The organism is Adhaeribacter radiodurans (assembly GCF_014075995.1).
Classification (GTDB): domain Bacteria; phylum Bacteroidota; class Bacteroidia; order Cytophagales; family Hymenobacteraceae; genus Adhaeribacter; species Adhaeribacter radiodurans.
This window is the reverse complement of sequence record NZ_CP055153.1, coordinates 749,728-865,070: the sequence shown is the minus strand read 5'-3', so window position 1 is coordinate 865,070 and position 115,343 is coordinate 749,728. Positions and strand designations below refer to the sequence as shown.

Here is a 115,343-nt window from a genome sequence, read left to right as displayed (position 1 = left end):
TAATTTCGGTTTGCGTGGTAGTAACTTCGCCTTTATCGTCTTTCACGGTCAATTCGGGTTTATATACTCCTGGCTTATCAAAATTTAAAGTAGTCTCGGCATCGCGTGATACTACCTCACCACCTTCGGTTAGGCGCCACTCGTAGGTTAATTTATCTTTTTTATCGTAGTCGTAAGATTCTTTAGCAGATACTTTTACCTGCAAAGGGGCTGCTCCTACTTGTTTATCGGCAGTAATAGTAGCTACCGGAGCGCGGTTACCTTCGGTGTATTCTATGCGCACTAAGCGGGCATCGGGGTTACGGGCAAAGTAATTTTCGCCGTATTGCAATAAATACATAGCACCATCCGGGCCAAATTGCATGTCAATGGGTTTAAACACTTCCATGCTAGGCAGAAAAGGCTCTACTTTGTTTAAAGTACCATCGGAGTTAAAGCTGGCTACTTTTACCCAACTGCGGGCCCACTCATAAATAAATAATTTGCCATCGTAATAAGCCGGGAATTTCTTTTTGCTATCGCCGTACATTTCGGAGTAATACACCGGACCAGCCATAGCACTACGGGAACCTTTACCCAGGAACGGGAACTCTTTCGATACATCGTAAGGGTACCACATCATTGGCTTTTGGGCAGGTGGCAGTACTTCTAAACCGGTATTGTTCGGCGATTTATTTACCGGACGGTTCGGATCGAATAACGGACCGGGTTTGTTGGTGGCAAAATCCCAGTCGGAATAAGCTTTGTTATCTGCCACAAAATAAGGCCAGCCGTAATTACCCGCTTGGCGGGCCTGGTTAAATTCGTCGTAGCTGCGCGGACCTTGCGGACCATCGCTACCGCCATCCGGACCTACATCGCCCCAGTACAGGTATTTAGTTTTGTCATCTATTGTAAACCGGAACGCGTTGCGGGTACCCATTACGTAAATTTCAGGCCGGGTTTTAGGGGTTCCTTTCGGGAAGAGGTTGCCTTCCGGAATATCATAGCCACCTTCAGGCTTAGGAATAATCCGCAAAATTTTGCCGCGTAAATCGTTGGTATTACCAGATGATTTCTGCGAATCGAAAGGACCGCGGCCCGGACGCTCATCCAACGGCGAAAAACCATCCGATTCTTTAGAGCTGGTATTATCGCCGGTAGAAATGTACAAGTAACCTTCTGGCCCAAACACTAAACCGCCCGCCGAGTGGCAGCAGGTTTCGCGTTGTACCGGCACTTCCATAATCAGGGTTTCCGACTTCATATCCAGGCTGTCGCCGATCATGGTAAAGCGCGAAAGATTTTGTTTTGATTCTTTTACCTCCGGAGAGTAATAAAAGTATACCCAATGGTTCTCCGAAAATTTAGGGTCCTTGGTTACGCCCAACAAACCATCTTCGTAGTTACCTTCGGTATGAACGTTAAATTTAGAAATAACGCGGGTTGCTTTTTTAGCCGGATCATAAAGCTTCACATTACCCCGGCGCTCAATAAATAATACTTTACCTTGCTCCAGGATGGTCATTTGCATGGGCTCATCCAGATTTTGATCCAATACCATTTGCACAAAACGACTTTCTTCCGGCGCACGAGCAGTAGTTACTTTACTATAATCGAGTTTATCAGCTTTGGCAATTTCAGTTTCAATATTGTTGCCTAATTGTTTCTGGTAAGCCGGATCTTTAAATTTTTCAGGGCTGGTTACCGGCTCAGGTTTAATAACTTTACCACCCGCTTGTTCAAACCGTTCTAAATCTATTTGCTGGTTGTGGCCTAGATCATCAGGGTTGGTATTTAATAATACCACTGCCGCATAGTTCTTCAGAGAATCCTCGGTAAGGCGAGAAGCAGTAAAAGCTGTATCTACCTTAAATTTATATTCGGTTCCTAATTCTTGTAAAGCAGCAACACCGGCCGTAGCCGTTTCGGGGTTAATTTTAGATGGGGTAAAAACTAATACTTTCTTCTCGTGCCCAACATTGGTACACGCATAAATAGCCAGGAAAAAAAAGCTCCCGCAAATTTTAGTTAAAAAATGTTTACGTAAAGGGATTTTAATGGACATGGAAAAAATTAATTAACAAATAATAAGGCTGATATTAAAGAAAATGTAGTTTGATTAAGGCATTATAAAATTGCTTGTAATTTAGGCAGATTATTTAATAATGTAAGGCGCCAATGGTATTATATTGTTAAAATACTGGTAGCTATCTAATTTTATTTCGGCTACTAATTAGATTATGTTTTAACAAATACATTTACTAAAAACAACAAAGGCCGCTTTGTCAGCAGCCTTTACTTCCTATCCTTTTAAGAATAAGAATGTATTTTCCCTTAGTTACTAGGTAAAGAGACATAAGTATCTAGATATTAGATGTTAGATTTTTTGTTAATAAACAATTGAATATCAATGGCATATTTCATCAGTTCAAACACTCAGTATAGTAAACTAATTTTGCCCAGATACTTAGTTTAATTTAACCTAAGTCTTTTACTTTTTGCAATCCACCTGCCTAAACTTTTAAGCACTACTCTAGTCATAAGATAGTTAGCTGAACCCGAAGAAGGTGTTTAATAAATTCCTGATCAGAAGAAAATTCAAAATCACTAAAGTAACCATCACCAGGAATTAAACTTCTTTTAATATCTCGGCTACTTTATCCTGAGCAACTGGTTTGGTTAAGAAATTAACTACGTTCTGATACTTTTCAGAACGCTGGCGGTCCAGTTCGCTCGTGGACGAGGTAAGAATATATACCTTGTGCGGTAAATTTCGGGCCTTCATATCTTCCAGGAAATCCCAACCATTAACTTCAGGCATATTTAAATCCAGAAAAATTACGTTTGGCTCTAGATCTTCTAACTGTTCCAAGGCTTGCTGGCTGTTCGTAAAATCGTGTACCTGATGACCAGGGTTAACGTTAGATATTACCTTTTTCATGATAAAATTAAAAATATCCATATCATCTACCAGCACAATCTTTTTCATATTCTATTTTTAAGCTTTTAGTTCTATTAAATCAGTATTGGCTTTTTTATAACCTGTATATCCTGTAAAGCAAAGTCTGCATAAGCCGATGAAACTTTTAACTTTGGCAACACCTCGTTTTGGAGGTGAGTAAAGAGTTTTGATAATTAAACACAGTAATGAGACCTAATATTTGGCTGAGCGGCTTAGGAACGCGATGCGATTTTAATACCGAAATTTCAGGTAACCACGCGTTTTTAGCCGCAATTTCCTGAGTCACTTGCTCTATAATTTCTTTCTGATACTCTACAATTGAAGTAATTACCTCATTTTTTTCTTTAATGGTACAATTGAACCACATTAGTACAAAAGGTAATTTCAAAACCTGGATGGTTTCGTCGTAAATAGCTTGTATTTTGGGAGTAGCTTCGCGATAAGAAGCAGTTTTAAAACCAGTAGTACTTAAAATAGTAGATGCAGGCATGTAAATGAGGCTTGGAATTATTAATATTATGATATAATCAATTGTTCTATCACAAAATAAAGATTAAGTTAATCCAAATAACTCCTTTAACTAAAACTTACCATCTAACTAGCATTAATTTAACTCTATACAAATTAAAGAAGCTTTTTGTTCATTACCATTCAAAATACAAACTGATATTTTATAAGAATATTTATAAAATTAATAAATATAAATAATTTTAGTATAGTATAAGATTAATAGAAGTACTATTTAGTAATTATAAAAAATTACGGGTATTTTTTTGTTTGTTAACCTTGCCTAGAAAAGTAATTGCTTGTGCCAAAGTTGAGTAATACCAGAAAACTTTTTACATGAATCAGTTAAAAGACATCTACTAAAAACTTCCTTTGTTTTAAGGCATTTCGTAACAATTATTAAACCAGTGCAACATGCCAATTATTTTTAAAACATAGTTTTAATAAATTGTAACAGATAACACAGAATATTCCACAACAATTATTGGAAAAGTAGTAATAGGATTTAAATTTTAACGTTACAAACCTTAAAGAAATAAAGGGTTGAACCGCCATGAATGCTAAATCAATTCGGTTGAGTGTGCTCGATCAATCGCCGATTCGGAAGAGTGGTACCGCGCGCCAAGCTTTGCAGGAAACTGTTCAATTAGCGAAAGTCGCCGATAAACTAGGTTATACGCGGTTCTGGGTATCGGAACACCATAATACCCGGGGCCTGGCCGGTTCTACTCCAGAGGTATTAGTGGCGCATTTAGCTAATAAAACCCAATTCATTCGGGTAGGTGCGGGGGGCGTTATGCTGCCGCACTACAGTGCTTTAAAAGTAGCCGAAAACTTCCGGATGCTGGAAACTCTTTTTCCGGGCCGGATTGATTTAGGTATTGGCCGCGCTCCCGGTTCTGATCGATTGACAGCTCAAGCCTTGAATCCGTACAACACGTTTAGTGAACAAGACTTTTTTCAGCAACTCACCGATTTAGGGCATTATCTGAACGACACCTTTGAACCAGGCACCGACTTAGTTCGCATTCAGGCTATTCCCAGCGCCGAAACAGTACCATTTGTTTGGCTGCTGAGTTCCAGTGGCCAAAGCGGAGTTTTTGCCGCGCATTTTGGATTTGGCTTTTCTTTCGCTCATTTTATTAATCCCAACGGAGGTCCCGAAATAGTAAAATCTTACCGTACTCAGTTTCAAGCTTCAGATAACCTATCTGTGCCCGTAGCAAACGCCAGTGTTTTTGTTTTATGCGCCGATACCGACCAAAAAGCACAAGAACTACAAGCGGTAATGGATTTACTCATGCTCCGGATTGAAAAAGGTATCCGGGCCGGAGTACCTCCTTACGAAGATGCCGCCGCCCAGCAATATACCCAAGCGGAACTTGCCCGCATCCAGTACAACCGACAACGAATGGTAGCCGGCACCCCCGAGCAGGTAAAAGAAAAACTAACTCAAATGGCCGTGTTATACGACGTAGACGAACTGGTAATTGTAACCATTACTTACGACTTTGCCGATCGGCTTCGCAGCTACGAGTTATTAGCGCAAGTTTTTGAACTACCCAGCCCTAGTTCTACTTTAAACTGGAAACCAGAACCAGGCTTTTACGCTTAATAACAAGAATTAAAATTTTTACTTTCTATTACTGTAAATTAGTAACAGAACCTATTCTTCGGCAATCTGGATGTCTTTAAAAAGAACATTCATATCCATACCCCCGTGTAGTTGTAAGGCTAAATGCCCTTCTGAGCGGCCGGTATCGTTGCTTAATGCGGCCGTTTTGTAGCCGTTGATAAAAACAACAATGTTGCCGCCCCGGGCAATAACTGTCATGTCGTTCCAAAGGCCGGGTTTTAACCATCTTTTTACGTCTTCCGGCTTTGGTTGTATTACCCATTCGCGGCCGCCCGTTTCGTACAAGCCACCGGAATCTTTTTCCGGGTCAATTTCGGCCTGAAATCCATTTACGCCTACTTCTGAATTTGTCTCTTCGCACCGGAAATAAAAACCACTGTTACCCGTAATTGGTCGAAATTTTAGCTTCACGGTAAAATCTTTGTACACTTTATCGCTCACGAGTAAACCATGGCGTTTTTCGTCTTTGCTGCTGGTTCCGGCTATAGCACCGTTTATCACCTGCCAATTACCGCCCGGAATAATATGCCAGCCATCCAAGGTTCGGCCGTTAAACAGGCTCGTAAAAGTTTGCTTATCTATATTGGCGTGCAGATTTTGAGCCGAAACCTTCGGATTAATTACTAAACTAAAGGCAAATAGCAGAAAACTATATGTAAGTTTCAGATTTTTAATGGATAAAAAAGAAAAAAGTAGCTTAACCCGAATGCATCTTTCGGACTGAAATTTAAAATAAGTAAAACGACAAATCAAATCAGCTTTTTACTTCTAAGCTTTATATTTAGTAAATAATTTAATCTTTTATAGAAAGTAGCATTTCACCTTCTTTCCAAAGCTAGCACTTGTAAACAAACCTAAGTAACTATCGTACGAACCAGCATTCTTCAATATTAAACCTAAAAATGAATATATCCGATCGCTTCCGCTCATCACTGGCTCTACTCACCGATTTATATCAATTAACCATGGCGCAAGGGTATTGGAAAAAAGGAATGGCCGAGCAGGAAGCAGTATTTCATTTATTCTTCCGGAAAAACCCATTTAAAGGCGGATATACTGTAATGGCGGGGTTAGCCGATGCTATAGATATATTACAAAATCTAAAATTTACACCCGAAGACACCGCTTACCTGGGCAGTTTACGCAGCAGTAAAAACCAACCTTTATTCGAACAAGGCTTTCTGGATTACTTACAGCAAATGCAGTTTACCTGCGACGTAGCGGCTGTACCCGAAGGAACCGTAGTATTTCCCAATGAACCTTTACTGCGCATTTCCGGACCTATTTTGCAATGCCAGCTCGTTGAAACTCCCCTGCTCACGGTAATTAATTTTCAAACTTTAGTGGCCACCAAAGCTGCCCGGATTGTGGAAGCTGCCCAGGGAGATCGCGTGATTGAATTTGGTATGCGCCGGGCGCAAGGGCCTGATGGCGCTTTATCGGCTACCCGAGCGGCCTTTATTGGGGGCGTAGGGGCTACCTCTAATTTGCTGGCCGGAAAAATGTTTACTATTCCGGTAAAAGGCACGCACGCGCACAGTTGGGTAATGAGTTTTTCGGAAGAACAAGATGCCTTTGCCGCCTACGCCGACGTATTCCCGGATGATTCAGTATTTTTAGTAGACACGTATAACTCGGTAGCCGGCATTAAAAAAGCAATAGCAGTAGCCAAAGATTTACGCGCGCGCGGTCATGAATTACAAGGCGTCCGGCTGGATTCCGGGGATTTGGCTTACCTGAGCAAAGAAGGACGACGACTATTTGACGAGGCAGGTTTCCCGGGAGTATCCATTGTGGCCAGCAACGATTTAGACGAATATTTAATTGAAAGTTTAAAACGACAAGGCGCCCGTATTGATACCTGGGGAATCGGCACTAAACTGGTAACCGCCTACGATCAACCCGCATTAGGCGGAGTGTATAAATTGGGCGCTCTGCGCAACGTTGTTACCGGAGAATGGGAATATAAATTAAAACTATCGGAGCAATTAGTTAAAATATCGAACCCTGGCATTCAGCAAGTACGGCGCTTTTATAACGAAAAAGGCTTTTTGGCAGATATGATCTATTCAGAAGAAACCGCCGCTACTTCTACCCTAATCGACCCGAATGATATAACCCGCCGCAAAACCCTAGCAAAAGAAACTTCTTACCAGGACTTACTTGTGCCGGTATTTCAACAAGGGCAACTTATTTATCAATCGCCGGATTTACGCACTATTCAACAATACGCCCAGCAACAAGTGCAACAATTACACGAAACTATCCGGCGCTTTTTAAATCCGCACGTTTACCCGGTTGGCCTGGAAGAAAATCTGTATAACCAAAAAATGGAGATTATCTTACAACTGCGGCAAGGCGAAAAATTATAAGTAGAGTTATTTTCTTCTTTTAATAAAAGGACAAAATAAATCTACCTGACGCCTATTTTGCTTTGAACTTGTTTATGTAAGCTTCCCGTTTTTAGAACTGGTTACAATTATAAATTCTAATTAAGGTGATACTACTTTACTAAGCTGCTTTTTTCTAGCATATTCAACGGGAGCCATTCCATTCAAAGCATCATGTGGTCTTTTATGGTTGTAATCCTCGAGCCAAGTCGCCGTAATTTCTCTTACTTCCTCCAGGTTTTCAAATAAGTAAGCATTAAGTACATTTCGGCGGAAGGTACCGTTAAACCGTTCTACAAAGGCGTTTTGCGTTGGCTTGCCGGGTTGAATATATTTAAATTCTATCCCTTGGACCTGACTCCATTCCTTCATTAAGCTAGCCACAAACTCTGGTCCGTTATCCATTCGGATCTGTTTTGGTTTTTCTCTTCGCTTTAATAGGTGATTCAGTACCCAAACTACCCGGTTGCTTTTCAAAGAAAAGTCCACTTCAATATGCAAGATTTCCCGGTTATAATCATCTAGCACATGGAAAGAGCGGAACTTTCGCCCGTTCAGCAAAGCATCACTCATAAAATCAATCGACCAAGTATAGTTCAATGTCTGCGGTACTTGCAGGGGCTGTTGGATGCGGGCGGGTAGACGCTTTTTCGCTTTACGACGCAGGTTTAAACCCAAAGCGGTGTAGATGCGATAAACCCGTTTATGATTCCAAAGATGGCCTTCTTTACGTAACCGTACATAGACCTTCCAAAAACCTTCTCGGGGATGCTGCTCGGCTTTCTGCCGTAAAGCTTCTTCCACCGGTTGGTCCTCTTTAACAGCTTGATAATAGTAAACCGACTTGCTTAAGCTCAATACCCGGCACGCCCTGCTGATGCCGGCTTGTGGTTGCTGGTAAACCTCTTCCACCAGCTGTCGCTTTTGGCAGGGCTTCAAAGCTTTTTTTCGATGATCTCCTTCGCTAATTTTAAGTCTAAGGCTAGTTCCGCATACATGGCTTTCAACCGCCGGTTCTCTTCTTCTAAATCCTTGAGCCGCTTCAGCTCGGTCGCATCCATACCGTTGTAACGTTGCCGCCATTTGTAAAAAGCCGCTTGACTCACTCCATGCTCTCGGCTAATCTCGGCCGCACTTTTACCATCCTCAAATTCCTTGAGAATTTTAGCAATTTGTTGGGGACTAAAGATCTTTCTTTTCATAAGTACTGTTCTAAGTTAAGTTTTTTCCTCTTCCTGAACAGTTCTATTTTTGGGGAAGCTTACATTTAGAGTTTTGGTTTATTAGGGATTTTACGAATAAATAAGACGGAGAAAGCAATTAAAATAAGCACGAACCAGTGTAGTGCTTTGGTTTCGAATCGAATGAGCAAAGCTTTGAAGCTGTCCATCCAGGCGTTAGCTCTTTCAATGGCATTTCTCTGCTTAAAGAGTTGTTCATCAAAATAAATATATTCATCCGTGATTTGGCCATTCCTGGGATTAGTGGCAATATTAGCTTCTATTTTCATTTCTGAACATATACTTCTAAAAGCTTGGGAATCAAATCCGGCATCGGCATTTAAGAATAAACCTTTAGTTTCAATACCTGCTTCTTTCAATAAATTACATAATTCTTTAAATACTACTTCAATCTCATACAAGTCATGGTGGGCTCCTGATACTGGTAAACTACAAGCCAGCATCTGCCCTTTGTTATCAGCTAAAAACAGGCTATTGCAACTATTGGCCGCTTTCCTGTTTTGATAACCAATGCATTCCCCTCCCTGCTTACAGATAGTCTGACTACCATCTAACTGAACACCTGATAAATCTAGTAAGCAACGCTGGCTTTTTAGTAGGCCAAGCCATACATTCTTAAAACTCCCATCATTTACCCACTTTCGAAAATGATGATACACGCCTTGCCAGCTAATGGTTGGGCCAGTAAATATTTCTTTTAGGGGTAACTCTCGCCATTGACAGCCTGTTTTCAACCGATATAAAATACCTGAAATAATGGCTGCTGGTGCTACTTGTAATTTACTGCCTCTCTTTCCTTGGCTCAAATATGGAACTATCCACCGATTTATTTTATCTTCGCTTAATACTGCCATTGAAATAGGAACTTGTGTAAAGTGTCTTTGCAAACTCTTTTACACTCCTATTTCTTTGGTAGTTTTAAAACTCTAAACAACTTCTTATTTAGCAATCATTTTATTACACAAAGGTCTAATATCTTGATGCTTGTATCCATTACTTACAACAATACAAGTAAAATCAATCCGCAATTAGACATTGGTTAACGGTCTTTGTACCTGATTTCGTTTCGTGGCAAGAATACTTTAAAATGAAGGCAAACTAAGAAATATAAAATTTTTACTGGCTTCCATCCAACATTTCTTAATTTTGCCCTCGCTTAATAAAAATAAATAATTGTTCTTTATGAAAATAAGAACCGGTTTCGGCTATGATGTTCACCAATTACGCGAAAGTCTTGATTTTTGGTTAGGCGGTATCAAAATTCCGCATACGCATGGCGCTTTAGGTCATTCGGATGCCGATGTACTTATTCATGTTATTTGCGATGCTTTATTGGGAGCTGCTAATATGCGTGATATTGGCTACCATTTTTCGGACACCGACCCCCAATACAAAGGAATAGATAGTAAAATCTTACTTCGGGAAGTTTTAAAATTGATCCGGAATGCCGGTTACGAGATAAGTAATATTGATTCTACGGTTTGCCTGCAAGAGCCCAAAGTAAACCCGCATATACCAGCCATGAAAACCTGCCTGGCCGAAGTAATGCAAATCCCGGAAGAAGATATTTCCATAAAAGCCACTACCACCGAGAAATTAGGTTTTGTGGGAAAAAAAGAAGGCGTGGCTGCTTATGCTACAGTATTAATTTATAAAGCCTGATTATAATTACTCGTATGGTTTTAACGTTAATACCAGTAAACTACTTGAATAACAGCAGGTAAGAACCCATTATTAATAAGTGAGCCGTACCATTACAATTAGAGTTGATTAGTCTTAATCCCCTTTAGTAAATAATTAAACTATAGTAGGCACTACTACTATTTTTGACCGATACTCTTTACTCTAATTGTTGCCTAAAATACTTGTATTAGAAAGATAATTGCTTTTCTTTTCTAAAACTTGAAACGTATAATCTATAACCTGATTTAAACCGTAATACCTAGTATATTTTCCACCAGCACCTAACCTCATGAATAAAAACCTGTATGCCATTGCATTGGCAACAACATTACTCGCCGGAAGCTGTACCCGGCAAAAAGCCACCACTACTATTCCGGAAAAGGAAACATTAACGGATGTTACCAAATTACGGGCGGCTGCTCCCACCTACGCCTCTACTATTACCGTAGCCGACTTAACTAAACATTTAACTACTATTGCTTCAGATGAATACGAAGGCCGGGAAACCGGTGAAAAAGGCCAGAAAATGGCCGCTGAGTATATTTCTAACCAGTTTAAAGCCGATGGGTTAATTGGGCCGGTAAAGGATGGAAATAACCCGTATTATCAAACGTTTAACCTCGAAAAAACTTCCTGGGACGATGGCTACGTAACCATTGACGGCAAACGTTTTACTTTTCTCACTGATTTTTACGTACAAGGCGACCCTACTTTTAGTACAGAACAAAATCTGGAAACTGTATTTGTAGGCTACGGCATTGAAGACTCTGCTTATACCGATTACAATAATGTAGATGTTACCGGTAAAGTGGCCGTTATGTTTGTTGGCGAGCCTACCAACCGCCAAGGAAAATCTATTATTACGCAAACCAGTAAACCTTCGGCATGGTCTACCGACTGGAAAAGAAAAAGCAATACAGCTGCTCAAAAAGGAGCAATAGCAATTATTTTAATTGGCAGCCGTACCAGCCAGGACGAATTTGATCAGTACGTAGCCCGGATTAAAGCCGCCGCCGAACGCGCTTCGATAAAGTTCCCCAAAGAAAAACCTGATGCACCCGAAGTAGCCGGCATTTTCGTTGGCCCGGAAATGGGTGGTCGCCTACTAAATGCTACTACCCGTAATTTAATTAATTACCACGGCCAGGTTAGCAAAGCCGGTCAAGCAATTACCTCTCCGTTTAAACCCATAAAAAACATTCAGGTAAAGCTGGCCCGCAAGCGGGAGTTATTGCCCACCGAAAATGTATTGGGTTTGGTAGAAGGCTCCGATAAAAAAGACGAAATTGTAGTAGTAACTGCGCATTACGATCACGTGGGGGTGCAAAACGGAAAAGTATACAACGGCGCCGACGACGATGGTTCCGGCACCGTTGCCGTACTGGAATTGGCCCAAGCTTTTGCTCAGGCAAAAAAAGACGGTTTTGGTCCGCGGCGCAGTGTATTGTTCATGACGGTAACCGGCGAAGAAAAAGGTTTATTAGGTTCGGAATATTACACCGATCATCCGGTACTGCCCCTGGAAAACACGGTAGTAGATTTAAATATTGATATGATCGGGCGACTGGATAAAGAACACGCCGACGATAAAAATTACGTATACGTTATTGGTTCCGATAAATTATCGTCGGAGTTGCATGCCATAAACGAAGCCGCTAATAAGCAATACACGCAATTAAAGTTAGACTATCGTTTTAACGACCCCGAAGACCCTAACCGGTTTTATTACCGCTCCGACCATTATAATTTTGCTAAAAACAACATTCCGGTAGCTTTTTACTTTAACGGCGTTCACGACGATTACCACCAGGAAACCGACGAAGTAGATAAAATTTTATTCGATAAAATAGAAAAAATTGGCCGTCTGGTATTTTACACTGCCTGGGAACTAGCCAACCGCGACGAACGGATAAAAGTAGATAGTAATAAAAAGTAAAATTTCTTTCTGCTATTCTATTAAGTTAAAGCCATTACTTTTAAACAAGTAATGGCTTTTTCATTTATATTAAGGAGAGCTTTAATGCTTAGTAAGCCAATCCAACCAAACCTATTTTCAAAATTAGAAAAGTGAATTTAAAAGAGACTCTTGCGAAAATGAATCTGGAGTTGCCGGAAGTATCTACCCCGGGCGGAAGTTATACTTCCGTTAACATTCGGGGGAATATTGCTTACATCGCTATTCAATTTCCGATTAAAAACGGCGAATATCTGTATCAGGGTCGATTAGGAGAAGAAATATCTACCGAGTTAGGCTATAAAGCCATGGAACTTTGCGCACTAAATGTATTAGCCCAGGTAGATCAAAAAATCGGGTTAAATCAAATTGTTGGACTCAACCATTTCGATGCTTATTTCCAGGCCAGCGACAATTGGGACGATTCCCCCATAGTGGTAAATGGGTCTTCCGACTTATTCGTTAAAATTTTAGGAGATAAAGGAATTCATTCCAGAGCAATATTTGGCGTTCACAAACTACCCCGAAATTTCTGTGTAGGGCTTACGGCAACGTTCACCCTTAAAATAGAACCAGGTTAAAACCACAGCTAAAAAGCATTTTACTATTTTCGTTACTCAACGCCTCCAACTAACTTTCCTCTATAAAGCGCTAAACCGTATGCTGAAATACCTGCCATTTCTAATTTCTACTTTATTACTATTCGGCTGCCATTCCACCAAAATAAGCGAAACAAACAAAATTACTAAAACCGAGAATTTAACTCTTCAGCAAATTACCGAGCACGTTTACCAGCACACTTCCTTTCTGCAAACCGAAAGCTTTGGTAAAGTTTCGTGTAATGGTATGATTGTTTTTAATAAAAACGAAGCTATTATCTTTGATACTCCACCAGATAATAAAACCTCTTTAGAATTAATCAATTGGGTAGAACAGGATCTGCATTGTCAAGTAAAAGCCATTATTCCCACTCACTTTCATTCGGATTGTTTAGGTGGGTTAGAAGAGTTTCATAAGCATAATATTCCATCGTACGCAAATAATTTAACGGTAAAAACGGCTCAGGAGAAAAACTTAATGGTTCCGCAAAATGGATTTAGTAATTTTTTAGAATTAAAGGTTGGGGGTAAAAAAGTAATAGCAGAGTATTTCGGCGAAGGACATACCAAAGACAATATAATAGGCTACTTTCCGGATGAAAAAATTATGTTTGGCGGCTGTTTGATTAAGGAGTTAAGTGCAACAAAAGGAAATTTAGAAGATGCCAATACTACTAATTGGCCGGTAACGGTTACTAAATTAAAAGAAAAGTACTCAAATTTAACTTTAATAATTCCTGGCCACGGAAAACCCGGCGGCACCGAATTACTCGATTACACCATTAATCTGTTCGCTCAAAAGTAAAGAATAGGTTTTATTCGTTCGGGGTACCTCGTGCCAAAATTTTCTTAAATAAAACGGAAGAAAAACGCCGCAAAAGTATTTATTCTGGCTTTATTACGTAAAACTAATATTTAGATTACGGCATTAAAAAATATTGCATTTCCTTTATTACGTGCTTACCTTAGCTATTCTATCGTTTAAGGAAAGTTAAGGCTAGGTTACTTACCAGCTTCATTATCTAACAATAAAAGAATACTCATTTTGACAAAGATAAAACAGTTTTTGCTGGATTCAGAAAACAAGGCGTTTGACCTGAACCACCGGCAAATTATAAAATACAATATCGGCAAGTATAACCTGGCGGTAAAAAAGGGCTTGCAGCAGTACCGCAACCACGAACTAGCGCGCGACCGGGCATCGTATATAAAAACCAACGTTATCAACAACCTGGATAAATACCTGGTTGAGTTCGAAAACAACTTCACGCAACGGGGCGGCAAAGTTATCTGGGCGCAAAACAAGGAAGAAGCTCTGCGCGAAATTGGGCAGATAATGAAGCGGAAACGCACCAAATCCGTGGTAAAATCGAAATCCATGACCACCGAAGAAATTCATTTAAATGAGTTTCTGGAAAAAAACGGCATTGAAACGGTAGAAACCGATTTGGGCGAATACATTGTGCAACTGGCCGAGCAGCGGCCTTACCATATTGTTACCCCGGCTATGCACATGTCGAAGAAAGATATTGCCGACTTGTTCGTAAAAAAATTAAAAATTCAACCTACCGACGATGCGCAGCAATTGGTGCTAACTGCCCGCCGTTTACTGCGCGATAAATACACGACCGCCGAAGTGGGTATTACCGGCGGCAATTACCTGATTGCCGATATTGGCGGGGTAGCAGTAACCGAGAACGAAGGTAACGGCCGTTTATCCACCACTTTTCCTAAAACGCATATTGCTATTGTAGGAATTGAGAAAATGATCCCCAGCATTATGGACCTGGATTTATTTTGGCCTTTGCTGGCTACCAGCGGCACCGGGCAAAACGTTACGGTTTACAATACTATTTTCACGGGTCCGCGGCAGCCCCAAGAAAAAGACGGTCCAGAAGAAATGTACGTCATTTTGCTCGACAATGGCCGCACCGATCTGCTGGCTTTACCCGACAAAAGAGAAGCACTTAATTGTATTCGCTGCGGCGCGTGCTTAAACGTATGCCCGGTGTACCGCAACATTGGCGGCCACACTTACGAAACCACTTACAGTGGCCCAATTGGTTCGGTTATTTCGCCGCATTATAACGGCATGGCCGAGCATAAGCACCTAAGTTACGCCAGTTCGTTGTGCGGTGCCTGTACGTCGGTGTGCCCGGTAAAAATTAACATTCATGAGTTATTGTTGCTCAATCGTCAGCAGAGCGTAGCCGAAGGTTTAGCCGACAACCAGGAAAAATTAACCTTTAAAATCTGGACGAAGGCGATGAAAAACCGGCGCATGATGGATTTAGTCCCGGTAAGTTTAAAGAATATGGCCTTACGTATGATTTTGAAAGATACCTGGAGCCGCAAACGCGAACCTCTACAAGTAGCGCCCAAGTCGTTCGGAAAATTGTACAAAGAATATCAAAAGAAGAAATAGCCGCAATAGAATTAATTTAAAAAGCTGTAAAAGAGCCTCCCCCGATGAAGGCTCTTTTTATTTCACCCGAAAAGAAAAAGCTGCGAAATAAATAAAACAGAGTACTTGCGTAGCAACAGAAAGCAGCTAATTTAAGTCCTTAAATGGATGAACTCCTACCGCTGCCATGAAGCTCTCTTGTTTCCTGAACTTATGTAAAACAAGGATTTTGCCTGACCAGGCAAGCGCCCGACTAAATGGTGTATTTTTAAATGTTAACCGGTCAAATACGTTGAAGTCGCTTTTCCTGAAGCAGTTGATTAAAAATTCTTTTACTTTTCTTTGGAGCGGATTACTTTTAGTAAATTTTTTATTTACGGGCTGTTCTTCCGGTACTCCGGAAAAGATTAAGTTAATTAGCCAAAACCGCAAAGTAATGCTAGCCGCCCACCGGGGAGCTTCGGAAGTGGCACCGGAAAATACCTTGGCAGCCATTCAAAAAGCGTTAGATTCCCCTGCCGATTATATTGAAATTGATATTCACCAGACGCTCGATTCGCAGTTAATAGTAATGCATGATGCTACCCTGGACCGCACTACCAACGGCGAAGGCGAAATAGCAGCCAGGGCACTGGCACAAATAAAAACTTTAGATGCCGGTAGTTGGTTTAAACCAGAATTTAAGTACGAAAAAGTGCCCACCCTGGAAGAAGTTTTAAAACTGGTAAAAGGCCGCAAAAAACTATTAATTGAATTAAAAAAAGGCCATGATTTTTACCCGGGCATGGCTGACGAAACCATTGCCTTACTTCAAAAATATAATGCCCGTAATTGGTGCGTGCTACAATCCTTTCACGATGAGATACTTCAACAAATCTGGCAAAACGAATACAATGTGCCTACGCATAAATTAATAGTGGGTAAATTACCCATGCTACCCGTTTATTTTGATGTAAGTTTCCAATTCGGCACTTTTGACAAATATTATCGGGCATCGGCCATAAACGTACACCATTATTTTGCCACCCGCGGCTTTGTAAAACTGGTGCATAATGCAGGTTTCAAAACCTTCGCCTGGACAGCCGATGATCCCGCGGAAATTAATAGGCTTGTTGACCGGGGAGTAGACGGCATTATGAGCAATGCTGTAGCGACCTTGGTAGTACAGTAAATTTTTAATCTTTATTACTTAATTTTATTTCGGGCGTAAAGATTATGGAGCAGAGGTAGTTTACCCATAAGTTATTTTCAAACCAAACTTATTTATGCTGCACATCCTGAACGGCGACGGAACGGCCAACTCATTTAAAAAAGCAAACATCCCCGCTGATGATTACCTTATCTGGCGTGAGATTTTATTTGAAGGCCCTATTGTAGACCAAGGATCAGTTGTAGATTTCTGGCAAGCCCGGCAGCATTATATTTCCCAGACCTATCAGGAAGCGCCTACAGTTTATGTATTAAAAGTAACTACGGAGGTAAAACGCCTCGCCACCTACAACCAGCACGACGAAGTAGTACTGTGGTTTGAGCACGACTTACTTTGCCAGGTAAATTTATTGTACCTCCTGCACTGGTTTGCACAACAAAATGTAACAAATACAACTTTAAGCCTGGTTTGCATCGGTACCCATCCCGAAAAGCCGGACTTTAAAGGTTTGGGCGAACTATCTCCGGAACAATTAGCAGCTTTGTTTCCGCAACGGAAAATACTTACTCCCGCAGATTTAACTTTGGGAGATCGTGGTTGGAAAGCTTACGCGGCACCCACCCCCGAAGCTTTAATTCATTTTTTAGAGGAAGAAGATTTTACCAATTTACCTTTACTGCCAATTGCCCTACGCGCCCATCTCACACGTTTTCCGTCGGTACAAAATGGTTTAAACGCCATAGAGCAGTTATTACTGGAAATTATCGCCGAACTCCAACCCACAACTATCGAATTGTTCCAGAAATTTTGGCAACGTACCAGTTTATTTGGCCTCGGCGATGCTCAAATTATAAATTACCTGCAAGAATTGGAACAAGCAAATTTAATTAGAATGCAGGATACTATTTCCGTTACCGGCCTAGGACGCAAAACTTTACGGTTAGAATGCGACTACGTACAACTTCACCCAGTGAATCGCTGGTTAGGTGGCGTCCATTTACAACCCGGCGCGCCATATTGGCGTTGGGATCGAGCGAAAGAGCAAATTATAAAAATATAGTAAGTAGCCTTTAGCTTTTGTCACTTCCCCTATTTACCTAAGCGAATTTACCTTAATTTTCAATCAAAAGTTTTCTGGTGTGGTTTAGTAAACTTTCTAGATATTATACGCAATAGTAAGAAGTAGTTGCTATAGCGAACTTTGATGTTGTTCTTTGGAGCCGGTTCCCGTCTCCAGACGGCGGTGCTAACTTGTTTGATATTTCAAGTTTTGCCTCGTGGCCGGCGGGCCTCGTTTGGCTCTTCCGCCCTCGCTAGCCTTCCTTTCCTCGACTCCGTCTGCGGAATGCTTCGCACCAGAAGCCTAGCAGGTGCTCCACAGCCAAACTGGTGTCTTTATTCTTAGCTACTGTTTTTACTTTTTTAGTAGTATTAAAAGGTATGAAGCAGAATTCATTAGAATCTACTGAGAGGGGAAGCAGAACAGGAAGCTGGATTCCGGTAATTCTTGTCATAAGTAGCCGCCCATTAAAATCATTTTCCTTCTTAATTATTCAAGATGGGGAAGAAAAGCAGTAGCTACCAGCAAAGACACCAGTTTGGCTCTCTCGGGCCTTTTAGCGTTCCGGTGCTGCAAAGCAGCATGGCGCAACGCAGTGAGCCAAGGTTCGCTAAACCGCCCGAGAGAGCCAAACGAGGCCCGCCGGCCACGAGGCAAGCTGGTTACTTGTCAAATAAGTTAGCACAGTAAAATGGAGACGGGAACCGGCTCCAAAGAAAACGCTTACTAGCAAGCAAAATCTATAGTAGCTTTTTAATACGCTTCAATATTACTTCCTTCCAATTAGTAAGCTAAACTCCGCATTCATCTTACTAAAATTAAGAAAACAAAATAATTCATCGCCTAAATTATACCTATTCACATAAATTTTATTATTTTGTATAGTTTATTCATATTAATCATCCTTAAATACCCTTTCGCTATTATGAAAATCCTTTACTTAACCTGCATTGTTTCTGGTCTTTGCTTTATGCAACACCATGCAAATGCCCAGTTGCTGAATAAAGTACGTCAAAAATTGGAAAATGCGGCGGAGCAATCCGTTAACAAAGCACTAGGCACCGACAAAAATACCTCTCCTGCCCCTACTCCTTCTACTTCTTCGGGCAGCCGGGCTCGTAATAAGGGTGGAGCGGGTTTGGTTACTACTCCCCCCGATGTAAAAGAAAACCTTACCAATGCCGAAAGTAAATATAAGGCTGGTCAATACGGCCAAAGCCGCGCGGCCCTGCAACAAGCCATGTTAGGCGTTGAAATGGAAATCGGACAAAAAATATTAAAATCCTTACCAGAAGCTATTTCAGGCCTGAAGAAAAATGCGGAATCAGATCAGGTTACCAGCACGGGTTGGGGCTGGGCAGGGCTTACTATTCAACGCCAGTATACCGATAGCAACGAGAAAGAATTAACGGTTACGGTAGTTAATAATGCTGCCTTACTTTCTGCGGTAAACTTGTATTTAAGCAACGGCGGTTATAGCCAAACCACAGGTGGTAAACAAGACTGGAAACAAACAAAAGTAAAAGGAAACCGGGCCGTAATTGAGTACGACGAAAATTCGGGATATAAACTTACGGTGCCAGTGGGTCAATCGTCGGTATTAGTTTACGAAGGCGTTAACTTTAAAGACGAACCCGAATTAATGACGGCTGCTAACGCGGTAGACATTGCCGGTATTAAAAAAATGTTAGGTGAAAAATAGCCATCCTACATTCTTTTGTTTTAACCTTTCTAATTGATTTTACTATCATGAAAAAAATATTTAGCTTATTATTTTTAAGTGGCTTTACCTTCGTGGCTTTTGGCCAGGATTTTAATAAAAATTTAGCCGATGCCCGCACGGCCTATGCGGCCGGTAACTTAAGCAATTCACGTTTTGCTATGGAGCAAATGCTGCATACCCTGGATGCGGCCATTGGTAAAGATATTTTAAAGCTATTGCCTCCTAAAATGGATGCCCTAGCTGCCAATGTAAAAGCGGATAATACTACCGGCACAGGCACCAACAGCGGCTTGGGCCTTTATGTACAGCTTACCTACGGTACCGGAGCTAAAACCGCTACTATCGATATTATTAATAATTCCCCGTTAATTACTTCGTTAAATGCGTTACTTGCTTTGCCATTTGTAGGCCGGGGTGGCGATGGCAACCAAAAAGTAGTAAAAGTGCAAGGCTACAAAGCCGTTCTCTCTAGAACAGAGAATTCTGAAACTAAAAAGCTGGACTACGACCTGCAGGTTCCCATGCAAAACACCTTGGTTACTTTTAAAATGACTGAGGCGCAAGAAGCGGATGTACTCCGCTTAGCCAACACAATTCCACTGGAGAAAATTGCTAGCATGGCTCAATAATTAATAGCTTTTATTATTACTGCTCATTTTATTTGGGGAAGCTAAAACATCTTGGCTTCCCCATTTTTTTAGTCCACTTAAAAAGAATGCCGAAGAAAGTTTAAGTTTTTTGCACAAAAGCTGTTGGCTCCTTCTTTTTATTACTTCAGTATTATATTTAATTTTTCTATTGTTAAATTTTTGACCTTTACTATTTATTGCCTTAAAGCTATTTTTTAGCTTCTTGATATTTTCATTTAGGGAACACTTTGTCTTTAAGTAATACTTAGTTAACCTCTGTCTGAAGGAATCTCTTTTGAATTCCCTTTTTCGTTTTTATCTTTAAGAAACCAGAGTAGCCGGAAAGCCGGTAGCTGCACGTATATTTATGAAGATACTGGGCGTACGATTCCTCAACCTTAACTCCCTCAAAGGATTACACGAAATTAGATTTGATCAAAGCCCTTTGGCCGATGCGGGCTTGTTTGCTATTACCGGACCAACCGGCGCCGGCAAAACTACTTTATTAGATGCTATTACTGTTGGGCTTTTCGGGCGAGTCCACCGGCACGATCGCGATGCATTTGAAATAATGACCCGCCACACAGGTGAATCTTTTTCGGAAGTAGAATTTGAGGTAAAAGATAAAAAGTACCGGTCTAAATGGTCGATCTATCGGAGCCGCAAAAAAACCGACGGGAAACTGCAGCCTATCCACATGGAATTGCTTACCCTTCCGGACCAAAAATTAATGGATTTAAAACCTAGCGAAGTTCCGGTTAAAGTAGCCGAAATAAGTGGTTTGGATTACAGCCAGTTCTTACGGTCGGTAATACTTTCGCAAGGCGATTTTACGCGTTTTTTAAAAGCCAGCGAAAGCGAGCGCAGCGATTTACTCGAAAAAATTACGGATACGGGCATTTACTCCCGCATCTCGGTATGGGCTTACCGCCAGGCAGATAAAGAAAAGAAAACGCTGGAGTTTTTACGGGCAAAACTCGATAATTCTGAATTACTAACAGAAGAACAAGTAGCCACTTTTCAGGCGCAAGTTGCCGATTTGCAAAGCCAAATTCAGGGGCAGCAAAAAATTAAACAAGACCGGGAACAACAGGCAAACTGGTTAATGCGCCTGGAGCAATTGCAACAGAAAAAAACCGGCTTAGCCGCCGAATTGCAAGTATTAACCGCCCGTTTCGAAGCACAGCAATCAGAATTTATAAAGTTACAGCAGCACCAACGCGCCTTACAATTTAAACCAGCTTTAGTCGAAATAAGGTCGTCGCAAAATCAGGCACAACAGTTAGACCAGAATTTATTGCACATTGCGCGTTTACTGCCCAATTACGAGCAACAAACCCAGGAAGCAGAGCAACGTTTAGCCTTGTCCAGACAGCAGGTTTTACAAGCGCAGCAAGAACTCGAAGCGGCGGAGCCCATTTTTCACGAAGTTACCCGCCAGGATTCTATTATTGCCCGGGACAAAGAACACTTTTTAAAAAACCGGCAAAATTATATTCAAGCCGGGGAAGAACTGGAAAAGCTAAAACAACTTTTAATAGCTAAGCAAACCACCCTGCAGCAAATTCAGCTTCAATTAGAGCAAACTCAAAATTGGCTTCAGCAAAATCAACCAGCCCAATTCCTGGACAGGGAAATTATTACGTACCAGCAAGGAGTAAAAGACTTGCGCGATATTCACCGGAAGTTAAAAGAAGCTTTACAGGAGTATACCGAACAAGAAGCTGCGCAAAAATCGGCCAGCCAAATAATTCAGCACCAAAAACAGCAACTAGAACAAGACCAAAATAACGCATTAACTATTTCAGCGCAAATAACGCTTTTGCAACAAACCAGCCAGAATCTGCTAGCCGGTAAGTCTTTTGCTGAATTAGAAAATACTTGCAACGAGTTACCCGCCCGAATTCGTTTACTGGAACAACAAAGCCAATTGGCGCAGCAATACCAGCAAATTACCAACAAACTGGAAATCTTAAAGCAAAGTATTCAGGTAAATAAAACGGAACAGCAGCAAGCAAATCAGGCGACTAATGAGTTAATTACTAAAAAACAGCACGCCACCGAAACGTTGCAACATTTGCAGCAAATTGTAGATTTACAACGCCAGATTCAGAAGTACGAAGCCGACCGGGAATTACTACAACCGCATCAGCCTTGCCCGCTTTGCGGCTCTGAGCATCATCCCTTCGTACTAAACCAATACCACAGCAACGTTACCGAAGCCGAGCAAAAATGCCATACGCAACAACAAGTAGTAGCAGAATTAATTGATCAGCAAACAATACTGGCTTTACACTTAAGCTCTTTACAAGCTTTGCTAGTAAACGAGCAAAAACAAGTAATAGACCTGCAAACCGAGCAGACTCAGATAGTTAGTAAATTCAAAGTAAATCAGGAACAGATACCCGATGAATTGGTGATTTACTCTGAAGTTGCCATTCTGGATTTATTGCTTCGTTACCAAAGCCTTTACCAGGAGAAAAAAGAACTGCTTACCAAACTCCGGCAAAACGAAGAAGAATACCGCCGTCTGGAGAAAATACAGCAGGAACAAAAAGAAATAACATTACGGCGGGAACACGAAATTATCCGGGCCCAGGAAAAAGAAGAACAGGCCGTTCGGCAAATGCAATACCTTCAAACGGACCTTACGGATTTAAAAGAACAACAACTCGTTGTTTCCGAACAAATTCAGTCGTTTTTGCTGCGTTTTAATATCACGTTTACGCTGGATAAAAGTCAGGAGATAGAAGCGAAATTACAACAACTCGCCAAAGCGTTCGCGGGGCAAACCGAACAAGTACAAAAACTAAATTTAACTCTAAAACAAACGGAAACCGAGCAAGCTAACCTGCAAGAAAATATTACCGAAAAGGGCAATCTGCTTCAACAAAATAAAATACAGCTTCAAAAAGATCAGGCACATTTACAACAACTCCTTCATACCCGACAGCAATTATTTGGCACTAAAATGCCTCAAACCGAACGCGAACGTTTAAAAACTACTTTACACCAGCAAACTCAGTTATTAGAAAACTTACACAATTCTTTCCTGCAAAAGCAAGAGCAAATGCGGCTGGCACAAAGTCGGCAACAACAATGGCAAACCGAGTTAACGCGGGTGCAAGCACAAGTAACTACCTTAACTACCGAGCTGCACCACTCGGTACAAGCGCATAATATTGATTCGGTAGAAACACTGGTGCAATTATTTTTAACCGACGACGAAGCGCACCGGATTGAGCTGTTGCAAAAACAAGCCGAACGCGCTTTAGCTGAAAACCAAAAATTGTACGCCGATACCGAACAGGAATTGAATCAGGAACAGACCCGGCAACTTACTAATAGCTCTCTGATAGATTTACAAACGGAAATAGAAAACCTGAATACCAGCATAGCCCGTTTACACCAGCAAATAGGATCGCTGCAAAGGCAATTGGAACAAGATGCTGAGGTAAAAGCCAAGTACCACGAAACGGCAGCACAAGTAGATATTCAGCAAAAAGAATTTTTACGCTGGGATAAAATGGCATCTCTTATTGGCTCCGCCGATGGTAAAAAGTTTAGTAAATTTGCCCAGGGACTTACCTTAGCCCATTTAACCGAACTTGCTAACCGACATTTAGTAAAATTAAACGAACGGTACCGTATTTTTAAAACTCCTACTCAGGATTTAGAATTACAAATTATTGATACGTACCAGGCCGATGCCGTGCGCTCTATGAATACTTTATCGGGCGGCGAAAGTTTTCTGGTAAGTTTAGCATTAGCCTTGGGGTTATCGGATTTGGCGGGCCGTAAAGCGCAAATTAATTCATTGTTTATCGACGAAGGTTTTGGCACCCTGGATACTGACACTTTGGATATTGCCATAAGTGCCCTCGAAAACTTACAGGCCGGAGGCAAATTAATCGGGGTTATATCGCACGTAGAAGCTTTAAAAGAACGAATCAGTACCCAAATACAAGTAAACAAGCAAGCAAGTGGCCAAAGCTTTATAAAAATAGTAGGTTACGAAACCGAAGCTTACGCGTAAATTATAGCATAGTACTGAATTTTATAGTATTTTTTACTTTCTAAACTCTTTTAAACGTATGCGCCCACGTTCCTTTCATCCAACTATAATTTATTTGCTGTTTTGGTGTTTACTTTGGTCTTGCCGGCAACACCAAACCGAAACAGTTGCTGAAAAAAGTACCAGTTCTGCTACTGGCTACAAGGTAATTGCCATAAAAGACGGCGATACTATTGAGCTTTTAAAAGATGGAAAGCCTGTACGCGTGCGGTTACTCGGGGTAGATGCTCCCGAAAAGAATCAGGATTATGGTACCATAGCCCGGCAGTTTACTTCTGATTTGTGCTTCGGTAAAATGGTAAACTTAGTAGTGGATGGCAACGACCGTTATGGCCGAACAGTGGGTACTATTATTTTACCGGATGGCCGCACCTTAAACAATGAGCTGGTGCGAAATGGGTACGCCTGGCATTATAAAGCTTATTCCCGCGACAAAACCTTGGCCCAATTAGAAATAGAAGCACGGCAGAACCACCGGGGCTTATGGGAGAAACGCAACCCTGTTGCGCCCTGGGAATTCCGTAAAAGTCGTCGGACTTCAAACAACTCCGATAAAACAGTTGCGCAAAACATCCCTCGTCCTTCAGATGCTGCCCGCAAGGTATATATCTGTGCCAGCGAAGGCGCTACTACTTACCACCTAAGCAAAACGTGCAGTGTACTAAAGCGCTGCAAAGCCGGCATTGAAACCGTTACCCGTGGTACAGCTGTTATGAACCGGCAACGTACAGCTTGTAAGATTTGTGCCAAGCCTGCTTAAATTAAACAGATACATTTTTGCTCCTGGCGTGTTTTATGGTAAGCTTCAGTAGGAATTGATGCGTTTAAATTTCTACTGATTTCTTTAGTTACTACTTTACTAAAACCAAGAAATAACAAGCTTATTAAAATATCGAAATATAATTATTCACACACTAGCAAAAAAGTAAATTCTCCGCGCTATATTATTAATTATAGCTTTGCCTGCTGGTTCATCTTTCCTAAATTCTTCTCTCCTGCTTTTAATTATTTTTACTATTCTTAAGGATTTGCCTTTTTGGTTTACTTAAAACTTACAAGGTCGGCTTTTAAGAAGGTGCGAAAGAAATTCTTTGCTAATTACTTTTTTAATAAAAGTTCCCTCCTTTTAATAAACTTAACTTTCCTTATACTGGATACGGAACCTTTTTTGTAATTTTATCGCTAAATAAATATTAATTTCTGGTAATAATTAAATTATCCTATAATTAATTTATTCCCCGACCGCCACAACTTGCAGGTACGCGTATAAGCTAGGTTAGAAATAAGCTTCGTTTTTAAAACCTGTACTTTCCTTTTATCGAGCTTATAGCTAGATATTTATCTTGATTTAAATAAATGCTATAAAATTACGTGCCTCATTTATGAATTTAACTTTTCCGCGCTCCAATCCTTGGTATTTGTTGTTATGGTTTATTATTTTTTCAGGAAGTAGCTTTTACCCTCCCCAAATATTAGCTCAAACGAAACAGTGGGATAAAACCTTCGGAGGATTTAAAAATTATTACGAAGATTATTGGGGAACATCTTCCTTTGAAACAATGGTGCGCACCCAAGATGGCGGTTATTTGCTCGCAGGCAATTCTGACTCGGATATTTATCAAGATAAAACTGCTGAAAGAAAAGGAGGTAATGATTTCTGGTTGATTAAAATTAGCGAGAACGGCACTAAAATCTGGGATAAGTCGTACGGCGGCTACAGCAACGACGGCTTGGAAACAATAGTGGCCGCTCCGGGTGGTGGTTATTTGTTAGGAGGATTCTCCTACTCTTATGCGGGTGCCGATAAAAGCCAGGATAGCCAAGGTGGCTCGGATTACTGGATTGTAAAAATTGACGAAAAAGGTAATAAGGTTTGGGATAAGACATTTGGCGGCCTTGACGAAGATGTATTAAAGGCCATTGTTCCTACCTCCGACGGTGGTTATATATTAGGCGGCTATTCTCGTTCGGGCAAGAGCGGTGATAAAAGCGAACCAAGTCGCGACAACTCCGAAAACTACTTAGATATTTCTGATTTCTGGCTGGTTAAAATAAATAGCCTGGGCGCTAAGGTGTGGGATAAAACGATTGGCGGCAATGGCAGAGATAATTTTACGTCTATACTGGCTACTACCGATGGCGGCTATTTGCTGGGGGGGGCTTCTTCTTCGATAGTAAGCGGCGAAAAAAGCCAGACTTTCCGGGGCTCTTTTTCAAACGACGATTACTGGGTAGTAAAGACCGATGGCAAAGGCACAAAATTATGGGATAAAACCTTTGGCGGGTATAACACAGATGTTCTGCAAAGTTTAGTAAATACTAGTGATGGCAGCTATCTGTTAGGAGGCACTTCCGATTCGGACATAACCGCTGATAAAACCGCCGGCAATAAAGGCTTTACTGATTATTGGATAGTAAAAATTAACGCGAGTGGTGGAAAAGTTTGGGATAAAACGTTCGGCGGTCGTAGCACGGATAACTTAACTACTCTTATTTCAGCTAATGGTGCGTATGTATTAGGTGGCTCTTCTGCTTCAGGAATTGGATTAGATAAAACCGAAGCTAATCGGGGTGATGATGATTATTGGTTGGTTAAGATTGGGGAAAACGGGGGTAAAATATGGGATAAAACCTTTGGTGGAACTACGGGCGATGGTGGCGTTTTTGGTACCAGTTACGGTGATTTTCTGAGCGCCATTACTACTACTACAGATGGCGGCTACTTAATAGGAGGCACTTCCGACTCTAATGCTGGTTCTGATAAAAGTGAAGACAGCAAAGGATTTACCGATTTCTGGATAATAAAAGTAAAAGAAGAAGTACAACAGGCAACGCTCACCTGGGGCAATGCCTTCGGGGGTTCTGAGGCGGATGGCCTTACGAGTGGCGTTAACACCACGGATGGTGGTTACTTACTCGGCGGGCATTCCCTTTCCCCGAATAGTGGCGACAAAACCCAAAATGGTTGGGGCGGAAATGATTTCTGGGTTGTAAAGTCTGATGCAAGCGGCCGTAAAATTTGGGATAAACGCTATGGCGGCACTAATCATGATTATCTCAACCAGGTTATTACTACCCTGGATGGTGGTTATTTATTAGGCGGTTCTTCCTTATCTAACAGCGGCGGCGATAAAGGGCAGAATAGTAGAGGCGGCCAGGATTACTGGATTGTTAAAATTAGTAATACCGGCACTAAACAATGGGAGCGCCGTTTTGGTGGTACCGGCACCGACGATTTACGAAAAGTAATACAACTTTCTACGGGCGAATACTTGTTAGCTGGTTTTAGCGATTCGCCGGTAGGGGGCGATAAAAGCCAGGCCAGCCAGGGAGGCCGGGATTATTGGATAGTAAAAATTAGCGCTGGTGGTACTAAAATTTGGGATAAACGTTACGGCGGCAACTTAAACGATAATTTAGAAAGTTTCGTCCAAACGGCAGATGGCGGCTTTTTACTGGCTGGTACTTCTAACTCTGTAGTGAGCGGCGATAAAACCCAGGCCAGCCGGGGAAATAATGATTATTGGGTCGTTCGGATTGATAACAAAGGGCAAAAGCTGTGGGATAAACGCTTTGGGGGTAGCGGCGACGACCAATTATTTGGGGCTGGCCGAACAGTAGCGGGCGATTTTTACCTGGCAGGCTTTAGTAGTTCTGGCATAAGCGGCGATAAAAGTGAAAGCAACCGGGGAGGCAAAGACTTCTGGATGCTTAAAATTACGGCTAATGGTGTTAAGTTGTGGGATAAGCGCTTTGGCGGCAGCAGCGACGATGAACTACGAGCTATTATCTCTACTTCGGATGGCGGTTTTTTATTAGGAGGCCGATCTTTGTCGGGAATTAGTGGCGACAAAAGCCAGAATAGCCAGGGAAGCAGTGATTATTGGATAGTAAAAACTTCCAACAGTGGTACTAAATTGTGGGATAAACGCTATGGCGGCAGCGCGGCCGAAGATTTACGAACTATTTTAACTACTCCGGCAGGCGGCTATTTGATAGCCGGCCGTTCCGATTCGGGGATTAGCGGCGATAAAAGCCAGCCTAGTCAAGGCGGAACCGATTATTGGTTGGTAAGCCTTTCATACAGCGGCGAATTGCCCGCTCGTAGACGTACTTTAGAAGCACAAGCCACAATTGCGTCCCGAATAGCTACTTCTGTTACAGAAACAGCATCTGACCAATTAAAGTTAAAGGCGTATCCTAACCCGTTTGCGGAAAAGATTGTTATTTCCTTTACTTTACCTGAATCACAGGAAGTTAGCTTAAAAGTATACGATAATAAGGGGCAAGCTATCGGTACTTTGTTCCAGGGGCAGATAAAAGCCAATCAACTGTATACCCGCGAATGGCAGCCTCATTCAACCGTAGCACCCGGCGTTTATTTCATTCAATTAAATGCCCGCCAGCCGCAGCAGCAAAAAGTTATTTTAACCCGCTAATAAAGAGTAATAATGTAAGCGAGGCTATTGTAAATTCTTTTTTATTTTTTCTATTGTAGCTTAATCAAAAGTTAATCATGAAAGCATTCTGGAATAATCAGGTAATAGCCGAAAGCAACGATACTATTATCGTTGAAAATAATCATTATTTCCCGCGTGAATCGGTGAAAGCGGAATATTTAGTTTCTTCGGACACGCATACTTTCTGCCCCTGGAAAGGCCAAGCCTCTTACTATACCTTAGAAGTAGACGGACAACGCAATGCAGATGCAGCCTGGTACTATCCTTCGCCGAAACCAGCCGCTCAAAATATTAAAAACTACATTGCTTTCTGGAAAGGCGTACAAGTAAGGTAAAATCCGGTAAAGCTTAAGCTTAGTAAACCAAGAGTAACTATGCGTAAGTGAGTTTTTTGTTTGTAGTAGTATTTAAGATTAGAATCAACTTCAAAGTTTTATCTGGGCAGTGTTATTTTCTAAATCTCAGCAACCCTCCTGCCTGAAAGAGGTAAGCTATTGGCTGCCACACTGGGAATTTTTAGGTTTAATAAAGCAAACTACAATTCAGGGGAAAATTCGGTTTTGCAAACTTCCTCCTTAATACTCTTATCTCTTTATTTTATTTATCGCCACAAGTGAAAAAGTAAATTATTCCCTCATTCCTATCTTAAAAGCTATTTAGCCTTTTTAAATTTATTTCATTATAGCACCTTTATAGTTTTTACCAGAAGTATTTGGGGAGGTATCTGGTAAGGGTGGTGAAGACACCACCAAGGGCGACGTAGACGTATCTTGACCTTATTTCAAATACTACACAGCTTCTTATACCAGGTAGAATTTACTAATTACTTAATGCAATTGGGTATTAGTAAAAGTCAGAATTAGGATATAGTGGAGAAATCTTATTGATCGAGTCGTTCATCCGGAAACTAGTTAGCTACGTAGCTAACTAGTTTCCGGATGAACGACTCGCCTATTGTAACTTATACCCAATCGCTAAACCGCATTTCAGATAAAGCTTCGTGCAAGTAAGCGTCCTAATTTCTTTTGATTACCTATCAAACCAAGCAAGTACTACTGGGCAATATTTAATAAAGTGAATTTTATTGTTTTCAGAATAATAATTTATTTTTTCAGGATAGTTTAAACTGATACAAACAAAAAAGAGGGCAGAACAAGTGTTCCGCCCTCTTTTTATTATTAAATCCTAGTATTCAGATAATTTTACTATTGACCTGGAGTTGTACCCGGTGTAGTAGTACCTCCAGGGGTAGTAGTTCCACCTGGTGTGGTAGTACCGCCTGGTGTTGTACTACCTGGCGTAGTTCCGCCCGGAGTAGTTCCATCTGGTGTGGTGCCACTTGGCATAGAAGCTGGATCATCAACCATCAAGTCGTCGGTTACTACCAATTGAATTTCAGCGCGGCGGTTTTGAGCCATACCATCTGGAGTATCGTTGGTAGCCATTGGCCGAGATTCACCTAATGCTTCAGTAGTTACACGAGCTTTCGCTATACGACCTTTAGCAGTTAAGTAACGAGATACGGCATCTGCACGACGTTGAGATAAAGCCATGTTATACTCATCGGTACCACGGGCATCGGCGTGTCCTTCAATTTTGATAGTAAATTCTGGGTTAATCTTCATGAACCGAACGATATCGTCCAGAGTTCTGAAAGATATTCTTTTCAGAACAGCTTTGTTAGTTTCGAAGCGGATGTAAGTGGTATCTTTTACAGAACCTCTGTTTTTACCTCTTGGTAAAACTTTACGTGGGCAACCACCATTTTCAGCTGTACCAGCTACAGTTGGGCATTTATCATCGGCATCATTTACACCGTCACCATCTGAATCAAGTGGGCAACCTTTAGCATCTACCTGAGTTCCGGCTGGAGTATTTGGACACTGGTCTGCGTTATCTGCTACACCATCACTATCAGCATCTGGGCAACCATTAAGCGCAGGAGTACCAGGTTGATCTGGGCACTGGTCTTGCGCATCGGCTACACCATCATTATCTCTATCTGGGCAACCATTCAGAGCGGCAACACCGGCTACATCTGGGCAGTTATCCTGGTAATCAGCTACACCGTCTTTATCAGTATCAACTGGGCAACCATTTTCGTCAACTTTTACCCCAGTTGGTGTATCTGGGCATTTATCTTTTCTGTCAGGCACACCGTCCATATCGGTGTCTTTGGCTTTACCTAAATTAAAGGTTAAACCAGCAGTGTGTTGTAAAAATCTGTCATGTAAATCAGCATCTGGTCCTCTCCAACCATCTAATTGATCCGTGAATAAATATTGCTGACCAGTTTGTAAAGTTAAGGCTACTGTTTCGCCAAAACGAATATTAACACCTACAGCACCCATTACTAAGTCGTTCGCGTAAGAACCATCGTTAATGTAAGTGCCGCTGCTGCTTGGCCACATACCATAACCACCCCGACCTTCGGTTTTAGCAAATGCACCACCGTAACCGGCTAATAAATAAGGGTCAAAACGAGCACCTTCTTTAATCAGAGATCCTAATTTTAATTTAAAGGCACCCACAACAGTTGTCATATGACCATCGAAGTAATAATTCAAAGGTCCGCCTGCTACGTAAGGTCCACCACCGTTCACGTTGTTATTGTAATCAATACGAGAGCGGTTCGCTTGAACAGTAAAGTCTAAAGCGCGGTTTAGGTAACGAGAAAACGTTAAACCGTAACCTACTCTACCTTCCTGGCTGTCATAAAATTCAGAGCCATTATCGCCGCGGTACTGAACCACGTTGGCATGAGCCCCAATAGCCCACTTTTTGTCTGCAGTTTGTGCATTTGTAGTAGTAGCTATCAGCCCGCAAAGACCTAATGCTACTACTGCTGCTCGTTTAAAAATTCGTTTCATAGTATTATTTTAGTGTAGTGTAATATTAGATTTTGAATATATACCTGTTTAGTGAAAAAATGTTGCCTGTTTTGTGCTTTTTTCCGTATTTTTTAATTTTCAGCTTCCCATTCAACGTTTGTATTGTATTGAAAATCAGTAATTAAGCGTATTTATTTACTAAATATATGCTTTCTATTAATTTAGGCAATTGCTATCATTACCTTATTTGAGTCTAAAAAGTTTTCCTATTAGGCCAACTATTTTCAAGTATCATTTTTTAGAAAAACTATTCAGCTTGCGGCTGCAAAACTAAAAGTAATTTTTATACGCAAAAGTTAATTTTACTTCTAAACCATTTCAGCGTTCTTATTTAAGCCTAAAAATGCTTCGTTAAAATGGCTTAATTATCTTGTCAGGATGAGATAAACTTACTTCCTAATACATTGAAAAACAGAAAACAAGCCTAAAAAATTGGTGATATTCTATTGCTAGCAAATGCAATTAATTTAACAGCCAAAAAAATTTTAACTATTTAAGTTGTTTTTACGATGGTTTCTGGAATAAGGCTGTTTTTTACTGAAAAATTACTAACATTAAGTTGTTGCGTTATAAGCAAATTGTATTAGGTAAGTGTTAATAAGACTTTATCCGGAATCTACTTTAAACAAAAAAGCGACTTTCTTAAGTAAGAAAAGTCGCTTCATAAAGTAAAAATATCGCTTGATTAACTTTTAGTTTTTCATATAATCTTCAATATCCTGGGATTGCAGGGGAATATCGGCCATTAAATCTACAGGACCGTTACGGGTAATTAAAATATCATTTTCGAGACGAATGCCTAGGTTTTCTTCGCGAATGTAAATACCAGGCTCACAAGTAAAAACCATACCCGGCTCAAAGGGGCGGTATTTATTCCCGACATCGTGTACATCTAACCCCAGAAAATGCGAAGTACCGTGCATAAAATACTTTTTATACAACGGTTGTTGCGGGTTTTGATGGCGAACCTCCTCTTCGGCGAGTAAACCCAATTTAACCAGTTCGTTTTCCATTACCGTACCCACAAACGAGTGATATTGATCCAGGGTATTACCGGGCACGAGCATTCTCTTGGCCGCTTCCATTACGTTTAAAACACCTTGGTACACCTCGCCCTGCCGCTTGGTAAAGGTACCATTCACCGGCACCGAACGGGTTAAATCAGCAGTATAATTAGCAAATTCAGCCCCGAAATCCATTAAAATTACGTCCCCGTCTTTACATTCCTGGTTATTATCTACGTAGTGCAGAATACAGGCATTACCCCCCGAGGCAATGATAGAACTGTAAGCCGGTCCGCGGGAACGGTTACGCAAAAACTCATGCGCAATTTCGGCTTCAATTTCGTATTCCATAACGCCGGGCTTGATAAATTTGAGTAAGCGCAAAAACGCATGCTCTGTAATCTTGCAAGCGTTTTTAATTAACTCAATTTCTATTTCTGATTTAATGGCCCGCAGGCTGTGCATAATGGGGGCACTCCGGTGGTATTGATGCAAAGGGTAGGTATCTTTACACCATTTTATGAAACGGGCATCGCGGGTCTCTACTTCTACTGTTGCCCGGGTATGCTCGTTGGTGTTCAGGTAAACATTTTCGGCTTCGGCCATCAAAGCATTTAATACTTGCTTAAATTCCGATAACCAGTAAATAGTTTTAATCCCCGAAACCGCTTGGGCTTGTTCTTTAGTAAGTTTATAACCTTCCCAGGTTAAAATTAAATCATTCGTTTCACGTATAAAAAGTACCTCACGGTGGCGTACATCGCGCGTATCCGGAAATAGCAGTAAAATACTTTCTTCCTGGTCTACGCCGCTTAAATAAAATAAGTCATTATTCTGCCGAAAGGCCATGGTGCCATCGGCGTTTGTGGGCATTACATCGTTCGAGTGAAAAACTGCCAGCGAACACTTTTTCAGATGTTTGGCAAAATTTGCTCGGTTAAGAATAAAAAGGTCAGGATTGATAGGTTCGTATTTCATAAATTGAGTTTAAACCAGGCAGAAAATTACTTTTTTCGCTTTACTTAGGAGTAAATATATCTTTTTTAGTAAAAAGGAAATATAGGTTTTAAAGAATAAAGAATCGAGTAAAAATTTATTTTTGATTTTCTACTTAAAACATTCATCTTATTTACCAGCAACTCCCAGGTTACTCGTTACTTAATTTTTGTAATTTAATTTACCAATGCGTTTACTACCTTTGCCATTTAAAACAAAAGTAAATGCGAATAGGATTTGATGCCAAAAGAGCCTATACAAATACTACCGGTTTAGGAAACTACAGCCGTTTTGTTATTTCGGCGTTACAAACGCAATTTCCTCAAAATCAATATTACCTGTTTACCACGCGTCAGAATAATGTATTCAGAAATTTTGTACCGGCCTCTCCGCACCTGCATTTAGTAAAACCTCCGGGGCTTTACCGGGTACTACCCGATGCGTGGCGGTTAGCCGGAATTAATAATTCGATTAAAAATTTAAAGCTGGATATTTTCCACGGGTTAAGTAACGAGCTACCTTTTTTTTTGAATAAAAGCAAAGTTCGTAAAGTAGTAACTATTCACGATTTAATTTTCCTGCGTTTCCCGGAGTTGTATAAACCGCATGACCGGCTTATTTACCGCGCTAAGTTTAAAGCAGCCTGCCAAACCGCCGATAAAATTATTGCGGTTAGTCAACAAACTCAACAAGATTTAATACAATTCTACAATATACCCGCCGAAAAAACCGAAGTAATTTACCAGGACTGCAACCCAATTTTTCACCAGGCTATTCCTGCCGAAACTTTACGGGCAGTTAAGCAAAAGTACTACTTACCCGATAAATACCTGTTGTGCGTAGGTACGCTGGAACGCCGTAAAAACCATTTACACTTGTTTAAGGCCTGGCAAAAATCAGGTTTAACCGATACGCACGACTTAGTTTTAATCGGCAAAAGATTACCTTACGCCGCGCACCTGGATACTTACATTCGCGAAAATAAACTTACCGCTAAAGTACATTTTTTACCTTATATTCCTTTTCAGGAACTGCCCGCTATTTACCAATTGGCGCAAGTATTTGTGTATCCGTCTTTGTTCGAAGGTTTTGGCATACCTATTCTGGAGGCCTTAAACAGCGGAGTACCAGTGGTTACTTCTACTGGTTCTTGTTTTACCGAAGCGGGTGGCGAAGCCGCCCTGTACGCCGCTCCCGATGATGTAACTCAATTAGCCGAGCATTTAACTCTTATTTGTTCAGACCAAACACTCCGCCAGCAACTTATAAAAACAGGGCACGAACACGCGCAACAATTCCGGGCGGAGCACACCATTCCGCAAATGCACAGGCTGTACGAAAACCTAATTGGCAAGTAAAACCCTGCTTTATTCTAGTGCATTTTTCGTACCTTTGCGGTCCGAAACAAACATACTGAATGCCTGATTATCATCTTTATACCTTACCTAATGGAATCCGGATACTACATAAGCAAGTAACGCATACCAAAATTGCGCATTGCGGCTTTATTCTGGATATTGGTAGCCGCGACGAAAACCCGGATCAGCAGGGCTTGGCCCACTTCTGGGAACATATGGCCTTTAAAGGTACCGTTAAACGCAAGTCGTTTCATATTTTAAACCGGCTCGAAACCGTAGGCGGCGAGTTAAATGCCTATACTACCAAAGAAAAGCTATGCTTTTATGCCTCCTTACTGGAAAGCCACTTCGAAAAAGCCTTTGATTTATTAACAGATATTACTTTCCATTCAATTTTTCCGAAAAAGGAAATTGAAAAAGAACGTGGGGTAATTCTGGAAGAAATGGCCATGTACCTGGATACGCCCGAAGATGCGATAATGGATGAGTTCGACAATGTCATATTCGCCAATCATTCTTTGGGCAACAATATTTTAGGCACCAAAGAAAGTGTTTCCAGCTTTACCAAAGCCGATTTTCAAGCTTTTATCGATCAAAATTTAAGTACTGATTCCCTGGTTTTTTGTTCAGTGAGCAATTGGCCTTTCGAGAAAGTGCTAAAGTTGGCCGAAAAGTTTTTATCTGAAATTCCGCGCATCGAAAAGCAACGCGTTCGTCAACCATTTACCACGTACCAACCTGCTATTATTAACCTCGAAAAACCTATTAGCCAGGCGCATTGTGTAATTGGCTGTCCGGCTTATTCGCTCCACGATGACCGTCGGATTTCGTTCTTTATGCTCTCCAACCTGCTGGGCGGCCCGGGTATGAACTCCCGGTTAAATCTGGCGGTGCGCGAAAAACACGGCTTGGTGTATACCATTGATGCGAACTATGCCACCTATATTGATACGGGGCTATTTGGTATTTACTTTGGTACCGAGAAAAAGCAACTGAAGCGCACCACGGCCCTGGTGTTGAAGGAACTCAAAAAACTTCGCGAAAAACCTTTAGGTACCGTACAACTGCATACCACCAAAGAACAATTAATGGGGCAGTTAGCCATGGCCGAAGAAAGCAATTTGGGCTTAATGATGATGATGGGAAAAAGCATCCTGGATCAGAATAGAGTGGATAGCCTGAATGAAATTTTCGACCAAATTCGGCGGATTAAAGCTACCGACTTAACCGATATTGCGAACGAAATTTTACGTGAGGAAAACCTGAGTATCCTGAATTATGTGCCGGTAAAGTAGTACTAGGTAGTAAGTATCAAGTATCGGGAATTATTAAAGTTACTATTTTAATAATTATCTTAATACCAGATATCTGATACTTACTACTTCTCTTAGATTAAAAAACTTGCTGAATACCTGCTACTTGATACCTGATACTAAACACTCATTACAATGGACTTTTTACCATTAGAACTGCAGCAATACGTGGAGAATCATACTTCTCCGGAGTCAGAAGTGTTGAAGAAATTAAACCGCGACACGCACGTAAATGTAATGAAGCCGCGCATGTTGTCGGGGCATTTACAGGGGCGTTTGTTGGCTATGATTTCGCAAATGCTACGCCCGCAACATATCTTGGAAATTGGTACCTATACTGGTTATTCCGCTATTTGCCTGGCCGAAGGTTTAGCCGAAGCAGGCACCCTGCATACCATTGATGTAAATGCTGAACTAGAAGAAATGGTGCGCCGGTATTTTGCCGAAGCTGGTTTAACCGATAAAATAAAATATTACCTTGGTCAGGCGCTTACTATTATTCCAACTCTGCCCTATACTTTTGATCTGGTATTTATTGATGCCGATAAAGTAAATAATGTTAATTATTTTGATCTGGTGATAGATAAAGTTCGTGCGGGTGGATTTATAATAACAGATAATGTGCTTTGGAGCGGAAAAGTGGCAAACAGTACTTTAAACACCGATAAAGATACCCAAGCCGTACTGGCATTTAACCGCAAAGTACACGAAGACCCGCGCGTAGAAAATATTTTACTCCCTATCCGGGACGGTTTGCTGATAGCCCGAAAAATTTAAAAAGAATTTAATAAAAGTGGATCCATAGGAAAATTCAGATTGTAACGCATTTACAATATAGATTTCCATACTCATTTACTTTTTAGGCAATAAAAAAGGAGACTCGCTGAAATGAGTCTCCTTTTTTATTTTTCTATTTACTAAAACTCTACATCGAAACTTGTTTTTTTAAAAGAGTAATTTCCTGGTTCAGTTCGGCTACCCGATTGGATTCCGTTTGAAGGTCGCGCTTAATTTTTAGCTCTCTTTCGCGGGCGCTTTGCTTATGTACCGTAAACTCTTGACTCACTTCTTCAAAAGCTTTAATCTTTTCGTCGGTTGTAACTTTGCTCTTTTTGTATAAATAAGAAAATACCAATGTTGCCATTAACAATCCTAGAATAACAATCCAACTAAGTATTACATACACTTGTTTATTCATGTCTAAACCAAATACCGAAAGGCTGGCTACATCGTGCGCATTCTGCTGAATTTGCTGTTCTTTACGAATGTTGGCCTGCTTTAAACTTTGCAGTTCGGCTTTTTGCTGCGCTAAGTCTTGTTGTGCTTTCTTTAGCGCTAGTTCAGTAGCTTTACCTGCTTTCCGAACAGTGGACTCCCGGGCTCTCAGGCTATCCTGCACATTTTTCCAAAAAGTATCAAGGCGTTTTACCTGTACTACCTTAAAATCTTGATTATACTCTTTATAAGAAGTAGATCGGCTTTTTAAAGCATTAAACTGGTTTTGTAAAGCATTATAGGTTGGTTTAACGGGTGCCGGTTGTTGGGCTTGTGCCCCCGCAACCAACATAAAAACAGTTGCGATAAAAAGAGCGATTACCTTCATAAAACAAAAATAAAGTTCAACAATTTTACCTGAATTAATAAAAGTAATAATTTTTAACTATCCTGAAAAGGGAAATTTACTTAAACCCTCTTAAATTCTACTTCCGGATAGCCTTACTACCAGAGTACCTGACTGTTATTTTTTATCTGACCCACAGCATGTAATTTATCAACTGCTAAACTGGTTACTAATTTAGATTCTGCCCTTTCTACTTTCCATTTACCTTCCCAAATTACGGATATATGGCGCTTCACCTAATTAGTAACGCATTTCAATTTCTACCTTCTTAAACATTTCGGAAAAATTTTAAAAATAAAAGCCGTTCCCCCATCGTAAATTCGATTGGGGAACGGCTCATTTAAATAATAATGGATAAGCAATAGCTTATCGCAGAGAAAGAATGTATTGAGCCATAGATTTGGCATCGCTCTGCGACAATGTTGGATGCGGACTCATAGGTACATCGCCCCAAACTCCGGCACCGCCTTTAATAATTTTATTAGCCAGGTAAGTTATATTTTTATCGTTGGCTTCGTATTTTTTCGCAACCTCCTGGTAGGCTGGCCCTACTATTTTTTGATCAATTTTGTGGCAAGCCAAACAGTCGGATTTAGCTAACAAGGCTTTGCCTTTTTCAAAATTACCAGCAGTTGCAGCAGGTTTGGTTTGAGCTGGGGCAGCAGTTTCAGTTGGGGTGGTTCCCGCAACTTTACCCGGAGAACTGGCCTGCGATTTATCAGCTTGCGCAGAGGGTGCTTCGGAGGCAGCAGAATGCGTACTGGCATTTGCCCCAACCTTTTCAGAGTTAGTGTCGGTGTTAACAGCCGGCTGGGCCTGGGCTACTGGTTGGTTTCTTTGATTTTCTTCGTAAGCACTATCCGCTTTAGCCCGATAATCTGAGTCGTAGAACTCTTCTCCTGGTTGCTTGGTCTGGCTACCACATCCCGTTAAGAAGGCAAAACTAAATGCTGCTAAAAGAATAAATTGTTTGTTCATCATTGCAAAAATAAGGGCGTTTAAATAAACTTGATTTTTTAACTATACTATTTAATTCGAGTGGCAAGATTTAACTTTTTCCGGGTTTTACCAATCAAATTTTCCGGCAAAGCTTTATTTATTTACAGGTACGTACCAGAATAGGTTCCTGTTACTATAACCAACAGCTCTCATTTAATAAACGGTTGAATTTACAAGTTTACTTATTCAATTTCCGTGGTATTTGTTGAGCAGCGTTCCGTTTCTACCCGGTATAAAAATTAATCCCTTCATTCTCTGTCTTATATCCTCAACAAACAACTAGCCCTATTGCCAGCCGTAAAACCGCCATTACCTCAAACTACTTAAACAATAATGACCATATCTTTTTACGGCGCTGCGCAAACCGTTACGGGCAGCAAACATTTAGTAACTTTAGAAAACGGTACGCGCATTTTGCTCGACTGCGGTTTACTGCAAGGCAAAGGCGACAAAACCGACGATTATAACCGCGAGTTTGATTTTGAACCCGAAAACATTAATTATTTAATTCTATCGCACGCGCACATTGACCACTCGGGTTTAATACCGCGCTTAGTTAAAATGGGCTTTACCGGACCAATTTTCTGTACGCCTCCTACTTTAGAACTATGCGAACTGCTGCTACGCGACAGCGCTCGCATTCAGGGAAGTAATAGTAACAATGGAACCACTCATACTCCATTGTACACCGAAGAAGATGTAGAAAATGCCTTACAGCTTTTTGAAACGGTACCGTACGATAAGCCTTACCCAATTGACGAAAATATAGAATTACTTTTTACCGATACCGGGCACGTATTAGGCAGTGCCGCCATTAACTTAAAACTGCAAGACGAAGGCCGGGAGCGTACGCTTTGTTTTAGCGGCGATATTGGTCGTTTTGCCAATCGTATTTTAAAAGAACCGCAGCCCTTTCCGGCTGCCGAAATTATTTTATGTGAATCAACGTACGGCGATAAAATACACGATAGCTTGGCGAACACCGAAGAACGATTGGAGAAAATTGTACAAACGGTTTGCGCAGAACGTCAGGGTAAACTCCTTATTCCGGCGTTTAGCATTGGCCGCACCCAGGAACTTATTTACTCCCTTAATTACCTCGCCGAAGAAGGCCGCCTGCCCGAAAACGTGAAAGTATTTGTGGATAGTCCGCTGTCTGTTTACGCTACCGATATTTTACGCAGCCATCCGGAGTACTTTAATCATACCATGCAGGAATATCTTAAAATAGATTCCGACCCATTTGGTTTTCCGCAACTACATTACATTACCGAGGCCGGAGATTCTAAAGAACTGAATAACTTTATGGAGCCCTGCGTTATTATTTCCTCGTCGGGTATGATGGAAGCCGGTCGGATTCAGCACCATTTAAAAAATAATTTAGCGGACCCTAACAGTGCGGTACTCATTACGGGCTACTGCGAACCCAGTACTTTAGGCGGCCAATTATTAAAAGGAGCAGAAACCGTAAACATCATGGGCGAAGAAATAGAAGTAAAAGCCGAGATGATTGTGATGAAAGAATACAGCGCCCACGCTGATTACGGTGATATTGCTAAGTTTTTACTCTGTCAGGACAAAGAAAAAATTCAGAAAATTTTTCTGGTACACGGCGAAAAACCGGTAATGGAACGATTAAAAGCAGATTTAACTGACTTTGGTTATTCCAACATCGAAATTCCTGATTTCCGGTTGTCGTACGTTATATAGTTTGCTTTAAGGCGATACCATCCAATTTTGAGTAGATAACTTATTCCCGTACGGCAAGGTAGCGTTGGTTTTAAAATTTAAGAGCTATTCTTTAACTTTCACCGCTTACAACCGGAATATTAAGTTTTCATGCGATTATTTTACTTACCTTATTTAATAGCTTTTACTATTAATTTGGGGCTACACTCCTCAATGGTTACTGCCCAGATTGTAAATATAGAAGAGGACCGTACCGGTGCTGATACTACGAATGATTTTTCGGGTAAAGCCGGTATCAACTTTTCTATTTACAACCAAAATGCCGGCAAAAACCGCCCGAACAATTATCTGCAGCTTACTTTAAACGGCGACGTAACGTACCAATCGCGGCTGCATACTTATTTTTGGGTAAATTACCTGAACTACCTGCTAGTAAATTATAACGATGAAGAGCAACGCAATACCGTAGCGCAGCAAGGTTATTCTCATGTTCGGGTAAATTGGTTTCGGGCTCGTCGGCTATCTTACGAATTATTCGCTCAAATTCAGAACGATAAAGCGCGCGGGTTACAATGGCGTACCTTAGGAGGCGGTTATTTGCGTTACCGGTTAATACCAGACGAGGACAAAAACATAAATGTTTTTTTAGGAACCGGTTTGATGCATGAGCACGAAGCATGGGAAAATCCGGAAGAGTTTAATCACTTACAAGTTTCTAATTTACTAAAATCTACCAGCTACGTAAGTGCAAAATTGAAAGCGCGCGAAAACCTGGAGATTAACGCCATAACCTATTACCAGGTAGGCTACAGCCGCCTTATTGATCGGTTCCGGAACCGGATAAGCGGCGATATTAGCATAGGAGTAAAAGTTACCAAAGTATTAAGTTTAAAGACCCGATTTAACTGCACCTACGAAGATCAGCCCATTGTACCCGTAACAAAATTTGTTTACACCATTGCTAATGGTATAGAAATGCGCTTCTAAATTCTATATAAGTAAAAAGACATAAGTATCAATATTTTAGATTTTAGATTTTAGGTTCTTTATTAATAAATGTTTTAATATCAATGTTATATTACATCAATTTAAACATTTAGTATAGTAAACTAATTTTACCCAGTTTCTTACTAATAAGTAGATAAAATACAACCAGGTTTAAACCAACATAATTCGCCATCCAAAAAAGTTACTCACCACCAGTACTGCATCCAGCATTTTAATCCGTACTTTTATTTTATAATTATGCTATTTCTTAAATTCCCAAAGAAGTTGCAGTAGCCTCGCATAATGCCCTTGTTCCATGAAAATAAATACAACCACAACTATTTCCCGGCGAGCCATCGTTTTTATTATAACTACTCTGTTATTTAGTCAGGCGTGGGCCCAGGAAAAATTAACTTTTACTCACCAGGACACCTTGCGCGGCTCCGTTACTCCGGAAAGAGCCTGGTGGGATTTAACGCACTATCATTTGGATGTACGGGTAAACCCCACCGAAAAATCGATAAAAGGAGTAAACACCATTTCGTACCGGGTTTTGCAGACCGAAAAAATTATGCAAATCGATTTGCAGCAGCCATTAAATATTGAAAAAGTAACGCAAAATGGTAAATCTTTAAATTTCCGGCGCGATGGGAATGCCTTTTTTATCACCTTAAACGAACCCCAGCAACCCGGTACCTTCCAAAAAGTAGAAGTTTACTACGGGGGTATTCCGCAAGTGAGCGCTAATCCACCGTGGAGCGGCGGCGTAACCTGGCAAAAAGATAAAAAAGGTAATCCATTTGTAGCGACTTCGTGCCAGGGCGATGGTGCCAGTTTGTGGTGGCCCTGCAAAGACCACATGTACGACGAACCGGACAGCATGCAAATAAGCGTTACCGTACCACAAAATTTAATTGATGTATCCAACGGGCGCTTGCGCAAAGTAGTCCAGAATAACGACGGCACTAAAACCTTTCATTGGTTTGTGACTAATCCTATTAACAACTACGGGGTAAACGTTAACATCGGCGATTATGTAAATTTCTTCGAAAAATTCAAAGGCGAAAAAGGTACGCTTGATTGTAATTATTATGTGCTTCGCGAGGATTTAGAAAAAGCAAAAAAACAATTTAAAGAAGTGCCGCGCATGCTCCAGGCTTTTGAACATTGGTTTGGCCCCTACCCTTTTTACGAAGATAGTTACAAGCTGGTACAAGTGCCTTACCTGGGTATGGAGCACCAAAGTTCGGTTACCTACGGCAATAAATTTGAGAATGGTTATTTAGGTAAAGATTTAAGTGGCTCTGGCTGGGGTTTAAAGTTTGATTTTATTATTGTGCACGAATCGGGGCACGAGTGGTTTGCCAATAACATTACCTATAAAGATATTGCCGATATGTGGATTCACGAGAGTTTCACAGCTTACTCCGAAAACCTATTCCTGGATTATCACTTTGGTAAAAAAGCCAGCAGCGAATACGTAATTGGTACCCGCAAAAATATTAAAAACGATCGGCCTATTGTCGGCTACTACGATGTAAACTACAGCGGCTCCGGCGATATGTATTACAAAGGCGCTAACATGCTGCATACCTTACGCCAAATAGTAAACAACGACGAAAAATGGCGCTCCATCCTACGAGGTCTTAACAAAGAATTTTATCACCAAACCGTAACTGCGGCGCAAATAGAAAATTACCTGAGTAAACAAATTGGTCGCGATTTATCGGGTTTCTTTCAGCAATATTTGCGCGATGTACGCATTCCGCAGTTCGAATATCAACTCCGGAATAACGAGCTAACTTATCGTTGGGCCAACAGCGTAGCTAATTTTAATATACCGGTAAAAGTATACCTTAACAACCAGGAAAAATGGCTGGAGCCTACCACCACCTGGCAGGAGCTACCCAATGTACCCGCTAACGCAACGGTGCAGGTAGATTCTAATTTTTACGTAACTGCACCCCAAAACAACGTTAAATAACTTTAAACAAATAAATCACACTTAAATCCACATGATCCAAGTAAACGAATATTTCGACGGAACAGTAAAATCATTAGCTTATCAAACGGCAGAAGGAAAATCGTCTGTTGGAGTAATTAACCCCGGCACGTACAAATTTGGCACTGGTCAGCCCGAAATCATGACTATTATAGAAGGGAAATTAACAGTTTTATTGCAGGACGCAACTGAATGGCAATCGTATACAAAAGGCCAGGCTTTTGACGTACCGGGCAATTCATCTTTCCAGGTAAAGACAGAAGAACAAACATCTTATTTGTGCCAGTACCGCTAATTAGTAGCCTTAGTTTTATTTTGTTAATGAATGCATTGAGAAAAGCTTTTACTTAGAAGCAGTTAAAAATGCAGTTATTCTAACTGCATTTTTTATTAAAATTCCATAACTCTTGTTAGCTATAACTCTTTTTCCGCGTAAAAGGTAAAACTTAAATTTCTTACGTAACACATGGAATTATCAGGGAATACCGTATTAATTACGGGCGGAGCTTCGGGTATTGGGTTAGCTTTGGCTGAACGTTTTTTACAAGCAGGCAGTAAGGTTATTGTTTGCGGTCGTCGGGAGGACAAGTTGCAGGAAGCCCAGCAGAAATATCCGCAACTCCATACACGGGTTTGTGACGTAGTTAAGGAATCAGATCGGCAAGATTTATACAATTGGGTTGTTCAATCTTTTCCGGAAGTGAATGTTCTGTTAAATAACGCTGGTATCCAGAACCGGCAATCGATGGTAGGTAGTTCCCAATCCTGGTCTTTTCATCAGGCCGAAATTTCCATTAACCTGGAAGCTCCTATTCATTTAGCTTTTTTATTTATTCCGCATTTGCAGCAAAAACTGCAAAGTTATATTATAAATGTAACCTCTGGTCTAGCGTTTGCACCACTGGCCCAAGCTGCCATATATAGCGCTACTAAAGCTGCCCTGCATTCCTTTACATTATCCTTACGACGGCAACTACGCGATACTTCTATTAAAGTACTGGAAATTGTACCGCCTGCCGTGCAAACCGACTTAGGCGGAGCCGGAATCCATACCTTTGGCGCCCCTTTAAACGACTTTGCCGATGGCATTATGGCTGGTCTAGCTCGCGGAGAAGAGGAAGTTGGATATGGCACTTCAGAAATAAATCGGAAAGCTTCCCGTGAACAGCTAAACGAGATATTTAACCGCATGAATGGTTAAGTTTGTTCCTGCAGAAATGCTCTTTGAAGAATATACTTTAGAGTAAACCTGTTAATAAACGATCAGATTTTAGGTTGGTGCTCTGATTTTATCCTGCTTAAATTTAATCGTAAATTTGCCTAAATCGTTGGTGGTTTTGTAGAGGGCGACATTAGTAGTAAGTAGTATCAATGAAAAAAGTAATTAGTTTAATCCTTTTATTTCCTTTTCTTATTAGTCAGACTTTTGCTTATGGTCAGACGGGCCACCGGGTAGTAGGTTTGGTAGCAGAGAAGCATCTAAGCAAAAAAGCCCGTAAGAAAGTTTTACAAATCCTCGGAAACAACTCCCTATCCGAAGTAGCTAATTTCATGGACGATGTAAAATCCGATCCGGCTTACAATCATACCCACGATTGGCATTGGGTTACCATTCCGGATGGAATGAAGTACGAGCAAACGCAGAAAAACCTAAACGGTGACTTAATTTTGAAATTAGAAGAGTTAATACAAACCTTAAAAGCACATAATTTAACGGCCGTTCAGGAACAGGAAAATTTAAAGTTTTTAATTCACATGGTCGGCGATTTGCACCAGCCCTTGCATGTGGGTGGCCAAGACGATATGGGGGGCAATAATGTGAAAGTACAGTGGTTTGGGAAAGCTTCTAATTTACACCGGGTTTGGGATAGTGAGATTATTGATGGGAAAGATTTAAGTTATACCGAGTTAGCTTCGTTTTTAGATGAACCCAATAAAGCAGAGATAAAAAACTGGCAAAGCACCAGTATTAGAGATTGGGCCTACGGCATGATGCAATTCCGGCCGCAAATATACGCTGTTGCCGCCGATGGCAAGTTAGGTTACCGCTATTCTTACGACAATTTTGGTACTATCCAAAAGTTACTCATGCAAGGTGGTATCCGGTTGGCTGGCTTGTTAAACCAGATATATGGTTAGTTACTCTGGCAAAAATTTAATTAATATTTATAAAAAACGTCCATTAAATTACTTTAAGGGGCGTTTTGCTGTTGTAACAAATTTTAAATTAAACTCTTTCTTTTAATCTGTCTTCTAGTTGCGCTAACAAAAGTAAAAATTGCTCTGATTTTTTTTCAATAAGTTTTAAGCCGTCGTAAGCCTGGTCAATTTTACCAAATTTATACAGCTGAAATAAATTACTGGCCGTTGAACTCAGGTCTTGGTGTACGCGGGCTAGTTCGGTCATTTCTACTTCCTGCCGGTACTTTATCATTCCTACGCTAGTAAACCACGTGTTTACGGGTCCGGAAGGCGAAAAGAAAGCCTCATCGAACGAGCCACCAAATAGTACGGAACGGACCTTTGATTTATACAGAATATGTTTGATCCGGAGTTGCTGAAAGTCTACTTGTGCGGCATTCATGCGTACCTGCTTCTCTTTTTGTTTTGAGTTGTCATTCTACTTACCTGGCTGCTTCGTTAACAGAATGACCTGACTCTTGCAGTTGCTTTCTTAACTTTATTATTTCATTTATTTCGAAACCAAAAACCAGAATCCCTGTAACTTTTTCGGTTTCATCCAATATAGGCTGGTACAAGAAATTCACGTAAACATCGTCTAGTTTACCTGTATTGTGCTGATCTAATTTTACTAATATTTCTTTTGCTTCGTAAGATTTTCCCGTTTGATACACATTATCAAGCAATTGCAAAAAGCCTTGTTCTATTACTTCGGGTAAAGCTTCAGCTACAGGTTTGTGTAACAACTGCCGATTAGGAAAAAGTTTCTGATAATGACTATTTACCAATTCGTACCGATGTTCCGGCCCTTCTAAGATGCAAAAGAAAGCGGGTGCTTCCATAATGAACCGCTCCAAAGTTTTCCGTTCCAATTCAACCTTTTGGTAAGCTAGCTGCACCTGATCGGCCAGAAGCGCCATTTGCTCGTTAGTAGTTAGTAATTCCTGCACCAATAAACGGGTATCATGAATATCGGTAGAAGAACCTAGCCACATGGTTATATTCCCATCTTCGCCTCGCATCGGTAACATACGACATAAATGCCAGCGGTAGCTACCTTCTTTATCGCGTTTGCGAAGTTCTATCTGCATTTCGGTTTTATTCTCAAAAGCCTCTTTGCCGCGCTTTTGCAACTCTGGTAAATCTTCCGGATGAATAATTTGCTGCCAGCCTGTAGTACTCAACTCCTTTAAAGAGATATTACTATAAACTGCCCAACGTTGATTGAGATAGGTTAATTTACCGGCCGGATCGGTAGTAAAAACCAGTTGCGGCATGGCATCGGCCATAAATCGGAATTTATTTTCACTTTCGCGTTGCGCTTGTTTGGCCAGTTCCCGGGAGGTAACATCTGTTGTTTTCTGAATAACGTATTTTACCGCCCCTGTTTCATCGAGTACAGGCGTATGAGAAGCTTCCCAGTACCGAACTTCAAATCCACCTCCTTCGGTTTCTGGTTTCGGTAAATCGTAGCGCAGTACGTCTAAGTAATCTACTTGTTTGGTAGCTACTGCTTTTGCCAATGATTTGCGTACCGGATTTTGCTCGTAAGAAACTTCCCGGTCCGGAAAAGCCTCTAGTAAAAAAGGTAATCCTATAATTTCTTCCCTTTTTCGCATGGTTACCTGCTGGTACGTATTGTTGCAGGTAATTATTTTAAAATCAGGTTCCGGCGATAATACCACCATGGCATCCGGAAGATGAATAAATAATTCTAAAAAGTCCATAAAGCTGATAAATACTGCCTATAACAGTTGTAAATACAATGTGTTTAAAAATAAACTAATTATAGGTTTAACAAAAAACCAGTATTGTATATTAAAGAAGAAGCAAGCTTTTTAGGATAATACATCTAAAAAGCTTGCTTCTTCTTTAATATACAAAGGTAAATAAAAAAAGCGCAGGCTCTTTTTTTATTTAGAGCTTGCGCCTACCAGATTAATTTTTCGGATGAGTTATTTACCGAACAATTTAATTCCTACACTAACAATTATTTGTTTATTTTTTAAGTCGAATGATGTGTTTTGGTTCGTATAATCGCGTTTCACATTTTCGTAACGTACATCAAACGCCAGGTTACTAATATCGAAGCCAGCTCCCACCTGAAAGCCCCAGTCGGTTTTATTCAGGTAATCTTTAACTTTTTGGCCGTCAATCTTACTGCCAACCAACACCGAAGCTACTGGCCCGGCCTGCACCCTGGCAATTTTAAAGAAGTTATATCCTACCAATAAGGGCACATCTAAGCGGGTAAACTTAGCTTTTACTTCATCTATCGTGTTATTCTGAATATCGGTTTGCTGGAGCTTACCTCCGGAAGTAGCAAAATAAACTTCGGGCTGCAGAAAAACATTAGATACCTTAATCCGGGTAAAAGCTCCCAAATGATAACCAGTAATATTATCTGAATCTTTTAATTGAGTAATCGTATTTTTTGCATTTTTCACATCTACCCCCGAGGAGCTTAACCCACCTTTAATACCTAGGGTAAATTGAGCTTGAGCGGCAAACTGAGCACTAACCAGCAATACTAAAAACAATACTAGCTTTTTCATAGAAATTTAAATTATGGAGTAATACATATAAAAAGTTTAATAAATAAATAGAAAAGTGAAATTATGCTGTAAGTACTAAGGCAAAATGTGCGCCATATTATTTACTAAATACCTGTTTGCTGTACTTGGAACCAGGGTTAAGTAGCTATTTATTTCTGAATGAAACACTTACTTTAGTAGTTATTGGTATCTCGATTTTAATAAAAATTTAGTTATCAATTATTTTAAGCACCTGCAAAAAATCTAATAAAATTAGTACTCTGGTAAGTTCTTATCTTCCATTTTCACCTGCCCTACCTTGATGCAAAACAGATGGTGATTACACACTTACTTATATTTATTTTTAAATGGAGCTTACACGGTGTTACTGTTCAATCTGAAAACGATAAATAAGCACTTATTTTATCAGGAAAATTTTCTGGATACACTTCTTGACAAGGCAAGAAGTGCAGCGATTGGCTTTATACCGTTAAAGGCTGTTCTAATCTTTGCTAAGCAATTATTCGTAAAACAGAGAAAACAGAATTATGAAAGAAACTACTGAAGTATACCAACCTATTGATGCAAATCTTCGGGAAGAATTATTGGCCTACGCTGCTAATCGGAAATACGTGAGCATACAATACTTTACTGATATTCGCGAATACACTTCTACCAGGGCAGTTATAAAAGAAATTCGCGCTACTAACGAGGCAGAATTATTGATTTTGAATACCGGCGAAGAAATCCGTCTCGATCGAATTATACGCGTAGAAGGCAAACCTGCTCCCGGCTTTGAAGATTACTTTGCCTGTGCCTGTTGATTTAATAACTCATGTTAAGCTTTAAGTAAGTAGCATTGTATACCTAGCTATTGCTCTTACTATTGCGACCAGCGCTAAATACAAAATAATTTCAACTTCGTAGGTATTAGAAAATTTCACCCATAAAATGGATAAAGCTGAGTAGTTGGTTAGTGCTGGTAATTTTATGTTTGGCTTGTAACAACAAAGAATCTATAATGTACCCGGAACCAGCTTCTCCGTCTATTTTCGCAAAATACACTTACTTAGCGCTCGGCGATTCTTATACCATTGGCGAAAGTGTAACTACTGAAAACCGCTGGACCTACTTTCTAGCTGATTATTTGCGCCAAGCCGGAGTAGAAATAAGTAACCCGGTTACAGTAGCTCGTACCGGATGGACAACAGCAGAGTTACAGGAGGCTATTCGGGAAAGTAATCTTACTAATACCTATAATTTAGTAACTCTATTAATTGGAGTAAACAATCAATACCGTGGCCAAAGCTTGGAAACCTACCGAACCGAGTTTCGGGATTTAGTAAATACTGCTGTAAAATTTGCGGCTAACCAGCCCAGCCATGTAGTAGTGCTTTCTATTCCGGATTGGGGTGTTACTCCTTTTGCTGAAGACCGGGATCGAAATAAAATTACACAGGAAATTAATGCTTTTAATGCAGTAGCAAAAGAAGAATGCCACCTGGCTGGGGTTGTTTTTGTAGATATTACGCCTGCTTCCCGCAAGGCAGCACAAGATGAATCTTACGTAGCTTCGGATAAGCTGCATTTTTCCGGCAAAATGTACCACGAATGGGCTATAATTACTTTACCTGCTGCTAAAGCTGTTTTTGGCAAGTAGCTTTATTATACTAGGTATAACTAAAACTGCATTTTTTGATCAGAACCTATTGCTAAATCAAACTTGAAGCATTAAGCTACAATATCAAAATAAAACCGATACCTGCATGCGGCCGGAGTGAAAAGCGCGTAAACTGCTGGGCTTACGGCCATCGTAGTTAAAAGATAAATTTAAACCATTATTGAGCTGCTGTTGCAGGTTCAGGTTCCAGGTAAAATTGTTGCCGGGCCGGAGAGCATTTAGCATTTCGTAACCTACCGGCGTATTTACTTCACCTTTGAAAAACACGTGCGTATAATGCAACTGCCCCGAAAATGTACGTTTATTTACCTGGCTCAGGCGGCTTTCAAATCCTAAATCGTTGAAAACTGCTTTTTCCGGATCTTCTTTCCGGTAGTTATTTTTTTTTGCGGCGTATTGGTACGTACTGGTAAACCTAAGTTTATTATTGGGCTGAAAGGCAAACTCCGGTATAGCTTCGTACGCCTGAATCTGGTAAGTACGGGTACTTAAATAATTAGAATTATTGCCGCGCCGGGTACGGTTTACTTGTAATTTAGAAGTAAAATACTCATTTAAGTTGTAACGTCCATTTATACTTTGAATCCGCAAGCTTCGGGTATCGGTACCATTCGTTAGTAAAATTTTCTGCTGATTTTGCTGCATAGTAAATTCTAAACCAAACTTGGAATTACTACGGTTATAAAAAATAGTATTCCGGAAGGAATTATTCATAGAAAGCAGCAAACTATCTTCTGTATTCTGGCTAAACGGATTAAATCGGGTAATCAGGTTCGGATCGGTTGTTTTCCGGTCCATTGTTATAGAAGTAAGGGCTGTAAACCGGGAAACCAATTTCTTAATAGAAGAAGGCGCTACTTGCCAAGCCCGTGGTAAACTTGAGTTTAACCGGTAATTTAATCGGTTGGTATAAGCTATAATGTATTGATCGGTGGGCAAAAATACTTTTATGTACGTGCGATATTGAGCATCCGGCGTTTGGGCCTCGTAGTAATCGTTTAAATCACGGGGGTTTCCGGCGGGCATTAGATAGTGGGTTCCCTGACCGGGTACGGTTTGAATAAACTCATATTCGCGTTTCACCTCGCGGCCGGTAGCTACCGTGTAACTTAATTCTGAACGTAAATGCCGCTGCAGTAAATCGCCATTCCAGTTAATGCTCGATAAAACGGTAGCTTTATTTAAACTATCTACACTGTTTACTTCCCGGTAAGTAAGCTGCGCTTGAATATCCTGAGTACCTCCTACCCGCGTCTGTAAATAGCCATTATACGTTTGAGCCGTTTCGGGTTGACTTAATTCTCCCTGGCGGGGCCGGCGGTCCTGGCGATAACCATAACTGACTCCGTAACGGGTAGCCGCACTATCTTTACTGCGTGCAAAAAAAATGTGTTCGTCAAAATAAATAGCTGAGCTAGCCAACGAGTCCGGATTAAGCACCGAATCTTCCCGGTTTTTATCGAAACGATAGGTATACCCCGGTACAATTTTCTTGGTCGGATAGCTTATTTCTGCCAACCCGCGTACCCAAGCCGATTTAATTTTATTTAACCGGGTACTATTTAAGGTAAAAAGGTTACCCTTTAATGATAAGCCTTTAAACGTTTGCACTACATCTACATAATGCTGTACTCCATCCACTTCGTGGGGCCGGTAACGTCGGCTAATCCGGTAATTAATGGCGTGGGTATTATCTTTAACTACTCCCACCGAAAAATTTACAATATTATCGCTCTGGCGAGTTTCGGCAGTAATTCCATTGCTCCAGTCCCGGTCAAATTCAATGTCCCGGTAACGATCAATGGACACGAAGTTGCGGTCAGTAAATTCGTAATTAAATGTACTCTGTAATTTATATTTCCCTAATATAGGCAAGCTTTTTTCCTTTACGGTGTAACCTACCTTAATGGCTTTACCATTATCATCGTCGGAGTTTTTTTCTGAAAAGCGGTTTACATCATATTTAGAAGCGGCGGCTTCCAGGTAAACACTGGTTTCTTTATTTACCTGGTAAGCGGCTCCTACTGTAGCCATTTGCTTGCGAATGGGAGTAGGTAATATCCGCACCGGTAAGTACCGACCCTGAAGTTTACCCTCTACCGGAGCTACCCATTTAAAAGACCGCCCGTTTACCGAAGTTGTTACCTGCACATAATCGCCCTTACCTTGCCCAACATCGGTAAAGCGCAACGAATAATAATTGGCTAAAGTAGAATCCTCCGTATACACGTAAATCTGCCTGGCTACGCCATTAACCAACACCGTAGAGTCTTTGTACAGTACTTGTTGCGGATCGTAAGGTACTGTTTCAACTCCTGGCGTATAGGCTAATTGCAAGCTATCTCCTATCTCTTGCAGCAATTGTTTGTCGCTTGGTTTTAAATCAAGGTTTAATAAATTGTTCGGGTTGTCCGATTCGTTGTAAATATTGGCGTGGACATTTACTTTATTAAATTCCTGATAATGGCTGGCCTGGTAAATACTCCGGTTATAGTTCCGGTCGGAATATTCAAAATCTACGCGGATGCGGGAAGAACGAATAATTACGTTACGGGTAGTAAAAGTAATTTCGGCCTGGTTATAATCAATCACGTAATCGTAGTTGAATCCGCGGGAAAGTAATTTTCCATCCAGATATACTTTTTCGGAATTTGCCAGCACAATAATATATTTCTCCGAAGCTGGACCTGTTAACCGGTAAGGCCCCTGCACATTCTCAATTGGCTTTATCTGAATAGAAGAAAATTTACCTTTTGCCACCGAAGCAACCGCCGAAGTGCTGGCTTTTTGATTGGGTTTAGGAGAATAATTCACTTCAAAAGCGGCGCCTTGCACGTTTTTATAATAGCGCAAAAAGTAATCGGGTTTGTTGCGCAATACAATATCGCCGGCTGTTACATTCCAGAGCCGGTGTTGAAGAGTGATAAAAATACGGTCAAATTCCTGCAGTTGCTGCGTATTACCTTGGGGTTGAAAAGGCACATTTTGGTCCGAAATAGAAGCTGTAATGCCAATATCTTCGGATAACTTTCCTTCTAATTGTAAATTTAAAGCTGAGTTTACGAATACATTTTGCGTATTACCGAAAGATATACCACGGGTAATCGCCCCGTTTTTACTTAATCCGGGGGTGCGGAACAACTCTTCTTTTTTAGGCGCAATTTGTTCGGTGTAGATTTTGGCACCTGGCAAGTAAACCGAATCGTTCGCAGTTATTTTACGGCGATAGCGGGCCATAGCCAGATTTAAGGGCAATACCCGGTAACAAACTAAAACAGAATCGCGGGAAACGTTATAACTTGGAGCAACTTTTCCTAAACTATCTAACTTGATAGTTGCTACCGGAGGACGAACTAGCTGAAACTGATTAAGCGACGGATTATATAAATACCGGAGTGTGTCGGCGGCAGCACCTTGCAGAACGATAGAACCCGGCAAAATAGTAAGTGAATCTAGTTGAACGGGCACATCGGAGAGTTTCACCCATTTACACCGTTGATTGGAATATTGGGCCTGGGCCGACCAGGAAATAAGGCCCCATAAAACTCCCACCAACCCCCATTTAATCATGCTTCGTCCACAGCCGGTAATTGAATAAAAAAGGTGGTACCCTGGTCTTCGGTCGTATGGAACCATATACGGCCGCCCGCACTTTCAATGCCTCGCTTCGCCACGGCTAAGCCAATTCCCGAACCGGAGAATTTAGTACTAAAATTCGGAATAAATACTTTGTGGCAAATTTCGGCGGGAATACCGCTGCCATTATCCTGCACCGAAATAAGCACTTTATCAGGCGACGTTTTCTGCAACGAAACCCAAATACAAGGTGTACGGCCCGCCGGAATAGCCTGCAAGGCATTAATTAGTAAATTATTAAAGGTTCGCACCATCAAACTTTCGTCGGCAAATACGTGGTAATCCCCTTCCGGAATATGAATCTGAATACGATTATTAGCATCCTGGTGCAGTTCCGCGCATTGCTGTAAAATACCGGCAATGTTAATTTTCTCCGGTTTTAAATCCGGGAGAGTAGTAAAGTTAGAAAAGGAAGTAGCAATATCACTTAAGGTATTAATTTGCGTAATAAGGGTACCCGAAATTTTACTAATTAACGCTTCTGTATTTTCCCGCTTTTCGGAAATAGCTTTCTGCAAATATTGCAACGACAATTTCATCGGTGTTAGCGGATTTTTAATTTCGTGCGCTACTTGCCGCGCCATTTCGCGCCAGGCGGCTTCTTTCTCGCGGGTTGCCAGTTCTTTTTTACTTTCTTCCAGCTTTAACAACATGTTATTGTATTCGCTTACCAATAAGCCAATTTCATCTGCTGAGTGGTAATCCAATTTTTCATTTTGTCCAGTAAGAGTAGTTTGCTTTAACTTCTGGGTAACCAACTTTAAAGGTACCGTTAAAGCGCGCGAAGCCACGTAGGTAAGCACCATAAATACAATAAACATCGACGTAAAAATGTTCATTATGGTGGTAAAAAGTTCAATGAGCTTCGAATCAAGTTCTTTTTCCGAATCAAAAAAAGGTAATCCAATAAAGGCTTTTACGCTTTCTTTGTGGCCATCAGCATACAGGGGCAGGTATAAGGCATTAAACCGGATATTACCCGCCTGTTCCTGCAACAATACTTTACGGGCCCGCCCTTCTTCAATACTTACAAAAGCTTCCGGATTGATATAACGGGATAAAAGCCCTGCATCAAAAATTAACGGCTGACTCGAATAAAGTAATTTTCCCTGATTATCATACAAATTAATATCCGTCTCCGATAAATCAGCGAGTTGCCGTACTTGGTCGCCTAATCGCTCTTGATTACCGCGATCGCCCTTTCTGGCAATTGTGTTCAGAAAGTTTTCCTGGATTAATTTTCCCCGTTTGTTGTAGGTATCTTCTAAATCGCGGCGGTAAGAACCCGTTACTAAACTTGCTGTTGCAATACTGATTAATACTAATGGAATTAAAATACCAAAATTGAGGTACAATTGAATCTTAGTGCTAAAATTGGTGCTGAAGCTCCGAAAGTAACGGGCCCGCATTAATAAAAATAGCAACATGTACAGCAACAAGCAGAAGGTGTGTACCAGAAACAAAGCTGAAAAGTTAGAGGCTACATCGCGCAAAGAATAATGCGCCGTAGTTACTACCAGTATTTTACCGTCCTTTGTTGGGAAACCTAAATGGTGATACCCATTTACCTGCAAACCATTCACTTTTAATTCCGGATTATCCAGTATAGCCGGAGAAAAGAAACGGATATAATTATAATCACCTTCGTTATAGGTAAGTCTTTTATTCTGATAAAAAGCGTAACTAAAATCCCGGTTGTATAAGGGCTGAAAAAATTTCTGATCTACTAATAACTCAGGAATTACGCTGTATGGCGTTAACTTTTTTAAATTAAGTTCCAGCACAATAGTAGCCAGCGTTTTATTTACATTCCGTAAACGGATAAACTGAATGTATTTACGCGAGTTTTGCTCTTCTTCTTCTTTTATCAAAAATAAGCCTTCATGCTCCGTAGGAACTGCCTTCTCCAGAAAATATTTAAGATAAAGGGGAAGAGTAATGTCATCGTCTTCCCCTAATTCCAAGCCCTCTCTATCTAAGGTCATACCATTGGCATCAAATACCCTTACCTTAACTTCGTACTTATCAAAATAATCGCGTAGGTAGTACCGTTCAATTTTCTGCTTTACAAAATCTATATTTACGAAAGGTTCTAATTTAAATTTATTCCGGATGGAAGGATCGGCCTGCACTTTAAGCGAAATATCATTTAATAAATACTCGCCCTGAATATCATTATCCAGCAAAATACCGGAAGCAAACTTTTGTTTATTTACTAAAAGTAAATTTTGATAATGCACGTACATAGCCAAGCTACCCGCTACGGAGCTCATGCCAATAATCCAGAAAATAAATAAATACGTTTGGTAGGGATTGGCCGTAATATTCCGGCGAAAGCGAACGTAAATAACCGCCACAAAGAACAGGAGGGTTAAACCGAATAAAATAACATCGGCTTTGTTGCTAAGAGCTCCTATAATAACACAAATTGCACCCGAACCAGTTAATACATAATACCAGTAAGACGCCGTACTATCGGGTTGTACCGCATGAAAAATTTGAGTTAATAAATGAACAAAAATAAAAAAGATTGCTGTATGCAGAATGAAAGCAGTATAAAGCAGAAATTTATAAAAAGAAAAATCTAAGCTCTGCGATACATCTAATACTAGTAACGAGTTCGTAAACGAATCTAAATAAAAAACATACAGGCTGTGCAACATTACGTAGAAAGCAACAGCACAACCTAGTTTTACTAAAATCCGGCTAGTCTTATTTACATTTTTAAGGTAACTCGTTATTTGCAGATGCCGGAAAATGTAAGCTAAATTAAAAGTAAGAACCGCCAACAAAATTGCATTTAAAAGCAAATCGCCAATGGAAGGTGACCAAAAAGATGCCGCGTATAATTTAGGGTTAAAAACTTCTAGTTCTAAAACCGAGAACGGAAAGTTAAAATAAAGCAGTACCAGGCGAAGAACGAATAAAGGCACTATTAATATAATTAATCCTTTAACATAACTACCCCGGCGTAAATAAGATTGGCTTACAAAAATTAAACAATACACCAAAAAACCTATTCCTAAAGTTATAACCGCAATTGCTGCCTGGCTACTTTTGCGTACGTCGGTTTCTACTAATTGCTGTAAGGAGAACAAATACGTACCATCAGAAGTACGTAATTTTGGAAAAGGAGAGTTGGAGTCAGTAATAATACGGGCCTGCATACTACCAAAAATGGCCTCGTTTAAACCCGATTGCAGATAATTGTTATTAATTCCAAAACTAACCTCCAGCGGAATATATAGGAGAATAGAAAAATTTTGATAATTCTCTTTATTCACCAGGTATTTGCCGTGTTTAGATTCTACAATGCTAAATCTTTCTTTTATAGAGGCATTATCAAAATCCGTAACCGTAGTATGATCGGACCAAAAAATGAGTTGGTCACCTTTCATAATAAAACACGGATACTGCGTTTTACCCAGAAGCTTAGAGAATAAAACAGTATCTTCCCGCAAATAGGTTTTAGCTACAATTACATCTTGTTCAGCCGCACTAATAGCTTTAGTAATATTATCCGCTACAAAAGAAACATTTTTATCTGTGGAAGATTGAGAGAAATAAGTATACAGATTAAGCAATGCGGCCGCCGCAAAGCACATTACTGCAGCAATTAAATGAATATATGGGAAAGATCGGGACTTCAACGCTTATAGGAATGGTTACCCAAATTTATTCAAAAATTGTGCTAAGTCCCATAGAATTCACAAGTAATCAATAAGCTAATGCGTTATAGCGCAGACTACACGAAATAATAGTAAATAAATATAAATGTAGCTCTCAGGATATTTAGAAACTGCTAAGAATATACTAATTTTTATATACTCTTAACTACTAAATAAACTTATTAAGAAGTGTTACGGGCTAAATAGTACAGTAATACTTTAACCGCGGAAACTAATCCAAAAGAATGCCCCTAGCCAATGTACAACTCATCAATTAAAGCCAAGTCCAATTTCCTGGTGAAGTTGATATAGCGGGCAGCAATCCGATTTTATTTAACTTATATAAATGCAAGCCGAAATAAGAGCCATATTACTTAGGTGATAGCTCGAAAATTCTTTATGAATAAAGTACTTATAAGGGAAGGCAGAGGAGCCCAGAATTACTTTTTACGATTCCGGTACCACAGAAAGCCCACTGTTCCTACTAATAAATAAGGTACTGTCATTAAAAATAAAATACCTTTATTTAAGCCATTGCCAAATTTGCTTAGTTTATCATCTGCCCGGTTTGACTCGACGGATGAACGACATAAAACGCATTGAGCCGATGCAGAAACATCAGCAAATGTCATCAGAACTACTAATGAAAAAATGAATATAAATACTTTTGAAAACCGTTTCATAATTTTTGTACACTTAAGTATTTAACCTTAATAATAAGGCGCAATCATAAAATAAACTACTACTCCCGTAATGGCTACATATAACCAAATAGGAAATGTCCAACGGGCAATTTTACGATGTCGATTAATTTGGTCGCTCACCGCAAAATAAACAGATAAAAGTACTAAAGGAACAATAACTGCTGCTAAAACAATATGCGTTAATAATATTACGTAGTAAATTGCTTTAAGGGTTCCTTCGCCACCATAACGGGTAGGTTCCGCTTGGTAATGATACGTTACATACGAAATTAAAAAAAAGGCAGATAAAGTAAATGCCGTAACCATAGCGAACCGATGACCACGAATATTCTTACGCTTTACAAATGAATAACCGGTTACTAAAGCTATTGCCGTTAAAGAATTAAGCAGTGCATGCAGTTTAGGAAGAAAGGTAACATTAACATTGCCTAACTTACCCGTTTGCGGCATAAATAATAAAAAAGCTACCAAAGCAGGAACTGCCACCGAAAGTATGGCAATTACTATAAGGTATGTACGATCGTTATTTTTCATCTTGCTGATAACTGTGCAGTAGCACGGTTATTTCGGTAATTAAGCGGTCCACATCCTGCGGGTTAGTACCATCATAAATACCGCGCACGTGTTTTTCTTTATCTACTAAAATTAACTTTTCGGAATGAATGAAATCTGGAATAGTGCCTGGAGCTTGCATAGCCGACACTTTATAACCATTATGGGCTAAGGCGTACAATTCAGTCTTTGGCCCCGTTACAAAAAGCCATTTGGCTGGATTAGCCTGATACATTTCGGCATATCGTTTTAAAACAGCTACCGAATCTCTTTCCGGGTCAACGGTATAGGAAATAAGTTTTACCTGTGGGTTATTCTTAAAAGCTTCGTTAACCCGTACCATTTGCGCCGACATTTTTTTACAAACATCCTGGCAAGAGGCAAAAAAGAAATTAGCAACGTACACTGTATTATTCAGGTCGGCTTGCGATACTGATTTACCTTCCTGCGAAACAAATCTAAAATCCGGCACTTTCTGGAATACCGTATCACCATCTTTTACTACCGGCAGCTCTGTATCTTCATTAATAGTAGGATAGTAGGTAGGTAAGGAATAATGGTTGGTTCCAAAACCTTTTAAAAACAAAAACAAAAAAATAGGTACTAATAGTAGTATCCCTAGCATTAGTACCTTCTTCGGAGACATATAAAATACTTTACTTTAAATAGTTATACACAGAATCACCAAAATAGGTACCTTCCGTAATTAAGGCAATCAATAACCACACTAGTAAGGAAGTCGGAATTAAAATCGTCCAAATAAGCGATTTAGTTTCGTGTTTGAGGTGCATAAATTCACCTACAATAAAGAAAGCCTTAAATAGTGTAAGAATAATAAATATGCTGTTACGCAGCGTACTAGGATCCATTAAGAAGGCAAAGGCAAATTCAATAGCGGTTAATCCGCAAAGAACTATGAAAACTCTCCAGATTCCTTTGGTTTGAGCTGGTGCAATTTCACCTGTATATTCTTCTTCGTTTGTGTGATGTGAATGCGAAGCCATATTTTTATGCTGTTTAATTGTTAAACGAATAAACAGTTCAACTTTGTTTGCTGCCGAACAATTTATTTAAATTAAATATTTCTGTTATATCAAACTTAAACCAGGTAGAAGAAGGTAAATACAAATACCCATACTAAATCTACAAAGTGCCAATATAAGCCTATTTTTTCTACCATTTCGTAGTGGCCACGTTTTTGAAAGGTACCATTTACAGTCATTACAAACATAATAACGAGTAAAACAATACCACTAAATACGTGGGTACCATGGAAACCGGTAATAAAGAAAAATAAATCAGCAAATAAAGGTGGGCCGTATTGATTAACAGTAAGATTAGCACCAAAAATTTTAGAACCATCTGCCAGCGTTAAGCCACTTTCAGAACCAGTAATAAAGTGGCTCCACTCCCAAGCCTGGCAACCAACAAAAGTAGAACCAAACAAGATAGTCCAAAGCAACCATTTTTCTACGTCTTTTTTATCCATCCGGTGACCAGCCTCTACTGCTAATACCATTGTTACAGAAGAAAGAATTAAAATCATGGTCATTAAAGCCACAAAAGCCAGCGGCAGATCTACCCCATGGAAAAAAGGAAATGCATTAAAAACTTTATCAGGTATAGGCCAATAAGTTTGCGAGAAAACAAATTTATCGTGACTGCCTATATAAGCAAGATGCCGGTGCCGAATTAAACCATACGTAGTTAAAAACGCCGCAAAGGTAAACGTATCCGACAGTAAGAAAAACCACATCATGAGTTTTCCATAACTGGCTTTCATCGGCTCGTTCCCGCCATCCCAGGTACCTGTTTTAGGCCGTTCCAGAGTTGTTGTACTAGATGTTGTGCTAGACATAGTTTGGTAGTTAATTTTTGTTTTTTGCGTAATGTATCAGGCAAAAGTAACCCGAAAACTTTCTTTAATGGTATACTGCTAAAAATACGTAAAGATACACCCAGAGGACACCTAAAAAGTGCCAATAAGTAGTACATAATTCAATTTGCAACAAATTTTTGGCATGTACCCGATAACGGAAAGCCGAAGATAATACAACTAGTATAAATATTAGCCCGGTAATTAAGTGAAATCCATGCACACCTGTTAGAACATACATGAAAGAACCGGAAGGATTAGCTGTTGGACCACCAAAGAATATTTTATTTTTTACTAAATCACCCCACACATTCCATTGGCCAATCAAAAAAGCGGTACCTAAAATAAAGGTAAGGAATAAAGCTACTTTTAAGATATTCAGATTATCCTTTCTCGCCGCAAGGTATGCCCATTGCATAGCCACACTGCTTAAAACAATAATTATAGAATTAATTAACAGGGCTCCCGGTAAATTAAATTCTAACCAGTTTCCTTCTTCTCTTCTAACAATGTAAGCACTAGTAAAAGCAGCAAACATCATTACTATACTCATAATCAGTAACCACAAGGTAAACTTCAGAGGATGAATCCCCGTTGAGGTTCTAATTGGATTTATTGTTTTAGCATTCATATTATTCAATCTATAATTTATCTAGTACTAACGCAATTTGCACTATTGGTAAGTACAGAAATGAACCAAACATAATACTCATTGCTGCTTTTTTAGAGCAAGTTTGCATTAAATAAAGTGTTTGGGCTAAAAATAACACACCACACATAACGGCTATAATGGCCGATGTTTTTCCCGTCATTCCAAATTGCAAGGGTAACATGCTTAAAGGAATTAGTAATAAAGTATAAGTCATTATCTGAAATGCCGTTTTCAGATTTTTTCCGCCTTCCATTGGCAGCATTTTAAATCCTGCTAATTTGTAATCATCATCTAATACCCAAGCTATTGCCCAAAAATGCGGGAACTGCCATACGAACTGAATTCCAAATAATATCCAAGCTTCTATACTTACTACTCCTGTGGCAGCCACCCACCCTAATAATGGAGGCAAACCGCCTGGTATAGCTCCTACTAATACACAAATAGGAGAAATCCTTTTTAAAGGGGTGTACACAAATCCGTACAAAATCAAGGACATTAAAGCTAGAACCGCTGTGAGTAAATTAAAATATAAAGCTAAAATGCTTAAACCAGCTATTCCTATTATAGTACCAAAAACGACTGCTTCCGTTATTGTTAAAGCACCGGTTGGCAACGGCCTTTTAGCCGTACGCTTCATTAATTTATCTAAATCTTTTTCTAGAATCTGATTAATAATATTAGCCGAACCTGTTACCATTAGCCCCCCTAACATAATGATTAATATATTTTGTATTTCCAGATGACCTGCTCCCAGCATATAACCGATCGCACTTGAGAAAGCAACGGTAGTGGATAACCGAAACTTTAGCAACCGGAAGTAATGCTTTACTTTCGTCATAACTAAATAGGTAGGCAGATCATTTTCTATTTTATCAACTAACATTATTGAACAGCCAACTTTAAAACCCTGTTACGGGTTGAATAATAACAAAAAATAAATATAAAGAACTGAAGCCCAAACATTAAAGTTGCTAACACTAAATGTACAGGTTGCAATAGGGCTGGAATGGCAAAATAAGCCAAAATCACTCCTACCAAAATCTCTAAACCTATAAAAGCTAACAACCCGTTCGCGAGCTTATTTAAATGCTTATTTTGTAAAGCATATAATTGCCGACACAAATATACATTCACAATAAATAATACGAAGGAAAAAGAACGATGAATGTAAAAAGAAGAACCAACTTTAGATACCCACTGCTCCCGGTTAGTGTAGCCCAATTGAGAAGAAATAATATCAATCCATTCTCTTACCTGAGTACCTAATAAAATTTGAACAAAAGATAAAATAATAGCTAAATAAATAAAGATATAGGTTTTGGAAGAGACAGATTGAGTAAGTTGAGTGAAAGACCTATTTTGTGAACGGGCAACAGCATAAATTAATATGGCCACTAAAACTAATGCCAGAGCCATATGTACTGTAACCATTATAGGTAGCAAATTAGTGGAAACCACCAAAGAACCTAACCAACCTTGTATACCTACCAGAATGAAACTAATTAAGGATAAATAAAAAATAGAAATATCCTTCTTGATATATGGAAAAGAGTAAACCAGTGTAAGAAAAATAAAAACACCAATTAAAACGCCTACCAGCCTATTAAGATACTCAATCCAAGTTTTTGTAACATTAAACTCTGTTTCAATATATTGCGAAGGATGTGAGAAAATTTCAGATGCTAGTTGATGAAATCCAAATTGGTTTAAATAGTTAGCTAACTTTTCGTTTTTTTCAATCCGTTTATTTTTATAAACGGAAAGGTAATTATCAGGTAACTGGTTTATATTGGTAGGAGGAACCCAGGTTCCAAAACACTTTGGCCAGTCCGGACAACCCATTCCTGAGCCAGTGCTTCTTACGACTCCTCCTACCAAGATTAAAAAATATACCGAAGCAATAGTAATAACTCCTATATTTCTAAATCTTTTAGCCTTAAAAGATTCATTAGTCATTATTAGTATTATTCAAGTTCCTTCTCATTCGGAAGGTTAGATGATTTAGTTTGTGAAAAAGGAACTGTTTGCGGAATATAATCTTCTTCCGCTCCCGGTTTAGAATAATCATATGGCCATCTGTATACAGCAGGTATTGCTCCTGGCCAGTTACCATGTCCTGGAACAACTGGAGTAGTCCACTCCAGAGTATTAGACCTCCACGGATTTTCATCTGCGCGTCTGCCACGGAGAATACTGTATATGAAATTAAACAGGAAGATAAACTGGCCAAAGAAGGCAATTATAGCCGCAGCACTAATAAACATGTTCATATCAGCGAATTGGCTAAAAGTTTCAAAGGCTGTCCAGGAATAATAACGTCTAGGGAAACCAGCAATACCTACGTAGTGCATTGGCATAAACACCAGGTATACTCCAACAAAAGTTAACCAAAAATGAACATAGCCTAACTTTTCATCCATCATGCGACCAAACATCTTAGGGAACCAATGATAAACTCCGGCAAACATTCCAAAGAAAGCAGAAGATCCCATTACCAAGTGAAAGTGAGCTACAACAAAATAGGTATTATGTAACTGAATATCTAAAGCAGAGTTACCAAGTAAGATACCCGTTAAACCTCCGGAGATAAATAAAGAAACAAACCCTATGGAGAAAAGCATAGCAGGCGTGAAAATGATGTTCCCTCTCCATAAAGTGGCTAACCAGTTAAACACTTTTACAGCCGATGGTACCGCAATAATTAAAGTTAAGAACATGAATACCGAACCTAAAAATGGATTCATACCCGAGACAAACATATGGTGCGCCCAAACCACGAAAGACAAAGTAGAAATACCTAACATGGAGCCAATCATTGCTCTGTAGCCGAAAATTGGCTTACGGGCATTGGTAGCAATAACTTCAGATACAATACCAAAGCCTGGTAAAATAACTATATATACTTCTGGGTGACCTAAGAACCAGAACAAATGCTGGAATAAAATAGGGCTACCGCCGGTGTTAGTTAATGCCTGACCAGCTACATAGATATCAGACAAATAAAAACTAGTACCAAAAGAACGGTCAAATACCAGTAACAATGCCGCTGAAAACAGAACCGGGAAAGATAATACACCTAATACCGCTGTTAAGAAAAACGCCCAGATTGTTAATGGCAACTTTGTCATGGACATTCCTTGGGTACGAAGGTTAATAATGGTTGATATGTAATTGATACCACCTAATAACTGCGATACAATAAAAAATACCATGGCCACTAACCACATTGTCATACCTGTACCAGAACCAGGAATAGCCTGCGGCAAAGCACTTAAAGGCGGATAAATAGTCCAACCGGCGGATGCAGGTCCTGTTTCCAAGAATAAGGATACGAACATTACCACACTGGATAAAAAGAAAAACCAGTAGGATAACATATTAAGAAATCCGGATGCCATATCTCGGGCACCTACCTGCAACGGTATTAAGAAATTACTAAAGGTTCCGCTTAGACCGGCAGTTAATACAAAGAATACCATTATGGTACCATGCATTGTAACCAAGGCAAGATAAAATTCCTGATTTAACTTACCGCCTTCTATCCACTTTCCTAATATGGGCTCCAAAAATGGCATTGTTTCATTTGGCCAGCCTAATTGTAAACGGAACAAACTAGATAAAGCTCCCCCGATAAAAGCCCAAATGATACCAGAGATCAAAAATTGTTTGGCAATTACTTTATGATCCTGGCTAAAAATATATTTAAAGATAAACGGCTGATCATGATGGTCGTGATCGTGGTCATGCTCCTCGTGTGCTACTGGCACATTATTGTGTAAAGAAATATCTGTGCTTGCCATATTAAATTATTATTCGTGTACAAACTTTTGCGCTAATCAGGTCTAATTTAGTAAATAAACACACCATCTAAGCCTATAATATATCTGGTTCTTTGCTTATAATTATAGCGCAGCCTTACCAGGGGCTTCTGTTTTAGAATCTAAAACGATTCCTTGAGGAGTCTTTATATTTTTAAGTAATTCTGGTTTATCTGCCACAAATGCTTTTTGCGCAGACATCCATTTTTGATATTCTTCTGGTTCATCCACAATTACCACCGCCCGCATAGCAAAGTGGTTTGCCCCACAAATTTGATTACAAACTAATTCGTATTTAAAATCGGGGTTACCTGTTTCCGTGGCCATGTCCGCAGTTGTTTTAGTTGGTACAAACCAAAACTTGGTAGGCATACCTGGTACAGCATGCATTTGTGCCCGGAAATGAGGCAGGTAAAAACTATGGATTACATCCCGAGACCGGATTTTAAACAACACCGGGCGCCCTTTTGGGATATGAATCTCACTAGGTAAGATATCATCTGCACTTCTTTGATCAGAAAAATCTATACCCAACTCATTAGTTGCATCAATCAGGTTTGTTCTTACAGTACCTAAAGCATTATCATTACCCGGATAGCGAGCAATCCAGTTAAATTGTTTACCCACTATTTCTACCACCATTGCCTCTCTAGGAGCCGGATCTGTAATTTTTGTCCAGGTTTTCCAACCTTTAAATACTAATAGCGCCATTACTACAGCAGGAATCATTGTCCAAATAATTTCCAGCTTATTATTATGAGGGAAGTAGTAAGCTTTTTTTTCGTCTTTGTACTGATAGCGATAAGAATAGTAAAAAAGTAGAATTTGAGTTATTACAAACACAATTCCTATAATTACCATTGTTAACCAGAACATATCATCAATCCATACTCCGTGAACGGAGCCCACCGGAATATGAATGCGTGCTTCTGCATTCTGGAAAGACCAGATAAAAGCAACTCCACCAACTATTAAAAATAACAAAAAAAGAACTGCATTGATTTTATTACTCTTACTTGCTCTTTTTTGAAAACTTCCGCTATAAATAGAGGAAAGTATTTGTATTCGAAAGAGTAGAGCTAGTATTACTCCAATCAGAATTATTGATAAAACTATAGCGAATGTAATCATTACAGAATGTTTTTAATGGTATCTACTTAAACAGTATGGTGAATACTTTCTTCTAAGAATGGGTGATTAATTGGTACCAGCGACGCTTTAGATAATCCCCGGGTAAAGGTTACTAAAAATATACCCAGAAAAAGAAGAGCCGCCCCTAACTCAATAAATCCGAATCCACTTTCTCCCCGCATTGTACCTGGCATAATCATTAAATAAAAGTCTAACCAATGTCCGAATAACAATGCTATACACACCAATTTAAGCATAATTATTTGCCTTTTAGCATCTCTGGTCATTAGCACCAAGAAAGGAAAAACAAAATTTACAATTAGGTTAACGAAGAAAATCCAGGTATAATGGTCTTTGTAACCCCCTAATCTTTCCATAAAGTAGATTGATTCTTCTGGGATATTGGCGTACCAAATCAACATAAATTGCGAAAACCAAACGTAAGTCCAGAAAATACTAAAAGCAAAAACAAATTTTCCTAAATCATGCAAATGGTTAGCATTTACCATTTGCAAATAACCATTTTGTTTTAAAACAATAACGGCTAATGTAGTAGCTGCCAAGCCAGATACGAACCAACTAGCAAATACATACCAGCCAAACATTGTACTGAACCAATGGGTATCGATCGATAATACCCAATCCCAGGCTGAAAGAGAAGAGGTTACTCCAAATACCACCAGGAACATGGCTCCAATACGGATGCTTTTGTTGTAATAATCAAGCCCACCTTCTAAATCTTCGGCTACTGATTGCTTGCGCATCCAAATGAAAAATATAATCCAAAGAGCAAAATAACCTACCATCCGGATGAGATAGAATGGAATATTTAAGAAGCTAGCTTTCCCGGCAATAATAGGATCGTAATTTGGATTACCTTCTTCGTACAAAGTATGGTCCGTCCAGTGAAATAATTGGTGTTGTCCTATCAAAAATACGACTAACATAACTATTGCTCCTACGGGTAAATAATAACCAAATGCTTCTAAAACCCGTTTTATTAAAACAGACCATCCTGCATAAGATACATATTGTACTGCAGTAAAAAATAAACCAATTACTGCTATACCAGTAAAATAAACATTGTTTAACCAAAGGTTAGCAAATAATCTATTCTTCCAATCTATAGCATGATGCCCTCCGGCTGTGGCCGTTTCGTGCTCTGGAGAACCATGGTGCGAACCTCCCCCATTCATGGTCAAAAATATTCCCAATACCAGTAGCACCAAACCTATTCCTATCATTAAATAGAACTGGTTATTTGTTCTTCTAGAAATACTTAGTCTTTCTTCTAACATTATTTGTAAAATTTTACGCTTGTAATTAACTATTAGAACCAGGTTAGTTATTGAGTATTAGTAAGTCCAGTTGCTTGCTGTACATTATCACCGTCGCTGGAAGAAGCTTCCGTTGCTGCCTCGCTATCTACCTCTGTTGCTTGCTCCCCGGCACCTTGTAAAGTATTCTTTACGTATAGAGTAATCTTCCAACGTTCATCGGGTGTTAGTTGGGAGCCATGAGGCATCATACGTCCTTTACCATTGGTAATTACGTGATAAATATGCCCCATACTTGCCACTTTTAAAGCATCTGATTTCAGATTGGCAACCCCTTTAAACACAGCACCTACTTTTCCGTTTCCTTCCCCTTCGGCCCCATGGCAATGTTGGCAAAAACGTTCATACAAAACCTGCCCTTCTTCTAAAACTTGTTCGTTGGCCACAAGTGGATTTTTTAAACCATTTGCCTGATTTAAGCTATCATTCTTTGGGATATGATTAAAGTAGGCCAGCTTTCCCCGGGGAATAGTATTTTTTGCTGGTACGCGCATATTCATACGGCCCGGATTAACTGTGTTATAATCTGCTTGCCTTAAAGCTTCATAAGATGGATCATCGTACATCTGAGGAGCATATTGTGTTCCGGGATCATTCGGAGCTTTACTACATGCAACGACTGAAACTACAGTAAAAGTTAGCAGCGATATTTTTAAACCGTCTTTTAGTTTATTTTTCATTTTTATACTACCTCTTTCTCGTTTACTTCAACGGCTCCGTTGGAGCGAAGCAGGTCATTTACTTTGTTAACATCTGTTACACCATCTTTTACCTCTATGGCCATCACAAATTTATCGTCTGTGGAGCGCACATCAAATACCGGCACCTTTAACCGCGGATATAAGCCACATATAATCAAAAATGTGAGTACCATACCATGAGCTGTACAAAAAACTGTTAACTCAAAGCTTACCGGAATAAATGCGGGCAGGGCAACGTGGGGCTTACCGCCAATTATCATGGGCCAGTCAAAGCCAAGCATGTAAATCTGCATCCATAAAGCAAACGCTAAACCAGCACAACCATATAAAAAGGCTGCAATTGGTAATCGCGAACGTTTTATGCCTAATACATCATCAATACCATGGATTGGAAAAGGGGTAAATACTTCATAAATTTTAGTACCCGCCGCCCTAATATTTTCTATAGCTTGAAGAAGGACTTCTTCTTCTTCAAAAACACCTAAGATAAACTTCTTATTAGTCATGATGTCTGTTTTGATGAGTTACAGGTGTAGTAGCGTGCATTGATTTTTCGGGTTCTAAAGTATGCGGCACACCAGATGATGATTTTAAAATAGTTTTTACTTCGAACATGTTTATTACCGGGAAGTACTTAGCAAATAACAAGAACAAGGTAAAGAATAAGCCTAAGGTACCCACGTAAATACCCACATCTATTTTAGTAGGATAAAACATTACCCAGCTGGATGGCAAATAATCGCGGTGCAACGAAGTAACAATAATAACGAAACGCTCGAACCACATACCTATATTAACAAATATGGTAATAATGAAAGTGGCAACAATGCTTCTTCTGATTTTGCGAACCCAGAAAAGTTGTGGTGTAATTACGTTACAGGTCATCATAGACCAATAAGCCCACCAGTACGGTCCGGTTGCCCGGTTTATAAAGGCATATTGTTCATATTCTACCCCTGAATACCAAGCTATAAAGAACTCAGTGATATAAGCTATACCTACAATAGAACCCGTTAGAATAATAATTTTATTCATGGATTCGATGTGCTCCAGGGTTATATAATCCTTTAAGAAAAATACATCGCGGGTAATAATCATTAAAGTTAATACCATCGCAAAACCTGAGAAAATAGCACCCGCAACAAAGTAAGGCGGAAAGATGGTAGTATGCCAACCTGGAATTACCGCAGTTGCAAAGTCCATGGATACAATGGTATGTACCGAAAGCACGAGTGGAGTAGATACCCCTGCCAAAATTAACGATACAGTTTCGTAACGGGACCAATGCTTAGCAGAACCCGTCCAGCCTAAGCTTAATAAAGCATAAGCGCGACGAGCTATTGGACCCGTAGCCCGGTCGCGAATAGTAGCAAAATCTGGAACTAAACCTAAATACCAGAATACTAGGGAAACCGTAAAATAAGTAGAAATCGCAAATACGTCCCAAAGCAAAGGAGAATTAAAGTTTACCCACAAAGAACCAAAGGTATTGGGTAGAGGTAATACCCAGTAAGCTAACCAAGGGCGCCCCATGTGTAAAACTGGGAACATAGCTGCACAAATAACTGCAAAAATGGTCATCGCCTCAGCTGCACGGTTAATGGAATTTCTCCACTTTTGCCGGAATAGTAAGAGAATAGCTGAAATAAGCGTACCAGCGTGGCCAATACCTACCCACCACACAAAGTTGGTAATATCCCAAGCCCATCCTACAGTTTTATTCAAACCCCACTCTCCTATTCCATACCATAAAGTACGGTATACAGAATATATAAAAATCCCTAAGAAAAATAAGGATACTGCCAATGCAAGTGCCCAGCGAATATTAGGTTTCGCCTCTACCTGCCGACTAATATCTTCGGTGATGTCATGATATGTTTTCCCCCCTGTTACAAGAGGTTCCCTTATCGGAGATACATGCTGCATATGTTTAATTGATTGTTTCTGGTAAATATTTATTCCGATTTACTAATCTTTTTAAGTATCCCTGCTTTTATCAGAAGTACTCCTCCTACTTAAACTATGTTTCTTATTTTAGTTAAATAAGTAACATTCGGTTGTGTATTAATTTCTTCTAATACATGGAAAGCTCTTTCGCCTTCTTGTTCGCGTATTATTTGCGATACTTGGCTATTAGGATCTTTCATATCCCCGAAAATGATAGCATTAGTAGGACAAGACTGCGCACAAGCGGTTATAATTTCTCCGTCTTTCGGACGTCTATTCTGCTTTTTGGCTTCTAACTTACCTAATTGAATCCGCTGCACACAGAAAGTACATTTTTCCATTACACCACGAGCCCGAACGGTAACATCTGGATTTAACACCATACGACCTAAGTCGGTGTTCATTTGTGGGTTTTGCTCTCTGAATTTTTCATTATCATAATAAGCAAACCAGTTAAACCGGCGAACTTTATATGGGCAGTTATTGGCGCAATAACGGGTACCTACACAACGATTATACACCATTTGATTGATACCTTCGGTGCTGTGAGTAGTGGCTGCTACCGGACATACTGTTTCGCAAGGAGCGTGATTACAGTGCTGGCATAGCATTGGCTGAAAGATTACCTGCGGATTTTCAGAAGGGTCTTCCATTGCCTGATACCGGTCAATGGTTCCTTTATCTTTATCCGATTTGTGAGCATCGCTGCTATAATACCGGTCAATACGCATCCAGTGCATTTCACGGCGATTTAAAACTTCTTGCTTTCCTACTACCGCTACGTTATTCTCAACATTACAGCCAATTACGCACGAGCCGCACCCAATACAAGAATTTAAGTCTATCACCATTCCCCAATGGTGATTTTTGTACTCATAGTCTTGCCATAATGATACTTTACTAGGAGTCTGAGGTCCGTCCGGAGTAGCAATTTTAACGTACTCCGTTACTTTTCTATCTTTCTGGTAATTGCTGAGGGTAGCCTCTTGCACTACCAGACGGTCCATAATAGTATGGTGCGTTTGGGTCTGAGCAATTTCTTTTTGTGCCCTGGTTTTTTCTATAGTTACCGGGGTATAATAGGTTAAACTATTATTGGTTAAAGAAACTAATTTAAATGCATTTGCACCAACGCCATTAGCAACTGGCCCTGCATTGGTACGACCATAACCTAAAGCAATTCCAACTGAACCTTTTGCTTGACCCGGCTGAACTAAAGCAGGTAATTCAATACTAACCCCACTGGCTGTCACCTTCAAAATATCACCTTGTTCTATTTTTTCCTGTACAGCATAATCCCGCGGAATAGTAACGTAATTATCCCAAGTAGCCTTAGTAATTGGATCAGGCAATTCTTGCAACCAAGGGTTATTTGCTTCCTGGCCCGTGCCTATAGCTACCGTTTCGTAAATAACGGCTTCAATTCCTCCGCCTTGTTTTCCGGAAGTAATTTGAGTTAAAGCTGCTGCTGGGGTTAAGGCCGGTGCGGATGTTGTAGTGGAGGAAGAAGAAGTACCAGTAAACACTCCATCGTGAACTGCTTTATCCCAAGCTGCCTGAGAACCGAGAGTTCCACGCCAGTTTGCCTGCAGATAATCGTAGTAAGAAGTATTATTGCCAGCCCATCTTAACAGAGATTCCTGCGCTTGGCGTGTAGTAAAAATAGGGGTAATTGCCGGTTGTGCTAGTGAAAATTGGCCACTTTTTGGTTCGTAATCATTCCAGGATTCCAAGTAATTATTATCCGGGCAAACGTAATTTACTAAATTAGCTGTTTCGTCTAACCGATCCGCAAATGAGATTTTAACTCCAACTTTTTCTAAGCCACTGGCAAGTTTAGTTGAAAGAGGATGATCATAAATAGGGTTGGCATTATAGAAAATTACGGCTCCAACTGAACCATTATTCATTTCATTTACCAGCCGTATCATGGCTGCATCATCTCCCTGACGAATAAGAGAAGGAGTATTAGAAATAGTTGCTCCCTGAGCACCTAAAGTACGGTTGATTTCGGCTACTAAAGTTTGTACAGCTACATCGTTCGAACCTGCTACTACTAAAGCGGCTCCCCGGTTTGCTAATAATTCTTTAGCTGCTGCATCTAATCTGGCATTACTATAACCACCACCAGCGTTTCCACCAGTAATTCTATTATAGAGAGCAGCCACTACCTGACCTTGTTCAGATGGTTTTACCGGTACCCGTACATCAGCGTTTGCGCCTGTAAGCGTAAAAGCAGACTCGAACTGGTAATGTCTGGACATAGTAGGCTTATCTTTGCCTACTTTACGGGTGCTAATATATTGTTTGGCGTATTCAACCGGAGAAAGCCAGGTTCCTAAAAAATCAGCCCCAATACTTACAATTACATTTGCTTTGCTAAAGTCATACCCCGGTATTACGCCACCATTTGCTTTTAGTAATCCATTCGCTGAATTAGCATCGTACATTACATGCTCAAAGGAAGTAAATTTAGATCCAAATTCAGCAATGGCTTTTTTAGTAGTTGGGCTGATAATGGTAGGGGAAATAATCGCTACTTTGCCGCGCGCGCCTCTAAGTTTACCAGCAATTTCCTGATCTATGGCTTCCCAGGTAGTTTCTTTTTTATTCGCCATTGGCTGGCGTAACCGGGTAGTATCATATAAACTTAACACCGATGCTTGTGCCCGGGCACTTAACCCACCTTTGGTAATAGGCGATAAAGGATTTCCTTCCAGCTTTATCGGCCGTCCTTCGCGGGTTTTTACCAGAACACTATTATAATCGTTTCCAACAAAGTAGGTAGAGGCATACCAGTTAGCAATACCCGGATCTACTTCTTCTGGTTTATTTAAATAAGGAATAGCTTTTCTAACCGGAGCTTCGCAGGAAGCAAGAGTAGCAGCCGCAAAACCAAACCCCAGCAATTTTAAGAAGTCGCGCCGAGGAGCAACTTCTTTATCTTTTGTACCATAAGTTTCTTTTACCGGAAGAAATGCATCAAATTCATTGTGTTTATTCTTGTTGAATTCAGGAGTGTTTTCGAGCTCTTCCAGCCCTTTCCAGTACTTAATTGTTTCTTGCATATATATAAATGAGAAAACTCAGATTCTAATTCTAACTTAAACCAGGATTAGTAATGGCATTTGGAACATTCAGTACCACCGTTAGAGGATACTGTAAACGCCATTCCTTTATTAGCTTCATCGTGCAGTTTCACCAGATTATCGTAGTATTTATTGCCTTGTGTATTCAGCGGCGTTTCGCGGTGGCAGTTAATACACCAACCCATAGTAAGAGGCGAATACTGATACACTACCTGCATGTTCTGAATTTGACCGTGGCAAGTCTGGCATTCTATCTTACCTACTTGAGTATGTTGAGAGTGATTAAAGTAAGCCAAATCCGGCAAGTTATGAATACGCACCCATTCGATTGGTTTGTTATTTTCAATAGCCCGATAAATTTTTTGAATCTCTGGTGATTCCTTTTTAATCTGACTATGGCAATTCATACAAATATTTGCCGATGGAATATTTGCATTCTTGCTTTTGTAAACGGAAGTGTGGCAATAGTTACAGTTAATTTCGTATTGGCCAGCGTGCAAAGCGTGCGAGAAGGCGATAGGCTGAGTAGGCTGGTATCCTTGTTGAATACCCACACCGTAGGTTTCTTCTATTAAAGCATCTAAAATTACTACGGCGAAAATTAACCCTACAATTACCTGAACGGCTCTGGACTTATAAATTTTTGAAAAATCGAACCGCTGATTTACTAATTCTAAGTCTCTGCCGTCTAAGTCTTTTTTACCTCTTAAATAATCGCCTAAAATATTAGCGATGATTAATAAGGTAATAACCATTACAATTAAAATAACAATAAGAGCTATTAATACATAATCCAGGTATTTACCAGCTGCACCCGCGGCGGCAGCACCTCCCCCCGGCCCATCGGTTCCTCCTTCTGCTACACCAGAACCTCCAGTACCCGGATCAGCAGGCAAAGCAGCAGGCGCCGCGCTTGCCTTTTCTATGTACTTAATAACAGCAGTAAGCTGGTCATCGGAGAAAGCAAAGCTGGGCATCTGTTGCTTATCGTACTCATTAAATAAAGCAACGGCTTCCTTATCCCCGCTCTGCACCATTTGGCTTGAGTTGCGAATCCAGCTTTTTAGCCAGGGCAGCTTATGTTTTTTGTGAACATCTCTTAAAGCCGGGCCTACTACTTTTTCGCCGATGGCGTGGCAAGAGGCGCAGTTATTTTTAAAGAGTGTTTCGCCGGCAGCTGCAACAGCATCGTCGCCGGAGGCTGTACCTGCCGTTAGGCCATCTTGGCTCACAGAAGCCTGTTCACCTTGAGCAAAAGAAGAAAATACAGTTAAAAGAAAAAATAGTAGAGATAAAAAGAACGAATATGTTGATTTGATTTTACAGCTAATCATAGCCAGGATCGCTTTTTTAGTAAGGTGAAACTACATTACGGGCACAAATCTACTATGCGAATTCTATTATTCAAACATAATAATCTAGATTTTTGGCCCTTCTTAGCACTACGCCATTTGTAGTTATTTAAACAATTGATTACCAATAAATAAAGACTAATTAACTACATAATTTAGAATATTTTTAAATTATAAAATATGCATAAATAACAGATTTTACTTTAAAAATATTTAGCCATTTGCAGGAGAGTCAGGGAAAATAAAAACAATATATTTAAGATTTAAACATTGTTTTTCTTAAGCTATTTAATGTTTTTGTCTACTTCTTTACCATATTCTTTAGCATTATTCTGTTCTATCTTAGCCTATTATGCATTTATCTTATTAATTACATTAGCAAAATACTGTAATTATTAGCAACAAACCTAATTACGCTTTTCCAACCTAAACTTAGTTCATTCTTTGATCTTCTATAATTAATGTATTACTGATTTTTTAGCAGAGGGTTTATTATTATAAATAAAGTCACCTCTGAATTGCTAAATTTTTATTGACTATCTATTCCGGATGCTTCTACTTTTAATAGTGATTTATCTCCTACCCATTATACTCCAGTACCTACTTATAAAATAATTCTACAAATATGAGTAAACCGTTACTCCTTATATTTGATTGTTATTTACAATTTTACCTTTAGCAGAACATGTAAATTTGTAATTTTACAAAAGGTATCTGCTTGTTAATAAAAGATTTATTCTTATATTTGCGCCCTCAAACAAAATTTTAAAATTTTAAGCCAAATGGTATTAAAAAATTACGAAACGGTCTTTATCCTGACTCCGTTGCTCAACGAAGCGCAGGTGCAAGAAACGGTCGAGAAGTTCAGACAGGTGCTTAAGGAAAATAGCGCCGATATTATTCATGAAGAAAACTGGGGGTTACGTAAATTAGCCTATCCGATTCAGAAAAAATCAACTGGTTTTTACATCCTGATTGAGTTTAGTGGTCCATCTACAATTGTAGATCCGTTAGAGATTGCTTACCGCCGGGACGAAAAAGTGGTTCGGTTTTTAACTACAGTTTTAGATAAACACGCTATCTCTTATAATGAGCGTCGTCGTAACGGAGAAATGAATCAGCAGAAAGCTGCTAAAAGAGAGAAGGAGACCCAAGCATCATGAGTTTAGTTAACGAAAAAATCCACAAGCAGGATACCCGCAAAAAATATTGCCGGTTCAAGAAAAACGGTATCCAATACATTGACTATAAAGACGGCAACTTTTTATTAAAATTTGTGAACGAGCAAGGTAAAGTATTACCACGCCGTATTACTGGTACTAGCCTTAAGTTTCAGCGCCGGGTAGCCCAAGCGGTAGCTCGTGCCCGTCACTTAGCAATTTTACCTTACGTAACCGACTCGTTAAAATAAGGAGGCCTTAGAGAAATGGAAGTTATATTAAAAGACGACGTAAAAGGCTTAGGCTTTAAAAACGATATTGTAGAAGTAAAACCAGGTTACGGCCGTAATTACTTAATTCCACAAGGAATTGCGATAATGGCTGATAAAACAAACAAAAAAATTGTAGCCGAAAATATTCGTCAGGCATCGCACAAAGCAGAAAAAGTAAAATTAGATGCACAAGCAATTGCCGACCAAATTGGTGACCAGGCTTTCGAGTTACGTGCTAAAGTTGGAGAAAGCGGTAAAATTTTTGGTGCAGTTACTACTACTCAGTTATCGGAAGCTTTACGCGCTAAAGGCATTGAAGTAGACCGTAAGAAAATTTCTTTTGACCAGGATGTAAAATCAGCCGGTGAGTATACGGCTTCTATTGCTTTGCACAAAGAAGTAAAACACACAGTACGCTTTAATGTAGTAGCAGAATAAATTAACCTACTATCTTATTTTATAAGTCCTGCTGATTAATTCGGCAGGACTTTTTTATTTACTAAAAGTTTAATAAATATTTTGTTGTGCTACAAACGTAAAAGAAGTTAAGATTTTATTTTCTTCAGGTTAAGGGTAATCCTTGTACAAACATAATTTTCAAAAAACTACAACTGAAAATAAAGTATTAAATATGTCTACTGCTTTTCGTACCGAGCTTCTTATTTCGCCTCAAACCCAAAGGCTTTCTTTGCAGACACCTATATTTACCGCTGGTTCTTGCTTTGCTGAGGTTATAGGTACTAAAATGCAGCAGTATAAAGTACCTGTTTTGGTTAATCCGTATGGTACTATCTTCAATCCAATTTCTCTTTTTACTTTATTGCAAGCTTCGCTGGAGCTACCACCAGAGTTTACCGGCGAGTTAATACAACGCGACGACATTTGGTTAGCTTATGATTTTCATTCTTCCTTCTCGGCTCCATCTCGTCCTGAACTTTTAACACAAATCCAGAAAGCATTAACAAAAAGCAAGAATTTCTTACAGAATGCAGATACTATTGTTTTAACCTTTGGAACAGCAATAGGCTACATTCACCGGGAAAGTAATAAACTGGTAGCCAATTGCCATAAAATACCGCAATCTCAGTTTACTAAGCATTTGTTATCTATTCCGGATATTATTTCGGCATTCACTAGTTTTTATAAGGTTTTACAACAATTCAATCCAAACATCCGGATTATTTTAACTGTGAGTCCAGTTCGTCACCTGAAAGAAACATTAGAAGGTAACAGCCTTAGTAAATCTATTTTACGTGTAGTTTGCCACGAGCTCAAAAACCAATTTGCCGCAGTAGATTATTTCCCGGCTTACGAGCTGTTATTAGATGATTTACGGGATTACAGATTTTATAAACCGGATATGCTTCACCCAACAGGAGTAGCGGAAGATTACATCTGGGAAAAATTCAAGGCGGCTTATTTCAGCGAAGATTTTCAACACTTTACCGGAAAATGGGATAAAATCAGGCAAGCTTTCGCGCACAAACCATTCCAGCCAGCATCAACGAGTCATCAGCAATTTTTAAAAAAAATATTACAACAATTAGAAGAACTCCAAGCACAAGTTGATTGCCAGGCTGAAATTTCAACTTTAAAAACTCAATTAATTACTAAATGACGCCCATATTTTACGTATGCACCTTAATGGCAATGCACCACCATTTTGGCCGGTAAAATTTTTTAGCTATGAAAAAAGCCAATCGATTACTTAAAGAGTCTAGTCCTTATTTGCTGCAACACGCCTATAATCCCGTTGATTGGTTTCCGTGGGGCGAAGAAGCTTTACAAAAAGCCCGGCAGGAACAAAAACCCATTATTGTAAGTATTGGCTACGCTGCTTGCCATTGGTGCCACGTAATGGAACATCAATCGTTCGAGCACGAGGGCATTGCCCAATTAATGAACCAACATTTTGTTTGCATAAAAGTAGACCGGGAGGAGCGACCAGATGTAGACCAGATTTACATGGATGCCCTACACGCGATGGGTGTACAAGGAGGGTGGCCTTTAAATGTATTTCTAAATGCAGAAGCGAAACCATTTTATGGCGGTACTTATTTCCCACCCCAGCACTGGTCGCAATTATTACAAAATATAGCCAAGGCTTACGCCGAAAACCAGGAAGAATTAGACCAATCGGCGGAACAATTTGCGCAACATTTAAACATTTCAGATTTACAAAAATACGGCATTCAGCAAGTAAATTCTGAGTTTACAGATCAAGATTTCCGGCTGCTTTATCACAACTTTAGTCTGCGTTTTGAGAAAGAACGCGGTGGCACGAGTCAAGCGCCGAAGTTTCCAATGCCAGTAAATTATTTATTCTTGTTGCGCTATTATCAATATGCGAACCACCCGGCCGCTCTGGAACACGTAAATTTAACCCTTCGCGAAATGGCATTCGGGGGAATTTACGATCAAGCGGGTGGCGGTTTTGCCCGGTATTCGGTGGATAACGAATGGCTGGTACCTCATTTTGAGAAAATGCTGTTCGACAATGGCCAGCTAATTAGCTTATATGCCGAGGCTTACCAGGTAACAAAAAATCCATTGTACAAAGAGGTAGTTTATGAAACCATTGCTTTTGTGGAGCGCGAGCTGATGAGTTTGGAAGGCGGTTTTTATTCCTCGCTGGATGCCGATAGTGAGGGCGAAGAAGGCAAGTTTTATGTATTTACAAAAGAAGAAATACAAGAAATTATTGGGACCGAAGAGCCTTTGTTTTCTGCTTATTACAACGTTCGCGCCGAAGGAAACTGGGAGCACCATCAAAACATTCTGCATCGCCAGCAAACCGATGAGGCTTTTGCTGCTGAACATCAGCTAGAGGTACCCATTTTGAAAGAATTAGTAAAAGACTGGAAAGAAAAAATACTACGAGCTAGGTCAAAACGAATTCGGCCCAGACTTGATGATAAAATACTAACCGCCTGGAATGCATTAATGCTGAAGGGGCTAGCAGATGCTTACTATGTTTTTCAAGAAGAAAAATTCCGGGAATTAGCTCTAAAAAATGCAAGTTTTCTGCTAAACAATATGAAAAATGGAGCAAAATTGTTTCGTAACTATAAAAACGGGAAGGCCACTATTCATGCTTTTTTAGAAGATTATGCTTTGCTCATTCAAGCTTTCATCCGGCTTTATGAAATTACCTTCAACGAAAATTGGTTAAATGAAGCCCATCGGCTAACAAAATATACCCTGAGCAATTTTTACGACGAAAGCGAGAACTTATTTTTTTATACTGATAAGGAAGGTGAAAAATTAATCGCCCGCAAAAAAGAAATTTCCGACAACGTTATTCCGGCTTCTAATTCGGTAATGGCCAACAATCTGCATTTTTTGAGCTTGTATTTCGATAAGCCTAAATATGCAGAAATATCGGATGCTATGTTAAGTCAGGTGAAAGAACTGTTAGTAAAACAACCTGCTCATTTAGCAAATTGGGCTACTGTTTACTACGCCAAACTAAAACCCACCGCCGAAATTGCTATTCTAGGATCAGAAGCTCAAAGCTTCCGGAATTCCTTTGCTGATTTTTACCTGCCCAACGCCATTTTCGCTGGTACCGAAACGGAGAGCAATTTGCCTTTACTCACGGATCGTTTAGCCATTGGGGAAGAAACTACCATTTACGTGTGCTTCAATAAAACCTGCCAATTACCGGTACATACCATAACCGAAGCACTCGAACAGTTAGATAAGATTGATTAAGTAAGTTACAGGTTATAACCTGTAACCTGTTACCTGTTACTAACGGCAACTACTCACAACTATTTGGGAAAGATTGCGGTTCTTGCGACCTTTGTTAGAGCTGAAAACTCTTCAGCGGTAAAAAATTGGAGTACTGTTGAGCCAGCCATTATTATTTCAGTCGTCGGAACAAGCTACGGAGCGGATAACTTTATTTGCCGACGTTATCTTGCCTTTACCTTTGCCCAAGCTTTACACGTATCGGGTTCCTTACGACATGAACGACGATATTTTTGTAGGCACCCGGGTTATTGTTCAGTTTGGGGCAAAGAAAATATTAAGTTGCATTGTAGCCGATGTGCACGAAAAGCCACCGGTAGGATACCAGGCAAAATACATTCTGGAAATTATCGATGAAACTCCCGTAGTAACAACGCCCCAGCTTAAAATTTTTAATTGGATAGCGGAGTACTACATGTGCACCATTGGGGAAGTAATTAACGCGGCTTTACCGTCGGCGCTAAAATTAAGCAGCGAATCGCGGATACAGTTGCATCCGCAGTATAATTTGGAATATTCTAACTATCCCTTATCGGCGCCCGAAGAAAAGATCGTTTTTGCTTTAGGCCAGAATCAAACACTCACTTTCACGGAAGTTGGTAATTTATTACAAATCAGCCATTTTCATAAAATAATAAAATCGCTTATTCAAAAAGAGATTATAATTATTTTCGAGGAAATAGCCGATAAGTACACGCCTAAAGTGGTAAAAAAACTCCGCTTGTCGCCGTATTTTATCCATGAAGCCGAAATGCTGGAAGAACTCATGAGTCAATTAGCGGTTCGCCCCAAACAACTCGATGTGGTACTCCATTATCTGCAAAAAGTACCCGTTCACCAGAATGTACACTTAAACGAAAAAGGCATTGAGAAAAATATTTTAACTTCTAATCCGCACCTTTCACTATCCTCAATTAATGCTTTAATAAAAAAAGGTATTCTGGAGCAATTTGAAACCATTGTTTCCCGGTTCCCGGTGGATGAGAATAAACCCCAGCCAGCTTTTAACTTATCCGGGCATCAAATAACGGCTCGGGATGAAATATTAGATTTATTCGACAGCAAAGATATTGTGTTGTTACACGGCATTACCGGTAGCGGTAAAACCGAAGTATACATCGATTTAATAAAAAAAGCACTGGAAGGTGGTGGTCAGGTATTGTATTTATTACCCGAAATTGCTCTTACAGCTCAGATTGTTACGCGGCTTATTAAAGTATTCGGCAGTCGTTTAGGAGTTTATCATTCTAAATTCTCCGATAATGAACGGGTAGAAGTCTGGAACGGTGTTTTATCGGGGCGTTTTTCGGTGGTAATTGGGGTGCGCTCGGCAATTTTTTTACCTTTCCATAACTTGTCATTGATTATTGTGGACGAAGAACACGAATCGTCTTACAAGCAATACGAACCGGCTCCTCGTTATAACGCGCGCGAAGTAGCGCTTATGCTGGCAACTTACCATAAATGCAAAACTTTGTTAGGCTCGGCTACCCCCGCCGTTGAAACGTATTACAATGCCAAAACCGGCCGCTGGGGTTTAGTAACCATGAATAAAAGATTCGGAGAAGCCGGTTTACCTGAAATTGAACTGGTGGATACCCGCCGCGAAAGCCAGAAGAAAACAATGCACAGTCATTTTTCGCAAAAATTACTGGCACAAATCGAACAAAAATTACAGAAACAAGAACAAGTAATTTTATTTCAAAACCGCCGGGGTTACGCTCCTTACATTAATTGCCACGATTGCGATTGGATTCCGAAGTGTAAAAATTGCGCCGTAAGCCTCTCCTACCATAAATATAACCGTGAATTGCGCTGCCATTATTGCGGTTACCACGAGTCTATGCCCCATGATTGCCCGGCCTGTGGTTCCACCATGATTAAAACCGTTGGCTTTGGTACCGAAAAAATTGAAGATGAATTAAAGTTACTATTACCGGAAGCGAACATTCAGCGGATGGATTTAGATACTACGCGCAGTAAAAATAGCTACCAGCAAATAATTGCTGATTTTGAAGCCAATAACACGAATGTTTTAGTGGGCACGCAAATGGTAACCAAGGGGTTAGACTTCGAAAATGTAAGTTTGGTGGGCATTATCAACGCCGATAGTATTATAAATTATCCTGATTATCGCGCACATGAGCGGGCATACCAGATGTTTGTGCAGGTAAGTGGCCGGGCCGGCCGTAAAGGCAAAAAAGGCTTAGTAATTATTCAAACGGGTAATCCCTCGCAGGGAATTTTTCAGAAAGTAATCGCAAACGATTACCAGGCCTTATACGAATTTGAAATTCAGGAACGCCGTAAATTTAATTTCCCGCCATTTATGCGCGTTATTAAAATTACGGTTAAACACATCGACGAGAAAATTAACGAACAAGCGGCAGCGGTTCTTGCCAAAGAGTTTACCGATCGTTTGCCTAAAAATCAGGTACTCGGTCCGGAAGTGCCTTATATTTTTAAAATCCGCAATTATTATCTGAGCGAAATTCACATTAAACTCGACCGGGAACATACCAGCCTAAAAACGGCCAAACTGCTTATAGCAGAAGCTATTAACCAGTTGAAATTAAATAAAGATTTTCGCAATATTCGGGTGGTAGTAGATGTAGATCCAGTGTAAAGGTTAAATTACTATTTTGAAGCAGGCAACTTTAAAAATTTAAATTTTGCAACTTAAGTTAGAAATTACGTAAGCAAAAAACAAATATTACGCTCATTTAGAGCGCCTTTTTTACCTGATTTAGAAGTAATTTATTTTTGCACTTTACTTATCTACTAAAAATGAGAAAAATTCTTCTTCTTATTTTAACTATTGGTTTGTTGTTCATAAAAAATTCTGCTTCAGCCCAATCCGAAACGGCCGAATTAATAAAAAGTGGAATAGTAAATGCTGAACTTTTAGCAAAAGCTTACGGCACTCCTTTAAGTAAGGCGTTCGGTGCAGATTTAAATACGGGTTGGATAACCACCGGTAAAGCTTTTAAACCGGGCCGTTTCGAAATTCGGGTATTTGCCAATGCCACTTTTGTACCCCAAAAAGACCGCACCTTTGATGTTAGTTCTATTGGCTTAAACTCCAACGTGCGGATTGCTCCTGGTAGCGGCACCATTGCTCCTACTGTTTTCGGAGAAGATTCTCCCGGTCCATTATTGAACGTTTACGCCACCCGCCCCGATACAAAACAAGAAGAACAAGTAGCCTCTTTTAACACTCCCGAAGGAATTGGTACCAACATAGCTCCCATTCCAATGGTACAATTAACCATTGGGGTAGTGAAAGAAACTGAATTAATGTTTCGGCTTCTTCCAAAAAGTAAAGCAGGTGATTTAAATCTTAACTTATGGGGAATCGGCCTGAAAAATAATATTGCAAAATGGCTTCCTGGTTTAACTACTTTGCCATTTGATATTACGGCAGTTGCTGCTTTTTCTTCTTTTCGGTCGAATTATGGTTTACAGTTAAGGCCCCAAAATGGGATTGCTAACCCAAACCCTCTAGATTACACCAATCAGAAGGTTATTTTTAATACCAAAGCCATTACTGCACAACTAGTAGCCTCTAAAACCATATCGGTTATAACCGGGTACGCCGGGGTAAGTTACAGCAAAAGCAATACTACAACCGCCATGTCAGGTAACTACCCAGTAACCGTTTTACGGGAGCAGCCGCCCTACACCCGAGAAATTCAAAATATAATTGACCCGGTAGATATTCCAACTGAATACAATCAGCTCGGACTAACCGGTGGGTTCCGATTAAAATTATCAATTTTTAGTATTAATGCCGAAGGAACATTAGCTAAATATCCCACAGTTTCGGCGGGTATAGGTTTGGGTTACAACTAAAAACTGGCGTTCGCTACTTAACCTGTTATTCTTTCTGCTCCAATCCTGGTAAAACGTCTGATTTTCAGAATCTATAACCACCACTTTTATATTTTTGCTGTACTTTACTGCGTTATAAATAAAAGCAACGTTTGCGCAGGAGAAGTTGATGCCAATATTTTTAAAATTTAGCGGGTTTATTTTAGTTTTTGCGATTATTAGCAGGCTAATAGGTTGTAACTACGATAGTCAGGCTACTACATCTAGTATACCATCTGATTCGCTGTACGTGTATAAATCGCCCATCGACCCTAACGGAATTGGTAAGTACTACCGGGGCCGACAGATTGCCTATACCATGGGCCATTCTGAAGCTAGTTGGCTCGAACGCTCTGAACGTGAAAAAGAAGAACGCACCGATTTACTATTACAAGCTTTAAAACTGCGCCCCACGGATGTAGTAGCCGATATTGGGGCTGGAAGCGGGTATATGACTTTTCGCATTAGTCCGTTAGTCCCGCAGGGCAAAGTACTGGCAGTTGATGTACAGCAGGAATTTTTAAATATGCTGCTCGATAATCGCATTTTAAAAAATGCTTTTAACGTAGAACCTATTTTAGGCTCCTTGCAAAACCCTAATTTACCAAATCAAAGTGTAGATGTAGCCCTATTGGTAGATTCGTACCACGAATTTTCGTATCCGCATGAAATGTTGCTCGCAATAAAAAAAGCCTTAAAGCCCAATGGCCGCCTTGTTTTAGTAGAATATAAAGCCGAAGATCCTTACGTACCTATTAAAGCTTTACACCGGATGTCGGAGAAACAAGCTAGAAAAGAAGCTACAGGTGTTGGGCTAAATTTTGTAGAGAACCAGGATATTTTACCTCTCCAACACATTCTTGTTTTTAGAAAAGTCCCAAACAAATAATATTCTTCTTGCATTAATTTTTAAAATACTTGCTAACTTTTACTCTTTTGCATTTGTAGTAAATAGGTAAATGTTGAACATTGATGTTCTATGCCAAATAGTGGCAAACAGATTTCTATTTAATAGGTTGAAAGATAATTTAGAACCTGCATAATTGAATTTTGGAATAGGGATCAATTACAATAATTATTTTCTATAGCTTATTTTTTTTCTTGCTGAGAATTGCTTTATTCTTTTTATAGAAACTCTTTCCGGTAAATCTTATATACCACGCTTAATTGCTCCGTATGTGATTTATACTATTAAGATTGCTTTGTTCGGTTGTTAAATTAAACGATTGTATAACTCAACAATCCTAAAAACTAATAATATAAAGCAATCCTTTTTGTTAATTTGATTTACTGTATGGCCGATCTTCCTCCTACTCAACAACACAAAATATTTGATTCTGTAACTGCCGCCGAACAAGCATTACCATTAGGTAAACCTCAAAAATTATGGGTATCAGGTCAAAAAGAAGCTATTTGCCTGGTGCGGACGCGTAAAGGTATTTTCGCTGTATCCGATGTTTGTCCGCACCTTGGGGAATCATTAAGTAAAGGAACCACCAATTATTTAAACGAAGTAGTATGCCCCTGGCATAGTTACCGCTTTTCTTTATTTAATGGTCAGGAGTGTGATAACCGTACTTCTTATTTGAAAACCTTTTTAGTAGAAATACAGCCAGATGGAATTTACTTAACTTTATAATTGAATGAGCTAAGTATAGGTAAAGAGACACAAGTATCAAGATATTAAACACTAGACTTTTGTGTTGCTAAATATATGGCCACCAATAAAATACTACAACAATCTCGACCTCTAGTATAGTAAATTAATTACTCCCAATTACTTAATAGAAATAAAAAAACTCCCCAAGCACTGTATTAGTCTTAGAGAGTTAGGTATTTATTAAAACCAAAAAGAAAATTTACTAAATTATTCAAGCGGAATACGAATAGCCGTACCGTTTCGTAATTTTCTTCTTTTTAAGTTTTTCTACTTTCATTGTTATCCGGATATCCGATAAAGGAAGATCGCGAGGTCCTTTAGGTTGTTCCGCAATTTTATCAATTACGTCTAAGCCACTAATTACCTGGCCAAAAACAGTGTACTGATTATCCAGATGCGGCGTGCCCACGTGGTTTTCTACAATATAAAATTGCGACCCGCTTGACTCCCGCTTCGGGTTTACAAAGTCTCCTTGCCGGGCAGCAGCTACAGCTCCGCGTACGTGCTTAAACTTTGCATTGAACTCAGCCGGAATCTGATAGCCCACATCGCCGGCACCATCATTGGTTTTATCTTCATCTTTTGAGTTTTTATCACCGCCTTGAATCATAAAATCATCAATTATCCGATGAAAAGTAGTGTTATTGTAAAACCCTTCTTTCGCCAGCTTTAAAAAATTTGCCTTGTGTTGGGGTGTTTCCTCGTAAAGAATTATTACCATATCACCGAACTGCGTGGTAATAGTAACAATCTCATCTTTTTTAGATTTACCTTTTGCTAAACTTTGAGTAAAGCTTAAGCCTAACAGCAAAAGCACTAATACACTCTTATTACTGAAAAATCTTTTAAAAAAGTTAAAATGTAAGAGAGTCATGAAAATACTAGTTTTAATATCTAAGAACGTTCTTTCTTTATGGAAGCCAGAATCTGATCGCCGCCCATAGTTAATATATTTTGTGCCAGTCGCACGCCTAAAGCATCTGCTTCGTGCGGAGGTGCTTGTAAGGTATCGGTTATCATTTGCTGCCCGTCTAAACTCACAATGCCACCCGTAATTTCGACGTGTGCTCCGTGTAAAGTGGCCAGTGCAAACGACGGTATACTACAACCTCCTTCCATGGTGCGCAGAAAAGCGCGTTCTGCGGTTAAGCAAATATGGGTTGGTTCGTGATCTAAACAATTGCGGATGGCCAGCTTTTTAGCTAAGGGTAAATTTTTGGCGCACTCAATGGCAATACTACCTTGTCCGGCGGCCGGTACAAATTTATCTTCGGGTAAAATTTCGGTAATTAAATGGCTGTATTGCATCCGGTAAACCCCGGCGTAGGCGAGTAAAATAGCATCGTACTGCCCGTCTTTTAATTTTTGCAGGCGCGTTTGCAAATTACCCCGGCATTCAGCGGTAATTACATCCGGATAGTAGCGTTTTAACAAGGCCCGCCGGCGCGTAGACGATGTGCCAATTACTATTTGTTCCCGGTCTAAAGTAAAGGTTGAATCAAAAGAAATAACCACATCGTTTACCTTCTCGCGCTCCATAAAAGCCACAATTTCTAAATCGTCAGGTAACGTAGATTGTAAATCTTTGGCACTGTGCACGGCAATATCTACGGTTCCGTTGCGCAAGCTTTCTTCTAATTCTTCTGTAAATACTCCTTTGGCGCCAATTTTATCTAAAGATCGATCGAGTACTAAATCTCCTTTCGTCTGGATTATTTCTATCTCCACGTTATAATGCGCAGCCCGGAGTTTTTCGGCTACGTGGTGGGTTTGCCAAAGTGCCAGGCGGCTACCACGCGTGGCAATGCGAATTGTATTTTCAGCCGGTTCGGGCATTCTATAAATCGTTTAATTCTGTAATTTTAAATAACGGGCAATTTGAATGGAAGAATCAATGAAAACCATTTTGGGGTTAGCATTCCGCTCAATGTGGTAATGCGCCTGGTTTAACTCTTCGGTTAAAAGCGGCGCATTTGCTTCGCGCACAATTTTCGAAAATCTTTGAATAAAATCACTTTCGGTTGGCGGAATAAAAGAAATCAACTCCGGATTAATGCCGTAGAGCAGTACTTTACGTAGGCTACTTAAAGCATAATGCAAAAAGTTTTTCTGGTTTTCGCGGCCCATCTTCTGAAAATCTTCGCTTAACTCTACTACATCACCAAATTTATTGGCGTAACAATGACGCATCCATTTTACAAAAAAATCGAAGTAATCGTTCGTCATTTCGGTGCTAAGCTGCATAGCTACCTGTAAATTGCCCTCGGCCAACAACGTAATTTGTTGCGCCTTTGATTCATCTGCTAAACCCTTCCGGGTAAGATAAGTAATAATTTCTTCGTCGGTAAAAGCGCGTACTTTTACCATTTGGGTTCGGGATAAAATAGTGGCGAGGAGTTTATCTGCACTGTTGGCTACCAGCAAAAAAATAGTGTTAGCTGGTGGTTCTTCCAGGAGCTTTAACAAAGCGTTAGCTGCGGCCGGGTGCATTAATTCGGGTAGCCAAATCAAAATGATTTTAAAGGTGGCTTCAAAGGCCTTCAAAGAAGCAAATTTTACTAATTGCCGGCTCTCGTCTTTCGAAATATTTCCTTGCTTGTTCTCGGCACCAATAAACTGCATCCAATCATTTAGCGTTTGGTACGGATTGGTTAATACAAACTCCCGCCATTCGGTTAAAAATTTTTGACTTAAAACATCTTTTGGCTGCGATTTGGTAGTAGTTACCGGCATTACAAAATTAACATCCGGGTGAATTAGCTTATTTATTTTACTGCAACTGGCGCAAGTACCACAAGCATCGGTGGGTTGTTTGTTTTCGCAATTCAGGTAGGTCGCATAAGCCAAAGCTAAAGCCAAACTAGCACTGCCTCCCGGCCCCACAAACAATTGGGCATGTGCCACGTGTTGGTTTTGCACCGAATTTACCAGTAATTGCTTTGTTTCGTCGTGCCCTTCTATCTCAGAAAAAAACATGCTATTTAGTTATTTGACTATAGATCATAGCCCACAGTTATAGAAAACAAGTTAACTATACTTCACTAGCAAAAGTACACCAGAAATGGATGATTCATCAACTGTAACCTGCGGATTTACTTATTAAATCTTCTTAATCCTAAAATCAGCCTCAAACAAACAGCAATTAAGGCAATCAGAAACATGGCTAACACCAGTGTTTTTACTGGCGGCATCAAAAAAATACTTGCTCCAATAAGTAAGCTGATTAAGCCCATACTTCTTAAGTTATTTCCCACAAAAGTAGCCAGGCCTTTTTTATCTTTCACATTTCTTAATACTAAACCGGGTAAAGATATGGATTCTACTGTCTGCTTTTTTTTGATATGCTGGCCTACCAGCCACAACAGTATGCCGCAGAAACTAAATATTACCATTAAAATAATACCATGAGCTTGCATACTTTTCTATTTTTAACAGTAAAATTATTTATAAATGAACAAGTATTAGTAAACGAATCAGGGGCTTGCTCATTGCATTACTTTCGTCGGTTAAGGAGAATAAAGAATTTATTTAATCTGTTAAATACTGCTAATTAGCCATTTATGGTGATAAGCTACAAGCTTTAAAGTTAAGCTTTTTCCCAGGTACGGTATTCTTTTGTTTGTTCGTATACGTTGCTTAAAATACTTTTTTCAACTTCGTCGAGTACGCGCTGACGCCGTTCCAAAGCACGTGCCGCAGATTCAAAAAATTTGGGTAGCTGGTACGTTTCCATACCAGGAGCACCACCCCAAGTAAACGAAGGAATAAAATTGCGCGGATAACCTGCCCCAAATACATTCGCACTTACCCCTGTTACAGTACCCGTATTAAGCATGGTATTAATACCACATTTGGTATGGTCGCCCATAATAGTTCCGCAAAACTGAAGACCCGTATTTTTCATACCGCCTTTAGCGTAATTCCAGAGCTTTACATCGGCGTAGTTATTTTTCATGTTAGAAGTATTGGTATCGGCCCCTAAATTAACCCATTCACCAAGTACCGAATTACCTAAAAACCCATCGTGGCTTTTATTGGAGTTGCCAAAAATAACTGAATTACTAATTTCGCCGCCTACTTTGCAAAAAGGTCCAATGGTAATATCGCCCCGCATTCTGGCCCCCATATTTAACATACTACCTTCACCCAAAGCAAAAGCACCCCGTATTACAGCACCTTCCTGCACTTCGCAATTCTTACCTAAATAAATGGGCCCGCTTTCTGCATTTAATACCACTGACCGTAACTTTACTCCTTCTTCTAAAAAAATATTTTCGGGCGCATATACCACCGTATGCGGATCTGTTACAGGGCAACTTTGCCGGCCTTTCGTAATTAAATTAAAATCAGCTTTTATTTGTTGGCCATTCCGGGTAAATATTTCCCAAACTTCCTGAATAATGGTTACTTCTTCTTCAAAAGTTTTAGGTACTGCATTGCTGAAATTATAAAAATCAGCTAAAGTTTCAAACACCTGTTCGTTGCCGTGAAAAGCTAATAAAACGTTGTTTTTAAATAACGCTTTACCGGGTTTCAGCTTTTTAAGCGATTTAAGCAAATCGGCGTTTGGACAAACAGCGCCGTTAATGTAAATATTAGCGGTGAGTTCGGCATTGCACGAGTACTTTTTTTGCAGATACGGTTGCGTTAAGTACGAAACAGGTTGACCGGTGAACTTCTGCCATTTTTCGGCGATAGTTAAAATTCCAACGCGTATTTCAGCTACGGGACGGGTAAAAGTAAGTGGCAACAAGTTCGGACGAATGTTCTTATCGTCGAAAAGAATAATGTTCATAGGGCAAAAATAAAAAAGTCTTCCTGAGGTTTCAGGAAGACTTTAACAAATAAAAAGCCAAAAATTCCTTATCTCTTGGCGTAACGTTTCTGGAATTTCTCCACCCGACCGGCAGTATCCACAAAAATGTTTTTACCAGTATAAAATGGGTGCGATGCCGAAGATACCTCTACTTTAATTACCGGGTAGCTTTTACCATCTTCCATGGTAATAGTTTCGTTGGAGGTCATGGTAGAGCGGGTAATAAATTTAAAATCGCTGGATGTATCCTGAAACACTACCTCTCTGTATGTGGGATGAATATCTTTTTTCATTGGTAATTATATATTTATAAAACAAGTTCTTTCAAAAAACAGGATGCAAAAGTACAAAACTTTTGCATATTTCTTGGTAATTTTCCAACTAAATTTTTATAATTAGTATATTTCTTAGTGTTCTAAAGTAGTTCCTTGCGTACTTTCGCATTATATTATTTATTAAAACAAAATACCCAAGTAACAAAGCTATGAGTTTTAGTCCTAGTTCCCGCATTTTAACGCGTCAGGAGATTATGCAAAAAATTAAACGCATGGCTTTTGAGATTTACGAGAAAAACTTTGAAGAATCATCGCTTTATTTAGCTGGCATCCACGAAAACGGCTATAAACTGGCCGAACTGCTAGCTGCAGAATTAGGCCGGATTTCTCCGCTTACTATTCAGTTGTTGGGTATTACTTTAGACAAAATTCATCCATTGAGTCAGCCTATTGTACTAGACCCTGCTAATCCTCACCTGGAAGGACAAGTTGTTATTTTAGTAGACGATGTGCTCAACTCCGGGAAAACCATGGCTTATAGCTTCCAACTGTTTTTAAAAACCGAGGTCAAGAAAGTAGAAACAGCCACGCTCATTAACCGGAATAATACTTTGTACCCAATAACGGTTACTTACACAGGCTTATCCTTGGCTACTACTTTACTGGAACATATTCGGGTAGTTTTAACAGACGACGAGTCCTACGGTGCTTATTTGATTTAGTCTTACACGTTGCAAAAAGAACAGCCCCAAATTTATCTTATCCCCGGCTTAGGGGCAGATGCCCGCATGTTTCAGTTTTTGCAACTAGATGCCGAGAAGTTTAAAATAGTAATTCTGGAATGGCTATCCCCTTACACAAACGAGCCCTTAGCTATGTATGCGTCGCGCATGGCTGCTCAAATAAAAGTTAATACCCAACCAATTATATTAGTAGGAGTTTCGTTTGGCGGTATGATAGCAGTGGAAATAAGTAAATTTTTTTCTACAGCGCATGTAATTTTAATTTCGAGTATTAAAACTCACACCGAATTACCTTTTTACTTACGATTCTTTGGCCAACTGGAAATACATAAATACTTACCATTGCATTGGGCGAAAAAGCTGCCTTGGTTTTATAACTGGGTATTCGGTGCAAAAACCATAAGGGAGAAAAAGCTTCTTAATCAAATTATTCAAGATACGGATATTTCGTTTGTGAAATGGGCGTTTACTGCTATTGCAAACTGGCAAAATCAAACCCGAATTACTAATCTGGTTCATCTGCACGGTGATCAGGACAAAATATTTCCGTTAGCTTACATTAAAGAGCCGGTAGTTTACCCGGGTACTCATTTAATTATCTTTAGTGCGACAAATGAACTAAGTTTGTTTATCACTCAAAAAGCAAATCAAATTTTTTATTAAGTCGATTCACTAACTAAAACTAGCCTCCATTATGCTCACTATTTGTTTTGCCAGCAACAACGCACATAAGCTCGCTGAAATCAGAGAAATTTTGGGCGAACAGTTTGATATTAAAAGTTTAGAAGATATTGGCTGCCGCGAAGAACTCCCCGAAGAACAAACCACTTTAGAAGGCAACTCCCAGCAAAAAGCAGAATATGTATGGCAAAATTACAACGTTAACTGCTTTGCTGACGATACTGGTCTGGAAGTGCTGGCCCTTAATATGGAGCCTGGAGTGTATTCGGCGCGTTATGCTGGGCCGCAGCGGAGCAGCCAGGATAATATTCAATTACTTTTACAAAATCTGGCGGGTAAAGAAAACCGGTCAGCCCAATTCCGGACTTCTATTACTTTAATTTTAGATAATAATTTGTTTCAGTTTGATGGTGTAGTACAAGGTCATATAACAGAAGAACCCAGAGGAAGTCAAGGTTTTGGTTACGACCCGGTATTTATTCCGGAGGGCTACTCCCAAACCTTTGCCGAAATGGATTCTGCTGAAAAAAACCGCATTAGCCACCGGGGCCGGGCAGTACAGCAACTGGCAGAATATTTACAGGCAGCATTAACCAATCCTAAGCCATTAGGCGAAAGACCATAAAGTTGAAAGGTTAGAAAGTTTTCCACTAGCTGAAACTAGCGGAATGGAGGAGAATCTTTTTTAAATAAATCTGCTTTTAAACCTGTCCCTTCCGGCATTGCTCCATTAATTAACCCATTTAGTAATTTGCCTCCATCTTTAAATGGAGGAATTAATTTTATTTAAACATTGGTCTATCGTCTATGGACTGTGGACCATCTACTAAAACAATGACATTTACTTTAACTGCTCACGATAAAGAAACCAAAGCCCGGGCGGGCACGCTTACTACGGATCATGGCGTTATTCAAACGCCAATATTTATGCCGGTTGGTACCGCTGGTACGGTAAAAGCGGTGCACCAGCGCGAAATAAAAGAAGATATTCAAGCCCAAATTATTCTAGGGAATACCTACCATTTGTATTTACGTCCTGGGCTAAATACTTTAGAGCAAGCCGGTGGATTACATAAATTTAACGGCTGGGACAAACCCATTTTAACGGATAGCGGCGGTTACCAGGTTTATTCGCTTTCGGGTACACGCAAAATTGTAGAAGAAGGAGTAAAATTTAAATCCCACATCGACGGCTCCACCCATTTCTTTTCGCCAGAAAACGTGATGGATATCCAGCGTACCATCGGCGCCGATATTATTATGGCGTTTGATGAGTGTACCCCTTACCCTTGCGAGTACAACTATGCCCGTAAATCCATGGACATGACCCACCGTTGGCTGCAACGCTGCTGCGAACGCTTCGATGCTACCGAAGGTAAATACGGTTACGAGCAAAACCTTTTCCCAATTGTACAGGGCAGCACCTATAAAGATCTGCGTCAGAAATCGGCCGAAACAATTGCTTCCTTTAATCGGGCGGGCAATGCCATTGGTGGCTTATCGGTGGGTGAACCAGCCGAAATGATGTACGAAATGACGGAGTTGGTTTGTGACATTTTACCCGCGGACAAGCCTCGATACCTCATGGGCGTAGGCACGCCAGCTAATATACTGGAAAATATTGCCCTAGGTGTAGATATGTTCGATTGCGTACTACCTACCCGTAACGCTCGTAATGGCATGTTATTTACCACTCAAGGTATTATTAACATTCGGAACGAAAAATGGAAAAACGATTTCTCCCCGATTGATGAAACACTTGGAGGCTACGCCAGCACATTTTACACCAAAGCGTATTTACGGCACTTGGTACATAGCGGCGAAATGCTGGGCGCTCAGATTTCCAGCGTCCATAATTTAACTTTTTACCTTTGGCTGGTTAAACAAGCCCGCGAACAGATCCTGGCCGGAACTTTCCGGGCCTGGAAAAATAAAATGGTAAAAGATTTAATGGTGCGGTTGTAGAGTGGTCTACGGTATACATTAAATAGGCCAAAGGTGAACGTTGTTTGATTGCTGAATGGTGGAATTGTTTTTAGGCTTGGCAGGTTTCATATTAATCGTGGAACGTAGTTCGTTATATCTCTAACTTTGCAATTTTCTAACTTTCTAAAAACTTGCAACTTGCAACCCGTAACTTGCAACTAACATATGAAATTATTAGATAAATATATTCTTAAAAAATACCTGAGCACCTTTGTTTTTGTGGTGCTGATATTGGTTGTAATTATCTGCGTGATTGACTTTACGGAAAAAAATGACGATTTTTTAGAAACTAATCCGCCGTTTAAATCTATTATTTTTGATTACTACCTCAACCTTATTCCTTTTTATTCTAACATGCTTAGCCCGATTACGGTGTTTATTGCCACCGTTTTTGTAACGGCTAAGTTGGCTGGTCGTACCGAGATTGTGGCTATTTTAAGCAGCGGCGTAAGTTTCCGGCGCATGTTATGGCCTTACGTAATGGGAGCTATTGTAATCGGAGCTTTTACCTTTGCTATGATCGGGTGGGTTATCCCTAATTCCAACAAAACGCGGGTAGCTTTTGAAGTGAAATACATTAAAAAACCGTACACTTTCGAAGGCCGCAACATTCATTTCAAACTCAATCCCGAATCGTATGCTTACATCGAAAGTTATAATAACACGGCAAACATTGGCTATAAATTTACGCTTGAAACCATTAAAGGCAATGAGTTGCTGGCTAAACTAACTTCTGATGCCATTACCTGGGACGAGAAAAAAAACAAATGGCATTTAGATAATTATGTACTCCGTAAGTTTGAGGGCGATAGGGAAATTACTAAACAATATGGACCAATAGATACCACGCTAAACTTGTTACCCAAAGATTTTGCCAGTACCTACCGCCTGGCCGAAACACTAACTTTACCTGAATTAAACAAGTTCATCAATCAAAAAAAGATGCGGGGTGCCGATGATACGGAAATTTACCTGATTGAAAAATATGAACGGTTTAGTTATCCATTCGCCATTATTATTTTAACAACAATTGGGGTAATTCTAAGCTCCCGGAAAAGGCGTGGTGGTATTGGTCTGCAGGTAGCACTGGGCTTTACGTTGGCCTTTATCTTTATTATTTTTGTTATTATGAGCCGAAGTTTTGCCCAAGTGGGAGATGTCAGTCCTATGTTGGCTTCCTGGATTCCTTCTATCATTTTTACCTTCATCGGCATTATCTTATACAAAACCGTACCCCGCTAATAGTTGCAGGTTTCAAGTTAAAGACACTACATTCAACCACCTGATCTTTAATTACAAACTCGAACCATTACAAAGAATTCTAATAATCCAACCACCAAATAATATCCATCTGTGGTCTATGGACCGTGGACTATAGACTAATTTATGGCTTCGTTTAAGCATTATTTAGAGCTGCACTTCATCGTTTTCGTGTGGGGCTTCACTGCTATTTTAGGTAAATTAATTTCTATTCCTGCTGTAGAACTGGTTTTTCTCCGCACTTTTATTGCTACAGTGGCCCTAGCTTTAATTATAAAATTTACGGGTAAATCGTTCCGGATTGGCCGGGGGCCAATGATAAAAATTATTGGCGTAGGAATGCTCATTTCTGGTCATTGGATGCTCTTTTTTGCTTCGGCGCGGGTAGCTTCGGTTTCTATTTGCTTAGCCGGTATGGCAACCAGTAGTCTATGGACGGCTATTTTAGAACCAATATTTTACCGTAAAAAAATTAAACCGCACGAAATTGGTTTAGCCTTACTCATCTTTATAGGCTTGTACCTAATTTTTCAGTTTGAGTTTGATCATGCTTTGGGTATTTTAATGGGAGTAGGCTCGGCAATGTTAGGGGCAACATTTTCCATTATAAATAGCCGGTTAACGCGTAAATATTCGCCTCTTAATATTACGTGTTACGAAATGGCTGGTGCCTGTTTAGGAACCGCTTTATTTATACCCATTTACCAACTTTTTCTTAGTCCGGATCATGCCGTACATTTTACTTTAACCTTGCTGGATTGGGTTTACTTGTTAACGCTGGCCTTGGTATGTACCGTTTATCCGTTTACCGGCTCTGTACGGTTAATGCAACAAATTCCTATTTTTAATATGAACCTAAGTATTAACCTGGAACCAGTTTACGGAATTGTATTTGCCTATTTTATTTTCGGCGAAAGCGAACACATGTCCGGTGGTTTTTACTTAGGCGCTCTTATTATTTTGTTCAGCGTGTTTGTACACCCCATTCTGGACAGGCGATACGAAAGCCGGCAACTACAAAGTGCCTTGCCAAATGGGATAGGTGGTGCCGGGCATAGTTAACTTTTGAGAGAAATCCGGCGAAAAAATACCAAATACAGCTGAACCTGAACCTGTCATGCTGGCATATAGCGCACCTTTTTGGTATAAATAACTTTTTAACTGTGGCAAAACCGGATAGCTTGGAAACAAGGCTTGCTCAAAATCATTTTTTACCCGGTTTTTCCACGAAGAAACAGGTTGTTGTAGTACGCTTCGCAGGTCTTCTACTGGAATTTGCGGTATTACTTTTTGGTAAGCTTCGGCCGTGGTAATATGTAAATCCGGATAAATAAGTACTATTTGATAGCCACTTAAATTTAAATCGAGCGGTTCAAAAATATCGCCTTTTTCTACAGCAAAAATTGGTTTATTCTGAATAAAAAAAGCGCAGTCGCTTCCTAAAGAACGCGCGTAGTTCTCTAAATCGGATACGGCTATTTTCAGCGTAAATAAATCATTTATTAATTTTAAAGTAAAAGCTGCATCGGCAGAGCCCCCTCCCATGCCAGCACCAATAGGTATATTTTTGTGTAAATGGATATGTACCGAGGGCAAAGTAAAATCCTGACGTAGCAATTCGTACGCTTTCAGGCACAGATTTTTATTTGCTTCGCCCGGAATAGAAAGGCCGGAAGAAGTAAAACGTGTTTCATCGGCTGGCACTATTTCTAAAGCATCGCACCAATTAACCGGATAAAAACACGATTCCAGGTTCCGGAAACCATCGGGTCGGCGACTGACTACGTGCAAACCTATATTTATTTTAGCGTTCGGGAAAACAATCATCAACAGAAATTTTATTAGACTGCCAAATTACAAAAATTTAAATGGGACTACTCCGTTTTAGGTAGCCACCACTATTTGTGTTACTTTTTAAAGTAAATTTTAGATATTAGTAAACAACCTACGGCCTGCCCTATGTTTACGAAAACCGACCAACTTTTCCGGCCTATCCTCCTGTTTCTGGTAATTTTTAAATTTACGTTAGCTTTTTTTTCGGTACATCCGGCTTACCAATTACAACGCGACGAGTATTTGTATTTAGATGAAGCAAACCACCTGGCATGGGGATTTGTGGAAGTACCACCCGCCTTGGCCGTACAAGCTTGGATTACAAAAGCCCTCGGCAATTATTGGTTTCTGGTTAGGTTCTGGCCCGCTTTGTTTGGGGCTATAACTATGTGGGTAATTGGCTTAACGGTAAAGCGGCTAGGCGGCAGTAGTTTTGCCTTGGCATTGGTTGGAATTGGCTTTTTAGCTTCGGCCTATTTACGAATTAATATTTTATTTCAGCCGAACGCGCTTGAGTTTTTGTTTTGGTCCGTTTATCTTTACTTGTTAATCTGCTATATTCAGCAACCTAAAGCTTCTTATCTGTACCTTCTAGGAGTAGCTATTGGGTTAGGTTTGCTCAATAAATATTCCGTTATCTTCTTCTTAGCGGGTACTTGTCTAGCGCTGCTGCTTTCGCCCCAACGAACTATATTCCGGCAAAAGCATTTCTACGGAGCCCTTCTTATTGCTGTAATAATATTATTACCAAATTTAATCTGGCAAGTGCAGCATAATATCCCCTTTTGGCAGCACATGCAAGAATTAAAGAAAACGCAATTAGATCTGGTAAAACCCAAAGATTTCCTGCTGGATCAATTACTAATGAATTTTCCGGCCTTGTTTATCTGGTTAGCCGGTTTACTAGCTTTATTTTTTACTAAATGGGCTCGTCCTTACCGTTTAATTGGGTGGATCTACTTAAGCGTGATCGCTATTTTTCTCTTGTTACACGGCAAAAGCTACTATGCTCTGGGGTTGTATCCTATTTTATTAGCTTTTGGCGGGGTAGCTTGGGAACAACTTTTAACGCAAAAATGGCAAAGGCAGTTAAAGCCCGTTCTTTTACTTTTACCTCTGATTTTAGTGGCTCCTTTGGTGCCTTTACTCCTTCCTATTTTATCGCCTAAGGCTACTGCCCAATATTGTCAAAAGTTTAAAGCTACTGGTATTTTACGCTGGGAAGATGGTCAGGATCATTTATTGCCTCAGGATTATGCCGATATGCTCGGCTGGTCGGAAATGGCCAGATTAGTGCGAAAAGCTTACACTACCATTCCAATGGCGGAACGGGCTGAAACAATTATTTGGTGCGATAATTACGGCGAAGCTGGGGCAGTAAATTTTTATAATTTGCCTTATAACTTGCCACGGGCTCACAGCACTAGTGCCAGCTATGCGCTTTGGTTTCCCCCGTTGGTAAATCCGAAAATATTGATTTTAGTAAGTGAGAATGCCCCTACCGAGTTACAAGCTCATTTTAAATCTGTTCAGATAATTGGCCGTTTAAATAATCCTTTGTATCGCGAAAACAATACTCATGTAAGTATTTTACGCCAGCCAAATGCTACAATTCTCCAAAGCTGGAATGCCGAAATTACCGCAGAAAAGCAAAAATTTGGCGTAAAATAGTAAAATCGCTAAGCTTATTTACTAAATCTGATTTTCCGTTACAACCTGATACTTCTTTAAAACAAGAAATTTAAATAACTGCTAAAGCCGTGTCTAACTCCTGAATTAAATCTTCGGCTTCTTCTATTCCTACCGACAAACGAATAAGACCCAAGGTAATACCTAATTTTTCCTGTTGTTCCGGGCTAAAAGAACGGTGAGAAGTTTTGAGTGGGTGCGAGATAGACGTAGTAACTCCCGCTAATGAAGGAGCAAACGGAATATTAGGTAATGCTTGCATAAAAGCATTTACTTTTTCCAGTTCATCACTTATCTGAAAAGATAACATTCCTCCGAATAAGCCATTCCCCTGCTGTTGGGCTAACGCATGCTGCGGATGATTTTCGAGGCCCGGGTAATAAATGCGCCGCACCTTAGGGTGTTGACTTAAGAACCGGGCAATTTTCAAAGCATTGGAATTATGTTGCTTAATCCGAAGTCTTAAGGTTTTTAATCCCCGAGCGGCCAACCACGAATCAAAAGGGCTAAGATTTAAGCCGTAATACATTACAATTTGCCGGATACGTTTCGTGTTCTCCTCCCCTTTAGCTACTATTACACCGGCCGTTACATCGCTGTGGCCGGCTAAATACTTGGTAACACTGTGCATTACTAAATCAGCGCCTAACTCCAGAGGGCGCGTAATTACCGGTGACGCAAATGTATTATCAATTATTAATTTTAGCTGATGTTCCCGGCAAAGAGCTGCCATTCGGGCAATATCTAATACCGTTAAAAGAGGATTGCTAATGGTTTCGGCGAGCAAAGCTTTTGTGTTCTCCTGCACGAAGGAGCTTAACTCGTAGGTTTGCTCGGTAGGCACAAAAGTCACCGTAATGCCCAAGCGTTTTAATTCCTGCGCTAATAAGGTAGCTGAACCACCGTAAATTTCTTCGGCACAAAGTACGTGGTCGCCGGCCTGGCAAAAAGTAAGTATGGCTGTTAAAATAGCCGACATGCCCGAAGAAGTTACCACTGCCCCATCGCCTTTTTCCAGTTTATTTACCTCGGCAGCCAGTTCATCCGAATTTGGATTGCCAAACCGGCTGTACATGTAATGTTGCCCCGGCTGATCATAATAGGCTTCTAATTCATTTAAATCGTTGAAAGTAAAAACCGAAGTTTGATAAATAGGTGTTACTTTAGGTTTAATAGGAGCGTGTTCGTGAGCCGACATAAATATTATTTTGGCGAAGAGATAAACAAAAGATGATATAAGTTCAAATAAAACTTTACTAAAGATAAAAACTAAGAATTAACTAACCTCTCAATCATCTTTATACTTGCGTTTTAAATCGCCCTTTTTAATTTGCTGAATAAGTTGCCCCCAGGCAAATGGATTGAGGAGCGGGTTGTTATTATATTGATTCGGCATGGATTGCTTATTTAAATACATGTTCTGCATATCCATGGTGTGCCGAAAATTAGCCGATGGCCCAATAGCCGTATTATCAAATATGCGGGCCATTAATTGTTCATTCAGGTTCTTTTCGGCCGCTGTTTTTTGCTCATCGGGCACGCGTAAAGCCAGAAAAGCTTTTTTAAATAATTCTTCGGTAGGATATGGGAAAACGCGTACTTCGGGCAATAACGTAGCATCTTCTTTTAACTCCAACACTACTGAGTAACTTTGCTTATTGTAATTGCGCGGAATGATTACCGTTAGATGTTTGTAACCTAGGGCTCGCACTACCACGCTATCGCCGGCTAATACCGGCATCGAAAAATAACCGTAATCGTTGGTAACGGTACCCCGGCCGGCTTTGGGCACATAAACAGTAACTCCCGGCACACCATATAAACTATCGCCGCTAGCCACAATACCCGATAATTGCACAACCACAGATTTGCCTTGTGCCGCCGCTTTTTCTGGAGTAAATAATCCTAAACCACCCAGTAAGCAAAAAAATAAAAGTTTTAAAGAGCAACTTAAAAAACGAGTTCTAAAGAGGTAATAAGGTAACATATCTACGTTCATTCTTTACAAGTATACTATTTTTCTGTCGGTAATCAGATAATACCCTACATTTATAGATAGTAAATTTTAAAATTTTTAAGGCTTTACTGATTCATTTAAAATCAATCTGCCACTTATTTTTGTTGTACTGCAATTGATATTTAAAACAAAATTATTTTTTATTTTTTACATTTTACCACATCCATAATCTCATATTAACGCAAATGCGGCTGAAACATTTTAACGTAAGCTTCGGCGAACAAGTATTTAAAGCGCTTGGCGACGAGTCGCGGCTGCGAATTTTATATCTAATTTTTAAAAACTCCGAAATGTGTATTTCAGACATTGAGCAGGTTTTAGATTTTACGCAAACCAAAACTTCCCGTCATTTGTCTTATTTAAAACTTTCGGGTTTAGTAGCCTTCAAGCGGATCGACAATTGGGTATATTATTACCTGCGCGACGAAACCGCCGACTTATTGCACACTATTTTTAATTACCTGGAAAAAGACGAATTGTTACTAAAAGACCAGGAAACTTACCGCGTTCTATACTCAAACCGCGAATTAGCCGTAAATAAATTACACAATCGTAAGTGGATGCCTCAGTAAACAGATGCAAATAAAATCCAGTCGGTTGCTTACCAACTCTATTAAAGTATTTTTGTGAAATTCTTTCCATTAAAAACCTACAAACACCTCTTTTTCGACCTGGACCATACGCTCTGGGATTTCGAGAAAAATGCTGAAGAAACTATTCTGGTACTGTACAACCAGTTTGAGTTGGCTAAGTTCGGCCAGTTTTCTTCTACTGACTTTTACAAAAAATACAGTTATATCAATCACCGCATGTGGCGACAATACCACGAAGGTAAAATTACCCAGCAAGAACTACGCGTAAACCGTTTTGAACAAACTTTACTAAAACTCGGCCTAACTCCGGAGCAAATTCCGGTTGGTTTACCCGAAGCTTTTACTACGCTTTGTCCTCAAAAAACGGCCGTTTTCCCGTACACGTACCAGGTTCTGAACTATCTGCAAAAAAAATATACGCTGCATATTATTACCAATGGGTTTAAAGATGTGCAAAAAATAAAAATGGCATCTTCGGATCTGCACGGGTATTTCACCGAAGTTATTACCTCGGAGTGTATTAACTGTAGCAAACCCGACCGGAAAATATTTGAACACGCGCTTAACCGGGCGAATGTAAAAGCAGTCGATAGCCTTATGATTGGGGATAGCCTGGAAGCGGATATACTAGGGGCCAAAAACGCGGGCATTGATCAGATATACTTTAACCCGGCAAAAAAACGCCATTACCAAAAAGTAACTTACGAAATCAGCTGCCTCAGCGAACTGATGCGGGTGCTGTGAGTGGTAGGTTGAAAGGTCATTAATTTTAAAAGTTATAAGGTTGTAAGGTTATCTGATACGGGTAGCTTGTTTCTTTTGCTTATCATTTGGTCTGGGAAGAAACTCGCTGAATAGTAAACAACAGGCCAGATCTTCGCGTTAGTACATAATCTATCTATTAATTCAACAATTTAATAGTTCAACAATTTAACTTTGCAGCTTTCCAATCGATAACCTGCAACTAAAAAACTAAAAGACCATGTCTGGATTTTATAAAGTACCTCTGCCGGTAAACGAACCCGTTAAAAGTTATGCACCAGGTTCGCCGGAAAGAAAAGAACTTCAACAAACGTATATAGAGCTGAAAGAACAGCAATTAGATATACCTATGTACATTGGTAATCAGGAAGTGCGGAGCGGTAACAAACAACCACTTACCATGCCTCATGATCACCAGCACGTTTTAGGTTATTTTCACGAAGGTGATGCCAGCCACGTTACCCAAGCCATTGAGGCTGCTTTAGCTGCCCGGGAACAATGGGCAAATACTCCCTGGCAAAGCCGGGCGGCCATATTTTTAAAAGCGGCCGAATTACTCGCCGGACCTTGGCGGGCACGTTTAAATGCGGCTACTATGATAGGACAATCTAAAAATGCCTACCAAGCCGAAATTGATTCTGCCTGCGAAATGATCGATTTTCTGCGGTTTAATGCAAAGTTTATGACGGAGATTTACGCGCAGCAACCCGAATCCAGCCCAGGAGTTTGGAACCGCCTAGAACACCGCCCATTGGAAGGTTTCGTGTTTGCTTTAACTCCCTTTAATTTTACGGCAATCTCCGGCAATTTACTGGCTTCTCCTGCCATGATGGGTAACGTTGTGGTTTGGAAGCCCGCTTACACCCAAATTTACGCCGCTCAGTTTTTGATGCGCTTATTCCAGGCCGCCGGCTTACCCGATGGCGTTATTAATCTAATCTACGTTGATGGTCCGGTTGCCGGCGAGGTAATTTTCAGTCATCGCCATTTTGCGGGTATTCATTTTACCGGTTCAACTGCCGTTTTTAATAATATCTGGAAAACCATTGGCAACAACCTGCATTTGTACCGCGGCTACCCGCGCATTGTCGGCGAAACTGGTGGTAAAGATTTTATTGTGGCGCACCCTTCTGCCGATGCCAAAGAAGTAGCGGTAGGAATTTCGCGCGGGGCTTTTGAGTTCCAGGGCCAGAAATGCTCAGCCGCTTCCCGGGCTTATATTCCGGCAAATCTTTGGCAAGAAGTAAAGCAATCTGTAATCGAAGATTTGAAATCCTTTAAAATGGGTTCGCCGGAAGATTTTAGTAATTTTATAAATGCTGTTATTGATGAAAAATCATTTAATAAAATTACCAAATACATTGAAGCCGCTAAAAATGACCCGGAAGTAGAAGTTATTGCCGGTGGTAATTTCGATAAATCGGTAGGTTATTTTATTGAGCCTACGGTGTTGTTGGTAAAAGACCCGGCTTATGTAACCATGTGCGAAGAAATATTTGGTCCGGTTATTACTATTTACGTGTACCAGGAAGCTGAATTTGAAGAAATACTGGAAATAGTAAATACTACCTCGCCTTATGCGTTAACGGGTTCTATATTTGCCCGTGACCGTTACGCTATTGACCTGGCGACAAATAAATTACTGCACGCTGCCGGTAATTTTTATATCAACGACAAGCCAACCGGCGCTGTTGTAGGTCAACAGCCTTTTGGCGGTGCTCGGGCTTCCGGCACCAACGATAAGGCGGGTTCTGTATTTAACCTTATCCGCTGGACTTCTACCCGCACTATAAAAGAAACTTTTGTGCCCGCAGTTGATTACCAGTATCCGTTTTTGCAACCAGAATAATTAGCAATATCCGCCCCGGTTGTTTCTACTACCGGGGCTTCTTGTTTTTAATTAAATTCAAATTTTAAAATCAAGAATAGTATTAAAATTTAAAGCTCTAAATATTTTAATTGCTTATATAAAATCCGGATAGTCATCTTTATAATACTTGTAGTGATTATTACAATAAGAAAATAAATTGCTGTAGCTTTAACGAAAACTTAACTTTGTGTTCTGCTAGTTGCCCATGAAAAAAGTAGCTATTCTCCTGTTTACACTTTTTAGCCTGAATTTAAGTCCGGCCTTTGCCCAAACCAAACCTATGGAACTTCCCTTGTACGAAGGCAATATCCCTAATGCCAAACCTGGCCCTAACGAAGAAAAAACAGAAACAGATGGTATTTTGCGCATCAGCCTGGTTCGTAATCCTACGCTTACAGCTTATTTACCTTCAAAAGACAAAGCTACCGGCGCGGCTGTAGTTATTTGCCCGGGAGGCGGCTACGGAATTATAGCGGCTGGTCACGAAGGGGTAGATGTTGCCCGGAGATTGAATGAAAAAGGAATTGCTGCTTTCGTGGTAAAATACCGCTTGCCCAGCTCTAAAACTTCTACTAACCCCGAAATAGCGCCTTTACAAGATGCACAGCAAGCCATCCGGGTAGTGCGCAAACGGGCTACTGAATGGCAGGTAGACCCTAAGCGGATAGGTATTATGGGATTTTCGGCCGGTGGTCACCTGGCCTCTACCGCGGGCACGCATTTTCAAAAAGCAGTTACTCCAAACCCCGATAACATTTCGGTACGCCCAGATTTTATGGTTTTAGTTTACCCGGTTATTAGCAGCCAGCCTGGGGTAATTCATCAGGGTTCATTTGATAATTTGTTGGGCAAAAATGCTTCTCCGGAAAAATTAAAAGAATACTCCAACGAGCAACAAATTACAGCTCAAACTCCTCCTACCTTTTTAATTCATGCTTCTGACGATAAAGTAGTACCGCCAGACAATAGTATCTTGTTTTACCAGGCTTTACATAAGCTTGGTATAAATACCGAACTGCATATTTATCCAAAAGGTGGTCACGGTTTTGGTCTGAAAAATCCTACTACGCCGGATGATTGGTTCGAGCGCTTTATAAATTGGATGGTAGCGAGTAATTTACTTAAAAATACCGCTCCAGTTAGTAAATAAAATAATCCAGCTATCAACAATAGCTTTACTTATATAGGTTTCTGCTTGCCGGCTATTTTTACTATTTACCAAAATAAGTCATTTTGATTCTTAAACTTTCTGAAAGGTGTGTCCTTAACAAATGCTGCTTTGTTTGAATCTTTATGATTAATGCGTACTTTTGCTCCAAATTTCACAAACGGAACCCTAAAGAATGGAAACAGCGCCCGTAAATCAATTACCATCGGACTACTTACCCATATTAATTCAATTTGCGGCCGCTTTAGGCTTTGTAATTTTTTCTATGGTGGTTACCCACCTTATTGGCCCCAAACGGCACAGTAAGGTAAAAGACGCTGCCTGGGAAAGTGGTCTTGAGTCAGTTGGGAATGCCCGTACCCCCATTTCTTACAAGTACTTCATGACGGCTATATTATTTGTATTATTTGACGTAGAAATCATATTTCTTTATCCTTGGGCGGTAAATTTCAGGGAATTTGGTTTCGACGGATTTATACAAATGCTGGTCTTTATGGCGTTATTATTAATTGGTTTCTTTTACGTTATCAAGAAGGGCATCCTGAAATGGGAGTAACCCACCAAAATAGTAAAACTTTTATAAGCTAATAGATGTTGGATTTTAGAACGTTCATTCGTTTTAATTATCTAAATCAAGAACATAGATTGTATGGCAGATATAAAAATGGTAGATGCACCGGATGGCTTTGAAGGCGCCGGTTTTTTTGCCACTTCCTTAGAAAAAGTAGTTGGATTAGCCCGCAGCCACTCTTTGTGGCCTTTGCCATTTGCTACCTCTTGCTGTGGTATCGAATTTATGGCAACAATGGGGGCACATTACGATATAGCCCGTTTTGGTTCTGAACGCCCAAGCTTTTCGCCGCGTCAGGCAGACTTATTAATGGTGATGGGTACTATTGCCAAGAAAATGGCGCCCATTGTAAAACAGGTTTACGAGCAAATGGCGGAGCCGCGTTGGGTATTAGCTATGGGAGCTTGCGCTACTAGCGGTGGTATTTTTGATACGTACAGCGTATTACAAGGTATTGACCGGATAATTCCGGTTGATGTGTACGTAGCAGGTTGTCCGCCGCGGCCCGAACAGGTATTAGATGGATTAATGCGCATTCAGGACCTGGTAAAAAATGAATCCCTGCGTCGCCGGAATTCTCCGGAGTATCAAGCTTTATTAGCTTCCTATAACATTAAATAACGCATGGAGCCGCTTAATAACCAGATCCTTCTCGAACATTTAACTAAAAAATTCGGCGACGCCCTTTTTGATATTTGGGAGCCTTATGGTTTGTTAACTCTTACTACATCTCGCGAAAATTTGCTTCCGATCATGGAATACTTGTATTACCATGAGTATCTGCAAATGAATTTCCTCACTACTATGTGCGGCGTTCATTACCCGGAAAAGCAAGGAGCCGAATTAGGAATGGTGTACCATGTACACAGTTTAGTGCACAATGTACGCCTCCGGATTAAGATTTTCTTCCCGATTGAAGACCCGAATATGCCTACCTTAACCAACCTGTATGAAACCGCTAACTGGATGGAGCGGGAAGCTTATGATTTCTTTGGGGTTATCTTCGTAGGACATCCTAATCTGATTCGGATTTTAAATGTAGAAGACATGACTTACCACCCTTTACGTAAGCAGTATGCATTAGAGGATGGAACGCGTGAAGACAAGGTAGATACTTTCTTCGGCAGATAAGCGCTGTAGTTAGCCATAAAGGAGAAATACTTCCGGCTAACGTATATTTTAAGTAATAATTGATTATATAAAGTTATTTATTGATTCTGTTTTACTAATAAAATCAGCAAATAACAATTTGAATACTGGACCAATATATGGCAGATATTAAGAACGGTACTCCTTCAAATACCGGCATAATGCCTGGGAATTCCTCTGGCGCCGTGCAAAACGTTGGAGATTTTGAACGGGAGTTAACTACGCTTAACCTGGGACCTACTCACCCGGCAACACACGGTGTTTTCCAGAATATATTACAAATGGACGGTGAGAGAATTATTTCGGGGGTACCCACGATTGGTTACATTCACCGGGCCTTCGAAAAAATTGCCGAACGCCGTCCGTTTTACCAAATAACTCCCCTTACCGACCGGTTAAATTACTGTTCCTCTCCTATAAATAATATGGGATGGTGGATGACGGTGGAGAAATTACTTGGGGTAAAAATCCCTAAAAGGGCCGATTACATGCGCGTAATTGTAATGGAACTGGCCCGGATTACCGACCATCTTATTTGTAATTCTATTTTAGGTGTGGATACCGGTGCTTTTACGGGCTTCTTGTATGTATTTCAGGAGCGGGAAAAAGTATACGAAATTTATGAAGAAATCTGCGGCGCTCGCCTAACTACTAACATGGGCCGGATCGGCGGCATGGAAAGGGACTTCTCTCCTACTGCTTTAGCAAAGTTGCGCAAATGGATAAAGGAATTTCCGCCGGTAATGCGTGAGTTTGAATCGCTGTTTAACCGTAACCGTATTTTTATGGACCGCACCGTAGATGTAGGACCAATTACCGCCGAAAAAGCCTTGAATTACGGTTTTACCGGACCAAACCTGCGTGCTGCCGGAGTGGATTATGATGTACGTATAATGAATCCATACTCTTCTTACGAAGATTTTGATTTTGAAATTCCGGTAGGTACTAAAGGCGATACTTACGATCGCTTTTTGGTACGGAACGAAGAAATCTGGCAAAGTTTACGCATTATCGAGCAAGCTTTAGAAAACTTACCGGAAGGCCCTTATCACGCCGATGCTCCAGAATATTACCTGCCACCTAAGCAGGAAGTATACCGCAACATGGAAGCCTTGATTTACCATTTCAAAATTATAATGGGAGAAATTGATGCTCCGGTTGGTGAAGTTTACCACTCCGTAGAAGGTGCAAATGGCGAATTAGGTTTTTATCTGATTAGTGATGGTGGTCGGGCTCCTTACCGGTTGCATTTCCGGCGGCCTTGCTTTATTTATTACCAGGCTTACCCGGAAATGGTAGTAGGCACGTCGCTCTCCGATGCCATTATTATTCTGAGTAGCATGAATGTGATTGCCGGGGAGCTGGATGCCTAGTAATTTGCAATAAAGGCCTGATAGCCGGAAAGATAATCTTAAAATAAATTAGCTATAGAAAAGCAGATAAATTAAAATGCTAGGTAAAGCGGAGTGCTGAAAACTTAGCAGTTTATCGCCGCTAACTTTAAAATGGACAATACAACAACAATCAACGACATTCAATTTTCGGATGCAGCAATGGCCGAAATTCAGCGTTACATTTCTCATTATCCACCGGATCGGAAGAAATCAGCCATTTTACCGGTGTTACACATTGCGCAGGCTGAATTTGGAGGTTGGGTAAGCTCTCAGGTGCAAGATAAAGTAGCTGAAATTTTAGGTATTGCCCCCATTGAAGTGTACGAAGTAGCTACTTTTTACACCATGTTTAATTTAAAACCAGTGGGTAAGCATGTGTTGGAAGTTTGTCGGACAGGTCCTTGTATGTTACGGGGTGCCGATCAGTTGATTGAACACCTGGAGCACCGGCTAGGATGCAAAGTGGGGGAAACATCCGCGGATGGTATGTTTACTTTAAAAACGGTAGAATGCCTTGCGGCTTGTGGTATGGGTCCTATGCTGCAAATCCGGGAAACATACTACGAAAATCTAGACCCGGACAGCACCGATAAACTGCTGGACGATATGAGAAATGAGTAAATAGTATCAGGCAGGATGGATCAGGCAGTAAGATTTATAACAAAATTTTTAAACCTGAAACAGAAGTCTGAATAATAAAAAAGTGAATTTGATAGTCTTGGTACTTGTGTCCTGATACTTGAATCTAAGAAAAAATGGGAAGAAAAATATTAACTGAACATATTAACGTACCCGGCATTAATACCTTGGAGGTTTACCGCAAAATGGGTGGTTACCGCTCCGTGGAAAAAGCACTTAAAACCATGACTCCGGAAGAAGTGGTGGAAGAAGTGAAAAAATCAGGCTTACGGGGTCGGGGGGGTGCCGGATTCCCTACCGGAATGAAGTGGAGCTTTTTGGCGAAACCGGAAGGTAAACCACGTTACTTGGTTTGTAATGCCGACGAGTCGGAGCCAGGCACCTTCAAAGACCGGGTATTAATGGAAAAAATCCCACATGCTTTGATAGAAGGTATGATTACCTCTAGCTATGCCTTGGGAGCCCGTACCTCATACATTTACATTCGCGGCGAACTTATGTTTGTGCTCCGAATTTTAGAAAAAGCAATTGCCGAAGCCTACGCATCTGGTCTTTTAGGGGAAAACATTTTGGGTTCGGGTTATTCTTTGGATTTACACGTACACCCTGGAGGTGGAGCCTATATTTGCGGCGAAGAAACGGCTTTACTGGAATCTTTAGAAGGTAAACGTGGGAACCCCCGCAACAAACCGCCATTCCCGGCGGTGCAAGGCTTATATGCTTGCCCTACTGTAGTAAACAACGTAGAATCTATTGCTTCTGTACCTTGGATTGTAAATAATACTGGAGAAGAATACGCCAAAATTGGGGTTGGTCGCAGTACGGGTACCAAGCTAATTTCAGCGGGTGGTCATATTAATAAGCCTGGGGTTTATGAAATTGAATTAGGCTTACCGGTTGAAGAATTTTTATTTTCGGATGAATATTGCGGTGGTATCTGGAAAGGTCGTCAGTTTAAAGCTATAGTAGCAGGAGGTTCGTCCGTTCCTATTTTACCAGCTCAATTGTTCTTAAAAACTGCCGAAGGTACGCCACGAGTAATGACCTATGAATCATTGTCTGAAGGGGGATTTGTGAGCGGTACAATGTTAGGTTCAGGTGGATTTATTGTAATGGATGATACTACTTGTATTGTTCGCAATACCTGGAACTTCTCCCGTTTCTATCATCATGAATCGTGCGGTCAGTGTAGCCCTTGCCGCGAAGGTACCGGTTGGATGGAAAAAATCCTGCACCGCATTGAACATGGTCACGGCCACATGCACGACATTGATTTACTGGTAAATGTTTCCAAGCAAATCGAAGGAAATACTATTTGCCCATTAGGCGATGCTGCTGCCTGGCCAGTGGCGAGTGCGGTGCGTCATTTCCGGGAAGAGTTTGAATGGCATGTGAAACATCCGGAAGCGGCTACGCAGCCTGGTGCTGTTTACCGCGGTGCCGAAGTAGCATCCTTAGTTTAAGCTGAATTATAAAATAACAAACTACCAACATTATAGTAACTACATACTAGTAAAATATAAGGTTGGCAACCATAAGCTTTTACCAGGAAATTTCCGGTAAGGTTTGACAGAAAAAGTAAATTTCTTTCTAAAATTTAATAGTAGATACTACTAATTTTTAAATTTTCTCTTTTATAGAATAAGCAAAGGTTTAATCAAGTTTAAGTTTTACCTACTCTTAATCTAAATCAGGGAGTTTGATTAAAAAATAACAAGTTGGTGAATGGTAGATATTGACATACCCTTAATAACCAACAACTGACAACTAGATATAAATGGCAAAAATAACTTTCGACGGTATTGAAGTAGAAGTGCCAGATGGTACCTCTATATTAAATGCAGCCCGCAAAATAGGAGGCGATATAGTACCTCCCGCCATGTGTTACTATACGCCTTTAAAAGGTAGCGGTGGTAAATGCCGCGCCTGCTTAGTAAAAGTAACTGCTGGCTCCGCTAAAGACCCTCGGCCCATGCCAAAATTGGTAGCTTCGTGCGTAACACCGGTGCAAGATGGTATGGTAGTAGAAAACACCCTTTCTCCTCAAGTGCTGGAAGCACGGAAGGGTGTAGTGGAAATGCTATTAATTAATCATCCGCTGGATTGCCCGGTGTGTGACCAGGCTGGTGAATGTGATTTACAGAATTTTTCGTACGAACACGGCACCTCCGCCACCCGTTACGAGGAAGATCGTCGTACTTTTGAGCGGCAAGATATTGGTCCGTTAATTCAGTTGCACATGAACCGCTGTATTTTGTGCTACCGTTGTGTTTATACCGCCGACCAGATTACGGATAAGCGGGTACACGGAGTATTAGGTCGCGGAGATGCTTCTGAAATTGGCACTTACATCGAAAATGTAATTGATAACGATTTCTCCGGCAACGTTATTGACGTATGCCCAGTGGGAGCTTTAACCGATAAAACTTTCCGGTTTAAAAACCGGGTTTGGTTTACCAAGCCTTTAGATGCTCATCGCGATTGTCCGAAATGTACGGGTAAAGTAGTACTCTGGAATAGAGGCAACGATGTTTTACGTGTAACGGCCCGCAAAAATGAGTACGGCGAAGTAGTAGATTTTATCTGTAACGAGTGTCGCTTCGAGAAAAAAGAAATGAGCGACTGGACAGTGGATGGCCCGCGGCACATTGCTCGCGCTTCGGTTATTTCGGCCAATCATTATGAACTTCCGGTAATTAATCCGCAGTTAGTTCCTGATTTGCCGCAGAGTACGGTTGATGAATTAAATAATTTTCCAAGACCATTTATACCATAAAATAACATGCCTATTTTAGCCATTCAGGCGATTATCATTATTACCATTTTTGGTATTACCTTATTAATTGCCACTTACTCTACTTATGCGGAACGTAAGGTTGCTGCTTTTTTGCAGGACCGGATTGGCCCCAACCGGGCAGGTCCGTTTGGCTTAGCTCAGCCACTTGCTGACGCGGTAAAAATGTTTTTCAAAGAAGAATTTATTCCTGCCAAATCAAACAAGTGGTTGTTTATTGCCGGACCATCGCTGGCTATGCTTACCGCTTGCATGAGCAGCGCGGTTATTCCATTTGGCAATACGCTTCGTTTTGAGGGTTTGCCCGAAATCCGGTTACAGGCTATTGAAGTAAACATAGGAATGCTTTATATCTTCGGAGTAGTTTCTTTAGGAGTTTACGGCGTTATGATTGGTGGTTGGGCATCTAATAACAAATTTTCGTTATTAGGCGCTGTTCGGGCTGCCTCCCAGAACATTTCGTACGAATTGGCGATGGGTCTTTCCATTATTGCTATTTTAATGATGACTGGCACCTTATCGTTACGCGAGATTTCATTGCAGCAACACGGTTTTAATTGGAATATTTGGTACCAGCCGTTAGGATTTATTATTTTCCTGGTCTGTGCATTTGCCGAAACTAACCGTACCCCCTTTGACTTACCGGAATGCGAAACCGAATTAATTGGTGGCTACCATACCGAATATTCTTCCATGAAACTGGGTCTTTATTTATTCGCGGAGTACATTAACATTTTTGTAGCCTCTGCGGTAATGAGCACTTTGTACTTTGGTGGTTTTAATTTTCCGGGTATGGATTGGCTGGAAGCTAATATTTCCAAAGACCCACAATTAGCGCATAACATTGTTACTATTTTAGGAACAGTAGTTTTATTTGCGAAGATTTTCTTTTTTATCTTCTTCTTTATGTGGGTACGTTGGACTTTACCGCGTTTCCGCTACGACCAGTTGATGAACCTGGGATGGAAAGTTTTAATCCCGCTTGCTATTTTAAATATTGTTTTAACAGGTGGAGGTATTTTGCTAGGCGAGAAATTGGGCTGGTAATTTTCCGCTCCGTTGCTAAAACAGATTACTCAATACCGTCTGTTATATTATTTCAGACATCAGCATCTAAATTGTTATAAAATTTTATGCAACCCTTATCAAATAGAGCAAAATTGGTAGAGAAAAAGCCAATGACAATAGCCGAAAAAATGTATTTGCCGGCTGTTTTCCAAGGGCTTTCTATTACCATGCGCCACTTCTTTAAAAAGAAAGCAACAATACAATATCCGGAACAACAGCGCCCTATTGGTAAAGAGTTTCGGGGTTTGCACGTTTTGCGCCGCGATGAAAAAAATCGGGAACGTTGCACTGCCTGTGGTTTATGTGCGGTTGCTTGTCCGGCCGAAGCTATTACCATGGTAGCCGGCGAACGCAAAAAAGGCGAAGAACATTTATATCGCGAAGAAAAGTATGCGGTAACCTACGAAATAAATATGTTACGTTGCATTTTCTGCGGTCTATGCGAAGAAGCATGCCCGAAGGAAGCGGTGTTTTTACAGAACAATAAAATGGCTCCTCCCCGTTACGAGCGTGACGAGTTTATTTATGGTAAAGACCGCTTACTGGAACCATTGGATGCGGGTAATTCTAAAGAAAACATTAAATATCGTTATTAGTAGACCATAGACGATAGTCCAAAGTCCACAGTTTTCTAAATTTTTATAGTTGATAGTCTATTAACCCTAGACAATCAACTACAAACTATAAAATAAATTATGACTGGTAGCCTTTTTTATTTCTTAACTTTTCTAACTCTCATTGCTGCATTAGGAGTGGTATTTTCCCGGAATCCTGTTTACAGTGTATTGTTCCTGATTCTTACTTTTTTTTCTCTATCCGGGCATTATATTTTACTAAATGCACAGTTTTTAGCGGCAGTAAATATTATTGTTTATGCCGGTGCCATTATGGTTTTGTTCTTGTTTGTGATTATGTTCTTAAACCTGAACAAGGAAACAGAACGGCATAAATCTGCTTTAGTAAAAGTGGCAGGGGTAATTTCTGGGGGTATGTTATTAGTAGTGATGGTGGCCGCTTTAAAAGATGCTCCTACTGGAAGCTACAATCCGGATACTTTTAACTCCCAAATTGGCATGGTAGAAAATTTAGGTAAGGTCTTATTTAAGAATTACCTGTTACCATTTGAATTAGCATCCGTATTATTTTTGGTAGCTATGGTAGGCGCCGTAATGTTAGGAAAAAAGGAAATTGGGGAACGTCATTTTTAAATTGATTATAGATTGATTCAATAGAAAAATAAAAGGGATTGTAGAGCACAATCCCTTTTATTTTTCTTAAATCTTATTATATACCTTTAACTAACCTCTTCAATTCAACGTCTTTTCATTAATTATATGGAGGGATTTTATACATTAATAAAATTACAATCAGAAACACTGCCATTAAAAGTAGATTTACTACCGCAAAGCTTTTACAAAAGAAGATAGGAGATAAATTATGCTTTTATTAAAAATGACGTAACTTTGCGGCTTCGTGGAGAAAGTAAACCTTATAGCTAACGCTTCTATCATTTGCCCATGGATCAAATACCTGAGGTAATCCGGACAATACCCTTAAATTATTATCTGTTTTTTAGTACTGCACTTTTTGTTATTGGTGTAACCGGGGTTTTAACCCGGCGTAATGCCATTGTTATCTTTATGTGCATTGAGCTTATGTTAAACGCAGTAAACTTATTGCTTACTGCCTTTTCGGCTTATCGTTCCGATGCCAATGCTCAAGTTTTTGTATTTTTTATAATGGCTGTGGCTGCCGCCGAAGTTTGCGTTGGTTTGGCAATTATTGTTATGATTTACCGGAACATCCGGTCTACAGATATTAATATCTTAAATAATTTAAAATGGTAGTTCCTTAAATTTCAGTTTAACCAACTAACTAAAATTTTTAAGTTTTTTACCATAGAAAGATTCCCACAAACCTAGATTGTAGATGCAAGAAGTCGCAATGCCTGCAAATAATCCGGAGATGGCGCTAATTTGCTTATTAATACCTTTGCTGCCATTTATCGGATTTCTTATTAACGGCTTAGGCAACCGTAAATTACCCGTTGGTTTAGCCGGGTTTATTGGTTCGGCAACCGTTTTTACCTCTTTTCTCTTATCCCTTTATCTATTCTTTAGTTTTAATGGTCAGCCTTATTTAACTGATATCTTTAATTGGGTGTCAGTCGGGAATCTGCAAATTCCAATCTCCTTCCAAATCGACCAGTTATCGCTGATTATGCTGCTGCTGGTTACGGGCGTTGGATTTGTCATTCACGTATATTCCGTTGGCTACATGCACCACGATGAGAATTTCGGAAAGTTCTTCGCTTTCCTGAATTTGTTTATTTTTTCGATGCTGCTGCTGGTAATGGGCTCTAACTACGTTTTAATGTTTTTTGGTTGGGAAGGGGTTGGTTTATGCTCTTACTTGTTAATTGGCTTCTGGAATAAAAACCAGAACTACAACAATGCCGCTAAGAAAGCTTTTATCATGAACCGTATTGGTGATTTGGGCTTTTTGTTAGGTATTTTCTTAATATTTAACACTTTCGAAAGTGTTTCCTACGCGGAGGTATTTAGTAAAGCCACGCAAATGCCCAACTTACTAAATGCACCCGTTATAGTTACTATTACCTTATTATTATTTGTTGGCGCAATGGGTAAAAGCGCGCAATTACCCCTTTATACCTGGTTACCCGATGCGATGGCTGGACCTACCCCAGTTTCTGCGCTTATTCACGCGGCTACCATGGTTACGGCAGGTATTTACATGGTATTGCGCTCCAACGTGTTGTATAGCCTTGCCCCAGATACGCTGCACGTAATTGCAATTATTGGGTTAATAACCGCAGTATTTGCGGCAACCATTGGTTTAGCTCAGAACGATATTAAAAAAGTACTCGCTTACTCTACTGTTAGTCAGTTAGGATATATGTTTTTAGCTTTAGGCGTTACCGCTTATACTTCTTCCATGTTCCACGTACTTACTCATGCCTTTTTTAAAGCATTATTGTTCCTGGGTGCGGGTAGTGTTATTCACGCTATGAGCGGCGAACAGGATATTCGGATGATGGGTGGTTTGCGCAAGAAATTACCAATAACATTTTTAACCTTCTTAATTGGAACATTAGCTATTTCAGGAATTCCACCGTTTGCCGG

The 115,343-nt window shown here is 40.1% G+C and carries 99 protein-coding genes (2 of these 99 only partly in view); 58 read left to right on the top strand and 41 right to left on the bottom strand.

Annotated elements, in window-relative coordinates:
• The 3 genes from HUW48_RS04025 to HUW48_RS04015 all read right to left on the bottom strand — a co-directional run.
• Nucleotides 1–2,047 carry the 5' portion of a PQQ-dependent sugar dehydrogenase gene (locus HUW48_RS04025; RefSeq protein WP_182414448.1) on the bottom strand. The gene continues 1,109 nt to the left of window position 1, outside the view, so the window shows 2,047 of its 3,156 coding nt (coding positions 1–2,047); it begins with the start codon at nt 2,045–2,047; its stop codon lies off the left edge, out of view.
• 564 nt (nt 2,048–2,611) lie between these two features.
• Nucleotides 2,612–2,971, bottom strand: a complete 360-nt coding sequence (locus HUW48_RS04020; RefSeq protein WP_182414447.1) for a response regulator — start codon at nt 2,969–2,971, stop codon at nt 2,612–2,614.
• A gap of 97 nt (nt 2,972–3,068) precedes the next feature.
• Nucleotides 3,069–3,434 carry a hypothetical protein gene (locus HUW48_RS04015; RefSeq protein WP_182414446.1) on the bottom strand — a complete coding sequence of 122 codons (366 nt, stop codon included), beginning with the start codon at nt 3,432–3,434 and terminating at the stop codon, nt 3,069–3,071.
• Between the two features lie 570 nt (nt 3,435–4,004).
• Between HUW48_RS04015 and HUW48_RS04010 the strand changes: the two genes are divergently transcribed.
• Nucleotides 4,005–5,066: an LLM class flavin-dependent oxidoreductase gene (locus HUW48_RS04010; protein WP_182414445.1), complete on the top strand. Its 1,062-nt coding sequence runs from the start codon at nt 4,005–4,007 to the stop codon at nt 5,064–5,066.
• Nucleotides 5,067–5,117: 51 nt separating this feature from the next.
• Here HUW48_RS04010 and HUW48_RS04005 read toward each other — a convergent pair whose 3' ends face one another.
• Nucleotides 5,118–5,840, bottom strand: coding sequence for a 3-keto-disaccharide hydrolase (locus tag HUW48_RS04005; RefSeq protein ID WP_182414444.1), 723 nt, complete (start codon nt 5,838–5,840; stop codon nt 5,118–5,120).
• Between the two features lie 149 nt (nt 5,841–5,989).
• Here HUW48_RS04005 and HUW48_RS04000 point away from each other — a divergent pair, with 149 nt between their 5' ends.
• Entirely contained in the window at nt 5,990–7,459 is a 1,470-nt protein-coding gene (locus tag HUW48_RS04000) for a nicotinate phosphoribosyltransferase (RefSeq protein WP_182414443.1), read from the top strand.
• 120 nt (nt 7,460–7,579) lie between these two features.
• Here HUW48_RS04000 and HUW48_RS03995 read toward each other — a convergent pair.
• Together HUW48_RS03995 and HUW48_RS03990 are read right to left on the bottom strand one after the other, a co-directional pair.
• Nucleotides 7,580–8,679 (bottom strand): IS3 family transposase gene (locus HUW48_RS03995; protein WP_394368414.1). Its coding sequence is split into 2 segments (ribosomal slippage): nt 7,580–8,418 and nt 8,418–8,679, totalling 1,101 coding nucleotides; the frame shifts between segments, so codons are not numbered across the junction.
• A 65-nt stretch (nt 8,680–8,744) separates the two neighbouring features.
• Nucleotides 8,745–9,572 carry a transposase gene (locus tag HUW48_RS03990; RefSeq protein WP_182412169.1) on the bottom strand — a complete coding sequence of 276 codons (828 nt, stop codon included), beginning with the start codon at nt 9,570–9,572 and terminating at the stop codon, nt 8,745–8,747.
• Nucleotides 9,573–9,900: 328 nt separating this feature from the next.
• Between HUW48_RS03990 and ispF the strand changes: the two genes are divergently transcribed.
• The 7 genes from ispF to HUW48_RS03955 all read left to right on the top strand — a co-directional run bounded on the left by ispF (nt 9,901) and on the right by HUW48_RS03955 (nt 17,568).
• Nucleotides 9,901–10,380, top strand: a complete 480-nt coding sequence (gene ispF / locus HUW48_RS03985; protein ID WP_182414442.1) for a 2-C-methyl-D-erythritol 2,4-cyclodiphosphate synthase — start codon at nt 9,901–9,903, stop codon at nt 10,378–10,380.
• A 310-nt stretch (nt 10,381–10,690) separates the two neighbouring features.
• Nucleotides 10,691–12,337, top strand: a complete 1,647-nt coding sequence (locus HUW48_RS03980; protein ID WP_182414441.1) for a M28 family peptidase — start codon at nt 10,691–10,693, stop codon at nt 12,335–12,337.
• Between the two features lie 131 nt (nt 12,338–12,468).
• Complete coding sequence (locus HUW48_RS03975; RefSeq protein ID WP_182414440.1) at nt 12,469–12,936, top strand: RidA family protein; 468 nt, start codon at nt 12,469–12,471, stop codon at nt 12,934–12,936.
• Nucleotides 12,937–13,015: 79 nt separating this feature from the next.
• Nucleotides 13,016–13,759, top strand: coding sequence for a subclass B1 metallo-beta-lactamase (bla, locus tag HUW48_RS03970; RefSeq protein ID WP_182414439.1), 744 nt, complete (start codon nt 13,016–13,018; stop codon nt 13,757–13,759).
• A 240-nt stretch (nt 13,760–13,999) separates the two neighbouring features.
• The gene (locus HUW48_RS03965) at nt 14,000–15,379 is read left to right on the top strand and encodes a LutB/LldF family L-lactate oxidation iron-sulfur protein (protein WP_182414438.1); all 1,380 of its coding nucleotides are present in this window, start codon (nt 14,000–14,002) and stop codon (nt 15,377–15,379) included.
• A gap of 166 nt (nt 15,380–15,545) precedes the next feature.
• Complete coding sequence (locus tag HUW48_RS03960; RefSeq protein WP_182414437.1) at nt 15,546–16,529, top strand: glycerophosphodiester phosphodiesterase; 984 nt, start codon at nt 15,546–15,548, stop codon at nt 16,527–16,529.
• 94 nt (nt 16,530–16,623) lie between these two features.
• Nucleotides 16,624–17,568, top strand: a complete 945-nt coding sequence (locus HUW48_RS03955) for a DUF1835 domain-containing protein (RefSeq protein ID WP_182414436.1) — start codon at nt 16,624–16,626, stop codon at nt 17,566–17,568.
• Nucleotides 17,569–18,086: 518 nt separating this feature from the next.
• Here the strand turns inward: HUW48_RS03955 and HUW48_RS27185 are convergent.
• Nucleotides 18,087–18,218, bottom strand: coding sequence for a hypothetical protein (locus HUW48_RS27185; protein WP_262891489.1), 132 nt, complete (start codon nt 18,216–18,218; stop codon nt 18,087–18,089).
• A gap of 275 nt (nt 18,219–18,493) precedes the next feature.
• Between HUW48_RS27185 and HUW48_RS03950 the strand changes: the two genes are divergently transcribed.
• The 6 genes from HUW48_RS03950 (at nt 18,494) to HUW48_RS03925 (ending at nt 28,790) form a co-directional block, all read left to right on the top strand.
• On the top strand, nt 18,494–19,270 hold the full coding sequence (locus tag HUW48_RS03950; protein WP_182414435.1) for a hypothetical protein: 777 nt from the start codon (nt 18,494–18,496) through the stop codon (nt 19,268–19,270).
• A 47-nt stretch (nt 19,271–19,317) separates the two neighbouring features.
• Nucleotides 19,318–19,920 (top strand): hypothetical protein, encoded by a 603-nt coding sequence (locus HUW48_RS03945; RefSeq protein ID WP_182414434.1) that lies wholly within the window; start codon nt 19,318–19,320, stop codon nt 19,918–19,920.
• A gap of 367 nt (nt 19,921–20,287) precedes the next feature.
• Nucleotides 20,288–23,956, top strand: coding sequence for an SbcC/MukB-like Walker B domain-containing protein (locus HUW48_RS03940; protein WP_182414433.1), 3,669 nt, complete (start codon nt 20,288–20,290; stop codon nt 23,954–23,956).
• 58 nt (nt 23,957–24,014) lie between these two features.
• Nucleotides 24,015–24,755 (top strand): thermonuclease family protein, encoded by a 741-nt coding sequence (locus HUW48_RS03935; protein WP_182414432.1) that lies wholly within the window; start codon nt 24,015–24,017, stop codon nt 24,753–24,755.
• A gap of 622 nt (nt 24,756–25,377) precedes the next feature.
• Nucleotides 25,378–28,434, top strand: a complete 3,057-nt coding sequence (locus tag HUW48_RS03930) for a T9SS type A sorting domain-containing protein (RefSeq protein ID WP_182414431.1) — start codon at nt 25,378–25,380, stop codon at nt 28,432–28,434.
• A gap of 77 nt (nt 28,435–28,511) precedes the next feature.
• Nucleotides 28,512–28,790 (top strand): DUF427 domain-containing protein, encoded by a 279-nt coding sequence (locus HUW48_RS03925; protein ID WP_182414430.1) that lies wholly within the window; start codon nt 28,512–28,514, stop codon nt 28,788–28,790.
• Between the two features lie 870 nt (nt 28,791–29,660).
• Here the strand turns inward: HUW48_RS03925 and HUW48_RS27425 are convergent.
• Together HUW48_RS27425 and HUW48_RS03915 are read right to left on the bottom strand one after the other, a co-directional pair.
• Nucleotides 29,661–31,325, bottom strand: a complete 1,665-nt coding sequence (locus tag HUW48_RS27425) for an OmpA family protein (RefSeq protein ID WP_182414429.1) — start codon at nt 31,323–31,325, stop codon at nt 29,661–29,663.
• 713 nt (nt 31,326–32,038) lie between these two features.
• Nucleotides 32,039–33,328 (bottom strand): aminopeptidase P family protein, encoded by a 1,290-nt coding sequence (locus HUW48_RS03915; RefSeq protein ID WP_182414428.1) that lies wholly within the window; start codon nt 33,326–33,328, stop codon nt 32,039–32,041.
• Nucleotides 33,329–33,570: 242 nt separating this feature from the next.
• Here HUW48_RS03915 and HUW48_RS03910 point away from each other — a divergent pair, with 242 nt between their 5' ends.
• The 3 genes from HUW48_RS03910 (at nt 33,571) to HUW48_RS03900 (ending at nt 36,794) form a co-directional block, all read left to right on the top strand.
• Nucleotides 33,571–34,704 (top strand): glycosyltransferase family 4 protein, encoded by a 1,134-nt coding sequence (locus tag HUW48_RS03910; RefSeq protein ID WP_182414427.1) that lies wholly within the window; start codon nt 33,571–33,573, stop codon nt 34,702–34,704.
• 59 nt (nt 34,705–34,763) lie between these two features.
• Nucleotides 34,764–35,999, top strand: coding sequence for a M16 family metallopeptidase (locus HUW48_RS03905; RefSeq protein ID WP_182414426.1), 1,236 nt, complete (start codon nt 34,764–34,766; stop codon nt 35,997–35,999).
• Nucleotides 36,000–36,152: 153 nt separating this feature from the next.
• Nucleotides 36,153–36,794, top strand: a complete 642-nt coding sequence (locus HUW48_RS03900; RefSeq protein WP_182414425.1) for an O-methyltransferase — start codon at nt 36,153–36,155, stop codon at nt 36,792–36,794.
• A 148-nt stretch (nt 36,795–36,942) separates the two neighbouring features.
• Here HUW48_RS03900 and HUW48_RS03895 read toward each other — a convergent pair whose 3' ends face one another.
• Together HUW48_RS03895 and HUW48_RS03890 are read right to left on the bottom strand one after the other, a co-directional pair.
• Nucleotides 36,943–37,620: a hypothetical protein gene (locus HUW48_RS03895; protein WP_182414424.1), complete on the bottom strand. Its 678-nt coding sequence runs from the start codon at nt 37,618–37,620 to the stop codon at nt 36,943–36,945.
• A 384-nt stretch (nt 37,621–38,004) separates the two neighbouring features.
• Nucleotides 38,005–38,619 (bottom strand): c-type cytochrome, encoded by a 615-nt coding sequence (locus HUW48_RS03890; protein ID WP_246343687.1) that lies wholly within the window; start codon nt 38,617–38,619, stop codon nt 38,005–38,007.
• A 351-nt stretch (nt 38,620–38,970) separates the two neighbouring features.
• On the opposite strand from HUW48_RS03890, the gene HUW48_RS03885 reads away from it, so the two are divergent.
• From HUW48_RS03885 to HUW48_RS03860, 6 genes are all read left to right on the top strand, one after another.
• Nucleotides 38,971–40,347: an MBL fold metallo-hydrolase RNA specificity domain-containing protein gene (locus tag HUW48_RS03885; RefSeq protein ID WP_182414423.1), complete on the top strand. Its 1,377-nt coding sequence runs from the start codon at nt 38,971–38,973 to the stop codon at nt 40,345–40,347.
• 129 nt (nt 40,348–40,476) lie between these two features.
• The gene (locus tag HUW48_RS03880; RefSeq protein ID WP_182414422.1) at nt 40,477–41,313 is read left to right on the top strand and encodes a DUF481 domain-containing protein; all 837 of its coding nucleotides are present in this window, start codon (nt 40,477–40,479) and stop codon (nt 41,311–41,313) included.
• Nucleotides 41,314–41,629: 316 nt separating this feature from the next.
• Nucleotides 41,630–43,297: a M1 family metallopeptidase gene (locus tag HUW48_RS03875; protein WP_182414421.1), complete on the top strand. Its 1,668-nt coding sequence runs from the start codon at nt 41,630–41,632 to the stop codon at nt 43,295–43,297.
• 31 nt (nt 43,298–43,328) lie between these two features.
• Nucleotides 43,329–43,610 carry a pyrimidine/purine nucleoside phosphorylase gene (gene ppnP / locus HUW48_RS03870; RefSeq protein ID WP_182414420.1) on the top strand — a complete coding sequence of 94 codons (282 nt, stop codon included), beginning with the start codon at nt 43,329–43,331 and terminating at the stop codon, nt 43,608–43,610.
• Nucleotides 43,611–43,781: 171 nt separating this feature from the next.
• Nucleotides 43,782–44,516, top strand: a complete 735-nt coding sequence (locus HUW48_RS03865) for an SDR family oxidoreductase (RefSeq protein ID WP_182414419.1) — start codon at nt 43,782–43,784, stop codon at nt 44,514–44,516.
• Between the two features lie 170 nt (nt 44,517–44,686).
• Entirely contained in the window at nt 44,687–45,454 is a 768-nt protein-coding gene (locus tag HUW48_RS03860; RefSeq protein ID WP_182414418.1) for a S1/P1 nuclease, read from the top strand.
• A gap of 88 nt (nt 45,455–45,542) precedes the next feature.
• Here the strand turns inward: HUW48_RS03860 and HUW48_RS03855 are convergent, their stop codons facing one another.
• The 3 genes from HUW48_RS03855 to HUW48_RS03845 all read right to left on the bottom strand — a co-directional run bounded on the left by HUW48_RS03855 (nt 45,543) and on the right by HUW48_RS03845 (nt 48,051).
• Nucleotides 45,543–45,899: a histidine kinase gene (locus HUW48_RS03855; protein WP_182414417.1), complete on the bottom strand. Its 357-nt coding sequence runs from the start codon at nt 45,897–45,899 to the stop codon at nt 45,543–45,545.
• A gap of 40 nt (nt 45,900–45,939) precedes the next feature.
• Nucleotides 45,940–47,223 (bottom strand): PAS domain-containing protein, encoded by a 1,284-nt coding sequence (locus tag HUW48_RS03850; protein WP_182414416.1) that lies wholly within the window; start codon nt 47,221–47,223, stop codon nt 45,940–45,942.
• Between the two features lie 228 nt (nt 47,224–47,451).
• Entirely contained in the window at nt 47,452–48,051 is a 600-nt protein-coding gene (locus HUW48_RS03845) for a porin family protein (RefSeq protein ID WP_182414415.1), read from the bottom strand.
• Between the two features lie 527 nt (nt 48,052–48,578).
• On the opposite strand from HUW48_RS03845, the gene HUW48_RS03840 reads away from it, so the two are divergent.
• Both HUW48_RS03840 and HUW48_RS03835 read left to right on the top strand, forming a co-directional pair.
• Nucleotides 48,579–48,854, top strand: a complete 276-nt coding sequence (locus HUW48_RS03840; protein ID WP_182414414.1) for a hypothetical protein — start codon at nt 48,579–48,581, stop codon at nt 48,852–48,854.
• Between the two features lie 152 nt (nt 48,855–49,006).
• Nucleotides 49,007–49,690 (top strand): SGNH/GDSL hydrolase family protein, encoded by a 684-nt coding sequence (locus tag HUW48_RS03835; RefSeq protein ID WP_246343686.1) that lies wholly within the window; start codon nt 49,007–49,009, stop codon nt 49,688–49,690.
• 84 nt (nt 49,691–49,774) lie between these two features.
• Here HUW48_RS03835 and HUW48_RS03830 read toward each other — a convergent pair whose 3' ends face one another.
• The 18 genes from HUW48_RS03830 to HUW48_RS03745 all read right to left on the bottom strand — a co-directional run bounded on the left by HUW48_RS03830 (nt 49,775) and on the right by HUW48_RS03745 (nt 74,159).
• Nucleotides 49,775–53,281, bottom strand: a complete 3,507-nt coding sequence (locus tag HUW48_RS03830; RefSeq protein WP_182414413.1) for a hypothetical protein — start codon at nt 53,279–53,281, stop codon at nt 49,775–49,777.
• Entirely contained in the window at nt 53,278–56,997 is a 3,720-nt protein-coding gene (locus HUW48_RS03825; protein WP_182414412.1) for a sensor histidine kinase, read from the bottom strand. Before HUW48_RS03825 ends, HUW48_RS03830 begins: the two co-directional genes overlap by 4 nt.
• A gap of 458 nt (nt 56,998–57,455) precedes the next feature.
• On the bottom strand, nt 57,456–57,698 hold the full coding sequence (locus HUW48_RS03820; RefSeq protein WP_246343685.1) for a hypothetical protein: 243 nt from the start codon (nt 57,696–57,698) through the stop codon (nt 57,456–57,458).
• 27 nt (nt 57,699–57,725) lie between these two features.
• Nucleotides 57,726–58,253, bottom strand: a complete 528-nt coding sequence (locus HUW48_RS03815) for a DUF420 domain-containing protein (protein WP_182414411.1) — start codon at nt 58,251–58,253, stop codon at nt 57,726–57,728.
• On the bottom strand, nt 58,243–58,917 hold the full coding sequence (locus tag HUW48_RS03810) for an SCO family protein (protein ID WP_182414410.1): 675 nt from the start codon (nt 58,915–58,917) through the stop codon (nt 58,243–58,245). The genes HUW48_RS03815 and HUW48_RS03810 overlap by 11 nt, the downstream gene beginning before the upstream one ends.
• Nucleotides 58,918–58,927: 10 nt before the next feature.
• Nucleotides 58,928–59,275 (bottom strand): cytochrome C oxidase subunit IV family protein, encoded by a 348-nt coding sequence (locus HUW48_RS03805; RefSeq protein ID WP_182414409.1) that lies wholly within the window; start codon nt 59,273–59,275, stop codon nt 58,928–58,930.
• Between the two features lie 95 nt (nt 59,276–59,370).
• The gene (locus HUW48_RS03800) at nt 59,371–60,129 is read right to left on the bottom strand and encodes a cytochrome c oxidase subunit 3 (RefSeq protein ID WP_182414408.1); all 759 of its coding nucleotides are present in this window, start codon (nt 60,127–60,129) and stop codon (nt 59,371–59,373) included.
• Between the two features lie 64 nt (nt 60,130–60,193).
• Entirely contained in the window at nt 60,194–60,778 is a 585-nt protein-coding gene (locus HUW48_RS03795) for a cytochrome c oxidase subunit 3 (protein ID WP_182414407.1), read from the bottom strand.
• Between the two features lie 10 nt (nt 60,779–60,788).
• Nucleotides 60,789–61,685, bottom strand: a complete 897-nt coding sequence (gene cyoE / locus HUW48_RS03790; protein ID WP_182414406.1) for a heme o synthase — start codon at nt 61,683–61,685, stop codon at nt 60,789–60,791.
• On the bottom strand, nt 61,685–62,758 hold the full coding sequence (locus tag HUW48_RS03785) for a COX15/CtaA family protein (RefSeq protein ID WP_182414405.1): 1,074 nt from the start codon (nt 62,756–62,758) through the stop codon (nt 61,685–61,687). Before HUW48_RS03785 ends, cyoE begins: the two co-directional genes overlap by 1 nt.
• Nucleotides 62,759–62,766: 8 nt before the next feature.
• Nucleotides 62,767–64,602, bottom strand: a complete 1,836-nt coding sequence (locus HUW48_RS03780) for a cytochrome c oxidase subunit I (RefSeq protein ID WP_182414404.1) — start codon at nt 64,600–64,602, stop codon at nt 62,767–62,769.
• Between the two features lie 102 nt (nt 64,603–64,704).
• On the bottom strand, nt 64,705–65,751 hold the full coding sequence (locus HUW48_RS03775; protein WP_182414403.1) for a cytochrome c oxidase subunit II: 1,047 nt from the start codon (nt 65,749–65,751) through the stop codon (nt 64,705–64,707).
• A 26-nt stretch (nt 65,752–65,777) separates the two neighbouring features.
• Nucleotides 65,778–67,049 carry a quinol:cytochrome C oxidoreductase gene (locus HUW48_RS03770; RefSeq protein ID WP_182414402.1) on the bottom strand — a complete coding sequence of 424 codons (1,272 nt, stop codon included), beginning with the start codon at nt 67,047–67,049 and terminating at the stop codon, nt 65,778–65,780.
• 47 nt (nt 67,050–67,096) lie between these two features.
• Nucleotides 67,097–67,768 carry a c-type cytochrome gene (locus HUW48_RS03765; protein ID WP_182414401.1) on the bottom strand — a complete coding sequence of 224 codons (672 nt, stop codon included), beginning with the start codon at nt 67,766–67,768 and terminating at the stop codon, nt 67,097–67,099.
• A gap of 2 nt (nt 67,769–67,770) precedes the next feature.
• Entirely contained in the window at nt 67,771–68,295 is a 525-nt protein-coding gene (locus HUW48_RS03760) for a DUF3341 domain-containing protein (protein WP_394368449.1), read from the bottom strand.
• Nucleotides 68,288–69,715, bottom strand: a complete 1,428-nt coding sequence (gene nrfD, locus HUW48_RS03755; protein ID WP_182414400.1) for an NrfD/PsrC family molybdoenzyme membrane anchor subunit — start codon at nt 69,713–69,715, stop codon at nt 68,288–68,290. Before nrfD ends, HUW48_RS03760 begins: the two co-directional genes overlap by 8 nt.
• 89 nt (nt 69,716–69,804) lie before the next feature.
• Nucleotides 69,805–72,804, bottom strand: a complete 3,000-nt coding sequence (locus HUW48_RS03750; protein ID WP_182414399.1) for a TAT-variant-translocated molybdopterin oxidoreductase — start codon at nt 72,802–72,804, stop codon at nt 69,805–69,807.
• A gap of 47 nt (nt 72,805–72,851) precedes the next feature.
• Nucleotides 72,852–74,159 (bottom strand): c-type cytochrome, encoded by a 1,308-nt coding sequence (locus tag HUW48_RS03745; protein ID WP_182414398.1) that lies wholly within the window; start codon nt 74,157–74,159, stop codon nt 72,852–72,854.
• 800 nt (nt 74,160–74,959) lie between these two features.
• Here HUW48_RS03745 and rpsF point away from each other — a divergent pair.
• The 9 genes from rpsF to HUW48_RS03700 all read left to right on the top strand — a co-directional run bounded on the left by rpsF (nt 74,960) and on the right by HUW48_RS03700 (nt 84,871).
• Complete coding sequence (gene rpsF / locus HUW48_RS03740) at nt 74,960–75,340, top strand: 30S ribosomal protein S6 (RefSeq protein ID WP_182414397.1); 381 nt, start codon at nt 74,960–74,962, stop codon at nt 75,338–75,340.
• Entirely contained in the window at nt 75,337–75,588 is a 252-nt protein-coding gene (rpsR, locus tag HUW48_RS03735; RefSeq protein ID WP_026463124.1) for a 30S ribosomal protein S18, read from the top strand. The genes rpsF and rpsR overlap by 4 nt, the downstream gene beginning before the upstream one ends.
• Before the next feature lie 15 nt (nt 75,589–75,603).
• Nucleotides 75,604–76,047, top strand: a complete 444-nt coding sequence (rplI, locus tag HUW48_RS03730; protein WP_182414396.1) for a 50S ribosomal protein L9 — start codon at nt 75,604–75,606, stop codon at nt 76,045–76,047.
• Nucleotides 76,048–76,240: 193 nt separating this feature from the next.
• Nucleotides 76,241–77,227 (top strand): GSCFA domain-containing protein, encoded by a 987-nt coding sequence (locus HUW48_RS03725; RefSeq protein WP_182414395.1) that lies wholly within the window; start codon nt 76,241–76,243, stop codon nt 77,225–77,227.
• A 68-nt stretch (nt 77,228–77,295) separates the two neighbouring features.
• Entirely contained in the window at nt 77,296–79,323 is a 2,028-nt protein-coding gene (locus HUW48_RS03720; RefSeq protein ID WP_182414394.1) for a thioredoxin domain-containing protein, read from the top strand.
• Between the two features lie 136 nt (nt 79,324–79,459).
• The gene (gene priA, locus HUW48_RS03715) at nt 79,460–81,988 is read left to right on the top strand and encodes a replication restart helicase PriA (protein WP_246343683.1); all 2,529 of its coding nucleotides are present in this window, start codon (nt 79,460–79,462) and stop codon (nt 81,986–81,988) included.
• A 161-nt stretch (nt 81,989–82,149) separates the two neighbouring features.
• The gene (locus tag HUW48_RS03710; RefSeq protein ID WP_182414393.1) at nt 82,150–83,214 is read left to right on the top strand and encodes a DUF6588 family protein; all 1,065 of its coding nucleotides are present in this window, start codon (nt 82,150–82,152) and stop codon (nt 83,212–83,214) included.
• A 148-nt stretch (nt 83,215–83,362) separates the two neighbouring features.
• Entirely contained in the window at nt 83,363–84,121 is a 759-nt protein-coding gene (locus HUW48_RS03705; RefSeq protein WP_182414392.1) for a class I SAM-dependent methyltransferase, read from the top strand.
• Between the two features lie 405 nt (nt 84,122–84,526).
• Nucleotides 84,527–84,871, top strand: coding sequence for a Rieske (2Fe-2S) protein (locus HUW48_RS03700; RefSeq protein WP_182414391.1), 345 nt, complete (start codon nt 84,527–84,529; stop codon nt 84,869–84,871).
• 232 nt (nt 84,872–85,103) lie between these two features.
• On the opposite strand, the gene HUW48_RS03695 is transcribed toward HUW48_RS03700, so the two are convergent.
• The 6 genes from HUW48_RS03695 to HUW48_RS03670 form a co-directional block, all read right to left on the bottom strand.
• Nucleotides 85,104–85,766 (bottom strand): peptidylprolyl isomerase, encoded by a 663-nt coding sequence (locus HUW48_RS03695; protein ID WP_182414390.1) that lies wholly within the window; start codon nt 85,764–85,766, stop codon nt 85,104–85,106.
• A 20-nt stretch (nt 85,767–85,786) separates the two neighbouring features.
• Nucleotides 85,787–86,728, bottom strand: coding sequence for a hydroxymethylbilane synthase (gene hemC / locus HUW48_RS03690; RefSeq protein WP_182414389.1), 942 nt, complete (start codon nt 86,726–86,728; stop codon nt 85,787–85,789).
• Between the two features lie 12 nt (nt 86,729–86,740).
• Nucleotides 86,741–87,868 (bottom strand): DNA polymerase III subunit, encoded by a 1,128-nt coding sequence (locus HUW48_RS03685; protein WP_182414388.1) that lies wholly within the window; start codon nt 87,866–87,868, stop codon nt 86,741–86,743.
• 116 nt (nt 87,869–87,984) lie between these two features.
• Nucleotides 87,985–88,176: a hypothetical protein gene (locus tag HUW48_RS03680; RefSeq protein ID WP_182414387.1), complete on the bottom strand. Its 192-nt coding sequence runs from the start codon at nt 88,174–88,176 to the stop codon at nt 87,985–87,987.
• Nucleotides 88,177–88,478: 302 nt separating this feature from the next.
• Nucleotides 88,479–89,687: a GlmU family protein gene (locus HUW48_RS03675; protein ID WP_182414386.1), complete on the bottom strand. Its 1,209-nt coding sequence runs from the start codon at nt 89,685–89,687 to the stop codon at nt 88,479–88,481.
• A gap of 68 nt (nt 89,688–89,755) precedes the next feature.
• Complete coding sequence (locus HUW48_RS03670) at nt 89,756–90,001, bottom strand: type B 50S ribosomal protein L31 (protein ID WP_182414385.1); 246 nt, start codon at nt 89,999–90,001, stop codon at nt 89,756–89,758.
• Nucleotides 90,002–90,192: 191 nt separating this feature from the next.
• On the opposite strand from HUW48_RS03670, the gene HUW48_RS03665 reads away from it, so the two are divergent.
• From HUW48_RS03665 to HUW48_RS03640, 6 genes are all read left to right on the top strand, one after another.
• Nucleotides 90,193–90,705, top strand: a complete 513-nt coding sequence (locus HUW48_RS03665; RefSeq protein WP_182414384.1) for a phosphoribosyltransferase family protein — start codon at nt 90,193–90,195, stop codon at nt 90,703–90,705.
• A 9-nt stretch (nt 90,706–90,714) separates the two neighbouring features.
• Nucleotides 90,715–91,389, top strand: coding sequence for an alpha/beta hydrolase (locus HUW48_RS03660; RefSeq protein WP_182414383.1), 675 nt, complete (start codon nt 90,715–90,717; stop codon nt 91,387–91,389).
• A gap of 31 nt (nt 91,390–91,420) precedes the next feature.
• Nucleotides 91,421–92,032: a non-canonical purine NTP diphosphatase gene (locus tag HUW48_RS03655; RefSeq protein ID WP_182414382.1), complete on the top strand. Its 612-nt coding sequence runs from the start codon at nt 91,421–91,423 to the stop codon at nt 92,030–92,032.
• A gap of 209 nt (nt 92,033–92,241) precedes the next feature.
• Nucleotides 92,242–93,372, top strand: coding sequence for a tRNA guanosine(34) transglycosylase Tgt (tgt, locus tag HUW48_RS03650; protein WP_182414381.1), 1,131 nt, complete (start codon nt 92,242–92,244; stop codon nt 93,370–93,372).
• Between the two features lie 186 nt (nt 93,373–93,558).
• Complete coding sequence (locus tag HUW48_RS03645) at nt 93,559–94,635, top strand: LptF/LptG family permease (protein WP_182414380.1); 1,077 nt, start codon at nt 93,559–93,561, stop codon at nt 94,633–94,635.
• A 144-nt stretch (nt 94,636–94,779) separates the two neighbouring features.
• Nucleotides 94,780–95,715, top strand: coding sequence for a DMT family transporter (locus HUW48_RS03640; protein ID WP_182414379.1), 936 nt, complete (start codon nt 94,780–94,782; stop codon nt 95,713–95,715).
• On the opposite strand, the gene ispE is transcribed toward HUW48_RS03640, so the two are convergent.
• Nucleotides 95,668–96,480, bottom strand: coding sequence for a 4-(cytidine 5'-diphospho)-2-C-methyl-D-erythritol kinase (gene ispE / locus HUW48_RS03635; protein WP_182414378.1), 813 nt, complete (start codon nt 96,478–96,480; stop codon nt 95,668–95,670). The two genes, HUW48_RS03640 and ispE, sit on opposite strands and share 48 nt — an antisense overlap.
• A gap of 132 nt (nt 96,481–96,612) precedes the next feature.
• Here ispE and HUW48_RS03630 point away from each other — a divergent pair, with 132 nt between their 5' ends.
• Nucleotides 96,613–98,157 (top strand): glycosyltransferase family 39 protein, encoded by a 1,545-nt coding sequence (locus tag HUW48_RS03630; RefSeq protein ID WP_182414377.1) that lies wholly within the window; start codon nt 96,613–96,615, stop codon nt 98,155–98,157.
• Nucleotides 98,158–98,227: 70 nt separating this feature from the next.
• On the opposite strand, the gene HUW48_RS03625 is transcribed toward HUW48_RS03630, so the two are convergent.
• Complete coding sequence (locus tag HUW48_RS03625) at nt 98,228–99,373, bottom strand: trans-sulfuration enzyme family protein (protein WP_182414376.1); 1,146 nt, start codon at nt 99,371–99,373, stop codon at nt 98,228–98,230.
• A 90-nt stretch (nt 99,374–99,463) separates the two neighbouring features.
• Nucleotides 99,464–100,174, bottom strand: a complete 711-nt coding sequence (locus HUW48_RS03620) for a carboxypeptidase-like regulatory domain-containing protein (RefSeq protein WP_182414375.1) — start codon at nt 100,172–100,174, stop codon at nt 99,464–99,466.
• Between the two features lie 203 nt (nt 100,175–100,377).
• Here HUW48_RS03620 and HUW48_RS03615 point away from each other — a divergent pair, with 203 nt between their 5' ends.
• From HUW48_RS03615 to nuoL, 16 genes are all read left to right on the top strand, one after another.
• Complete coding sequence (locus HUW48_RS03615) at nt 100,378–100,764, top strand: ArsR/SmtB family transcription factor (protein WP_182414374.1); 387 nt, start codon at nt 100,378–100,380, stop codon at nt 100,762–100,764.
• A 54-nt stretch (nt 100,765–100,818) separates the two neighbouring features.
• Nucleotides 100,819–101,529, top strand: a complete 711-nt coding sequence (locus HUW48_RS03610) for a YjjG family noncanonical pyrimidine nucleotidase (protein WP_182414373.1) — start codon at nt 100,819–100,821, stop codon at nt 101,527–101,529.
• 238 nt (nt 101,530–101,767) lie between these two features.
• Nucleotides 101,768–103,396, top strand: a complete 1,629-nt coding sequence (pruA, locus tag HUW48_RS03605) for an L-glutamate gamma-semialdehyde dehydrogenase (protein WP_182414372.1) — start codon at nt 101,768–101,770, stop codon at nt 103,394–103,396.
• 226 nt (nt 103,397–103,622) lie between these two features.
• Nucleotides 103,623–104,567 carry an alpha/beta hydrolase gene (locus HUW48_RS03600; protein ID WP_182414371.1) on the top strand — a complete coding sequence of 315 codons (945 nt, stop codon included), beginning with the start codon at nt 103,623–103,625 and terminating at the stop codon, nt 104,565–104,567.
• A 193-nt stretch (nt 104,568–104,760) separates the two neighbouring features.
• Nucleotides 104,761–105,141: an NADH-quinone oxidoreductase subunit A gene (locus HUW48_RS03595; protein WP_182414370.1), complete on the top strand. Its 381-nt coding sequence runs from the start codon at nt 104,761–104,763 to the stop codon at nt 105,139–105,141.
• A 93-nt stretch (nt 105,142–105,234) separates the two neighbouring features.
• The gene (locus HUW48_RS03590; RefSeq protein WP_182414369.1) at nt 105,235–105,777 is read left to right on the top strand and encodes an NADH-quinone oxidoreductase subunit B; all 543 of its coding nucleotides are present in this window, start codon (nt 105,235–105,237) and stop codon (nt 105,775–105,777) included.
• 3 nt (nt 105,778–105,780) lie between these two features.
• Nucleotides 105,781–106,287 carry an NADH-quinone oxidoreductase subunit C gene (locus HUW48_RS03585; RefSeq protein WP_182414368.1) on the top strand — a complete coding sequence of 169 codons (507 nt, stop codon included), beginning with the start codon at nt 105,781–105,783 and terminating at the stop codon, nt 106,285–106,287.
• Nucleotides 106,288–106,466: 179 nt separating this feature from the next.
• The gene (gene nuoD / locus HUW48_RS03580; RefSeq protein WP_182416261.1) at nt 106,467–107,678 is read left to right on the top strand and encodes an NADH dehydrogenase (quinone) subunit D; all 1,212 of its coding nucleotides are present in this window, start codon (nt 106,467–106,469) and stop codon (nt 107,676–107,678) included.
• Nucleotides 107,679–107,810: 132 nt separating this feature from the next.
• Nucleotides 107,811–108,320 carry an NADH-quinone oxidoreductase subunit NuoE family protein gene (locus tag HUW48_RS03575; RefSeq protein WP_182414367.1) on the top strand — a complete coding sequence of 170 codons (510 nt, stop codon included), beginning with the start codon at nt 107,811–107,813 and terminating at the stop codon, nt 108,318–108,320.
• A gap of 134 nt (nt 108,321–108,454) precedes the next feature.
• Nucleotides 108,455–109,801: an NADH-quinone oxidoreductase subunit NuoF gene (gene nuoF / locus HUW48_RS03570; RefSeq protein WP_182414366.1), complete on the top strand. Its 1,347-nt coding sequence runs from the start codon at nt 108,455–108,457 to the stop codon at nt 109,799–109,801.
• Nucleotides 109,802–110,115: 314 nt separating this feature from the next.
• Nucleotides 110,116–111,114, top strand: coding sequence for a 2Fe-2S iron-sulfur cluster-binding protein (locus tag HUW48_RS03565; RefSeq protein ID WP_182414365.1), 999 nt, complete (start codon nt 110,116–110,118; stop codon nt 111,112–111,114).
• Between the two features lie 6 nt (nt 111,115–111,120).
• Nucleotides 111,121–112,179, top strand: coding sequence for an NADH-quinone oxidoreductase subunit NuoH (nuoH, locus tag HUW48_RS03560; protein WP_182414364.1), 1,059 nt, complete (start codon nt 111,121–111,123; stop codon nt 112,177–112,179).
• Nucleotides 112,180–112,310: 131 nt separating this feature from the next.
• A complete protein-coding gene (locus HUW48_RS03555; protein ID WP_220463990.1) occupies nt 112,311–112,796 on the top strand; it encodes a NuoI/complex I 23 kDa subunit family protein in 486 nt (161 codons plus the stop codon).
• 99 nt (nt 112,797–112,895) lie between these two features.
• The gene (locus tag HUW48_RS03550; RefSeq protein ID WP_182414362.1) at nt 112,896–113,408 is read left to right on the top strand and encodes an NADH-quinone oxidoreductase subunit J family protein; all 513 of its coding nucleotides are present in this window, start codon (nt 112,896–112,898) and stop codon (nt 113,406–113,408) included.
• A gap of 309 nt (nt 113,409–113,717) precedes the next feature.
• The gene (gene nuoK / locus HUW48_RS03545; RefSeq protein ID WP_182414361.1) at nt 113,718–114,047 is read left to right on the top strand and encodes an NADH-quinone oxidoreductase subunit NuoK; all 330 of its coding nucleotides are present in this window, start codon (nt 113,718–113,720) and stop codon (nt 114,045–114,047) included.
• 82 nt (nt 114,048–114,129) lie between these two features.
• Nucleotides 114,130–115,343 carry the 5' portion of an NADH-quinone oxidoreductase subunit L gene (nuoL, locus tag HUW48_RS03540; protein WP_246343682.1) on the top strand. It continues 739 nt past the right edge of the window, so 1,214 of the gene's 1,953 nt are visible here — the first part of the coding sequence; the start codon lies at nt 114,130–114,132; the stop codon falls past the right edge of the window.

What these genes read in the sequence shown, in the direction of transcription:
- HUW48_RS03595 (WP_182414370.1), top strand. Translation starts at nt 104,761, where the DNA reads ATGGAAACAGCGCCCGTAAATCAATTACCATCGGACTACTTACCCATA.
- HUW48_RS03810 (WP_182414410.1), bottom strand. Translation starts at nt 58,917, where the DNA reads ATGTCTCCGAAGAAGGTACTAATGCTAGGGATACTACTATTAGTACCT.
- nuoK (WP_182414361.1), top strand. Translation starts at nt 113,718, where the DNA reads ATGGATCAAATACCTGAGGTAATCCGGACAATACCCTTAAATTATTAT.
- HUW48_RS03900 (WP_182414425.1), top strand. Translation starts at nt 36,153, where the DNA reads ATGGACTTTTTACCATTAGAACTGCAGCAATACGTGGAGAATCATACT.
- HUW48_RS03770 (WP_182414402.1), bottom strand. Translation starts at nt 67,049, where the DNA reads ATGTTAGAAGAAAGACTAAGTATTTCTAGAAGAACAAATAACCAGTTC.
- HUW48_RS03990 (WP_182412169.1), bottom strand. Translation starts at nt 9,572, where the DNA reads ATGGCAGTATTAAGCGAAGATAAAATAAATCGGTGGATAGTTCCATAT.
- HUW48_RS03930 (WP_182414431.1), top strand. Translation starts at nt 25,378, where the DNA reads ATGAATTTAACTTTTCCGCGCTCCAATCCTTGGTATTTGTTGTTATGG.
- HUW48_RS03815 (WP_182414411.1), bottom strand. Translation starts at nt 58,253, where the DNA reads ATGAAAAATAACGATCGTACATACCTTATAGTAATTGCCATACTTTCG.
- HUW48_RS03700 (WP_182414391.1), top strand. Translation starts at nt 84,527, where the DNA reads ATGGCCGATCTTCCTCCTACTCAACAACACAAAATATTTGATTCTGTA.
- HUW48_RS03980 (WP_182414441.1), top strand. Translation starts at nt 10,691, where the DNA reads ATGAATAAAAACCTGTATGCCATTGCATTGGCAACAACATTACTCGCC.
- HUW48_RS03945 (WP_182414434.1), top strand. Translation starts at nt 19,318, where the DNA reads ATGAAAAAAATATTTAGCTTATTATTTTTAAGTGGCTTTACCTTCGTG.
- hemC (WP_182414389.1), bottom strand. Translation starts at nt 86,728, where the DNA reads ATGCCCGAACCGGCTGAAAATACAATTCGCATTGCCACGCGTGGTAGC.
- HUW48_RS03850 (WP_182414416.1), bottom strand. Translation starts at nt 47,223, where the DNA reads ATGGACTTTTTAGAATTATTTATTCATCTTCCGGATGCCATGGTGGTA.
- HUW48_RS03925 (WP_182414430.1), top strand. Translation starts at nt 28,512, where the DNA reads ATGAAAGCATTCTGGAATAATCAGGTAATAGCCGAAAGCAACGATACT.
- HUW48_RS03670 (WP_182414385.1), bottom strand. Translation starts at nt 90,001, where the DNA reads ATGAAAAAAGATATTCATCCCACATACAGAGAGGTAGTGTTTCAGGAT.
- HUW48_RS03765 (WP_182414401.1), bottom strand. Translation starts at nt 67,768, where the DNA reads ATGAAAAATAAACTAAAAGACGGTTTAAAAATATCGCTGCTAACTTTT.
- HUW48_RS03910 (WP_182414427.1), top strand. Translation starts at nt 33,571, where the DNA reads ATGCGAATAGGATTTGATGCCAAAAGAGCCTATACAAATACTACCGGT.
- HUW48_RS03935 (WP_182414432.1), top strand. Translation starts at nt 24,015, where the DNA reads ATGCGCCCACGTTCCTTTCATCCAACTATAATTTATTTGCTGTTTTGG.
- HUW48_RS03780 (WP_182414404.1), bottom strand. Translation starts at nt 64,602, where the DNA reads ATGGCAAGCACAGATATTTCTTTACACAATAATGTGCCAGTAGCACAC.
- HUW48_RS03590 (WP_182414369.1), top strand. Translation starts at nt 105,235, where the DNA reads ATGGCAGATATAAAAATGGTAGATGCACCGGATGGCTTTGAAGGCGCC.
- HUW48_RS03875 (WP_182414421.1), top strand. Translation starts at nt 41,630, where the DNA reads ATGAAAATAAATACAACCACAACTATTTCCCGGCGAGCCATCGTTTTT.
- HUW48_RS03820 (WP_246343685.1), bottom strand. Translation starts at nt 57,698, where the DNA reads ATGAAACGGTTTTCAAAAGTATTTATATTCATTTTTTCATTAGTAGTT.
- HUW48_RS03665 (WP_182414384.1), top strand. Translation starts at nt 90,193, where the DNA reads ATGAGTTTTAGTCCTAGTTCCCGCATTTTAACGCGTCAGGAGATTATG.
- HUW48_RS03855 (WP_182414417.1), bottom strand. Translation starts at nt 45,899, where the DNA reads ATGAATGCCGCACAAGTAGACTTTCAGCAACTCCGGATCAAACATATT.
- HUW48_RS03795 (WP_182414407.1), bottom strand. Translation starts at nt 60,778, where the DNA reads ATGAATGCTAAAACAATAAATCCAATTAGAACCTCAACGGGGATTCAT.
- nrfD (WP_182414400.1), bottom strand. Translation starts at nt 69,715, where the DNA reads ATGCAGCATGTATCTCCGATAAGGGAACCTCTTGTAACAGGGGGGAAA.
- bla (WP_182414439.1), top strand. Translation starts at nt 13,016, where the DNA reads ATGCTGAAATACCTGCCATTTCTAATTTCTACTTTATTACTATTCGGC.
- HUW48_RS04000 (WP_182414443.1), top strand. Translation starts at nt 5,990, where the DNA reads ATGAATATATCCGATCGCTTCCGCTCATCACTGGCTCTACTCACCGAT.
- HUW48_RS03725 (WP_182414395.1), top strand. Translation starts at nt 76,241, where the DNA reads ATGTCTACTGCTTTTCGTACCGAGCTTCTTATTTCGCCTCAAACCCAA.
- HUW48_RS03750 (WP_182414399.1), bottom strand. Translation starts at nt 72,804, where the DNA reads ATGCAAGAAACAATTAAGTACTGGAAAGGGCTGGAAGAGCTCGAAAAC.
- HUW48_RS03950 (WP_182414435.1), top strand. Translation starts at nt 18,494, where the DNA reads ATGAAAATCCTTTACTTAACCTGCATTGTTTCTGGTCTTTGCTTTATG.
- HUW48_RS03895 (WP_182414424.1), bottom strand. Translation starts at nt 37,620, where the DNA reads ATGAAGGTAATCGCTCTTTTTATCGCAACTGTTTTTATGTTGGTTGCG.
- rpsF (WP_182414397.1), top strand. Translation starts at nt 74,960, where the DNA reads ATGGTATTAAAAAATTACGAAACGGTCTTTATCCTGACTCCGTTGCTC.
- HUW48_RS03705 (WP_182414392.1), top strand. Translation starts at nt 83,363, where the DNA reads ATGCCAATATTTTTAAAATTTAGCGGGTTTATTTTAGTTTTTGCGATT.
- HUW48_RS03620 (WP_182414375.1), bottom strand. Translation starts at nt 100,174, where the DNA reads ATGAACGTAGATATGTTACCTTATTACCTCTTTAGAACTCGTTTTTTA.
- HUW48_RS03645 (WP_182414380.1), top strand. Translation starts at nt 93,559, where the DNA reads ATGAAATTATTAGATAAATATATTCTTAAAAAATACCTGAGCACCTTT.
- HUW48_RS03585 (WP_182414368.1), top strand. Translation starts at nt 105,781, where the DNA reads ATGGAGCCGCTTAATAACCAGATCCTTCTCGAACATTTAACTAAAAAA.
- tgt (WP_182414381.1), top strand. Translation starts at nt 92,242, where the DNA reads ATGACATTTACTTTAACTGCTCACGATAAAGAAACCAAAGCCCGGGCG.
- HUW48_RS03720 (WP_182414394.1), top strand. Translation starts at nt 77,296, where the DNA reads ATGAAAAAAGCCAATCGATTACTTAAAGAGTCTAGTCCTTATTTGCTG.
- HUW48_RS03555 (WP_220463990.1), top strand. Translation starts at nt 112,311, where the DNA reads ATGACAATAGCCGAAAAAATGTATTTGCCGGCTGTTTTCCAAGGGCTT.
- ispE (WP_182414378.1), bottom strand. Translation starts at nt 96,480, where the DNA reads ATGATTGTTTTCCCGAACGCTAAAATAAATATAGGTTTGCACGTAGTC.
- HUW48_RS03655 (WP_182414382.1), top strand. Translation starts at nt 91,421, where the DNA reads ATGCTCACTATTTGTTTTGCCAGCAACAACGCACATAAGCTCGCTGAA.
- HUW48_RS03760 (WP_394368449.1), bottom strand. Translation starts at nt 68,295, where the DNA reads ATGACTAATAAGAAGTTTATCTTAGGTGTTTTTGAAGAAGAAGAAGTC.
- HUW48_RS04020 (WP_182414447.1), bottom strand. Translation starts at nt 2,971, where the DNA reads ATGAAAAAGATTGTGCTGGTAGATGATATGGATATTTTTAATTTTATC.
- HUW48_RS03955 (WP_182414436.1), top strand. Translation starts at nt 16,624, where the DNA reads ATGCTGCACATCCTGAACGGCGACGGAACGGCCAACTCATTTAAAAAA.
- HUW48_RS03905 (WP_182414426.1), top strand. Translation starts at nt 34,764, where the DNA reads ATGCCTGATTATCATCTTTATACCTTACCTAATGGAATCCGGATACTA.
- ppnP (WP_182414420.1), top strand. Translation starts at nt 43,329, where the DNA reads ATGATCCAAGTAAACGAATATTTCGACGGAACAGTAAAATCATTAGCT.
- HUW48_RS03695 (WP_182414390.1), bottom strand. Translation starts at nt 85,766, where the DNA reads ATGACTCTCTTACATTTTAACTTTTTTAAAAGATTTTTCAGTAATAAG.
- HUW48_RS03685 (WP_182414388.1), bottom strand. Translation starts at nt 87,868, where the DNA reads ATGTTTTTTTCTGAGATAGAAGGGCACGACGAAACAAAGCAATTACTG.
- HUW48_RS03940 (WP_182414433.1), top strand. Translation starts at nt 20,288, where the DNA reads ATGAAGATACTGGGCGTACGATTCCTCAACCTTAACTCCCTCAAAGGA.
- HUW48_RS03865 (WP_182414419.1), top strand. Translation starts at nt 43,782, where the DNA reads ATGGAATTATCAGGGAATACCGTATTAATTACGGGCGGAGCTTCGGGT.
- HUW48_RS03960 (WP_182414437.1), top strand. Translation starts at nt 15,546, where the DNA reads ATGAAGCTCTCTTGTTTCCTGAACTTATGTAAAACAAGGATTTTGCCT.
- HUW48_RS03800 (WP_182414408.1), bottom strand. Translation starts at nt 60,129, where the DNA reads ATGTCTAGCACAACATCTAGTACAACAACTCTGGAACGGCCTAAAACA.
- HUW48_RS27425 (WP_182414429.1), bottom strand. Translation starts at nt 31,325, where the DNA reads ATGAAACGAATTTTTAAACGAGCAGCAGTAGTAGCATTAGGTCTTTGC.
- HUW48_RS03630 (WP_182414377.1), top strand. Translation starts at nt 96,613, where the DNA reads ATGTTTACGAAAACCGACCAACTTTTCCGGCCTATCCTCCTGTTTCTG.
- HUW48_RS03575 (WP_182414367.1), top strand. Translation starts at nt 107,811, where the DNA reads ATGGACAATACAACAACAATCAACGACATTCAATTTTCGGATGCAGCA.
- HUW48_RS03775 (WP_182414403.1), bottom strand. Translation starts at nt 65,751, where the DNA reads ATGATTACATTCGCTATAGTTTTATCAATAATTCTGATTGGAGTAATA.
- nuoF (WP_182414366.1), top strand. Translation starts at nt 108,455, where the DNA reads ATGGGAAGAAAAATATTAACTGAACATATTAACGTACCCGGCATTAAT.
- HUW48_RS03890 (WP_246343687.1), bottom strand. Translation starts at nt 38,619, where the DNA reads ATGATGAACAAACAATTTATTCTTTTAGCAGCATTTAGTTTTGCCTTC.
- pruA (WP_182414372.1), top strand. Translation starts at nt 101,768, where the DNA reads ATGTCTGGATTTTATAAAGTACCTCTGCCGGTAAACGAACCCGTTAAA.
- nuoD (WP_182416261.1), top strand. Translation starts at nt 106,467, where the DNA reads ATGCCTGGGAATTCCTCTGGCGCCGTGCAAAACGTTGGAGATTTTGAA.
- nuoH (WP_182414364.1), top strand. Translation starts at nt 111,121, where the DNA reads ATGCCTATTTTAGCCATTCAGGCGATTATCATTATTACCATTTTTGGT.
- rplI (WP_182414396.1), top strand. Translation starts at nt 75,604, where the DNA reads ATGGAAGTTATATTAAAAGACGACGTAAAAGGCTTAGGCTTTAAAAAC.
- HUW48_RS03845 (WP_182414415.1), bottom strand. Translation starts at nt 48,051, where the DNA reads ATGAAAAAGCTAGTATTGTTTTTAGTATTGCTGGTTAGTGCTCAGTTT.
- HUW48_RS03615 (WP_182414374.1), top strand. Translation starts at nt 100,378, where the DNA reads ATGCGGCTGAAACATTTTAACGTAAGCTTCGGCGAACAAGTATTTAAA.
- HUW48_RS03785 (WP_182414405.1), bottom strand. Translation starts at nt 62,758, where the DNA reads ATGACTAATGAATCTTTTAAGGCTAAAAGATTTAGAAATATAGGAGTT.
- HUW48_RS03640 (WP_182414379.1), top strand. Translation starts at nt 94,780, where the DNA reads ATGGCTTCGTTTAAGCATTATTTAGAGCTGCACTTCATCGTTTTCGTG.
- HUW48_RS03710 (WP_182414393.1), top strand. Translation starts at nt 82,150, where the DNA reads ATGAGAAAAATTCTTCTTCTTATTTTAACTATTGGTTTGTTGTTCATA.
- HUW48_RS04010 (WP_182414445.1), top strand. Translation starts at nt 4,005, where the DNA reads ATGAATGCTAAATCAATTCGGTTGAGTGTGCTCGATCAATCGCCGATT.
- HUW48_RS03840 (WP_182414414.1), top strand. Translation starts at nt 48,579, where the DNA reads ATGAAAGAAACTACTGAAGTATACCAACCTATTGATGCAAATCTTCGG.
- cyoE (WP_182414406.1), bottom strand. Translation starts at nt 61,685, where the DNA reads ATGTTAGTTGATAAAATAGAAAATGATCTGCCTACCTATTTAGTTATG.
- HUW48_RS03915 (WP_182414428.1), bottom strand. Translation starts at nt 33,328, where the DNA reads ATGAAATACGAACCTATCAATCCTGACCTTTTTATTCTTAACCGAGCA.
- HUW48_RS03745 (WP_182414398.1), bottom strand. Translation starts at nt 74,159, where the DNA reads ATGATTAGCTGTAAAATCAAATCAACATATTCGTTCTTTTTATCTCTA.
- ispF (WP_182414442.1), top strand. Translation starts at nt 9,901, where the DNA reads ATGAAAATAAGAACCGGTTTCGGCTATGATGTTCACCAATTACGCGAA.
- rpsR (WP_026463124.1), top strand. Translation starts at nt 75,337, where the DNA reads ATGAGTTTAGTTAACGAAAAAATCCACAAGCAGGATACCCGCAAAAAA.
- HUW48_RS03675 (WP_182414386.1), bottom strand. Translation starts at nt 89,687, where the DNA reads ATGAACATTATTCTTTTCGACGATAAGAACATTCGTCCGAACTTGTTG.
- HUW48_RS03830 (WP_182414413.1), bottom strand. Translation starts at nt 53,281, where the DNA reads ATGATTAAATGGGGGTTGGTGGGAGTTTTATGGGGCCTTATTTCCTGG.
- HUW48_RS03880 (WP_182414422.1), top strand. Translation starts at nt 40,477, where the DNA reads ATGCGATTATTTTACTTACCTTATTTAATAGCTTTTACTATTAATTTG.
- HUW48_RS03600 (WP_182414371.1), top strand. Translation starts at nt 103,623, where the DNA reads ATGAAAAAAGTAGCTATTCTCCTGTTTACACTTTTTAGCCTGAATTTA.
- HUW48_RS03885 (WP_182414423.1), top strand. Translation starts at nt 38,971, where the DNA reads ATGACCATATCTTTTTACGGCGCTGCGCAAACCGTTACGGGCAGCAAA.
- HUW48_RS03565 (WP_182414365.1), top strand. Translation starts at nt 110,116, where the DNA reads ATGGCAAAAATAACTTTCGACGGTATTGAAGTAGAAGTGCCAGATGGT.
- HUW48_RS03860 (WP_182414418.1), top strand. Translation starts at nt 44,687, where the DNA reads ATGAAAAAAGTAATTAGTTTAATCCTTTTATTTCCTTTTCTTATTAGT.
- HUW48_RS03805 (WP_182414409.1), bottom strand. Translation starts at nt 59,275, where the DNA reads ATGGCTTCGCATTCACATCACACAAACGAAGAAGAATATACAGGTGAA.
- HUW48_RS04015 (WP_182414446.1), bottom strand. Translation starts at nt 3,434, where the DNA reads ATGCCTGCATCTACTATTTTAAGTACTACTGGTTTTAAAACTGCTTCT.
- HUW48_RS03625 (WP_182414376.1), bottom strand. Translation starts at nt 99,373, where the DNA reads ATGTCGGCTCACGAACACGCTCCTATTAAACCTAAAGTAACACCTATT.
- HUW48_RS03550 (WP_182414362.1), top strand. Translation starts at nt 112,896, where the DNA reads ATGACTGGTAGCCTTTTTTATTTCTTAACTTTTCTAACTCTCATTGCT.